At 68.9% G+C, this 86,378-nt stretch carries 78 protein-coding genes and 1 riboswitch; of the genes, 29 read left to right on the top strand and 49 right to left on the bottom strand.

Going from position 1 to position 86,378, the window contains the following annotated elements; translation table 11 throughout:
• Positions 1–112: 112 nt before the first annotated feature.
• The 8 genes from ACFWV8_RS24330 to ACFWV8_RS24295 form a co-directional block, all read right to left on the bottom strand.
• Positions 113–322, bottom strand: coding sequence for a ferredoxin (locus tag ACFWV8_RS24330; RefSeq protein ID WP_384206734.1), 210 nt, complete (start codon positions 320–322; stop codon positions 113–115).
• The gene (gene fdxA, locus ACFWV8_RS24325; protein ID WP_329378773.1) at positions 322–672 is read right to left on the bottom strand and encodes a ferredoxin; all 351 of its coding nucleotides are present in this window, start codon (positions 670–672) and stop codon (positions 322–324) included. The genes ACFWV8_RS24330 and fdxA overlap by 1 nt, the downstream gene beginning before the upstream one ends.
• Before the next feature lie 90 nt (positions 673–762).
• The gene (locus tag ACFWV8_RS24320) at positions 763–2,118 is read right to left on the bottom strand and encodes an FAD-dependent oxidoreductase (protein ID WP_384206722.1); all 1,356 of its coding nucleotides are present in this window, start codon (positions 2,116–2,118) and stop codon (positions 763–765) included.
• A 78-nt stretch (positions 2,119–2,196) separates the two neighbouring features.
• A complete protein-coding gene (locus tag ACFWV8_RS24315) occupies positions 2,197–3,078 on the bottom strand; it encodes a sugar phosphate isomerase/epimerase family protein (RefSeq protein ID WP_384206718.1) in 882 nt (293 codons plus the stop codon).
• A 105-nt stretch (positions 3,079–3,183) separates the two neighbouring features.
• Entirely contained in the window at positions 3,184–4,308 is a 1,125-nt protein-coding gene (locus tag ACFWV8_RS24310) for an NAD-dependent epimerase/dehydratase family protein (RefSeq protein WP_384206715.1), read from the bottom strand.
• Positions 4,309–4,318: 10 nt separating this feature from the next.
• Positions 4,319–5,149, bottom strand: a complete 831-nt coding sequence (locus ACFWV8_RS24305; RefSeq protein WP_384206709.1) for a MaoC family dehydratase N-terminal domain-containing protein — start codon at positions 5,147–5,149, stop codon at positions 4,319–4,321.
• A gap of 52 nt (positions 5,150–5,201) precedes the next feature.
• Positions 5,202–5,675 (bottom strand): nuclear transport factor 2 family protein, encoded by a 474-nt coding sequence (locus ACFWV8_RS24300; protein ID WP_384206702.1) that lies wholly within the window; start codon positions 5,673–5,675, stop codon positions 5,202–5,204.
• A 4-nt stretch (positions 5,676–5,679) separates the two neighbouring features.
• The gene (locus ACFWV8_RS24295) at positions 5,680–6,258 is read right to left on the bottom strand and encodes a hypothetical protein (protein WP_384206697.1); all 579 of its coding nucleotides are present in this window, start codon (positions 6,256–6,258) and stop codon (positions 5,680–5,682) included.
• 259 nt (positions 6,259–6,517) lie between these two features.
• Here ACFWV8_RS24295 and ACFWV8_RS24290 point away from each other — a divergent pair, with 259 nt between their 5' ends.
• Positions 6,518–7,000, top strand: coding sequence for a MarR family transcriptional regulator (locus ACFWV8_RS24290; protein WP_329378787.1), 483 nt, complete (start codon positions 6,518–6,520; stop codon positions 6,998–7,000).
• Between the two features lie 40 nt (positions 7,001–7,040).
• Here ACFWV8_RS24290 and ACFWV8_RS24285 read toward each other — a convergent pair whose 3' ends face one another.
• The 8 genes from ACFWV8_RS24285 to ACFWV8_RS24250 form a co-directional block, all read right to left on the bottom strand.
• On the bottom strand, positions 7,041–7,901 hold the full coding sequence (locus tag ACFWV8_RS24285) for an enoyl-CoA hydratase/isomerase family protein (protein WP_384206688.1): 861 nt from the start codon (positions 7,899–7,901) through the stop codon (positions 7,041–7,043).
• 17 nt (positions 7,902–7,918) lie between these two features.
• Positions 7,919–8,650 carry an enoyl-CoA hydratase/isomerase family protein gene (locus ACFWV8_RS24280; protein ID WP_384206681.1) on the bottom strand — a complete coding sequence of 244 codons (732 nt, stop codon included), beginning with the start codon at positions 8,648–8,650 and terminating at the stop codon, positions 7,919–7,921.
• A complete protein-coding gene (locus ACFWV8_RS24275; RefSeq protein WP_384206676.1) occupies positions 8,647–9,552 on the bottom strand; it encodes an enoyl-CoA hydratase/isomerase family protein in 906 nt (301 codons plus the stop codon). The genes ACFWV8_RS24280 and ACFWV8_RS24275 overlap by 4 nt, the downstream gene beginning before the upstream one ends.
• A complete protein-coding gene (locus ACFWV8_RS24270; protein ID WP_384206671.1) occupies positions 9,549–10,808 on the bottom strand; it encodes a CaiB/BaiF CoA transferase family protein in 1,260 nt (419 codons plus the stop codon). Before ACFWV8_RS24270 ends, ACFWV8_RS24275 begins: the two co-directional genes overlap by 4 nt.
• The gene (locus ACFWV8_RS24265; protein ID WP_384206666.1) at positions 10,805–12,985 is read right to left on the bottom strand and encodes an acetate--CoA ligase family protein; all 2,181 of its coding nucleotides are present in this window, start codon (positions 12,983–12,985) and stop codon (positions 10,805–10,807) included. The genes ACFWV8_RS24270 and ACFWV8_RS24265 overlap by 4 nt, the downstream gene beginning before the upstream one ends.
• Before the next feature lie 174 nt (positions 12,986–13,159).
• Positions 13,160–13,882 carry an ABC transporter ATP-binding protein gene (locus ACFWV8_RS24260; protein ID WP_384206661.1) on the bottom strand — a complete coding sequence of 241 codons (723 nt, stop codon included), beginning with the start codon at positions 13,880–13,882 and terminating at the stop codon, positions 13,160–13,162.
• The gene (locus ACFWV8_RS24255) at positions 13,879–15,804 is read right to left on the bottom strand and encodes an ATP-binding cassette domain-containing protein (protein ID WP_384206657.1); all 1,926 of its coding nucleotides are present in this window, start codon (positions 15,802–15,804) and stop codon (positions 13,879–13,881) included. The genes ACFWV8_RS24260 and ACFWV8_RS24255 overlap by 4 nt, the downstream gene beginning before the upstream one ends.
• Positions 15,801–16,664 (bottom strand): branched-chain amino acid ABC transporter permease, encoded by an 864-nt coding sequence (locus ACFWV8_RS24250; RefSeq protein WP_384206650.1) that lies wholly within the window; start codon positions 16,662–16,664, stop codon positions 15,801–15,803. Before ACFWV8_RS24250 ends, ACFWV8_RS24255 begins: the two co-directional genes overlap by 4 nt.
• Before the next feature lie 191 nt (positions 16,665–16,855).
• Between ACFWV8_RS24250 and ACFWV8_RS24245 the strand changes: the two genes are divergently transcribed.
• The 3 genes from ACFWV8_RS24245 to ACFWV8_RS24235 are packed head-to-tail and all read left to right on the top strand — an operon-like array spanning position 16,856 to position 19,313.
• Positions 16,856–17,365, top strand: coding sequence for a VOC family protein (locus ACFWV8_RS24245; protein WP_384206646.1), 510 nt, complete (start codon positions 16,856–16,858; stop codon positions 17,363–17,365).
• Positions 17,362–18,534 (top strand): CoA transferase, encoded by a 1,173-nt coding sequence (locus ACFWV8_RS24240; RefSeq protein WP_384206641.1) that lies wholly within the window; start codon positions 17,362–17,364, stop codon positions 18,532–18,534. The genes ACFWV8_RS24245 and ACFWV8_RS24240 overlap by 4 nt, the downstream gene beginning before the upstream one ends.
• Positions 18,531–19,313, top strand: a complete 783-nt coding sequence (locus tag ACFWV8_RS24235) for a hypothetical protein (protein WP_384206636.1) — start codon at positions 18,531–18,533, stop codon at positions 19,311–19,313. Before ACFWV8_RS24240 ends, ACFWV8_RS24235 begins: the two co-directional genes overlap by 4 nt.
• Positions 19,314–19,358: 45 nt before the next feature.
• Here ACFWV8_RS24235 and ACFWV8_RS24230 read toward each other — a convergent pair whose 3' ends face one another.
• The 7 genes from ACFWV8_RS24230 to ACFWV8_RS24200 all read right to left on the bottom strand — a co-directional run bounded on the left by ACFWV8_RS24230 (position 19,359) and on the right by ACFWV8_RS24200 (position 27,483).
• Complete coding sequence (locus tag ACFWV8_RS24230; RefSeq protein WP_384206633.1) at positions 19,359–20,723, bottom strand: MFS transporter; 1,365 nt, start codon at positions 20,721–20,723, stop codon at positions 19,359–19,361.
• A 23-nt stretch (positions 20,724–20,746) separates the two neighbouring features.
• Positions 20,747–21,991, bottom strand: a complete 1,245-nt coding sequence (locus tag ACFWV8_RS24225) for a cytochrome P450 (protein ID WP_384206631.1) — start codon at positions 21,989–21,991, stop codon at positions 20,747–20,749.
• Positions 21,988–22,848 carry an SDR family NAD(P)-dependent oxidoreductase gene (locus tag ACFWV8_RS24220; RefSeq protein WP_384206627.1) on the bottom strand — a complete coding sequence of 287 codons (861 nt, stop codon included), beginning with the start codon at positions 22,846–22,848 and terminating at the stop codon, positions 21,988–21,990. The genes ACFWV8_RS24225 and ACFWV8_RS24220 overlap by 4 nt, the downstream gene beginning before the upstream one ends.
• A gap of 56 nt (positions 22,849–22,904) precedes the next feature.
• A complete protein-coding gene (locus ACFWV8_RS24215) occupies positions 22,905–24,152 on the bottom strand; it encodes a cytochrome P450 (protein ID WP_384206623.1) in 1,248 nt (415 codons plus the stop codon).
• A complete protein-coding gene (locus tag ACFWV8_RS24210; RefSeq protein WP_384206620.1) occupies positions 24,149–25,141 on the bottom strand; it encodes a zinc-binding dehydrogenase in 993 nt (330 codons plus the stop codon). The genes ACFWV8_RS24215 and ACFWV8_RS24210 overlap by 4 nt, the downstream gene beginning before the upstream one ends.
• Before the next feature lie 104 nt (positions 25,142–25,245).
• The gene (locus ACFWV8_RS24205) at positions 25,246–26,328 is read right to left on the bottom strand and encodes an acyl-CoA dehydrogenase family protein (RefSeq protein WP_384206616.1); all 1,083 of its coding nucleotides are present in this window, start codon (positions 26,326–26,328) and stop codon (positions 25,246–25,248) included.
• A 3-nt stretch (positions 26,329–26,331) separates the two neighbouring features.
• Entirely contained in the window at positions 26,332–27,483 is a 1,152-nt protein-coding gene (locus tag ACFWV8_RS24200) for an acyl-CoA dehydrogenase family protein (RefSeq protein WP_384206613.1), read from the bottom strand.
• Between the two features lie 421 nt (positions 27,484–27,904).
• Between ACFWV8_RS24200 and ACFWV8_RS24195 the strand changes: the two genes are divergently transcribed.
• Positions 27,905–30,274: a glycoside hydrolase N-terminal domain-containing protein gene (locus ACFWV8_RS24195; protein WP_384206609.1), complete on the top strand. Its 2,370-nt coding sequence runs from the start codon at positions 27,905–27,907 to the stop codon at positions 30,272–30,274.
• A gap of 163 nt (positions 30,275–30,437) precedes the next feature.
• Here ACFWV8_RS24195 and ACFWV8_RS24190 read toward each other — a convergent pair whose 3' ends face one another.
• Positions 30,438–30,842 (bottom strand): MarR family winged helix-turn-helix transcriptional regulator, encoded by a 405-nt coding sequence (locus ACFWV8_RS24190; RefSeq protein ID WP_384206604.1) that lies wholly within the window; start codon positions 30,840–30,842, stop codon positions 30,438–30,440.
• 113 nt (positions 30,843–30,955) lie between these two features.
• Here ACFWV8_RS24190 and ACFWV8_RS24185 point away from each other — a divergent pair, with 113 nt between their 5' ends.
• Positions 30,956–31,870 (top strand): alpha/beta hydrolase, encoded by a 915-nt coding sequence (locus ACFWV8_RS24185; RefSeq protein WP_384206599.1) that lies wholly within the window; start codon positions 30,956–30,958, stop codon positions 31,868–31,870.
• A gap of 9 nt (positions 31,871–31,879) precedes the next feature.
• On the opposite strand, the gene ACFWV8_RS24180 is transcribed toward ACFWV8_RS24185, so the two are convergent.
• The 9 genes from ACFWV8_RS24180 to ACFWV8_RS24140 form a co-directional block, all read right to left on the bottom strand.
• Positions 31,880–33,028: an LLM class flavin-dependent oxidoreductase gene (locus ACFWV8_RS24180; RefSeq protein WP_384206596.1), complete on the bottom strand. Its 1,149-nt coding sequence runs from the start codon at positions 33,026–33,028 to the stop codon at positions 31,880–31,882.
• 81 nt (positions 33,029–33,109) lie between these two features.
• Positions 33,110–34,486, bottom strand: coding sequence for an NtaA/DmoA family FMN-dependent monooxygenase (locus ACFWV8_RS24175; RefSeq protein ID WP_384206591.1), 1,377 nt, complete (start codon positions 34,484–34,486; stop codon positions 33,110–33,112).
• A gap of 20 nt (positions 34,487–34,506) precedes the next feature.
• Positions 34,507–35,712, bottom strand: coding sequence for an LLM class flavin-dependent oxidoreductase (locus tag ACFWV8_RS24170; protein WP_384206588.1), 1,206 nt, complete (start codon positions 35,710–35,712; stop codon positions 34,507–34,509).
• Positions 35,713–35,856: 144 nt separating this feature from the next.
• Positions 35,857–36,591, bottom strand: coding sequence for a GNAT family N-acetyltransferase (locus ACFWV8_RS24165; RefSeq protein WP_384206586.1), 735 nt, complete (start codon positions 36,589–36,591; stop codon positions 35,857–35,859).
• An 80-nt stretch (positions 36,592–36,671) separates the two neighbouring features.
• A complete protein-coding gene (locus tag ACFWV8_RS24160; protein WP_384206583.1) occupies positions 36,672–37,700 on the bottom strand; it encodes a transporter substrate-binding domain-containing protein in 1,029 nt (342 codons plus the stop codon).
• 61 nt (positions 37,701–37,761) lie between these two features.
• Positions 37,762–38,559 carry an amino acid ABC transporter ATP-binding protein gene (locus tag ACFWV8_RS24155; RefSeq protein ID WP_384206578.1) on the bottom strand — a complete coding sequence of 266 codons (798 nt, stop codon included), beginning with the start codon at positions 38,557–38,559 and terminating at the stop codon, positions 37,762–37,764.
• Entirely contained in the window at positions 38,556–39,536 is a 981-nt protein-coding gene (locus ACFWV8_RS24150; protein WP_384206575.1) for an amino acid ABC transporter permease, read from the bottom strand. The genes ACFWV8_RS24155 and ACFWV8_RS24150 overlap by 4 nt, the downstream gene beginning before the upstream one ends.
• Before the next feature lie 324 nt (positions 39,537–39,860).
• Positions 39,861–39,968: riboswitch (SAM riboswitch) on the bottom strand.
• 65 nt (positions 39,969–40,033) lie between these two features.
• Positions 40,034–40,897 (bottom strand): glutathione S-transferase C-terminal domain-containing protein, encoded by an 864-nt coding sequence (locus ACFWV8_RS24145; protein WP_384206572.1) that lies wholly within the window; start codon positions 40,895–40,897, stop codon positions 40,034–40,036.
• A 139-nt stretch (positions 40,898–41,036) separates the two neighbouring features.
• Entirely contained in the window at positions 41,037–41,147 is a 111-nt protein-coding gene (locus tag ACFWV8_RS24140; protein ID WP_384206570.1) for a putative leader peptide, read from the bottom strand.
• A 443-nt stretch (positions 41,148–41,590) separates the two neighbouring features.
• On the opposite strand from ACFWV8_RS24140, the gene ACFWV8_RS24135 reads away from it, so the two are divergent.
• From ACFWV8_RS24135 to ACFWV8_RS24100, 8 genes are all read left to right on the top strand, one after another.
• Entirely contained in the window at positions 41,591–42,697 is a 1,107-nt protein-coding gene (locus ACFWV8_RS24135) for an LLM class flavin-dependent oxidoreductase (RefSeq protein WP_384206567.1), read from the top strand.
• Positions 42,694–44,094, top strand: a complete 1,401-nt coding sequence (locus ACFWV8_RS24130; protein WP_384206561.1) for an NtaA/DmoA family FMN-dependent monooxygenase — start codon at positions 42,694–42,696, stop codon at positions 44,092–44,094. The genes ACFWV8_RS24135 and ACFWV8_RS24130 overlap by 4 nt, the downstream gene beginning before the upstream one ends.
• Positions 44,095–44,167: 73 nt before the next feature.
• On the top strand, positions 44,168–44,992 hold the full coding sequence (locus ACFWV8_RS24125; protein WP_384206553.1) for a DUF1684 domain-containing protein: 825 nt from the start codon (positions 44,168–44,170) through the stop codon (positions 44,990–44,992).
• A 156-nt stretch (positions 44,993–45,148) separates the two neighbouring features.
• On the top strand, positions 45,149–46,768 hold the full coding sequence (locus tag ACFWV8_RS24120; protein ID WP_384206550.1) for an ABC transporter substrate-binding protein: 1,620 nt from the start codon (positions 45,149–45,151) through the stop codon (positions 46,766–46,768).
• Between the two features lie 3 nt (positions 46,769–46,771).
• Entirely contained in the window at positions 46,772–47,731 is a 960-nt protein-coding gene (locus ACFWV8_RS24115; protein ID WP_384206545.1) for an ABC transporter permease, read from the top strand.
• Entirely contained in the window at positions 47,728–48,651 is a 924-nt protein-coding gene (locus ACFWV8_RS24110; protein WP_384206542.1) for an ABC transporter permease, read from the top strand. Before ACFWV8_RS24115 ends, ACFWV8_RS24110 begins: the two co-directional genes overlap by 4 nt.
• The gene (locus ACFWV8_RS24105) at positions 48,633–50,324 is read left to right on the top strand and encodes a dipeptide ABC transporter ATP-binding protein (RefSeq protein WP_384206539.1); all 1,692 of its coding nucleotides are present in this window, start codon (positions 48,633–48,635) and stop codon (positions 50,322–50,324) included. The genes ACFWV8_RS24110 and ACFWV8_RS24105 overlap by 19 nt, the downstream gene beginning before the upstream one ends.
• A 13-nt stretch (positions 50,325–50,337) precedes the next feature.
• Complete coding sequence (locus tag ACFWV8_RS24100; protein ID WP_384206534.1) at positions 50,338–51,396, top strand: LLM class flavin-dependent oxidoreductase; 1,059 nt, start codon at positions 50,338–50,340, stop codon at positions 51,394–51,396.
• Positions 51,397–51,411: 15 nt separating this feature from the next.
• On the opposite strand, the gene ACFWV8_RS24095 is transcribed toward ACFWV8_RS24100, so the two are convergent.
• From ACFWV8_RS24095 to ACFWV8_RS24040, 12 genes are all read right to left on the bottom strand, one after another.
• Positions 51,412–51,675, bottom strand: a complete 264-nt coding sequence (locus ACFWV8_RS24095) for a hypothetical protein (protein ID WP_384206531.1) — start codon at positions 51,673–51,675, stop codon at positions 51,412–51,414.
• 404 nt (positions 51,676–52,079) lie between these two features.
• On the bottom strand, positions 52,080–52,811 hold the full coding sequence (locus tag ACFWV8_RS24090; RefSeq protein ID WP_006376607.1) for a hypothetical protein: 732 nt from the start codon (positions 52,809–52,811) through the stop codon (positions 52,080–52,082).
• A 112-nt stretch (positions 52,812–52,923) separates the two neighbouring features.
• Entirely contained in the window at positions 52,924–53,640 is a 717-nt protein-coding gene (locus ACFWV8_RS24085; protein WP_384206528.1) for an alpha/beta fold hydrolase, read from the bottom strand.
• Between the two features lie 237 nt (positions 53,641–53,877).
• Positions 53,878–54,567 carry a PP2C family protein-serine/threonine phosphatase gene (locus tag ACFWV8_RS24080; protein WP_384206526.1) on the bottom strand — a complete coding sequence of 230 codons (690 nt, stop codon included), beginning with the start codon at positions 54,565–54,567 and terminating at the stop codon, positions 53,878–53,880.
• A 40-nt stretch (positions 54,568–54,607) separates the two neighbouring features.
• Positions 54,608–55,597: a GAF domain-containing protein gene (locus ACFWV8_RS24075; protein ID WP_384206522.1), complete on the bottom strand. Its 990-nt coding sequence runs from the start codon at positions 55,595–55,597 to the stop codon at positions 54,608–54,610.
• Positions 55,598–55,780: 183 nt separating this feature from the next.
• On the bottom strand, positions 55,781–56,347 hold the full coding sequence (locus ACFWV8_RS24070; RefSeq protein WP_384206518.1) for a DUF302 domain-containing protein: 567 nt from the start codon (positions 56,345–56,347) through the stop codon (positions 55,781–55,783).
• 170 nt (positions 56,348–56,517) lie between these two features.
• Positions 56,518–60,258: a protein kinase gene (locus tag ACFWV8_RS24065; protein WP_384206513.1), complete on the bottom strand. Its 3,741-nt coding sequence runs from the start codon at positions 60,256–60,258 to the stop codon at positions 56,518–56,520.
• Positions 60,259–60,621: 363 nt separating this feature from the next.
• Positions 60,622–60,894, bottom strand: coding sequence for a hypothetical protein (locus ACFWV8_RS24060; protein WP_384206508.1), 273 nt, complete (start codon positions 60,892–60,894; stop codon positions 60,622–60,624).
• Positions 60,895–61,320: 426 nt separating this feature from the next.
• Positions 61,321–62,445, bottom strand: a complete 1,125-nt coding sequence (locus ACFWV8_RS24055; RefSeq protein WP_384206501.1) for an ABC transporter ATP-binding protein — start codon at positions 62,443–62,445, stop codon at positions 61,321–61,323.
• Positions 62,442–63,248, bottom strand: a complete 807-nt coding sequence (locus ACFWV8_RS24050) for an ABC transporter permease (protein ID WP_384206495.1) — start codon at positions 63,246–63,248, stop codon at positions 62,442–62,444. Before ACFWV8_RS24050 ends, ACFWV8_RS24055 begins: the two co-directional genes overlap by 4 nt.
• A gap of 2 nt (positions 63,249–63,250) precedes the next feature.
• Positions 63,251–64,147: an ABC transporter permease gene (locus ACFWV8_RS24045; protein WP_384206489.1), complete on the bottom strand. Its 897-nt coding sequence runs from the start codon at positions 64,145–64,147 to the stop codon at positions 63,251–63,253.
• Complete coding sequence (locus tag ACFWV8_RS24040; protein ID WP_384206484.1) at positions 64,144–65,196, bottom strand: extracellular solute-binding protein; 1,053 nt, start codon at positions 65,194–65,196, stop codon at positions 64,144–64,146. The genes ACFWV8_RS24045 and ACFWV8_RS24040 overlap by 4 nt, the downstream gene beginning before the upstream one ends.
• A gap of 2,046 nt (positions 65,197–67,242) precedes the next feature.
• On the opposite strand from ACFWV8_RS24040, the gene ACFWV8_RS24035 reads away from it, so the two are divergent.
• Entirely contained in the window at positions 67,243–68,409 is a 1,167-nt protein-coding gene (locus ACFWV8_RS24035; RefSeq protein ID WP_384206477.1) for an NAD(P)/FAD-dependent oxidoreductase, read from the top strand.
• Between the two features lie 806 nt (positions 68,410–69,215).
• Positions 69,216–70,202: a LacI family DNA-binding transcriptional regulator gene (locus tag ACFWV8_RS24030; RefSeq protein WP_384206472.1), complete on the top strand. Its 987-nt coding sequence runs from the start codon at positions 69,216–69,218 to the stop codon at positions 70,200–70,202.
• 595 nt (positions 70,203–70,797) lie between these two features.
• Here the strand turns inward: ACFWV8_RS24030 and ACFWV8_RS24025 are convergent.
• The 4 genes from ACFWV8_RS24025 to ACFWV8_RS24010 all read right to left on the bottom strand — a co-directional run bounded on the left by ACFWV8_RS24025 (position 70,798) and on the right by ACFWV8_RS24010 (position 74,003).
• Positions 70,798–72,123 carry an MmgE/PrpD family protein gene (locus ACFWV8_RS24025; RefSeq protein ID WP_384206466.1) on the bottom strand — a complete coding sequence of 442 codons (1,326 nt, stop codon included), beginning with the start codon at positions 72,121–72,123 and terminating at the stop codon, positions 70,798–70,800.
• Positions 72,120–73,475, bottom strand: a complete 1,356-nt coding sequence (locus tag ACFWV8_RS24020) for an amidohydrolase family protein (RefSeq protein ID WP_384206460.1) — start codon at positions 73,473–73,475, stop codon at positions 72,120–72,122. The genes ACFWV8_RS24025 and ACFWV8_RS24020 overlap by 4 nt, the downstream gene beginning before the upstream one ends.
• A gap of 22 nt (positions 73,476–73,497) precedes the next feature.
• Positions 73,498–73,644 carry a hypothetical protein gene (locus ACFWV8_RS24015; protein WP_384206455.1) on the bottom strand — a complete coding sequence of 49 codons (147 nt, stop codon included), beginning with the start codon at positions 73,642–73,644 and terminating at the stop codon, positions 73,498–73,500.
• A gap of 77 nt (positions 73,645–73,721) precedes the next feature.
• On the bottom strand, positions 73,722–74,003 hold the full coding sequence (locus ACFWV8_RS24010) for a hypothetical protein (RefSeq protein ID WP_384206450.1): 282 nt from the start codon (positions 74,001–74,003) through the stop codon (positions 73,722–73,724).
• Between the two features lie 1,065 nt (positions 74,004–75,068).
• Here ACFWV8_RS24010 and ACFWV8_RS24005 point away from each other — a divergent pair.
• The 13 genes from ACFWV8_RS24005 to ACFWV8_RS23945 all read left to right on the top strand — a co-directional run bounded on the left by ACFWV8_RS24005 (position 75,069) and on the right by ACFWV8_RS23945 (position 86,275).
• The gene (locus ACFWV8_RS24005) at positions 75,069–75,731 is read left to right on the top strand and encodes a GntR family transcriptional regulator (protein ID WP_384206444.1); all 663 of its coding nucleotides are present in this window, start codon (positions 75,069–75,071) and stop codon (positions 75,729–75,731) included.
• A 146-nt stretch (positions 75,732–75,877) separates the two neighbouring features.
• Positions 75,878–76,315 (top strand): VOC family protein, encoded by a 438-nt coding sequence (locus tag ACFWV8_RS24000; RefSeq protein ID WP_384206439.1) that lies wholly within the window; start codon positions 75,878–75,880, stop codon positions 76,313–76,315.
• A gap of 11 nt (positions 76,316–76,326) precedes the next feature.
• Positions 76,327–77,724 carry a gamma-glutamyltransferase gene (locus ACFWV8_RS23995; protein WP_384206433.1) on the top strand — a complete coding sequence of 466 codons (1,398 nt, stop codon included), beginning with the start codon at positions 76,327–76,329 and terminating at the stop codon, positions 77,722–77,724.
• Positions 77,721–78,551 (top strand): aspartate dehydrogenase domain-containing protein, encoded by an 831-nt coding sequence (locus ACFWV8_RS23990; RefSeq protein WP_384206429.1) that lies wholly within the window; start codon positions 77,721–77,723, stop codon positions 78,549–78,551. Before ACFWV8_RS23995 ends, ACFWV8_RS23990 begins: the two co-directional genes overlap by 4 nt.
• An 84-nt stretch (positions 78,552–78,635) precedes the next feature.
• Complete coding sequence (locus ACFWV8_RS23985) at positions 78,636–79,871, top strand: aromatic ring-hydroxylating dioxygenase subunit alpha (protein ID WP_384206422.1); 1,236 nt, start codon at positions 78,636–78,638, stop codon at positions 79,869–79,871.
• Positions 79,868–80,377 (top strand): nuclear transport factor 2 family protein, encoded by a 510-nt coding sequence (locus tag ACFWV8_RS23980; protein ID WP_384206416.1) that lies wholly within the window; start codon positions 79,868–79,870, stop codon positions 80,375–80,377. The genes ACFWV8_RS23985 and ACFWV8_RS23980 overlap by 4 nt, the downstream gene beginning before the upstream one ends.
• A gap of 34 nt (positions 80,378–80,411) precedes the next feature.
• Positions 80,412–80,741 (top strand): hypothetical protein, encoded by a 330-nt coding sequence (locus ACFWV8_RS23975; RefSeq protein WP_384206411.1) that lies wholly within the window; start codon positions 80,412–80,414, stop codon positions 80,739–80,741.
• 5 nt (positions 80,742–80,746) lie between these two features.
• Positions 80,747–81,400, top strand: coding sequence for an SAM-dependent methyltransferase (locus ACFWV8_RS23970; protein WP_384206404.1), 654 nt, complete (start codon positions 80,747–80,749; stop codon positions 81,398–81,400).
• Positions 81,401–81,583: 183 nt separating this feature from the next.
• On the top strand, positions 81,584–82,396 hold the full coding sequence (locus tag ACFWV8_RS23965; RefSeq protein ID WP_384206398.1) for an ABC transporter ATP-binding protein: 813 nt from the start codon (positions 81,584–81,586) through the stop codon (positions 82,394–82,396).
• Positions 82,393–83,298, top strand: coding sequence for an ABC transporter permease (locus ACFWV8_RS23960; protein ID WP_384206395.1), 906 nt, complete (start codon positions 82,393–82,395; stop codon positions 83,296–83,298). Before ACFWV8_RS23965 ends, ACFWV8_RS23960 begins: the two co-directional genes overlap by 4 nt.
• A 38-nt stretch (positions 83,299–83,336) precedes the next feature.
• The gene (locus tag ACFWV8_RS23955; protein ID WP_384206389.1) at positions 83,337–84,491 is read left to right on the top strand and encodes a hypothetical protein; all 1,155 of its coding nucleotides are present in this window, start codon (positions 83,337–83,339) and stop codon (positions 84,489–84,491) included.
• Between the two features lie 165 nt (positions 84,492–84,656).
• Positions 84,657–84,962, top strand: coding sequence for an MSMEG_0570 family nitrogen starvation response protein (locus ACFWV8_RS23950; protein ID WP_384206385.1), 306 nt, complete (start codon positions 84,657–84,659; stop codon positions 84,960–84,962).
• Positions 84,959–86,275 (top strand): MSMEG_0569 family flavin-dependent oxidoreductase, encoded by a 1,317-nt coding sequence (locus ACFWV8_RS23945; protein ID WP_384206379.1) that lies wholly within the window; start codon positions 84,959–84,961, stop codon positions 86,273–86,275. The genes ACFWV8_RS23950 and ACFWV8_RS23945 overlap by 4 nt, the downstream gene beginning before the upstream one ends.
• Positions 86,276–86,378: the final 103 nt, after the last annotated feature.

Raw genomic sequence — 86,378 nt, 5'->3', positions numbered from 1 at the left:
GGGGGGTGTGGCCCGCACGTGTGGGGGCTTCTGGTGTTGGTGTGGCGGGGGGCCGCCCCCCCCGGGGGGCCGGCCACCGTCTCGTTCCCGCTCGTCAGCTCGTTCCCGCTCGTCAGCCCGCCACGATGATCGCCGCGGCCGGGCAACCGGCGGCGGCTGCCACGGCGGCGTCGCGTTCGGTGCCGCCCACCCGCTCCCGCAGAACGGTCACCGTGCCCTCGTCGTCCAGGCCGAAGACCGAGGGCGCCACGAAGGTGCAGTTCCCGGACCCCACGCAGACGTCGGGGTCCGCGGTGACGGCGGCCTGTTCGTTCCCGGACATCAGGCACCGCCCGACGACGCCGGGCGGCTCGACACCAGAGCGGTGTCGATACGGGTGGGCCCGAGGTCGCTCGATCCGCCGGGGTGGCCCAGCGCCTCGTCGCGTCCCGGGAGGGGCTCAAGGAAGAAGCGGGCGTTGTCGTCGACGAACTCGGCCTGGTTCTCGGGGACTTCGTCGTGGTACGTGATCGCCGTGGCCGGACAGACCGGCTCGCAGGCACCGCAGTCCACACATTCGTCAGGGTGGATGTACGCCTTGCGCGAGCCCTCGTAGATGCAGTCGACCGGACAGACCTCGACACAGCTGCGGTCGAGGACGTCGATGCAGTCGCCGTGGATGACGTAGGCCATGAGGATGCCGACTTCCTGGTTGAAGGAACGAAGCGGTGAGCGCCCGCGGTTCGGACGGTGCGCCGGGGGTTCACACGGTGCGCCCGCGGTTCAGACGGTGCTCCGGCCCGGCCGCCCGGCACCCGTCGCTCCGAGGTGACGCAGGGTTTCCCAGTCGGGAATCTTGGTGCGTACGCGGCCGAGTGCCCGGCCTCGGTTCAACTCCGCCGAGTCGATCGACAGCCAGCCGTCGTAGGTGACGGGCCTGATGCCGCGCGCGGCGAGCACCCGGTCGACCTCCTCGGGCCCGGCGCCACGGGGCGAGCGGCTCGCCAGGTCCGCGAGGACTCCGACCACCGTTTCGGCGGCGCAGGCCCGGTTCGTCCCGACGACCCCGGACGGTCCACGCTTGGCCCATCCGGCGACGTAGTGACCGTCGACGGCCCGGCCGTCCGGACCGAGCACCCGGCCCGCTTCGTGCGGGACGCGGCCCAGGTCTTCGTCGAACGGCAATGTGCCGACGCGCGTGCTGTGGTGGCCGACCGAGGTGACGACCATGCCCGCCTTGAGCTCGGTGACCTCGCCGGTGGGCACGACCGCACCGCCGGCCTCCCGCGTCTTCTCCAGGCGCACGGCCGCGAGGGCGCCGCCCGCGCCGAGAAGCTCCACCGGACGGGACCAGAAGTGGAAATGCAGGGTCCGGCGAGCGGGAACCACCTCGCGCGCGGCGAGGTCGGCGAAGGCTCTGAGGTTCGCCGCCGTCTGGGGGTCCAGTGATCCGGCAGGCAGTGGGTCCACGCCGATCTCGGTGGCGACGCCGTCGAGTTCGAGCAGTTCACGCAGTTCCTTCGCGGTGAACTTCGCGTGCTCGGGTCCGCGCCGGCAGACGAGATGGACGTCGCGGACACCGCTGCGTGCGAGCCGTTCCAGGACGTGCGGCGGCATGTCGGTCCCCGTCAGGTCCCGGGCCGGCTTCACCAGCAGACGGGCCACGTCCAGGGCCACGTTGCCGGCCCCGACGACGACCACCGCTTCCGCCGTCAACGGGAAGTCCTCCCCCGCTTGGGCACGGTCGGGATGGCCGCTGTACCAGGCGACGACGTCCGTGGCCGAGCAGACCCCGGCGAGATCCTCCCCCGGTATGGAGAGCCGGCGACCGGCGGAGGCGCCGGTGGCGAACACCACCGCGTCGTAGAGCTCCCGGAGTTCGGCGGTCGTCAAGTCGATACCGACGTCGACGTCCCCGAGAAAGCGGACCCGCTCACGCTCAAGGACCTTCTGAAGCGCGACGACGATCGACTTGATCCTCGGGTGGTCGGGTGCCACGCCGTAACGGACGAGTCCGTACGGGGTGGGCAGCCGGTCGTAGATGTCGACCGACACGTCGGCGCCGCCGCGCACGAGCGCCTCGGTCGCATAGACGCCCGCCGGTCCCGAACCGACCACGGCGACACGGTAAGGGCTCATCCGCTTCTCACTCCTCACCATTGCTTAGCCATGTAAACTTAACCATGTGTAGCAATATGTGTCAACGGTCGCTCCCGCTCAGTACGTTCGCGTCGCGGACGCGACGACCGCGCGTGTGGACTCCGCCGCGAGTCGCGCCGTATCGGCCGCCGGCCGCCGCCGGAGCTCGTCGGAGTAGATCTCGATCGAGAACGGCGCCTCAACTCCGGGCCTGTCGAGGGCCCTGACGAACGAACGCAGATCCAGGTCGCCCTCGCCGGGCAGCACGCGGTGGTGAACGGCGTCGGTCATCCGGTCGGGGTCGACCGGCGGGATCGGCCCGTCGTTGAACTGGACCATGAAGACGCGCTCCGCCGGCACCGTCCGCAGCGACTCCAGATCCGGCCGGCCGCGAAAGAAGTGCCAACTGTCGACGCAGAGCCCGCCGTTGTCACGGTTCGCCTCGGTGACGACCGCGAGCCCGGCCGCCAGATCCGGGACGCTGCTGTAGGGAACGAACTCCAGCGCCACCCTCAGCCCGTGGGCGGCGGCCCGGTCGCAGAGGCGCCCGAAGGCGTCGGCCACCTCCGGTCCCGCAGGCCGGGCGTCGAAGGTGCCGACGGTCTGCGCGAACGGCACCCCGAACGTGTCGGCCAGGTGGAACGCGATCCTCTCCGCCGCCGGGTCGGCGTAGACCAGACCCGGACGGCCGGGGATGCCCGCGGGTCCCGGCGTGCCGTGGAAGCCGAAGAGCACCTCGACCTCGTTGATCCGCACATCCCACTCGGCGAGTACCGCGGCGAGGTCACGGTCCGTCCAGCCGTCCGCGAGCAGGGCCTGGTAGTACGGGATGGCGAGGCCGATCCCGTCGTACCCGCACTGCCGGGCAGCCGCCACCCGGTCGGGGAACGAGGCATCGCGCACGGTGCCCCAGGCCAGGACCAACCGCGGCTCGCGGGCGAAGACCTGCGACGCTGTCATCCGTCTACTCCTCACCGAGGCAGGGCCGCGCGGGCGCCTGTGCGTGTGCGTACACGTGCGTCGGCCAACTGGCCGTCGAGGCGCACGATCCGGCCTTCGCCGGCGTCACCGCGACCCCATCATTCGCCCGGCCCCCGTCGGACCGGGCAGCACCCGGCGCTCGGCCAAGGTCCTCAGCGCGTCACGGAAGGTCACCTCGGTGTCGTAGACCTGGGTGAAGCCCGCCTGCTTGACCTTGACCGTACTCACCAGCGCCGGCGGGGGCATGGTCGTCAGGCCGTGACCGAAGGTGTAGTCGGCGTACTGGTGCGACCGGCCGAGGACGTCGAGCAGCGAGAGCGGGCGGAGCCGGTGTTTCGCGACGATGTCCTCCCACACGCCGGCCAGTCGGGGAAGCTCGTCGGCCAGGCTCATCGGGCGGGGTTCGGCGCACGGCACCCCCGTCGCTTCGGCCAGGGCCGGCCAGAGCTCGTGCCAGGAGAACACCTCCCCGTTCGTGAGGTTGAAGTGCTCACCCCGGGCCGCTGGCGAGGTCGCCGCCCACACCAGCGCGTCCGCCACCAACCGCGCGTCCACGACCTGGCGGACCGGATGGATCGTGCCGCCGGGGAAGCCGAACGGCATTCCTGTCGCGGCACTGAGCGCGGCGAACACACCGATCACCGGCGGCATGCAGTAGGAAACGCCGTACGCCGGTCCCACCACCTGGACCGGCCGGAAGATGGTCCAGTCGAACGCGTGGCGGTCGGCCAGCTCCCGGAGCAGATCCTCCTGGTGCCAGTAGAAGTTCTCGTGGTCGTCACGCGGAGCCCGCTCGCGTGCCGGGATCGGGATCGGATGCAGATGGGCGCCGTACGCCTTCGTTCCTTGCAGCACGGTGGCGTGCCGCAGTCCGCCCGCGGCGGCCAGCGGCACGAGGACGTTGCCGAGCATCGCCCGGTTGGTCGCCATCTGCGCCGGGTCGGACCAGCCGGCGACCAGGTCCGGCCTCTCGTACGCCGCCGCGTAGACGAGGTGGGTCGGCCGTGGCGACAGCGCGGCAACGGCGTCACGGGTCGCGACCGCATCCGTCAAGTCCACGGACACATGGTCGAATCGCGCGGACCCGTCCACCTCGGGAGGGCGTCGCGAGAAGGCGACCACGTCCCACCCTTCGGCGGTGAAGGCGGCGATCGCCGCCGTCCCTATGAGCCCGCTGGCTCCCGCCACCAGCACTCGTGCCGCACTCATCCTGTCTCCTTCACGCCGGCTGGAGTCCCGCCGGATCCGACCGGTCGGGTTCTGAAAGCGATCCGGAGGCCGACACACCGCCCGCACCGGTGGTGACCTCGACCTCCTCCCGCGTCCCGTCGCCGGGACGGCGGGCCCGTATCGTCTGCGGCCCGACCGCCGGCGCGAGCAGCCGGTAGGAGAAGACCCGACCCAGCAGGGCGCAGCCGCGCCTCCGGAGGTCCTCGGCCATCAGGACCGCCTGCAAGGGGCCGTGGACCACAAGGTGGTCGAAGCCCTCGCCGCGCGCGTGGTCGCGGTCGTAGTGGATCCGGTGGGCGTTGCAGGTGAGTGCCGAGAACCGGAACAGCACGACCGGATCGACCCTGAGCACGGTCCCCGGGCCGGGGGCGCCGGGCTCTTCCGGCCCACCCGTGCAGGCGATCAGCGGAGTCCCGGCCGGCCGCTCGGGCCGATAGACGATCTCGTGGTCGTCCCGCACGGCCAGCTCGCCGTCCTGAACGTACTCGTGGCGCACCGTGACGAAGCGGAGATGCCCGCTTCGCCCCTCCACCTCCCGCGAGGCGAGGATCCGGGAGGTCCGGGTGGCCTCCCGGCCGACGAGGAGCGGTCTGCGGTGCCACACCCGGCCGCCGGCGAACATGCGGCGCGCGCCGGCGGCGGGCGGGGTCGGCAGCCCGACCAGTGGGTGGCCGTCCGGCCCGATCAGGGCCTGCGGGACCACTTCGAGAAGCTGGGTGAGGTGCCACATGGGCGGGAGCAGGTCCGGCGACGCCGGCGGGACACCCAGGAGTGCGGCCAGCCCGTCGACGGCGTCGCGGCCGATGACATCTGTCCGCACCTGGCTCTCCCCACGACCCTCGGAGTACGACGATGCCATCGGGCCGCCTGTCTCAGAAGGGAGGAAGCAGTTCGACACCCTGCGGAGCGCTCACGAAGTAGCGCTCGACCAGGCGTCGGGAGAGCTTCCAGACGCCCGAGCGGCGCTCGTAGACGTCGTGGTAGGTGCAGCCCACCCAGCTGATCCTGCCGTCCGGGTGCACGCACAGGGCGAAGGCGTCGCTGCGGCCGGCCGCGCGATCGGGGTGCTCGAAGCGGGCGGTGTGGTTGGTGGTCCAGTGGTAGGTCTCCTTCCACACCTTCCCGATGACCTCCTGCGAGCGGCGGATCTCCTCGGTGCCGTGGAAGTCGCCGCGCCCGCCCGGGATGAGGTACTCGGCGTCGTCGTGCCAGATGCCCATGAACCGATCGAGGTCGCGGCGGTCGGTGCCCTCGCAGTAGCCGGCGATGATGTCCGCGAACGCGGCCCGGCTCTCCAGTTCGTCGATCCGCTGCTCGACGGAGCGGCTCTCGCTGCTGGTTGTCATGGGCTCAGACCCCGGCCCGTGGCTCGGTCCGGAACTTGTCGGGATAGTTGTCCGGCAGGTCCTCCTCGGCCAGCGGGACGATGTGGTGGTCGAGGACATAGCGATCCTCGCCGGTGGCCTTGTCGTCCTGGTCGAACTCCCAGAAGACGACGGTCCGGGCCGACAGCACGTAGAAGGGGCTCGCGGGCGAGGTGTCGTCGACGAAGCCCATCTTCCGGGCGACCTCGGCGGTCAGGATCTGCCGGAAGGTCCCCTCGGTGACGATGTCGTAGTCGCCGACCACCACGCGGGTCTTCTTCGACTCGATGACGTACGAGCCGTTGTTCACCATCTCGGTGTAGTTGGCGCGGACCTCGTCGATGCCCTTCGGCCCGGTGTCTCCTTTGACGTTTCCGAGGACGCCGTACTCGTGGTAGTTCGGGTCGTCCGACAGCGTCGGCAGGACCATGTCCAGATCCGCGAGCACCTCGCCCTTGGAGTGGTGGACGACCGTCTGGAGATGCTTGAGCTGCAGGGGCGTCCTGGCCTTGTGCATGTGCTCCTGGAAGCTGGTGTAAGTCAGCTCCGGCCTGAAGTCCTTCACTTTCCCTCCTCGGAAACACGGGACCGTCGTGTGACGGTCACGACAAAATTACCTAACCATGTAAACTAATCGCTGGATAGGGAGCCTGCAAGAGCGTTCGGCGAATCAGTGCCGATGCACACAAACCCCCGGCGAAGCGACGAATCTCGGCATGGCCCTGACAGATCGACCGGCGTGGGCACGTGGCGTCCGGAAGCTCGGCAGGCGCATACTTAACAGGGCGAACTTCATACGGCGAAGGCCCAGATTCGGGGTAGGAATGACCACGACCACCAGCGGCTCCATCGACGGCGTCAAGCACGAGCACGCCATCCGGCGCGAGGATCTGACGCGCCTGCGGATGACGCTCGGTCGCCTCGGACGCGTCCTGCGGCAGCAGAACGACGAAGGTCTGAGCTACGCCCTCATCTCGTTGCTGTTCAACATCGGCCGCAACCAGCCCGTGTCCGCCGGCGAGCTCGCGGCATCGGAGGGGGTCTCCCCGCCGTCCGTGACCCGCTCGCTCAACCGTCTCATCGAACTCGGTTACGTCTCACGCAGCCCGGACCCCGCCGACCGCCGGGCCGCTCTGATCGAACTGACCCCCAGCGGTGCCCGCGAGCGTGAGCAGGTGCTGAAGAGCCGCGAGGTCTGGCTCGAAGAGCATCTCGGACGGCTCGACGACACGGAGCTGGAGAGCCTGCTCACCGCGCTGCCGGCCCTTGAGCGGCTCTGTGACCCGGAGCTTCCGCGACTGCCCTGACGGCCCCGGATCGCGGGGCCGTTGGGCCGTGGGGCGCCGGTCAGCGGATCTCGACATCCTGGCGTGAGCGGGCCAGGGCCTCCTCGGCGCCCGTACGACGCACCTCCCGAAGGAAGTTGAACTCGCCGGGCTGGAAGTGGATGTTGCTCAGCGAGGCGCCGACGACGGTGGTCGCCGCGAACGACAGCCCGACACCGAGCTTCTCCAACGAGGCGAAGACCGCGTACTTCTCGGTGACGATGCCGTCCCGCATGATCGACGCGCACATCGCGGCGAGTTCCGACGCCCCGTGCGGGGCGTCCTCGGTGACGCGGTCGACCAGGCCGTAGTCGAGCGCGGTCGGCGCCGACCAGGCGACGTTGCAGTACATGAGTTCCTTGGCGCGCTTGAGCCCGACCGTGGCGAACAGCAGCGACATGTCGCCGTCCACCCCGATGTTGTGCCACCGGGGGGAGCCGAAGGTCGCGTCCTCGCCGGCGACCACCAGGTCCGCGCAGAGCACCAGATAGAGGCCGGTGTCCCAGCAACGGCCACGGGCCTCGACAACGGTCACCTTCCGGCAGTGCAGCAGGCGCTGGTAGAGACCCGTGCGTCCCCACCACGCGTCGTCCAGTGCGATCAGCCGCGCCCGTTGGCTCGGGTGCTTGCGGACGGATCCGCCGGGCGCGTCGACGTACTGGTCCCAGGCGTCGGCGGGATCCCAGCCGGCACACAGGTCGTCGCCCTCGCCTCGGATCAGGACGACCTTCACCTCGTCGTCCCCGTCGACGTCCGCGAGATGGGCCGCGAACGCCGAGGCCATCGCTCGGGTCATGAGGTTTCCCGTCGCGGGCCGCCGGACGGTGATGGTCGCGATGTGGTTCTCGTGGTCCTTGCTGAGCTCGACTCTTCCCTCGTTCACGCGCTCTCCTTCCTGGCTCACGCGCCCTCCTCGGTGAGACCGGACCCGACCGCCGCGCGGTGGATCGTGTAGTGGTCGGCCAGGTCGAACTCCCGGCCCACGCCGTGGGCGTCGTAGACGGCCTGCTGGAGCATCTTCGACATCGTCAGGCCGTCCAGCGGCATGCCGAGGACCGCGGCGGTCATCCGCTCGACCTCCGACTGGAGCCGCGCGGCCGGGACGACCCTGTTGACCAGCCCGATCCGCCCGGCGGTGGGGGCGTCGTGGACGGTTCCCCGAAGCAACCACGACTTGGCCCGGTTGAGCCGGACCGTGAGCGCGGCGAGTACGAAGTTCGACTCGGGCACGTCGAGGAAGGGCGAGCCGAACACGGCGTCCTCACTCGCCACGGCCAGATCGGTGCACAACAGGAGTGCGCTGCCCGCCCCGTGGCATTCCCCGCGGACTTCGGCGACCACGACCTTCTTCGCGAAGCAGGTCGCCTGGTACACGGCTGTCGACGCGACGAAGGCGCGGTGCCAGGTGGTCGGTGCATCGGCCACGGACGGGAAGCCGGTCGGCACCGCCGGCGCGAAATCGGGTCCGGTGGCACGCAGCACGATCGCCTTGACGTGATCGTGGTCCGAAGCCTCGACGACGGCTCCGGCGAGTTCGTCCGCGAAGGCGGGGTCGTGCGACGTCAGCGGGGCGAAGCTCACCGCCTCGATGTACGCCCGGCCGTCGGCCACCCGCAGGTCGACCGCACTCATGAGGTCACCCCCGCGCGGGGATCCGCCGCGCCCTTGCGCTTCTTGTCGGCGTCGAGAGCGCCACCGACGCCGACCTCCTTGGCGGTCTTCCAGAAATCCATCTCGTCCGGCCCCGATTGCAGGAAGTGCGACACCAACAGCCCCGTGATCGAGGGGACGCTGGTGTCCATCACGCCCTCCGCGGCCCGCAGTCGAGACTTCAGATACAGCAGATGGCCGGGCGGACGGGCAGCCATGCCGGCCGCGATCGCGTGGGTGGTCCCGGCGAGCTCGGAGGCCGGCACGACGGTGTCGACAAGGCCGAGATGCTGCGCCTCGGTCCCGCTCATCGGCATCGCGGTGAACCCGGTGCGCCGGGCGGCCTTCATGCCCAGGATCCGGTTGATGTGCACGCTGGCGACGGCGCCGGCCGGGCCCAGGAACCGGGCCTCCAGGGCGCCGATCCGCGTGTCCTCGGCCGCCGTCACCACATCGGCCTTGCACGCGATCATGAAGTAGGCCGCCGCCGCGCAGTAGCCGTGCAGCTGTGCGACCGTGATCTTCGGCGAGCGGGAGATCGCCTGGCTGAACCCCAGCCGGCCCCAGGCCATGTCGGCGCCGTACCGGTATCCGACGGTGAGTGTGCGGCGTCGCTCGTGCGGTCGTTTCTGGCCCCACCGCTCATTGATCTCGTTGCCGCTGCAGAACGACTTTCCGTTGCCGCGTATCACGATGACCCGGACCCGCGGGTCGTCTCCGGCCCGTGCCATCAGCTCGATGATGCGATCACGCATCGGGACGCTCATGGCATTGTGCTTCTCGGGGCGATTCAGCGTCAGATACGCGACGCCCGACGCCCTGTCCACCTCGTACAGCACCTGTTCGGCCGCGGCGGCGATGCTCTCCGGAGTTCCGTACTTCACGCCTTGCCCACCTCCTCCGCTTCTCGCGGTGAGTCCGGCGGTTCGGGCGCGGGCTGCGCCTGTTCGACCACACCGTCGGCCGCGAGTTCATCGATCCGGTCCTGGGGGACGCCGAGGTGCGTGAGCAACTCGCGGGTGTCGGCGCCGAGTTCGGGGGTCCAGTCGCCGACCCGTGCGGGGGTGGCGCTGAGCAGGAACGGGTTGCCGACGGTGCGGACGGTCCCCCATGTCGCGTCCGGCTGCTCGACGACGAAGCCGTTCGCCAGGACGTCGGGGTCCCGTGCCGCCTCGACGAAAGTGTTGACGGGAGCCACCGGTACGCCGTTGTCCCGCATCCGCTGGACCCAGGTGTCCCGGTCGGCGGTCAGGAACGTCTCTTCGAGGATCGGCTCCAGGGCGTCGCGGTGCCGCTCACGGAGCCTGCTCTTCGCGAACCGCGGATCATCGCGCAGGTCGAGCCTGTCGAGGGCCGTGGTCAGCCCGTTCCACACCTTGGTGTCCGTGGCGCCGATGACGATCCAGCGGTCGTCCTCGCAGCGGAACGCGCCCGAGGTCGACGTCACGCGGCCCTGTGTCCGCTTCACTTCGTCGCCGTGGAGGGCGATGGTGACCTCGGCGGTGTGCATGGCCAGACAGGAGCCGACGAGCGAGCCGTCCACCCGCTGGCCGCGTCCGGTCCTCTCCTTGACCAGAAGCGCGGTCAGGATGCCCGTGGCGAGAAAGACGGCGCCCGCCGAGTCCGCCATTCCGCGACTGGCCAGCCGGGGTGTCCCGTCCGGGGTGCGTACGAAGTCCGAGAGGCCCGAGACGGCCTGCGCGACCATGTCGAACATCGGCTCATCGGCGCGTGGACCCAGTGGACCGTAGCCCGCCGCCGCGGCATAGATGAGCTGGGGGTTCTCCTCGCGCAGGGTGTCGTAGCCAAGGCCCAGTCTCTCCATCACGCCGAGCCTGAAGTTCTCTACGACGACATCGCATTCGCGCGCGAGGGCTTTCACGATGTCCCTGCCCGCCGGGGTCGTGATGTCGACGGCGATGGACCTCTTGCCACGGTTGAGGCCCGTGAAGAAGCCGGCGTACCCGTCCGGCGCCTGGCGCAGTCGCCGGTCCCACTCGCCGCCGGGCCGCTCCACTTTGACGACCTCCGCGCCGAGGTCGGCGAGGATACGAGTCGCGTAGGGGCCCTGGAGGAAGCGGGTCAGATCGAGGACCTTGATTCCGTCGAGTGCGCCTGCCGCGGCTCCGGGGGCGCTCATGCGTCCTCCTCCAGGGTGGTCGTGACGAGCACGTCGAGCGCCTCGACGCGACTGCCGTTGATACGGAGGGGGTTGACCTCCAGGGTGTCCAGTCGTGGTCCGACGGAGAGGGCGGCCCGGCTGATCGCCACGATGGCCTCGCTCAGCGCGTCGATGTCGGCGGCCCGGCTTCCGCGCGCGCCGCGCAGCAGGGCGGCGCCCTTGAGCTCGTCGAGCATCCGGCGCACCTCGCGGGCGTCGACCGGCAGCACGCGCAGGCTGGTGTCCTTCAGAACCTCCACCCAGATGCCCCCGAGGCCCACGGCCAGCACCGGCCCGAAGGTCGGGTCGACCGTGACGCCGACCAGGAGTTCCTGGCCGGGCTCCCGCATCGGCGAGACGAGCACGCCGCGCAGATCGGCGTCTGGGACATGACGGGTCACCGTCGCCACGATCGAGTCGTACGCCGCCGCCGCGTCCTCGGCGCCTTCGACGCCGAGCACGACTCCGCCGACGTCGGACTTGTGCGCGACCGCCCGCGAACAGATCTTCATCGCCACCGGTCCGCCGAGCCGCACCGCCTCGGCCGCGGCCTCGGCCGGGGAGTTGACGAGGCCGGCCGGGACGACGGGTACACCGGCTGCCGCGAGCAGGGCCCGGCCCTCGTCCTCGGCCCAGGTCCGGGCACTCGGGCCCGCGGCGACCGCGACGGCCGGCGCCTCCCGATCGGTGTGCGCCAGGAGTGAGTTCCGCTGCTCGACCCATCGGACGACATGACCGAGGGACGTGACCGCGAGGTCGACGCCGGGGAGCAGGAACAGCTTGTTCTCGGAGAGCAGTGACACGGCGTACGGCGAGACGTCCAGGCAGGTGTTGGACGAGAGGAAGACCGGCACCGGTGCCGCGGCCACGATCTCGCCGACGATCTTCATCCGGCTTTCGATGAACGTCGGGTCCGCCGGGCGCTCGTCCGGCAGCGGCGTCATCATCGAGAACATGAAGTCGATCCCGTCGTCACCGACGGCGATCTCCATCAGGTCGTCCTCGGCCTTCGTCGGACGCGGTCTCGCTCGCGCGTGGCCGAAGCCGGTGGTGTCGAGAGGGTTGAGGATCGAGGCGAACTCGGGGAGGTGCGCGGCCAGTTCGGCGCTGGTGTCGTCCTGCCAGGCGGGCAGGGCAAGGCTGTTGACCGAGGCGAGGTCGGCGATGATGTTGCAGCCGCCGCCCGACGAGGTCACTACGCCCATGCGCCGGCCCTCCGGGAGGCGCGGGCTGTAGCCGAACACCCCGGCGGTCGCGACCAGTTCCTCGACGCTTTCGACGCGGACCATGCCCGCCTGCCGGAACACCGCGTCGACCACGGCGTCGTCGGTGGCCATCGCGCCCGTGTGCGCCATGGCCGAGCGCATGCCTTCCTCGCTTCGCCCGGCCTTGTAGACCACGATCGGCTTGCCGGCCCGCAGAGCCTTCGCGCCGAGCTCGAAGAGACGGTCCGGCTCGCGCACGGTCTCCAGGAACAGGGCGACACTGCGGGTGTTCTCGTCCTCGATCAGATAATCCAGGACGTCGAGGCTGGTCAGCACGGCCGAGTTGCCCACCGACGCCCACAACGTCGAGCCCACGCCGTGCGCCTGGGCGAACTGGTAGGTCGCCCGCGCCATCGAGCCACTCTCGAACACGGCGCCGACGGGACCCGCCACGGGCGCGGACTCGGTGGCCACCGCCCAAGGAGCCACCCCGTCCACCGCGTTGATGAATCCGATGGTGTTCGGCCCCATGATCGTCAGATCGAGCTCGACCGCGCTCTCCGCCAGCCGGCGCTGCCGATCACGTCCGTCGGCTCCGGTCTCCCCGTATCCGGAGGCGAGGACGACGGCGTTCTTGATGCCGGCGGCGGCGGCGTCCCGGAGTATGGAGTCGACGCGGTTCGGGCCCACCATGATGTAGGCCAGGTCGACGCGCTCGCCGAGGTCGCGCAGGGTCGGGACGGTCGGCTTCCCGAAGATCTCGTCGTACTTGGGGTGGACGAAGCGCACGTCCTTCACCCCGCCGCCGAGCGCCAGGGCGTTGAGGAGATTCCGCGCCCAGCTGGAGCTTGGGGATGCCCCCACGACCGCGATGCTGCGGGCGCCGAAGAAGCGGCGCAGCCGGACCGGCTCGACGATCGAGCGTCGTGCCGCGTAGTCAACGGTGAGCATGGAGCGTGACTCCTCGAACCTCGGGCGATTTATTTAGCTACGCAAAGTATTCTACATGTCTGACCGCCGGGCAAGTACCGGACCGGTTCTCGATGCCCTCGGCCGCGGTCACCTCCGCGGGTGACCAGGGACTTCCGGGCGGACCGAACCAGGGCCTGTCGTTCGGATCAGGCGCTAGCCGAAGTAGGCGGTGTTGAGCTCGGCCCCCTGGAGCGTGGCCGGTGTCCCGGTGGCGGCGATCCGTCCGTCGCGGAGCACGATCATCCGCTCGGCGGCTCTCGCCAGGCGATCGCTGTTCTGCTCGACGACCAGCATCGAGATGCCCTCGGCCTGGAGCGACCGCAGGGACGAGTAGATCTTCTCGACCACCACGGGTGCGAGACCCAGTGACGGCTCGTCAAGGAGCAGGAGTTTCGGCCGCTGAATGATCGCGCGGGCCAGTGAGAGCATCTGCTGCTCTCCGCCGGACAGCAGGCCGGCGAGCTGTGTGCGCCGTTCGGCCAGAATCGGGAACAGTTCGTACACCAGGTCCCGCACTTCCGCGAGCCGGCGTCGCACGGCACGCCGGCTCAGCCGCATCGCGGAGATCTGGAGGTTCTCCTCGACCGTGAGCGGGCGCAGTACGCGATGCCCTTCGGGCAGGATCACGATCCCCTTGCGGACGGCGGCGGCGGTCGACAACCCGTTCACGCGCTCGCCCCGGAACAGGACCTCCCCCGACCTCGGCCTGAGTCCTCCGCTGAGGGCCCGCATCAGGGTCGTCTTCCCCGCGCCGTTCATCCCGACCAGGCCGAGCAGTTCGCCCTCGTCGAGAGTGAAGGACACATCGTGAAGGACGGTCCGGTGGTCGCCGTAACCGACCCTCAGATCGCGTACGTCGAGAAGCGGCGCGTTCATCCGGGAACCCCCAAGTAGGCTGAGATGACCTCTTGTTGCGCGAAGACCTCTTTGGGCGGGCCTTCGGCGATGACCTGGCCGTGGTCCAGGACGTAGACGCGGTCGCACGCGCTGGTGATGAGAGGCAGGTTGTGGTCGACCAGGACCACACCGAGGTCGCGGGCACCGAGCGCGCGGACGGTCGCGGCGATTTCCGCGCGTTCGAACTCGGTCAGCCCGGCACCCGGCTCGTCGAGCAGCAGGAACGCCGGGTCGAGCATCAGGTTCCGGGCGATCTCGACCAGCCGGAGCACACCGTACGGCTGGTCTCCCGCCAGGCTCTGCGCGCGGTCGGCCAGGGCGAGGCCGGTGAGCAGCGTCATCGCCCGTTCGCGGCCGGCCAGCGCTTGCCTGCGGGCGGCCGGGCTCAGCAACGACTGGCGGAACCACCCGACCTTTCCGATGCCGTCTCCGGCGAGCATGACGTTCTCCAGCAGGGTCAGTTCGGGGATCACCTTCGGGCTCTGGAACGTCCTGCCGATCCCGGACCGCACGAGATTCTGCGGAGGTACGCCGAGGATCTCGTCGTCGCCGAGGCGGACGGAGCCCGTCGCCCGGACGTCCCCGGTGATCGCGTTGAGGAGCGTGGTCTTGCCGGCACCGTTGGGGCCGATGAGCCCGATGACCTCACCGGTGGCGAAGGTGATCGAGACGTCGTCGACCGCCGTGTTGCCGCCGAAGGCGACCGACACACCGCGCACCTCGACCCGCAGGTCCCGGTGTACGGCCTTGACGGAGTCCGCGAGGTAGCGCGTCACGGTCCCGGTCGCGTCACCACCGCCGTCACCGGTACCGCCACCGCCGCCGCCCGGATCCGCCGGCTCCAGGGCATCGGCGGTCCCCGCCGGGTCCGGTCCCCGTCGCGGGACGATCCACTTCATGAGGCTGTCCAGCCAGCCGGCGATACCTCCGCTGGCGATGACGACGAGCACCAGAATGCCCACGCCGTAGACCAGGTCCTGCGCCTGGCTGGTGGCCAGCGAGAGCTCGTCCATCACCAGGATGGCGACGACACCGAAGACGGGACCGAGGAAGTAGCCGCCGCCACCGAGGATCGCGGCGAGCAGCAGCGCGACCAAGCGCGTGAAGCTGAAGGTGTCGAGGTCGATCACCAGCTGGAAGTGGGCGAAGAGGACGCCGGCCAGCCCGGCGAGCGCACCTGAGAGCGCGAAGGCGACGAGCCGGGTCGAGTCGGGCGAGACGCCCACCGCGGCGAGGACTCGGGGTCCCTCGCGCAGCGCGGTCAGCTTGCGCCGCATCGCCGAGCGGTGGATGCGCAGGACCAACTCGTAGGTGAGCCAGGCGAAGAAGGCGGCGAGCCAGTAATACGGCAGGAGGCCGCCGGTGAACTCGTAACCGAAGAGCGTGGGCATCGGAACGGCGTAGATGCCGATCGTGCCGCCGCTGAACTTCTCCCAGTTCACCATGATCTCGGCGAGCGCGAGCGCGAACGCGAGTGTCTGGATGGCGAGGAACAGTTCGTTGAGGCCCCTCGTCGGTACGGCCACCAGAACGGACAACGCGGTGGTGACCGCGACAGAGATCAACAGGGCAGGCCAGAAGGGCAGTCCGAACTGGACCTCAAGGTAGACGCTGGTGAACGCGCCGGCGCCGTAGGTGATGACGATCGAGAGGTTGAAGATGCCCGCGTAGCCGTAGACGATGTTGAACGCCGCCGTGAGGATGTAGGCGATGACCCCGGCGGACGCCAGATGGACGTAGTAGTCGTTGCCGCCGGCGACCAGCCCGATGATCACCAGTACCAGTGGCCCCGCCACGTGTTTGGCCCAGGCCGAGGTCAGTGCGCGCCGGGGTCCGCCGGCCTTCCGCGGGGCGCCGGTCACCTCGGGGCGAGCGGCCTTGTCCAATCCGATGATGCTCATACGCGCTCAGCCGTTCCGCGGAAGGTGAACAGCCCTGTCGGCCGCACGAGCAGCACCAGGGACAGGATCACGAAGAGTGAGGTCAAGTGGTAACTGGCGGCGATGTGCTGGTCGGTGAACGTCATCACGAAGCCCGCCACGACGGCACCGCCCACCGCGCCGAAGAGACTTCCGAGGCCGCCGATGACGGCGCCGACGAGGGTCAGGACGAGAAGGGTCGGCGCCACGTCGACCGAGACGCTGCCGAGGGAGGCCTGGAACATGCCCCCGATGACCAGGCAGACGCCCGAGACGACCCAGGCGAGCAGTTCGAACCGCACCGTGCGGACGCCGTAGACCTGCGCCAGCTCATGGTCGAAGGAGACGGCGGAGAGGTGGTGCCCGATGAGCGTTCTGTCGAACAGGAACCACATCACAAGCAGGAGCAGGAGCGACAGGCCGATGACCAACAGCCGCTGCCTGGACGTCTCGTAGCCGCCGATCGAGACCGATCCATGGATCCAGGGCTGCACGATCGAGGGCTCCCCTCCGAACCATGTCCGGGTCAGGAAGCTGAGGAGCAGGCCGAAGCCGAGCGTGGCGAGGGTGAGGCCGATGACCGGCGCCCCTTTTCGCTGCGCGGGAACGATCGCGATGGCGTAGCAGAGAGCGCCCAGAACGCCGCCGGCCATGATCGTGAGAAGGACGCCGACCGCGCCGCTGCCCGCTCCCCACGAGGCGCACGCCGCGCCGGCGAAGACACAGAAGTTCCCCGCCCCGAAGTTGACGACTCCGCTCACGCGGAAGACCAGACTGACCGCCAGGACCAGCGGAATCAGCACCGCCGCCTGGGACAGGCCGGTCACGACCAGCGAGATCATTACGCACTCCCTTGTGCTTCGGGATCGGCCGGAACCAGAATCTTTCACGTGGCTAACTGATGTGAGACTGAGGTCGCGCGCCATCCGTGTCAAGGGTTTGGGGGAACCTTCCGCATCGGCCGACACGGACACTGCCAGATTTACTTAGCGTGGTGTAGCGTTCATCACCCGATCACAGAGAGGGCCCTCGTATGACCACCGAGCCGCTGCTTCGCCTCTACCACACCGGCATCATCGCGGACAGCCTCGACAACGCGATGGCGGCCATGGGCGATGCCCTGCGCCTCGACTGGGCGCCGCCGTTGACCTCCACGGTGCCGCTGGAGTGCCCGGACGGCATCGTCGGGCGTGAGGTCCGGTTCACCTACTCGCTCCAGGGCCCGCACTTCATCGAACTGCTGGAGCAGATCGACCCGGCTCCCTATCTCAATGTGACGGGCGGACGGCGGGTCCACCATCTCGGTTACTACACCGACGACCTGCGCGCCGCGGCGGCGATGCTCGAAGCCAAGGGATACCGGCGCGAGTTGAACGGCGTCGACGAGGACGGCGGTATCGGCCGCGCCACCTTCCACTACAACCCCGAGTCGCCCGGCATGTGGATCGAGCTCGTCTCGCACGAGGTGGCCGAACAGATCGACGGCTGGATCGCCGACGCGGCGGCGGCCAAGAACATCCCGTACGTCTCCCCGTTCGCATGAGCGGGCCGCTGGCCGGCCTGCACGTCCTCGACCTGTCGACGTACGTCGCCGGCCCGTCGGCGACGATGACGCTCGCCCAACTCGGCGCGGACGTCGTACGGGTGGACCCCTCCGGAGGAGCGACGGACACCCGGCGGCTCCCGCGCGCCGCTGACGGCACCAGCCTGTACTGGGCCGGCCTGAACAAGGGCAAGCGCTCGGTCGAGGTGGATCTGAGGTCGGAGTCGGGGCGCGATGTGGTCCGCTCGCTCCTGGCCGCACCCGGGAGCGGCCACGGTCTGCTGGTCACCAACGCGGTCGGCCAGTCGTGGCTCGACTACGAGGAACTCAGGCGGGTCAGGCCCGACGTCATCGTCGCCCACGTCAGGGGCCGCCGCGACGGGCGTCCGGCCGTCGACTACACGATCAACTCGGAGGTGGGCCTGCCGTGGCTGACCGGACCCACGGACAGCTCGCTCCCGGTCAACCATGTCCTGCCGGCCTGGGACCTGCTCGCCGGCCTGCACGTCGCCCTGGCCCTGGTGGCGGCTCACTCCGAGCGCGTCGCCACAGGCCGAGGCCGGCTCGTCGAGGTCAACCTCGCGGACGTCGCCGCCGCGACCATGGCGCACCTGGGCTTCGTCGCCGACGCGGTGGTGAACGGGGCAGGACGGCTCCGGGACGGCAACTACCTCTACGGCAGCTACGGTTGCGACTTCGCGACCGGTGACGGCCGGAGGGTCATGGTGGTCGCCCTGACGGCTCGTCACTGGAACAAGCTCGTCGGGCTGACGGGGACACGTACCGTTCTGGAGAGCCTTCAGCGGACGCTCGGCGTGGACTTCGGCGAGGAAGCGGCGCGATACGAGCACCGGGACCTGATCTCGGCGATCCTCGCCCCCTGGTTCTCCGCGCACACCCACGCCGAAGCCGTCGCGGCGCTCGACGCCGGCCATGTCCTGTGGGGCGACTACCGGACGGTCGGCGAGTTCGTGGGTGATCCGCTCGTGACCGCCAACGACCTCTTCCAGCAGGTGGATCAGCCAGGTGTGGGGTCCTTTCCGGTTCCGGGTCCGGTCGCTCGATCAGCCGGCTGGGGGCCGGACAAGCCCGGCCCAGCGCCTCGACTCGGCGCCGACAACGACACAGTCGTCAATGAGTGGTTGCGGACGGAGGGCCGGCAGGCATGAGCGGCACAGAGCGGCTTTTCCTCACCTTCACGCACCTCGGTGACGCCACCCGGCACGCCGAGTACAACGCATGGCACCAGCTCGACCATCTGCCGGAGAACAAGCTGCTTCCCGGCGTCGCCTGGGGGGACCGCTGGGTCCGCACCCCTCGGTGCGCGGCGGCCGGTCATGTGGGTGACATCGCGTACGAGCCGGTCCAGTACGCCGTCGCCTACGGCTTCCGTTCCCCGCTGGAGCCGGCGCTGCGGGACTGGACCGAGCTCAATCAGAGAGCTCTCTGGTGGGGGCGGCGTCCCGAACTGGCCTGGACCGAGCGGCGACCGGCCGGCTTCTTCCACCCGGTCAAGGAGTACGCGGCTGCCCGCGTTCTCGTCGCGGCGCCGGCACTGCCGCACAGACCGCATCGCGGCATCCACCTCACGCTGTCCAGGACGGCATCCCCCTCCGTACCCGCCGGTGCCTCCCACTTCGAGGCGCTCGACCGGGAGTTGATCCCGGCGGTACTGACGCTTCCGGGGGTCGCGGGTGCGGCGACGTACCGGTTCGCCGAGGGGGCCGGTGGACTCGGGTCGCCGGCCCCGGGCGCCGACAGCGACCTGACGGTTCGGATCCTGTATCTCGACGGCGACGTCCTGGAGACGAGCTCTCTCATCGAGAACGAGCGGCCGGAGTGGATCGGGCGCTCCAGCGCGCCCGGCGACGCCGAGCACGTTCTGCTCAGCACTCCGCTGCTGTCGATCCGGCCCTGGGAGTGGGACTGGTTCGACCGCGGGGCCTGATCCGGGAGAAGGGCCCTGGGCGGTGTCGTCAACGTCCCGGCCGGCTCACGACGCCCGGCTCGGTACACAGCAGCTCACCACGACCGAGGCCGCGCACGTGGCGGAACAGGCGAGCGCGGCCCAGGTCAGCCCGGTCGCCGTCGCCTCCCCCGCCGGACCGGCGGTCGCACCGACCAGGGCCGCGGTGACCGCGCTGCCCACCGCCCCGCCGACGGCCCGCAGGAGGATGTTGACGCTCGTGGCACTGCCCGTCTCCCCCGGCTCGACCGAGTCGACGATGAGTCCGGGCAGCGTGCCGAACGTCGCCCCCGCGCCGCAGGACGTCAGCACGACCGATGCCAGCAGCAGCGACAGGCGCCCGTCGACCCCGATCAGCATCAGCGGCCCGAGCGCGCCCGCGACACCCCCGGCCGCCAGCGCGATCCGCCGGCCCCACATTCTCGCCACCGCCGTCGCGGTCCTGCTGCTCAGGTAGTTGCAGATCGCGATCGGGACCATCACCACACCGATCGCGCTGAGGCTGAGTCCCACGCCGTACTGACTGCTGCGGGGGGCGAGACCGACGCGGGTGATGAGGACCGGGGTGCTGTAGAGGCTCACTCCCATGAGCAGGCCGGTGAGGTGTGCCGCGAGCACATCGCGGCGGGCGAACAGCCTCAGCTCCACCAACGGGTGTGCCGCGCGGAGTTCGAGCCGGATCCACAGGAGCAGGAGGACGAGGGCGACTCCCCCGAGAACCAGCACTCCGGCGCTCGACCAGCCCCACGAGTTGCCTTGGCTGATGGCCAGCAGCGCGCACACCGTGGCGGCGATCAGAACGATCGCGCCGGGCACGTCCAGTCGCGGCTTGCCGTCCACCGGCACCACCGCCGGCAGGCCGCCGGCCACCGCGAGGGTGACGAGCAGCGCGAGCGAGGTGGCACCGCCGTACGCCGCCCGCGGACCGAAATGCTCCGCCACGTACGTCGTGAGCGGGTACGCCGCCCCGGCGCCGAGCGCCGTCGTGATCGACAGGAGCGCGACCAGTCGCGTCATCGCCGGACCGGTGAACAGATCTCGGGCACAGGCGATGGTCATCGCCACCAGGGCCACCGCGACGCCCTGGAGCGCACGTCCGGTCAGAAAGACCCCGAACTCTGTCCCGACGGCGGAGATCGCGCAGCCAAGGGTGACGAAGGCGCAGACAACGATCATCGCGGGCCTGCGCCGGCGCCCGTCCGCGAGCCGGCCGAGCAGCGGCGTCAGTGTGGCGCCGACGAGCAGGGTGATGGTGTACGACCACTGGGATGCCTCGGTGCCGACACCGAAGGTCTGCTGGACCTGCGGTACCAGCGGCGCGCCGAGGGTGACGACCGCCGCCGAGACCAGGGCAGTGCAGACCAGGAGTGCCGACAGGGCCCGGCCGCGCATCCCGGGCGCCGGTGCCCGATCGCTCAGAGGGTCACCGTCAGCCTGTCCACCGACCGCATCTTCAAGCCTGCCCACTCGGGCTCGAACCCGTCGGCCAGACGCATGTCGGGGAAGCGGTCGAGCAGCACGTTCGAGGCCATCTCCAGCTCCGATTTCGCCAGCATCGCGCCCAGGCAGAAGTGCCGTCCGGAACCGAAGGCGAACGTGTCACCGGCCGCCGTGAAGGTCTTCGCGTGGTCGAGGTCACCGCGGTGGAAGTCGAAGGTGTCCGGGTCGGCGAACCGCTCCTCGTCGCGGTTCGCCGATGCCATGAGCAGCATCACCAGGGAGCCGGCGGGCAGCCGCCTGCCCTGGACTTCGACATCCTGGGTGATCTTGCGGCCGTTCATCTGGGAGGGCGGGCTGATCCGGAGGGTCTCACTGATCGCGGGAATGAGCTGGGAGCGATCGTCCCGCACCTCCTCGAACAGCTCGCGCTCCCGCAGGAGATACGCCAGCATGCTGGCCAGAGCCTTGCCCGTGGTCTCCGAACCGGCGTTGAGCAACTGCGTGACATGGGTGAGGATCTCCAGGTCCGCCAGTCGCTCGCCGTCGATCTCGGCGGTGATCAGCCCGGAGATGAGGTCGTCACCGAGGTTCGAACGACGGTCTTCGACCACGGGGGCGAGGTACTCCCACAGTTCCTTCGTCGCCCGGCGACCGCGTTCGTCGATCTCCGGGTCGCGGGCGAGATTGCCGAGGAAGGCGACGTGACGGCTGTACCAGTCGAAGAACCGGTCGTAGTCGCTGTGCGGCAGCCCGAGCATGTCGGTGATCACATAGACCGGGAGGTAGTAGCCGAAGTCGGCCAGGAGGTCGACGGTGTCGCCCGGCCGGAAGCCGCGCGTGATGTGCTCGGACGCCGAAGCGACGGAGCGGTCCAGGATCGTCGCGACATTGCGCGCGATGACCGGCGCCCACTTCTGGAGGCCCTTGCCACGGAAGTACGGGGTGACCAGAGCCTTCTTGCGGCTGTGTTCCGCGCCGTCCATCTGAAGCATCGAGCGGCCGAACACGGGCTGCAGGCTGACCTCGTAGTTCTGGGTGGAGAACAGCGGGTTGCGGTAGGCGGATCCGACGTCGGCGTGCTTGCTGATCAGATAGCCCTGGTAGCCGTCGTCCCAGTGCACCGGGTCCTCGGCCCGCAGCCGACGGTAGAAGGCGTCGGGATCGGCCGCGACCTCGGGCGAGAGGAATCCGGGTAGCGTCTGAGCTGCGGTGTTGGTCATCGCGACGTCGCCTCCTGCGCGATCTCGTCCAGTCGGTATCCAGGGGTGCCCCCGGTGAGGGGCATGACGGTCAGCGAGAGGCCGCCGTCGACGGGCAGATCTACGCCGGTGATGTGCCCGGCGCGCGGACCGGCGAGGAAGAGCACCGCCTGGGCGATGTCCTCGGCGCGTCCGATCTTCCGCATGGGCGAGACCGCTTCGCGGTAGCGTCGGTTCGCCTTCGCGGCGGCGTCCTCCCGGTCGCCGAAGGACCCGCGGGTGAGGCCGGTGTCCGTCGGGCCGGGCGAGACGCAGTTGGCACGGATCCCGTAACGGCCCCATTCGACCGCCATCTGCTGGACCATCACCCGGAGAGCCGCCTTGCTGGCGCTGTACATCCCCAGTGGTGGGGTCGGATGGGTGGCGGAGATCGAGGCCGTGGCGACGATGGAACCGCGCGAGTCACGCAGCGCCGGGAAGGCCGCCCGCGCCAGCAGGAAGGTCGCCCGGGTGTTGACGTCGAACGTCCGCTGATAGGCGTCGAGGCTGAGATCCTCGATCGCGCCGACGGAGCTGATCCCGGCGTTGCTCACGAGAGCGTCGAGACCGCCGAAGACCGAGACGGCTTCTTCCACCGCCTCGCCTACCGCCGACGGATCGCTCAGGTCGACGGCCACTGGCAGGCAGTCGGCCCCTGTCCCCCGGAGCTCCGAGGCGAGCGACCGGATGGAATCGGCGTCACGGTCCAGCAGTGCCAGCCGCACCTGCCCGGCTCCGTCGCTCCCGGCCGCCCGCGCGGCCAGCGTCGCCACCGCGTGCCCGATCCCACTGCCCGCACCCGTGATGACGTATCGCACCGGAACCTCCAGATCATTCATTTAGCTATGTGAAATAACACGATAGAAGTGAGGCCCACCACCGTCAAGGGACGTGCTCAGCCCATGAGCCGGATCGGCATGGCGAGGGGAGTCCGCAGCGAACGGCCGCCCCAGCGGAGGTCGGCCTCGACCAGTCTCGCGCCGGGAAACCCGCGTACGACGGCGCCGAACAGCGCCGTCGCCTCCATCCGCGCCAGACCGGCCCCCAGACAGAAGTGCGGCCCGAGGCCGAGCGAGACATGCGCGCGACTGTCCGGACGCTCGATGTCCAGCTCGTCCGCGTGCGCGAAGACGGCGGGGTCCCGGTTGGCCGCGGCGAGAACACCGATGACCGTGTCGCCGGCCTCGACCGGCACGCCGTCGATCTCCCGGCTCTCCTTCGCGACGTACGGAAGGAAGTGCGCCGGCGTGACGAATCGGAGCAACTCCTCGACCGCCGCCGGGACCCGCTCCGGTTCCGCGACGAGCCGGTCCCACTGATCCGGGTGGCGCAGCAGCTCAAGAAGGCCGATGGCCAGCAGATTGCTGGTCGTCTCATGACCGGCGAAGATCATCAGTGCCACCATGGCCATCGCCTCCTCGTGGGAGACCACGCCGCTCTTCTCCGAATCCAGGAGCGCGGCCACGAGGCCGGTCTCGGAGCCGCTCGCCCGCTGGCGCGCGACGAGCACGTCGATATAGGCCATCAGCCGCCGATAGGCCTCATCGGCCTCGATCGCCGCGCTTTCGGAGTCGGCGTTGAACTTGTTCTCAGCGATCTTCTGGGCCCAGGAGTGGACCATGTCGAGGTCGTCGATCGGGATGCCCAGGAGATCACCGAGAACCTGGAGAGGCAGTGAGTAGGCGAACTTCTTGAAGTCGGCCTCACCGCCGCCCGCCGCGAGTGAGGCCAGATTGCGGTCGACCCGTTCGGTCACCTTACTCTGCATCTCGCGAGCCAGGCTGCGCGCCGAGAACGGCGGCTGGACGGCCTTGCGCACGCGTGGGTGGTCCGGCGGATCCATCCGTACCAGCTGATGGAACTCCTGGTCGAGAACACGGCCGAAGGCGGCACCCCCATGAGGGCTGAACTCCCGCTTCGCACGCTCGTAGCGGGCGGAGGTCTTCGTCCCCTGGCGGCTGTAGAGAATGTTGTTGTCCCCCAGCAGCTCCCGCACCTGCTCGTGCCGGCTCAGAATCACCACATCCCCCTGTTTCCACACGGGGATCTCGTCGCGGAGCCGGTTCCAGATGGGATAGGGATCCGCGAGCCTCTCGCCGTCTCCGGCCAGCAACGCGGTCACATCGTCCCGCAGAGCGTTCATGCCTGCGCCTCCACTACGAGCTTGCCGACGACGCGACCGGTGAGCAGATCGGCGAATGCCGAACCCGCGGCGGCCCAGCCGGATGCCAGGTGAATCTCCTGGTCGAGCGCTCCCGACGCGATCATGTCCGCGAGCGCACGGCGCGCGGCGGCGTTCTCCGCGGCGAAGTCGGCGGCCCGGAAACCCTGGATGGTCAGGGAACGGGTCACCAGCCGGAACCAGTTGTCCAGGGGCAGCGGCGGGATCACCGCCGCGCCGATGCCGGACATCTGCCCGCACAGGGCGACGCGGCCGAGCGGTCGAAGCCGCTCGACAAGCCGTGCGGAAGCCTCGCCCCACACATTGTCGAAGACCGCGTGCAGACCGTCGGGCGCCAGGCGGTCGATCTCGGCCTGCCAGTCCGCGCGACGGTGGTCGACAGCGGGGATGCCGAGTCGGTCGAGGCCGTCCACCTTCTCCAGGCCACCCACAAGGCCGATGACATCGGCGCCGCTCGCCGCGATGAGCTGTGCGGCGACCTGGCCGACCCCGCCGAAGGCGCCCGTGACGACGATCTTCTCGCCCGTACGCGGGCGGAGCACCCGCGTCACGCCGAAGTAGGCCGTCAGGCCGGTCAGTCCGAGCAAGCCGACGGCGTGATGAAGGGCCACGCCGTCCGGAGCGTCGTACCGCTCGGCAGCGGCGGCCGGAACGCACACCTTCGTGGCCCAGGCACCCGGCGCGATCACGGTGTCGCCCACGGCGAATTCGTCGGCGCGGGACTCCACCACGGTGCCGACGACACCGGCGGGCGGGACGAAGCCGGCGCCCTCCGACCGGAGACGGATCCGCTGCGAGGGATCCAGGGAGGCGTACCGAACGTCGACGACGATCTCGCCGTCCGCCGCGCCCGGCAACCGCCGCTCGACCACCTCGAACGAAGCGGCGGTGATCGGATCCGCGCCGTCATGGGTGAGCCGGGCTTCGTATGTCGTGGCCGACGCCGCCATGGAGTCCCCTTCACATCCAACGATAAATTAGCATGGTTAATCGAATCTGCCGCCGTCCCTCCCGGAACAGCTCACGAGAGCCGGCCGCCGAGGGCGGAGGCGCCCTACCGAAGAGGGTCCACGGTGCGGTGGCCGCCGACGGCCGCCGCCAGACGTGCGAGGTGGTGGCGCCGATCGCCCAGAAGGTGCTCGATGGTGGTGAGCCGCATCGCGTAATGGCCGACCTGGTACTCCATCGTCAGGCCGATCCCACCGTGCAACTGGATCACCTCCTGGCCGATATGACGGCCGGACTCCGCCGCCCGGAGCTTGGCCCGCGACGCGGCCTCGATGCCTTCGGCCTCGTCGCCGTCAGCGAGCACCATCGACGCCCAGAGCACGGTGCTGCGCGCGAGTTCGAGGGAGACATACATGTCCGAGGCGCGGAACGCGAGGTTCTGGAACGCGCTCAACGGCTTCCCGAACTGGTGGCGGTCGCGCAGATGGTCGCGTGTCATCTCCAGCGCGCGCTCCATGGCGCCGAGCGCCTCATGCGCGTACGCCACCCGCGCACGCGCTCGCGCGTACTCGATCGTGCCGCTCGCGTCGGCCGCCGGGTCGCCGAGGGGCTCCGCGGCGGTTCCGTCGAAGGTCACCCGGGCCGCGCGGCCCCCGTCGTAAGTGCTGAACGAGGTCCGCTCGCCCTGGGTCGTCGTGAAAAGCGCCGGCGTTCCGCCGGCCTCGGCGACCACCACGAGCAGGTCCGCACGCGCTCCGTTGAGCACGGGCGAGACGCTGCCGTCCAGCACCCAGCGGTCACCGTCGCACCGGGCGATGACCCCCGGACCACCTACGTACGCGGGCAGGACAACGCCCTCCGCGATCCCGGAGACATTGGCGCCGGCCCGCGCGAGGAGTCCGCCGCAGAGCACGACGGCCTCGACGAAGGGCTCGGGGGCCAGCACGCGCCCCATCTCCTCGGCCACCAGCCCGACCTCGACGGGTCCGGCGCCCATACCGCCGGCCTCCTCCGCGAACGGCAGACCGAGAACTCCCATCTCGGCGAGCCGGGACCACATGCCCTCGTCGAAGCCCGGTTCCCCGGCCGTGGCCTCGCGGCGGCCGTCGATCGTGGCGTAGGTCTTGCTCAACAGACCACGTACGGCGTCCCGGAGGGCGCGCTGCTCGTCGGTGTGGTCGAAGTCCATGTCTCAGAGCCCCAGGATCGTGCCGGCGATGATCTGTCGTTGCACCTCGTTGGAGCCGCCGTAGATGCTGGCGGCCCGCAGATGGAGGTACGAGGGTGCCGCCGGGCGCGTCCACGCCGGCGCCCCCGCGGCCGGATCACTGGAAAGTCCCTGCTCGCCCGCGAGGTTGAGCACGAGCTCGGTGACCGCCTGTTGCAACTCGGATCCCGCGAGCTTGAGGACGGAGGAGGCGGGCTGGGCCTTGCCGTCCGACGACTCGGCGGCGACCCGGATCGAGGTGAGCTCGATCGCCAGCAGGTCGTTCTCCAGCCGCGCGAAGTCCGCCGCCAGAAGCGGATCCTCGCGCAGCCGGTCCCCGGCCCACGTCTTGGCCTCCGCCAGCAGCCACTTGGTTCCGCCCACACCCGCGATCCCCGCGCGCTCGTTGCCGAGGAGGAACTTGGCGTAGTGCCATCCGTGGTTCTCCTGACCGACGAGGTTGTCGACAGGCACCCGGACGTCCTGGAAGAAGACCTCGTTGACAAGGCTCCCGCCGTCGATGAGCCGGATCGGCCGGACGGTGACACCCGGCGTCGTCATGTCGATGAGGAGGAAGGAGATACCGGCCTGCTTGCGGGGAGCGTCCGGATCGGTGCGTACCAGGGTGAAGATCCAGTCGCCGTACTGGGCGTAGGAGGTCCAGGTCTTCTGGCCGTTGACGACGTAGTGGTCGCCGTCGCGCACGGCCGAGGTGCGCAGAGCGGCCAGATCCGATCCGGCGTCGGGCTCGGAGAATCCCTGCGACCACCAGATGCCGGCGTTCCGCGTGGCGGGCAGAAAGCGCTCCTTGAGCTGCTGGGAGCCGAACGCGGCGATGACGGGACCGACCATGGAGGCGTTGAACGTGATCGGCGGCGGGACGCAGGCCGCCTGCATCTCCTCGTGCCAGATGTGCCGCCGGAGCGGAGTCCAGTCCCTGCCGCCCCATTCGACCGGCCAGTTGGGCACGGCGATCCCGGCGGCGTCGAGCGTTCGCATGGACTCGACCATCTGTTCCTTGGTGAGGTCCTCGCGGGCCGCCACCGTGTCCCGGATGTGCTGGGGCACCTGGGTGGTGAAGAACTCCCGCAGTTCGGCGCGGAAGGCCGCGTCCTCAGGTGACAACCTCAGTTTCATGCCGCTCCTTCGAGGCGTTCGCCGAGGACGGGGGCAGCGCCCCCGGAGATTCACTTAACATCGCTAAATAACATCCTCACCGTCGCATGGCTCACAAGCCGTGTCAAGAACATCCCCGGGCCCGCCCACACCACCGCTCCATGGGCGACGGCCACTGACCCTCCACCCACCACCACGAACCACCCCCAGGGCGAGGTCTTCCCCACCCGTCCCCGACGAGAGGAATCATCCGATCTCACGAGGTGGAGCGAGATCATTTCGAGCGATCAGACGCCATGGATGCGAGCAAATAGGACTCACGGGAATCGAGCGGACCGCAGAGATCGGATGCTTGGACGTCCTAAGCCTTGACGCGTTCCTCTTATTTTATGAATAGTTGCCGACGACACTCTGCGTGAAGCCCGTTGGAAGGGACCCAACTGTGCCCGCTTCGTCTCGTCGCGATTTTCTCCGCATCACCGGAACAGCCGCGGGCGGCGGTCTCGCCCTCGCCGGTGGCCTCCGCCCGTTCGCGGCCCATGCCGCCCCCGTTCGCCCCTCCGGCGTGGATCTCGTACCGGAGAGCAAGGCCACGGCAATCTGGTACACCACGCCCGCAGTTGAGGCGAGCATCATGCAAGAGGCCCTGCCTGTCGGCAATGGCCGGCTCGGCGCGCTGGCCGGGTGCGATCCTGTGGACGACTACCTCTATCTCACCGACGGCGCCTTCTGGACCGGCGGCCGTAACGACAGGCTGACCGACGACGGCCAACTCCCCTACGGCGCCGATGACTTCGGAAGCTTCGGGCTGCTGGCCAAGCTCCGTGTCGCGCTGCCCGGCCACTCGGGTGAGGCGGTGAGCGACTACCGCCGCCAACTCGACCTGAGCAACGGCGTGGTGTCTGCGCGCTATCGACACCGCGGCGTCCGGTATCGCCGCGAGATCTACGCCAGCCACCCGGACGATGTGATCGTCGTCCGGCTCACCGGTGACGGCCCGCACACCGGCACGATCTCCCTGTCCGGCACGCACGAGGAGACCACATCCCGGGACAAGGGCGGATTGTCGTTCAGCGGGACGCTGGGCAACGACCTTCGCTACGCCGCGGCCGTGACCGCCGTCAGTGCCACCGGCCAGGTCCGCGTGGAGAACGACAGAATCACCTTCGCCGGCTGCCGCGAACTGCTGATCGTGGTCTGCGGAGGCACCGACTACTCCCCCGACGCCGCGAAGAACTTCCGCGATACGGCCACCGCTCCCCTCACCGTTGCCCGCGCCAAGGTGGCCGCCGCGGCGAAGGTCTCCGGTGACACGTTGCTGGACACCCATGTGGCCGACTACCAGCGCCTGTACAACCGGTTCAGCATCGACCTCGGCGAATCGTCGCCGGTCCAGCGCTCGCTGGACTCGTGGTCGCGCGTCGCGGTGCGGCACACCGACCGGTCGACGCCGGACCCCGAGCTTGAGGCCGCGTACGTCCAGTACGGCCGCTACCTCACGATCACCGGATCCCGCGACTGGCTCCCGATGAACCTCCAGGGCATCTGGGTGCACAACAACAAGCCGGACTGGTACGCCGATTACCACACCGACATCAACGTCCAGATGAACTACTGGCTGGCCGACCCCGCCGGACTGGGCGAGAACTCCGTGGCCTTCGCCGAGTACTGCGTGTCCCAACTGCCCGTGTGGACCGATGTCACCAAGCGGCTTTACAACAACGAGAAGAACAGATTCCGTAACAGCACCGGGGACATCGCCGGTTGGGCGGTGGCGTTCTCCACCAACATTCACGGGGGCAGCGGCTGGGTCTGGCACCCGTCCGGCAACGCCTGGCTCTGCAATTCGCTCTGGCGCCACTACGAGTACAGCCAGGACCTGGACTACCTCAAGCTGATCTACCCCGTCCTCAAGGGCGCGGCGGAGTTCTGGCGGGCGCGGCTGATCACCGAGACGGTCACCGATCCGGACGGGACCAGGCGTGAGGTGCTGATCGACGACACCGCGTGGTCACCGGAGCACGGCCCGGACGGCAAGGGCAACACGTACGGGCAGGAGCTGGTGTGGGAGCTCTTCGAAGAGTTCGGCACGGCAGCGGCGGTGCTGGACCGGGACGAGGAACTGGCGGCCGAACTCGCCGAGATGCAGACCAGGCTCTATCTGCCCCGGGTCAGCCCGAAGACCGGCTGGCTGGAGGAGTGGATGAGCCCGGAGAACCTCGGTGAGACCACGCACCGTCATCTCTCCCCGCTGATCGGTTTCTACCCAGGCGACAGGATCGCCGCCGACACCAGCCCCGCGAAACTCCTCGACGGTGTCCGCGAACTGCTCACCGCACGCGGCATGGACAGCTACGGCTGGGCGTGCGCGTGGCGGTCGTTGTGCTGGTCACGCCTGAAGGAGGCGGAGAAGGCGTACCAGCTCTACCTGACGATTCTGCGACCGTCGATGAACAACGGGAACGGCACGTCGGCCAACTGGTTCGACATGTACAGCCAGGGCAGTTACACGATCTTCCAGATCGACGCGAACCTGGGCGGCGCCGCCGCCGCTCTGGAGATGATCCTCTACTCCCGGCCGGGCGTGATCGAGTTGCTGCCGGCTCTCCCCCGTGCGTGGGCCGCCAAGGGCTCGGTGAGCGGCGTCGGGGCTCGCGGCGGCTTCGAGGTGGACCTTTCCTGGCGCGACGGCAGGGCGACCACGGCGACCATCCGCAGCGTCGGCGGCCGAATGACCGAGCTGCGGGCCGGCGCCTTCCGCAAGCGGATCACCCTGAAGCCGGGCGAATCCATCAAGGTACGCATCTCCTGAGCCGACAGGGACCGGTCGGGCCAGGGGTCCGTCCGCCACTCGTCGCCCCATATGACACGGACCGTCCGCTCCATCTGCACTGGGTGGAGCGGACGGTCCGTGCCATATGGGGCGCCCCCACGCGTGGGGGCGCCGGATGGTGAGCGCCTGCGCGGGACAGCCCTTAGAGCATCTCCAGAAGGATGCGCCGCAGATCCGTGCGGTCCTGCGGGGTGATCCGCGCCAGCCTGCGGTCGAACTCCGCCGCGAGCGCCGAGAGCGCTCGGTCCCGCGCCGCCCTGCCCTCGGCGGTCAGAAAGAGCCGATGCCGCCGCAGGTCCTCGTCGTCGATCTCACGCCGCATGAACCCCTTCGCGACGAGGTTGCGGACATAGACCGTCACGCTCGCCTTGGGGATCATCAGCGCCGCCGCGAGTTCGGCAGGATACGGCGACGCGGCCACCTCGGCCAGCACGAAGAACTCCTTCGTCTCCAGCCCGAGCTCGGCCAGTTCACCGCTGCAGGCATCCATCACGACGCTCAGCAGACGCTGGTTCAGCGTCCACAACTGCGCCCCGTCAACCGCCACGCAAGCCCCTCCATCCGTCCAGGTGGTACAGTTCTGAATTAGTTCCAAACTGTATCAGCGGCGTTTCGTACTGGACAGTCATGGAACAAAACATTCGCGAAAGGTGCCATCAGATGCTTCAGCACATCACGATCCCGCGCGGACCCATCAATCTCTCGGCCGACCTCTACCTGCCCGACAGCACCGACGACGCGACGCCACCGCCCGCCGTGGTGCTCTCCACGCCCGGCAGCAGCGTGAAGGAGCAGATCGGTGCGAACTACGCGTCCCGTCTCGCCGCGCGCGGCGTCGCGGCGCTCGTGTTCGACCCCGCCCATCAAGGTCAGAGCGGCGGAGAGCCCCGCGACCTCGAAGACCCCTACCGGCGCGGCGAGGACATCTCGTACGCGATCGACGCGCTCAGTACGATCCCCGGCATCGCCCCGGAACGTATCGGCGTCCTCGGCATCTGCGCCGGCGGAGGCTACGCGGTGCACACCGCCCGCACGGACCATCGCATCAAGGCGGTCGGCACGGTCGTCCCAGGCAACATGGGCACGTCGTTCCGCGGCTTTCAGCCCGACGGCGCGGCGGCGGCACTCGACACCATGGCCGCCGCGCGCACCGAAGAGAACCGCTCCGGCGAGCTGACCCGCGCGAAGTGGCTGCCCGACACCCTGGAAGAAGCCACGGCGGCCGGACTGACCGATATCGACACGACCCAGGCACTCACCTACTACCGCACCGAACGGGGCAGGAACGAACACTCCACGAACCGCCGCCTCTCACGCGGCGATTCGCTGCTGCTGGGCTACGACGCGTATCACCTGGTCGACCAGCTCATGACCCAGCCCCTCCAGGTCATCCTCGCCGGACGCATCGGCAACACCGGCTCCTACGAGTCCGGCATGGAGTTGTGGAAGCTGGCCCCCAACCCGGTCGACCTCATGGTGATCGACGGCGCCGGCCACTACGAGATGTACGACGAGCCCGAGTACGTCGACGCCGCCGTAGACCGGCTCGCCGGCTTCTACCTGAACAACCTCTGAATCCGAGCATCAGCTCGAATGGAAGGAGTGACCCCGTCGGCGCCATTCCTCCGCGAGCAGTTCGTACGAGCGGACCCGGTCGGTGTGGTCGTGAGTGATCGTCGTGATGAGCAACTCGTCCGCGCCCGTGGCCTCCTGCAATTGTTCCAGGTGGTCGGCCACCCGCCCTGGTGAGCCGACGAACTGTGTGTCGATGCGGTCCTGGACGAGGGCCCGGTCCTCATCGGTCCATGTGTGGGTACGCGCTTCCTCCGGCGTGGGGAACTGTATGGCGCCCTCGGCGGTACGGATGCTGCGCACCCACAGGCCGTAGCCGGTGGCGAGTTCGCGGGCGGTGGCGTCGTCCTCGGCGACGACGACGTCCGCCGAGACGCTGATGTACGGCTCGTCGAGGAACTCGGATGGCTGGAAGAAGGACCGGTAGCCGTCCACGGCCTCCAGGACCGTGGCCGGGCCGACGTGGTAGTTCGCCGCGAACCGCAGGCCCCTGGCGCCCGCCACCTCGGCGCTCTGACCACCGCTGCTGCCCAGGATCCACACCTCCACGTCGGCGCCCTCCCCCGGCACGACATGTGCCTCGACGCCCTCCGGGGAGCGGTAGGTGCCGGCCAGCAGCGCGAGGATGTCGCCGATCTGCTCGGCGTAGTCCTGTGACTCGGCGCCCGGCAGCAGGAGCAGCCTGCGCTGCAGCGCGATGCGGGGTGAGCCGAGCAGATGCTCGAAGGAGAAGCGGGGCGGGATCAACAGGCCGTTCGGGGTGCGGCCGTCGACGACCGGGGTCGCCGTCGGCAACGGTGCGGCCGGCTGTCCCGGCGGGCGGCCGCCCGAGCGGCCCAGGCCCAGATCGAATCGGCCCGGGTGCAGCGCGTCGAGCAGGCCGAACTCCTCCACGGTGGACAGCGCCGTACGGTGCCCGAGCTGTACGGCTCCGGAGCCGAGCCGGATGGTGGAGGTGGCGGACGCGGTCAGAGCCAGGACGACGGCGGGCGACGTGCCGGCCACGCCGGGGTTGAGATGGTGCTCGGCGAACCAGTAGCGGGCATATCCGAAGCGCTCGGCCCGCTGTGCGAGGTCGATGGAGTTGCGCAGGGCATCGGCTGCCGTCGAGCCGGACGGAATCGGGACCAGGTCGAGGACGCCGAGGGAGATGTCAGACACGGGTGGACTCCTGGGAGGTTGGGGCGACGTGGATGCCGGCCGTGCCCGCGCCGACCGCGATCAGGGTGATGGCGATGAGCTTCACGACGCCGCCCGCTCGCCCCGGACATCGTCCGGGTGCGCGAGGCCGAGGTGGTCGCGCAGGGTCGTGCCCTCGTACTCGGTACGGAAGACGCCCTGCTCCTGCAGCAGCGGCACGACCTTGTCGGCGAAGGGGTCGAGTCCACCGGGGGTGATGTGCGGGACGAGGATGAAGCCGTCGGACACATCCGCCTGGACGGAGTCGTTGATGGTCCTGGCGACGGTCTCCGGGGAGCCGACGAAGGTCTGCTTGTTGCCGGTGTTGATGACCAGGTCGCGGATGGACCAGTTGTTGGCTGCCGCCAACTCGCGCCATTCGCGTGCGGTGGCCAGCGGGTCGCGGTACCTGCGCACCTGGGCTCGGCCCTTGGAGATGTGGTCGTCGCTGACATCCGGGTCGATGCCGGGCAGCGGTCCTTCCGGGTCGTACGCCGACAGGTCCCGGTTCCAGACGAATTCCAGGTGCTTGATGGCGGTAGCACCGCTGACCTGCTGCCGGCGCACCTCCCTGGCCAGTTCCTCCGCCTCGGCATCGGTGTCGCCGAGCACGAAGGTGGCGGCGGGCAGGATCAGCAGATCGCGGTGGGAACGGCCGTATCTGGCAAGGCGGTTCTTGACGTCCGTGTAGAACGCCTGGCCCTCCTTGAGCGAGGCGTACTGGCTGAAGACAGCGTCGGCGCCCGAAGCGGCGAACTCGCGACCGTCCTCGGAGTCGCCGGCCTGGAAGATGACAGGGCGTCCCTGCGGTGAGCGGGGCACGTTGAACTGGCCCTGGATGTCGAAGTGTTGACCCGAGTGGACGAAGGAGCCGGCTTTCGTGTCCCGCAGGAAGACACCTGTCGTCCGGTCGGCGACGATCTCGTCGCCGTGCCAGGAGTCGAAGAGCTCGTTCGCCGTGGCCAGGAACTCCTTGGCGCGGGAGTAGCGCTCCTCCTGCGGCAGGAACCCGCCGCGCCGGAAGTTCTCGCCGGTGAAGGCGTCCCAGGAGGTGACGACGTTCCAGGCGGAACGGCCGCCGGAGAGGTGGTCGAGGCTGGCGAACTGGCGGGCCACCTCGTAGGGCTCGTTGAAGGTGGAGTTGATGGTGCCGGTCAGGCCCAGACGCTCGGTGACGGCGGCCAGGGCGGCGAGGACCGTGAAGGTGTCGGGGCGGCCGACAACGTCCAAGTCGTAGATGTGCCCGCCCTGTTCGCGCAGCCTGAGGCCCTCGGCGAGGAACAGGAAGTCGAACTTGGCGCGTTCGGCGGTCTGTGCGAAGTGGACGAAGGAGCTGAACTCGATATGGCTGCCGGCCTTCGGGTCGCTCCACACGGTGGTGTTGTTGACACCGGGGAAGTGCGCGGCCAGATGGATTTGCTTCAGCGGCTCGCTGGTCATGTCGGTAGGGTCCTTCCGGCTCAGGCGGTGACAGCGGCGTAGCGGTTGGCGGGGCGGGGCAGACCCAGCAGGCCGCGGAGGGTGTCGGCCTCGTAGGCGGTACGGAAGGCGCCCCGGCGCTGGAGTTCGGGGACCAGGTCGCGGGTGATGGCCGACAGGTCGTGCCCGGCGACGGCGGGCCGCAGCCGGAAGCCGCTCAGCCCCGCCTCGCCGAACTCCTGGAGCAGATCGGCAAGTTGGGCGGACGTACCGGCGAAGATCCGGGCGTCGCTGGTGTACGGCTCCCCCGCGAGCGCGTCGAGCCGTGCGCGCCGGTCCTCCGCCGCGGCCTGGTCGTCGTCCAGGAGGACAACCAAGTCCCCGAAGACGTGCAGGAGTTCGTCCGCCCGCCCGGCAGCCTCCTGTTCGGCGCGGATCTCGGCGACGATCGCCCGGACCTGGTCCGCGTCGTGCGGGGTGACGTAGCCGATGTCGCCCTGGCGGGCCACCAGCCGGTACGGGACGGTCTGGTGGGCGAGGGCCGTGACCAACGGCTGGCCCTGCGGCGGGCGCGGTGTGATGGACGGGCCGCGGACGCTGAAGTGCCTGCTCTCGAAGTCGATGTGGTGCAGCTTGTCCCGGTCGATGAAACGCCCGGTGGCGGCGGACCGGATCTCCGCGTCGTCCTCCCAGCTGTCCCAGAGCCGGCGCACCACCTCGACGTAGTCGGCGGCCTCGTCGAACAGGTCGGTCAACCGCTCCTGGCCGGAAGGGGTCCGCAGCTCCTCCAGGTTCAGCGGCGGGAAGGTGCGTCGGCCGAAGTGGTCGGCCTCGTGCGGACGGGCGGAGATCTGCACCCGCAGACCGGCCCGGCCGGCGCTGACGTAGTCGAGGGTGGCGATCGCCTTGGAGATGTGGAACGGCTCCGTGTGGGTGGCGATGACGGTCGGCACCAGACCGATGTGCCGGGTGAGGGGTGCGATGCGGGATGCGGTGAGTACGGCGTCGAGGCGTCCGCGTATCTGGTCGGTGCGGCCGTCGAGCTCGCCGTAGTGCGAGGACTGCGGGCCGAGCCCGTCCTCGAAGGTGACGAAGTCGAGCAGCCCGCGCTCGGCCTCGGTGACCAGGTCGGCCCAGTACCCGGCGGTGAACAGGTCCCGGGGGCGGGCGACTTGCTCGCGCCAGGAGGCGGGATGCCAGCCGGTGCCTTCGAGGGCGACGGCGAGGTGCAGCGGAGAAGGGGACACGGCTGAATGCCTTCCAGGAGATCCGACGAGAACGGCGACCCGCTTGAACGGGGCGAACGGCGGCCGACGCGGTCCTGTCCGGTGGATCTTCGCGGACAGGACCTGGCGGCGAGATGGGGTCCGCCGGCCGAAGACCGGGGAGGGTCAGGAGCGGCATGCCGCTTCTTCCGCGGCGACGGCTCCGGTGTTCCGCACGAGCCAGAAGACCGTGTGGCAGCGCAGGGTGAAACCGAGCGACTCGTACAGCCGGATGGCGTCGGTGTTGGTCGCGGCAGCGTGCAGGAAGGGTTGCTCGCCGCGTTCCCTGATGCCGGCCGCGACGGCACGGACCAGGCGCGTGGCCAGGCCCCGGCCGCGGTGGTCCGGGTCGGTGCACACGGCGCTGATCTCGGTCCAGCCGGGCGGGTGCAGCCGTTCACCGGCCATCGCGATCAGTCGGCCGCGGTGGCGGATGCCCAGGTAGGTGCCCAGCTCGACGGTGCGCGGCAGGTAGGGGCCCGGTTGGGTGCGGGCGACCAGATCGAGGATCTCGGGTACGTCGGCGGGGCCGAGCCGTACGGCTTCGGGGTCGGGCTCAGCCCGCAGCCCGGCGTCCACGAGCTGGACACCCTGGCCTGTCTGGACGCGCTCCCAGCCGTTCGGCGGTCCGCTCGCGCCGCTCACCGCGGCGCTGCCGCCGGGCCCGACGAGCGTGGCCAGGTCGGCCCAGGCGCGCGGGTCGTCCTCGTCGGTGACGGCGTGGAAGGGGGCCACGTCGCCCGGATAGCGGGCCGCACGCCCGACGCGTTCGGCGAAGTGGGCGTGCGGGCCGGTGAGCGCGGCCCAGGCGGGATTGTCGAGGACGTGGGAAGAGGTGGCTTCGAGGCTGGCGACGGACATCGCGTGACGGCTCCGGTGCTGGGGACATGGGGTGGGGATCCCGCCGCGGGGCGACGACGGGATCCCCGGCCGATGGCGGGTCAGGAGTTGTCCAGCGGCAGTCCGGGCGGGTTGACCTCGGACGTGGCGACGGCCTCGTTGGAGAGGTTGTAGGCCTTGAGCCACTCGGCGTACTGACCGTTCTTGATCAGGTGGTTGATGGCGTCGGCGACCGGCTCGGCGAGGCCGCTGCCCTTCTTCGCCGTGGCCGCGATCAGGCCCTGGAGGCTCGCACCGGCGCCTGAGTAAGTCCCCGCGGTACGCGTGGCGTTGGGCGTATCGGCAACCTGGCGGTTGTGATACGCGATGCCGGGGTTGGGGCCGAAGTAGGCGTCGATCTTGCCGCTGGACAGGGCGAGATAGACGCTGTTGCTGTCCTGGAAGTACTTGACGGTGAGCTTCTTGCCCTCTTTGGCCAGCTTCGCCTTCCACTCCAGGAGGATCTTCTCCTGATTCGTGCCGGAGCCCACGGAGACCGTCTTGCCGGCGAGGTTCCCGTAGTCGCCGTCGAAGTTCCAGGTGCTCTTCTTCGGTACGGTGAAGGCGAGGTTGTCCTGCCGGTAGGACGCGAACTCGTACTTCGTTTTCCGCTCCTCGGTGTCCGTGACGTTGGTGAACGCCACGTCGACCTTGCCGCTGTCGATGCCGACGAAGAGGTTCTCCCACGTGGAGTTCTTCACCTCGGGCGTGAGACCGAGGACCGCGGCGACCAGTCGGCCCAGGTCGGGTTCCGCACCGGTGAGGGTCTTCTGGTCGCTGCCCACGTAAGCCAGGGGCGGGAAGCCGGCCGGCAGGGCGCCGACGCCGATCGCCAGCTTGCCGCTCTTCCTGACAGCGGCGGGCAGTTCGGCGCTGATGGACGTGACCTCGGAGACCTTGATGGTGGTCTGCCGGGCGGCGCCGTTGGAGACCTGGCCGATGACGACCTCGCCGGTCCTGGCGGCGGTGTCGGTGGAGGTGGCCGCGTCGCTGTCGCCCCCGCAGGCGGCGAGCCCGGTGGCCAGGGAGGCGACGGCGGTCGCCGCGGTGATGCCGCGTATCAGGCCGCGTCGGGTGAAGTGGGTAGGCATGGCCATTCCTTGTCGCTGGAGGTGATGAGGGTGGCGTGGGGGAGGTCGGGGGCGCGGCGGGTCAGAGGACCTTGCTGAGGAAGTCCCTGGTCCGCTCGTGCCGGGGCTTGTCGAGGACCTCGGAGGGCGGACCCTGCTCGATGATCTTGCCGCCGTCGATGAAGACGACCCGGTCGGCGATCTCGCGGGCGAAGCCGATCTCGTGGGTGACGATGACGAGAGTGGTGCCACCGGTCGCCAAATCCCTGATGACGGCGAGGACTTCGCCGACCAGTTCGGGGTCGAGGGCGGATGTGGGCTCGTCGAACAGGATGACGCCGGGGCGCAGGGCGAGGGCTCGGGCGATGGCGACGCGCTGCTGCTGACCGCCGGAGAGCTGGCGCGGGTAGGCGCCGGTCCTGTCGGCGAGGCCGACCCGGCCGAGGAGTTGGCGGGCGAGTTGCCGCGCCTCGGGCTTGCCCAGCCGGCCGGTGGCGACGGGGGCCGCGGCCACATTGTCGAGGACGGTCAGGTGCGGGAACAGGTTGAAGTTCTGGAAGACGAAGCCGATCCGCCCGCGCTGGGTGAGGATGGCCCGCTCGCTCAGTTCCTTCAGCCACTTGCCCTGCCGCTTCACGCCGATCGGCTCGCCGTTGACGCTGACGTAGCCGATCTCGGGCTTCTCCAGGTGGTTGATGACCCGCAGCAGGGTGGACTTGCCGGATCCGGAGGGGCCGAGGATGACGGTGACCTCGCCGGGACGGACGGTCAGGTCGATGCCGTCCAGCACCCGGTGGGTGCCGTACCACTTGTGCACACCGTGCACCTCGACGGCGGCGGCGTCGGCATCCGCCAGGGCGTCGAGCGTCTTGGCGGTCATACGGCGGCCTCCCGGCGGATGCGGACGCGCAGGTCGGTGAGACCGGTGCGGAGCTTCCGCAGCGGCGTAGGCGGCAGGCCGCGGGTGGCACCTCGGGCGTAGTGCCGCTCGACGTAGAACTGGATGACGGAGACGACGCTGGTCAGGATCAGGTACCAGACGGTGACGACCAGCAGCAGCGGCACGATGTCGCCGGGGTAGGTGGAGCCCATGGTCTGCGCGGAACCGAACAGGTCCAGCAGGGAGACGTAGAAGACCAGCGAGGTGGCCTTGATCAGGCCGATGAGCTGGTTGACGTAGTTCGGGACGATCGAGCGCAGCGCCTGCGGAAAGACGATCTTCCGGAACTGGTAGGACTTCGGCAGGCCGAGCGCCGCGGACGCCTCGTGCTGGCCCTGGTCGACGGAGAGGATGCCGCCGCGGACGACCTCGGCCGCGTAGGCGGCCTCGTTGAGGCTGAGGCCGATGACGGCGACGACCATGTCGGTGGCGAGTCTCGACTCGTCGAAGGAGAAGAAGGCCGGGCCGAAGGGAATGCCGACGCTCAACGTCTCGTACAGGGCACTGAAGTTGTAGAGGAGGATCAGCACAACGATGAGCGGGATGGAGCGCAGGGCCCAGACATAGGTCCAGCTGACCGCGCGCAGCACCGGGCTCTTCGAGAGCCGGGCCAGGGCGAGCACGATGCCGCCGAGCAGGCCCAGCACCGCGCTGTAGGCGGTGACTTCGAGGGTGATCAGCAGGCCGTCGAGGATGGTGGGGCGCAAGAACCAGTAGCTCCAGCGGTCCCACTGGTAGAAGGGGTTGGAGACCAGCCCGTGCACGAACTGGGCGACCAGGACCAGCACGACCGCGGTGCCGATCCAGCGTCCCGGCCGCCGCAACGGCAGAACTCGCTGGGCGGTGAAGGCTTTCGACGGTTCGTCGTCGGTCGGCGCCTCGGGGAGGGTGACGGTGGCGCCAGGGGGTTCACTCATGGTGGGCTCCGGCTGGTTCGGACATCACGGACAGCGCGCCGGCGTGCGGCGGCGGATGCCACGGCGAGGTACCAGGGGCAGGGAGGACGACGGCACACCGCGAGCGCGGTGTTCGTCAGGGGATCGAGGCTGCGGGGAGAGGTCAGCCCCGACAGCGGGCACGGCCCGGTGCGGTACACAGCGCGCTGTTCACGCGAAGCAGATCGACGGCGCGATCGGCGACGAGGATGTTCGGGTACGGCTGTACGCAGCCCTGCGGGCGGCGTGTCGCCGTCCTGGGAGCTGCGTACATGGCGTCACCGTCACTGTCTCGGCCCTGTGTGGGCCTGGCGCTTACCGAAGTGTCATCCGGTCCGGTCGTCACCTGGGGCACCCCCTGCGGTGCGGGGTTGCCGGTCAGCAAGCCAGGGCTTGTCGCTGACGCTCATGACCATTCTGGGCCGTAGTTAAGACATCCGCCCGAACGAATGTCAACGCCGGTCCACCAGGTGGAACGGCTAAGGGGACGAGTGCGCGGCCCAGTCGAGGATCTGGACCGCCGCTCCGGCGGCCTCCAGGCCCTGGCAGCGCGCGTGGTGACGGCGTTCGATGCCGTCGAGGTCGAGGTGGCCGCCGAAGGCCGGGTGGGCGGCGAGCCGGCGGGCGTAGGCCCACAGGGTCTGATGGCCGGCGATGCGCCGGACGGCGGAGGCGTCCAGGTGGTCGCGGTGCACGGTGTCGAGTTGGACCAGCGCGACCCACAACTCGACATCGGCTGCGGTGATTTCGTCGCGGATCAGGTAGGTGCGCCCGACGAGCCGGTGCTCCAGCGCGTCCAGGGTCTCCAGCAGCGTCCCGAGTGCTGTGTCGCGCTCCGCCTGCTCCCCACCGGCCGAACCGGCGTGCTGGGCGGCCTCCTCGATGCCCCGCGCGCACATCCGCTCCACGGCCTCGATCTCCGGCTCCGCGCCGCAAGGGTAGAGCGAGGGACCGCCGCCGCCGAAGCGGCGGGCGAGGTCGCGCATGATGTCCGGGGCGTGGGTGCTGACGATCCGTCCGGACCAGTCGTCGCTGAGCACCGGAGCGACGGCGGGGCCGGGGTACCTGTGGGCGCTGGCCTCGTAGAGCGGGCGCAGGGCCGAGTGGCCGCCATCGGGACAGTCGGGCACGGCGGGCAGTCCGGTCATCGGACAGACGGTGTCCAGGCCGAGCAGGCCGTGGGTGACGGCGATGCGCAGGCCGTCGGGACAGGTGGTCGACAGATGCAGGCGGTAGCGGCCGGGAACGGCGTAGTGGCCGCTGCGCGCGTCCGGGCCGATCCGGCCCCGGAAGGCGGGCTCGGGCCGGAGGGACGGGCGGGCAGCCAGCGGTGTGACGGTCATGACTCTCCCCGGGAGCGGGCGCAGACGTACGCGCGGCGGAAGCGATGTCGGGCTGGGGTGTGTTGCCGGATTCCCGTCGTCCGTGCGGAGGGCGGGCGCGGCGTTCCAGGGGACGCCGTGGACGCGGGGCAGGCGGAGTTCAGCCCTTGGGGCTGACCGCGCTGCAGACACGAAGCAGATCGATATGACGCCGGGAGGTCAGAAGAGGCGAACGGCTCACTCGGACGGTGACCGGATCAAAGCGCCTCATATTTCCCTACCTATTTACTAGGATTCTCCAGTGAGTGTCGGCCCCACCGACACCGGCGTCAAGAGGGCCGTCCCGCACCGCCGAACGCCCCGGCGGACGGCGGCCGGACAGCCGGCCGACCGCGCCCCTCCGCCGGGGTGGACCTTGACACTCACGGGGGCGGGCGACGTACGTTGAAAGGGAAAGTTCCTTCACGGGTGGAGGCTTTGATGCACGTTCCGGACGCGGCATCGCGTGGTACGTGCACCAGGCCGTGCCTTCGAAGTCCCGCCTGGCCTGCGGCGTCTGGCGCGCGGCTCATCACCCGGCGGCATGTCGACTACTGCCGTACCTCCTCCGCCGTCTGTCCTTCCGTACACGTCTGATCACCGCCGGCCGTCGGGCCGGCTGTCTCGTCGTGGCCCTGTGGCCGCGAGTCATCGTGTTTCCCGGAAGGAACCCCCTTGTCCGGTCCCGCCCTGCACCTCGCCGTCGAGATCGACGGCGACGGCGCCCATCCCGCGGCCTGGCGCCGCGCCGCCCACTCCCCCGGTCAGCTGCTCACACCTCGCCGCGTGGCCCGTGTCGCCGCCATCGCCGAGAACGCCGGGTTCACCCTGCTCACCCTGGACGACGGCGTGCTGCCTCCCGGCGCCGCACCGGATCCGGTGGGCCGTATCGGCGCGGTGGAGCGGGCGGCTTTCGTCGCGGCGTCCACGAGCACCATCGGAATCGCGCCCGTCGTCCCGGTGACGTACGCCGAACCCTTCCATGTCTCCAGCCAGTTGGCGGCCCTGGACCATATCTCCGCCGGTCGCGCCGGGTGGGTGGTGACGGAGGAGGAACGTCCCGAGGCGGCCCGTGCCTGGGGGCGCCCACTGGTCGCCGACACCGGCGCGCGGGCCCGGGAGTCCCGTGACGGGGTCGAGGTGGCCCGCGCCCTGTGGGACTCGTGGGAGGACGACGCGGTCATCCGTTCCGTGGCCACCGGCCGCTACCTCGACCGCGAACGGCTCCACTACATCGACTTCACCGGTGAGACCTATGCCGTCAAGGGTCCGGCGATCGTGCCGCGCCCGCCCCAGGGCCAACTCGTCGTCCTGGGACGGCCCGACCGGATTCCCGCCGCACAACTCGACGTCGCTCTCGTCGAGGGGCGCGACCTGGCGTCGGTCGCCACGGCCGCTGCCGCCGCCGGTACGCCCCGCGTCCTCGCCGAGGTCGAGGTGGCGCTGGACACCCCGGGGGCCACGGCCGCCGAGCGTGTCGCCGACCTGGAACGGCACACGGCCTGGAGCGACCGGGGAAGGCTGCGGCACATCGGCACCGCTGACCAACTCGTATCTGTGCTGGTCGAGTTGAGCCGTCACGTCGACGGCGTACGACTGCATCCGCTGGTACTGGACGAGGACCTGGCCGTCCTCTCCCGCCTCGTCCTGCCCGCCCTGTCCGGGCGACGCCTCGTCGCCCGTCCGCTGCCCGGCACGTCTCTGCGCTCGGCCCTGGGTCTGGAGCGCCCCGCCAATCGCTTCACGGCCGCGGCCGTGGCCACCCAGGAGGACGCCCGATGACCCTCAGCGATCCCCTCGACGTCCCCAGACCGCACGCCCAGCTCCACTTCGGAGTGTTCTTCCAGGGCGTCAACCACTGGACCATCTGGTCCGCCCCCGACAGCGGCTCCCAGATCGACCCCGCCTCCTTCCGACGGGTCGCCCGGACCGCCGAACGCGGCCTGTTCGACGCGTTCTTCCTCGGCGAGGGCCTCCGGCTGCGCGAGGTCGACGGCAAGATCCACGATCTGGACGTGGCCGGACGACCGGACGCCATCACCCAGCTCGCGGCGCTGGCCGCGGTCACCCGCAGCATCGGTCTGGTCTCCACCTCCAACACCACCTTCAACGAACCCGCCGATCTGGCCCGCCGCCTGTCCGGCCTCGACCTCCTCTCCGAGGGCCGCGCCGGCTGGAACGTGGTGACCACGGACAACGCCTGGACCGGCGCCAACTTCCGGCGCGGCGGCTACCTCGACCACGCCGACCGCTACCGGCGCGCCGAGGAGTTCCTCTCCGTGGCCCGCGCGCTCTGGAACGGCTGGGAGGACGGAACCCTCGCGCCGGAAGCCGGCGCGCCCGCCTGGTCGGCGCCCGGCGGCGCACACCAAGTGCGCCACAGGGGACCGCAGTTCGACGTCGACCTCGCCCCGACCCTGCCGCGCAGCGCCCAGGGTCACCCCGTCATCTTCCAGGCCGGGGACTCCGGCGAGGGACGCGACTTCGCCGCTCGCAACGCCGACGTCATCTTCTCCGCGCACGGCAGCGACTTCGACGACGCGCTGGCCTTCGCCGACGACATCCGGCGCCGGCTGCGGGCGGTCGGACGGCCCGACGACGATCTGCGGATCCTGCCCGGCACCGAGATCATCCTCGGCGCCACGGAGGAGGAGGCCCAGGAGAAGAAGCGCTGGATCCGTCTCCAACAGGTCACCCCGGCCACGGCGTTGGGGATCGCCGGGCCGCTTTGGGGCATCGATCTCTCCGACCGCGACGCCGACGGGCCGCTGCCGAAGGAAGATCCGGTCGTCAGTGAGAACGACGGCTCCTTCGGTGCCCGGCGCATCGCCGACCCGCGTGCGGTCGTGGCCGAGTGGCGGGCGAAGGCGGAGGCGAACGGCTGGTCGCTGCGCGAGACCGTCATCGCGCTCGGCCCACAGCGCGGGCATGTCGGCACCCCGTCCGGCCTGGCCGACAAGTTCGCCTACTTCGTGCGGCACGGCGCGACCGACGGCTTCAACGTCACGCCCCACCTCATCCCCGACGGCCTCGACGACATCGTCGACCTGCTCGTCCCTGAACTGCAGGAACGCGGGATCTACCGCACCGAGTACACCGGCACCACCCTGCGCGAGAACCTCGGTCTGCGCGAACCCCTCACCCACCGGTCCGCGCCGGACCGGCGGCGGGTGGGCTGAGCGCCGGACCGGCCGTTCCGCTCATGACCGAGTACACACGACTGACAAGAAGCCGTCACGAAGGAGATTCCCCATGCCCACCGAGGCCACCACGACGGACCTCCAGGCCTTCACCGAGACCTGGCAGGAGTGGTACCGCGCCCAGGAGGCCCGGCTCGCCGCCCCGCACGGATTCCTCGCGATCACCGGACTGCACTGGCTCGACGACCGGCCCCAGCGGTTCCCGGACGCGCCCGGGGCGTGGCGCACCGGCCCGGAGGGGGTCGTCGTCGACCTCGACTACGGCGAGGAACTGATCGTCGGCGGAACGCCGGTGCGCGGTGAACACCGCTTCGGCGTGCTTCCGGAGCGCGGCGGCGTCGACGCCGTCTGGGGCGACGCCGTCATCGAGGTCGCCCGGCGCGGCGGGCACGACATCGTACGACCCCGGCACCCGGACGCACCGCTGCGCACGGCCTTCACCGGAACGCCCGCCTACGACCCCCACCCGCGCTGGGCCGTGAGGGGCCGCTACATTCCCTTCGACACGCCACGGCCGACCACCGTGGGCGCCGCGGTCGAGGGCCTTGAGCATGTGTACGACGCTCCGGGCAGGGTCGAGTTCGAGCTGGACGGGCGTCCGCTGTCGCTGACCGCGTTCCCCGGCCATGGCGCGGGCCGGCTGATGGTGCTGTTCACCGACGCGACCTCCGGCGTCACCACCTACGCCGCCAACCGGGCCCTGGCCCTGGAGGCACCCGCCGCCGACGGCACGGTCGTTCTGGACTTCAACCGCGCCGCCAACCTGCCCTGCGCCTACACGGACCTGGCCACCTGCCCGCTGCCCCCGGCCGAGAACCGGCTGTCGGTGGCCATCGAGGCCGGCCAGAAGATCCCGCGCGAGCGCGGCGGTTCCTGAACCGGACCCGGTCCGGTCCGACTGCCCCGCAGAGCGTCCCCTGGCTCAACAGCACTCCCCCGGCACCGGCACCGCTCCGGCCGGGGCCATACGCCCACGCACGGCCATGCCTCGCACGGCGTCCGTGCCTGGTGACACGAGTAGGAGAAGCCCTCCGTGACGACGCTTCCCGATGTCAGATCCACCCGGTGGGCGGCACTGACCGCCCTGGTGACCACCAGTGTTCTGCTGACCGCCTGCGGCTCCGGCGGAGGCGATTCCGGCAGCGGCACCGGGCGGCCCGAGTCCGGCGGCACCCTGACCTTCGCGGTGGGCTCGGACGCCGGCTGCCTGGATCCACAGCAGGTCGCCAGCAACGAGACCATCTATTCGGTGCGCCAGATCGTGGACTCCCTGACGGACCAGGACCCCAGGACCGGCAAGATCGTGCCGTGGCTGGCGGAGAGCTGGGACGTCAGCCCCGACGCCACGGCGTTCACCTTCCGGCTGCGCCCGGACGTCAGCTTCAGCGACGGTTCGAAGCTGACCGCTCAGGTGGTCAAGGACAACTTCGACGCGGTGCCCCGGCTCGGTGCGCTCGGCACCCTCGCGCAGGGCTATCTGAGCGGCGTCAAGAGCACCGCGGTGACCGGCCCGCTCACCGTGAAGGTGACCTTCGGGCAGCCCAACGCCCAGTTCCTGCAGGCCACTTCGACGCACTCGCTCGGCATCGAGTCCTCGGCGAGCGTGCGGAGGACCCCGCAGCAGAAGTGCGGAGACGGGGTGATCGGATCCGGGCCGTTCGTGCTGAAGCGATATGTGCAGAACCAGTCGCTCACCCTCGCCAAGCGCACCGGATACGCCTGGGGCTCCTCGCGGTGGAGCAAGAAGGGCGAGGCGTACCTGGACAAGCTGGTGTTCAAGGTCGTACCGGAGGCGGGGGTACGGGCGGGCAGTCTCCAGTCCGGTCAGGTGGACGCGATCAGCAGCGTCGGCAAGGCCAACGAAGCGGCACTCAAGGGCGGCCAGGTCTCCCTCCAGCGACGGGCCAACCCGGGCGTCGTGTTCGGTCTCGGCCTCAACAACTCACGGCCGATCCTGAAGGACGCGAGGGTGCGCCGGGCGATCCTGTACGCCATCGACCGGCAGCAGATCGCGGACACCGTGTTCCCGACCGGCACCCGGCCGGCGACCAGCATCCTCGCGCACACCACACCCGACTACACCAGCCTCGCCCCGGACCTGACGTCCGACGCGGCCAAGGCCAAGCCCCTGCTGGACGCGGCCGGTTGGCAAGCCGACAGTGACGGCATCCGCACCAAGGACGGCAAGAAGCTCGGTCTGACCATCAACTGGATCCCCAACGCCGACACCAACCAGCCCGCGCTGGAGCTGATCCAGCAGCAACTCAAGGCCGTCGGCGTCCAGGTGACCCTCAACCAGCTCCAGCTCACCCAGCTCACGCCGACACTGCAGTCGGGCGACTACGACGCGGCCTGGGGCAACGTCACCCGTGCCGACCCGGACATCCTGCGCAGCTCCTTCTCCACCGGGCTGGCCAACTTCTACCGCGTACCGACGAGCGGACTGGACACGGCCCTGACCGCGCAGGCCGCGACCACGGACACCGCGAAGCGAAAGCAACTGATCGGCCAGGCACAGCGGTTGATTGTGAGTAACGCCTATTACGTGCCGGTCGTCGAGCTCCAGACCCAGTTGGGTGTGTCGAAGCGGGTGCACGACCTGAACTTCGACGCCTCCAGCCGGCTCCAGCTGCACGACACCTGGATCGGCTAGGGCATGCGCCGCTATGTGATCAAACGGCTCGCCCAGGCGGTCGGTGTGCTGTGGGCGGCGTACACGGTCTCGTTCCTGGTGCTGGACTATCTGCCGGGCGACCCGGTCACGGCGATGGCCGGTGCCGGGATGGACTCGGGACAGGTCGACCCGGAGCAGATCGCCGCCCTGCGGCACGAGTACGGCTTCGACAAGCCGGTGCTGGTGCAGTACGCCGACCATCTCGGCCGGGCGGTGCGCGGGGACTTCGGTGACTCGGTGTCCACCGGCCGCCCGGTCACCTCGACGCTGGCCGACGCCCTGCCGCAGACACTTCAGTTGACCGGCGCGGCCCTGCTGCTCGCGGTGGTACTCGGCGGCGGTCTGGCGGTGCTGGCGACCTGCACCACCCGGCGCTGGCTGCGGCAGTTCCTGCTGTCTCTGCCGCCGCTGGGGGTGTCCGTCCCGACGTTCTGGGTGGGGCTGCTGCTGGTCGAGACGTTCTCCTTCCGGCTGCGCTGGTTCCCCGCGTTCGGCAACGACGGACTCAAGGGGCTGGTGCTGCCGGCCTTGACGCTGGCGGTGCCGACCGGCGCGCAGATAGCCCAGGTGCTCGCCAAGAGCCTGCTCACCGCACTGGACCAGGCGTATGTGGAGACCGCGCGGGCCAAGGGCGCCGGCCGGTGGCGAATCCATCTGCGGCATGCCCTGCGCAACGCGTCCCTGCCTGCGCTGACGGTCGTGGGCCTGCTGGTGGGGCAGCTGATCGCCGGTTCCGTGGTCGTCGAGACGGTGTTCTCCCGCGACGGCCTGGGCCGCGTCACCGCGGCGGCGGTCACGGCTCAGGACATCCCGCTGGTCCAAGGAGTGGTCATGTTCGGGGCGCTGATCTTTGTGACGACGAACCTGGTCATCGACCTCGTCTATCCACTCCTGGACCCGCGGATCGTGGTGGCCTCGCGCGGAAGGGCGGCACTCGCATGAGCCAGAGCCTTGTCGACGACCCGGCCGAAGCGGCGCCGGGACCGGCCCGCCCGGTCGAGGCCGGTTCGGGGCCGGAGCCGGGACGCCGCGTGGACGCGGGGCGGCTGCTGCGCTTCCTGGTGCGCCGCCCGGGTCTGCTGCTGTCGGTGGTCGTCCTCGTGCTGGTGGTGCTGGCCTCGTTCCGGCCCGGCCTGTTCACCTCACAGGACCCGCTGAAGGGCGTGCCGTCGGCGAACTTCCGCGGTCCGAGCGGCAGTCACTGGTTCGGTACCGACGAATTGGGCCGCGATGTGTTCTCGCGAGTCGTCCACGGCGCCCAACTGTCCCTGAAGGCAACGCTGATCGCGGTACTGGTCGCGTTCGTGATCGGCGGGCTGCTCGGGGTGGTCGCCGGGTTCGTGGGCCGCTGGGTGGACGACGTGTTCATGCGCTTCGTCGACGTACTCCTGTCCATACCCGCCCTGTTCATGTCCCTGGCACTGGTCACGGCGCTGGGCTACGGCACGGTGAAGGTGGCGGTCGCCGTCGGCATCGCCAGCGTCGCCGCGTTCGCGCGGGTGGCGCGCGCGGAGGTGCTGCGGGTGCGGCAGGCGGTGTTCGTGGAGGCGTCGCGCGCGAGCGGGGCCCGCTGGTACTCGGTGCTGGGCCGGCACGTGCTGCCCAACGCGGCGGGCCCGGTGATCGTCCTGGCCACCCTCGACTTCGGCGCCTCCATCCTGGCCGTGTCGGCCCTGAGCTTCCTCGGCTACGGCGCTCCCCCGCCGGCCCCGGAATGGGGCACGTTGATCTCGGACGGCCGCAACTACCTCGCCAACGCCTGGTGGCTGACCGCGCTCCCCGGGCTGGCGATCGCCGCGACCGTGCTGGCCACCAACCGCATCGCCCGAGCGCTGGACGGCGAATGGTCCCGACAGCGATGACAGACGAACGTGAGAACGGTGACGACGTGACCGCACCACTGCTGGAGATACGTGGCCTCTCGGTGTCGTACCGCACCCGGGGCGGCACGGTCGAGGCTGTGCGCGGCGTGGACCTCGACGTATGGCCGGGACAGGTGACGGCGGTGGTCGGCGAGTCCGGCTCCGGCAAGAGCACGACCGCGCACGCCGTCACCCGGCTCCTGGCCGCGAACGGCCGTATCGACGCGGGCACGGTCCGCTTCGGCCGGCACGACCTCGCCACGCTGTCGGAGGCGGAACTGCGCACCGTACGCGGAGCACGGATCGGACTGGTCCCGCAGGATCCGGCCGTCTCCCTCAACCCGGTCAAGCGGATCGGCGACCAGGTCGCCGAGGTGCTGCGCATCCATGGTCTGGCGACCCGCCGATCGGCTCCCGCCGAGGCGGTCGCCGTGCTGAACCGGGCCGGGCTGCCCGACGCGGCCGTCCGGGCCCTGCAGTACCCGCACGAACTGTCCGGCGGAATGCGGCAACGCGCCCTGATCGCCATCGCCATCGCCGCCCGGCCCGAACTGATCATCGCCGACGAGCCCACCAGCGCGCTCGACGTCACCGTGCAGCGGGTCATCCTCGACCACCTTCAGCGCCTCACCGAGGAGTCGGGCACCGCGGTCCTGCTCGTCACCCACGACCTCGGGGTCGCCGCCGACCGGGCCCAGCGGCTGGTGGTGATGGCCCAGGGCAAGGTCGTCGAGGCGGGCCCCACCCGTGACATCCTGGCCGGCCCACAGGACGACTACACCCGGCACCTGCTGTCCAGCGCCCCGAGCCTGACCACAGCCCGGCCCCGCACCCCGGCCTCCATCACCGAGGCGGAGAGCGCGCCCCTGGTCGAAGTCCGCAACCTGGTCAAGGAGTTCAGGCTGCCCCGCACCGGGGACGGACCCCGCACCCTGCGCGCCGTCGACGACGTCAGCCTCACCCTCCAACGGGGCCGGACCCTCGCCCTGGTCGGCGAGTCGGGCTCGGGCAAGTCCACCACCGCCCGCCTGGTCCTCCGCCTCGCCGACGCGACCGCCGGACGGATCCTCTTCGACGGCACCGATGTCACCACCGCCAAGGGCACCCGGGCCAGGCAGTTGCGCCGCCGCGCCCAGCTCGTCTACCAGAACCCCTACGCCTCGCTCGACCCCCGCTTCTCCATCGCCGAGGTGATCACCGAACCGCTGCGCGCCTTCCGGGTCGGCGACCGCGCCTCCCGGCTCGTCCGGGCCCGCGAACTCCTCGACCGGGTGGCCCTGCCCGCCGCGACCCTGGAGCGCCGCCCGGCTGAACTGTCCGGCGGTCAGCGACAGCGCGTGGCCATCGCCCGCGCCCTCGCCCTCTCCCCCGACCTGGTGGTCTGCGACGAGCCAGTCTCCGCGCTCGACGTGTCCGTGCAGGCCCAAGTCCTGGACCTGCTGGCCGAGTTGCAGGCCGACACGGGGGTGGCGTACCTCTTCATCTCGCACGACCTGGCCGTCGTACGGCAGATCGCCCACCAGGTCGCCGTCATGCGGACCGGCCGCGTCGTCGAGACAGGCCCGCCGGATGAACTGTTCACCCGCCCTCGCCACGAGTACACCCGCGAACTGCTCGCGGCGATCCCCGGCGGCCGGTTCCCCGCCCCCGCCGCCCAAACCACCACGAGCTGAGGACCACGGTCGCATGAGCACACCCACCATCACCTCACTGGCCTTTCTTGCCCCGGGCAACTTCGCCGACGACGACCCGTACACCGGCCTGGAGGAGACACTCCAACTCTTCGAGTACGGCGAGCGGTTGGGCTTCGACGGCGCCTGGATCCGCCAGCGCCACCTCGAACACGGCGTCGGCTCGGCCGCCGTGTTCCTCGCCGCGGCCGGCCAGCGCACCGAGCGGATCGAGCTCGGTACGGCGGTCATCCCGATCGGTTACGAAAGCCCCTTCCGCCTCGCCGAGGACCTGGCCCTGGCCGATGTGCTGTCCCGGGGCCGCCTCCAGATCGGCTTCAGCACCGGCATGCCACACGCCGACCTGCTCGGCGACCTGGTGTACGACGGCGACTGGCGCGGCTTCGACCTGTCGTACGGCAGGATCGCCCGCCTCGTCGACAACCTGCGCGGCGACTACCTCGGCGGCCCTGACACCGTGATCCACTCGCCCGGCAACGTCCAGCGACCGCGGCTGCAGCCGCACAACCCCGGTCTGGTGGAGCGGATCTGGTACGGCGGAGGCAGCCCCCGGTCGGTCCGCTGGGCCGCCGAGCAGGGTCTCAGCCTCCTGTCCGGCAACATCGTCTCCGGCGAGGACACCGACGACTTCACCACCGCCCAGCTGAACCTGCTCTCGGAGTACCGGCGCTGCCTGGGCGACGGCCGGCCGGCGGCGCGAGTGGCACTCGGGCGGGTGATCGTGCCGCTCGACAGCGCCGACACGCTCACCCGGGCCCGCTACCGGGACTACGCGGCCAGTCGGCGCGAACGCACCCTGAAGCCGCAGACGTTGGCAGCGCTGGGCGGGAAACGGTTCCTGTTCGCGCCGGACGTCGTGGGTACCGCGGAGCAGATCCTGGAGCAACTGACCGCGGACCCCGTGCTCGCGCAGGTGTCGGAGCTGCGTCTGGAGCTGCCGTACGAGTTCCATCGCGAGGAGTACGAACAGATCCTGCACGACGTACGGCACCTGATCGCCCCCGACCTGGGCTGGCGCCCTACTTCCCCGGCGGCTCAGGAGACGGGCCGGTGAGCCCGCTTCCGTGGTTCACGAGGCGAAGGGCCGCACCTCCTGGATCGCCTCGGCGAAAGTCCGTGGTGCGCGGCCGAGTGCGCGCCGCACCCCGTCGGACACGTACGCGTCCTTACCCAGGCTGGGCGACTCGGCCACGTTGGCGAGCGCTTCGGCGTCGGTGGCCGGCACTCCCTGTTCCACGAGTTCGGTGATGTAATCGCGCCTCGACAGCGGTACGTAACGTACGGTGCGGCCGATTGTCTCGGACAAGGTGGTGGCCACTTCGGTGAGCGTCACCGCGCCGGAACGTGACGGAGCCCGGGAGCATGTCCAGCTCCCGGGCTCCAGCTTGCCACCCATTTGCGCACACCGGCGGCGTTTAAGAACCGCGGGTCATGTTGAGATCGACGTGTTCTGCCTTTGAACTACAGCGCCACGAGAGAGGCGCCGGAGGGACTTGAACCCCCATCCGTCGATGTTCGCCCGCGCTCGGTCGATCCGGTGATCGGCGGCGAATACTGAGACTGGAGCGAGAATCTGAGTTTCACGAGGCCGCCTCTGCCAGGCTTGGGCCACCCCCGCACGTGGTGCGGGGAGAGGGATTCGAACCCCCAACTGACACCCCTTCATCAGCTTCAACATCAGTTTCAGCTTGCGCTCATCGCGCACCCTCCGCTCGCGACGGAGGGCGTATGTGGGGGCTACCGGAAGAGGTAGCCGAATACCGCGTCGCCGACCCGCTGGTCGGTGACCTCGGTGTTGTTCGCCTCCTCGCGGGCGAACTTGACGGACTGCTGGAGCTTCTCGACGCGGTCGAGGAGCTCGTTGACCCGCCGGGCGGGCAGCGCGCCGGAGAACTTCACCGTGGTCCAGTAACCGACCGGGACGTCCTCGTAGTACACCTCGACCTGCGCCGGGTGCTTCTCCGTGGCCTCGGCCTTCACGTGGTTGCGCGGAACCTTCTTCGTGCGGATGGTCCGCACCGGGTCCGTCTTCCACGAGTCCGTCGAGGGGTCCAGATTCCACGACTCGGAGGCATCGAGCACCGGCAGCTTGCGCACGAAGGTGTGCAGGTCGGTGAGCTGCTTCTCCAGGAACAACAGGTACGGGACGGGCACCTGGGGCAACAGCACCGTACCGTCGACCACCACGTCCGCGACCGCGGACCGGTTCGCCCAGTCCTTCGTCGCGGTCACGTCGAAGAGCCGCGTCAGCGTCCCGGCGGTCGCCCGCAGAGCGTCCTCGGCCTTGATCTGCACCCGCGTGGACTCGGGCGGCAACTGCTCGCCCTCCTCGTCCTTGGGCTGGTAGGTCCGGGAGATGCCGGCCAGCAGGGCGGGCTTCTGCACGTCCTGGTGAGCCTGGGTGAGCTCCTGGAGGGCCTTGGACTTGACGCCCTTTTCGACTGCGATGATCTGATTCAACTTCGGCACACGGTGAACCTAACAACCTTGCGCCGCACGCACATCCGATTAAACACCGGCCCCGTCCCTTCCGGCCGAGAGGGCTGTCGGACGCGCGAGGCCGCGCTGGGCATCGAGATCGTCACACGGATGCGTGGCCTTCGTTCCACCAGTCGGTGACGAGCGCGGCGTACTCGTCAGGTTTCTCTTCCCAGCAGAAGTGACCAGCACCGTCGATGAAGTCCACGCGGCTGCGGGGCAGTCGGTCATGCAGGAACTCGGCGTTGACCGGCGGCACGACCTGGTCCTGGCTGCCCGCGACAATACGCACCGGTGTATGGATGTCCGGAAGCAGGTCGCCCAGAACGGGAAGCAGTTCGGGATAGCTGCGGGCATAGCTCATCGTCCTGAAGAAGCGGTCGTCCGCGTAGGAGGAGAGATAGTCATCCCGGATTTCGGGGGACGGCGTGTACCCCTCGATGGTCGCGAGTGTGGCCGTGACGACCTGGCGTCCGTCCATCTGTCGGTACGGTTCCAGATCGGAGGCCTCAACCCACTCCTTGAGTGGGCCCGCGAGTTGCAGAGGAACGGCTGCGCCTCCGCTGCCGACGACCACGGTACGAAACCGACCAGGCTGAGAGGCCGCCGCGAACAGTGCCGACGACGTGCCGATGTCGGGGCCGACGAGATGCGGATTCCCCAGCTCGAAGGCATCGGCGACGCGGACGACGAACTCGCCCATCGCCTTTGGGTTCATCAGTGCCTCGCGGCGTTCCGACTGACCGAATCCGGGCGGGTCGACAGCCACCAGATGTGTGTTCTCGGCCAGTTGGGCCCAGGACTGCGCGAACGCGAACACGCTCTCCGGCCAGGGGCTCAGCAAGATGGCGTCCTGGGACCCATCCCCGCTCTCCGCGAAGCGTACCGACAGTCCGTCGATCGTCCTGAACTGCGGACGGACATCAGAATTCGACCACGATGTACTCATAGACAAGTCCCATCCTGTTCGCACCGCCAAGAATATGTTGAGCAGCAGTGCCCCCGTACGTCCCCGGCGTGGAAGCCGCCGGCGTTCTGGACGAGATCGGCGACCTCGTCATGGCGATGGTGATGCCGAACCGCCCTGAACACGAGCCAGAAGAAGAGCGATGTCGTCTTCCGAAGGCGAAGCGGCCACCACGTTGTCGACGACCGCCTCGCAGAGGTCGTCCAGTGCTTCGACCGGCGAGGCAAGGGCTCGACCCAGCCGGTCCAATCCATCGTCGATGTCCCCTCCCCGGGTCTCGATCAAGCCGTCGGTGTACAGGGCGATCACGCTGCCTTCGGACAACTCCACCTCCACCGACTCGAATTCCATCAGTCCAACTCCGATCGGCGGCCCAACCGGTAGATCGGCGAAGGCGACGGTGCCGTCGGGGGAAAGGATCGCAGGGGGAGGATGCCCGGCGCTCGCCATGGTGCAGCGCAGAGTGCTGGGGTCGTAGACCACGTAGAGACAAGTCGCTCCCACAGTTGTCGATGTGAGACCGATGTCGTCGGGGCTTTCCCGGGCCATCTCAAGGACGAGCTCATCCAATCGCGAGAGCAGTTCGGCGGAGGGAACTCCCAGGTTCGTGAGCGTATGGACAACCGTACGAAGCCGTCCCATGGCCGCTGCCGCGTTGATGCCGTGGCCGACAACGTCTCCGACCACCAGGGCAACTCTGTCATCGGACAAGGGGATGACATCGAACCAGTCGCCACCCACACCGCCGTGGGTGTCTGATGGCAGATAGCGGGACGCCACCTCGACGGCTCCTTTGCTCCACAGGCGATGCGGCAGCAGATCACTGCAGTGCCAGGGCGACCTCCCGCTCGCGCGTGTACCGAATAGCGTTGTCGAGACTCAACGCGGCCCGGTCCGACAGCCCTTCGACAAGGGCAAGATCGGCCATGGTAAATGGGGCTTGGTTCTCCGTACGTACGAAGACGGCCACCCCCAGTACCGCCCCACGCGCCTGAAGCGGGACAATCATCAGGCTATGCATTCCGGTCGCACGAATGACACGGGCCCTGTCCGGATCGTTGTCGAGCCAGGTGCCCGGCGTGGTGTCGAGCAAGGGCTCGAAATGAGATCTCCGCGACTCCAGAACAGCGGTGAACGGAGATGCAGGCGGAACGAATACCGGTTCTCCGCGGTGCCAGAGGGACTCACACATATCTGAATGGATGGATTCCGCGCCGGCGCGGTAGAAGACCGGAATGCTGATGTCGGTGGAATTCAGGTGGTTCAGAGGCTCCTGTCCGAGCGCGACAACCTCCGCCAGATCCACCGTGGCGTAGTCCGCCAGCGCCGGAACCGCTGTGCTCGCCAATTCCTGAGCGGTGTTGAGGGGATCGAGCGTGGTGCCGATACGCGTGCCTGCCTCGCTGAGCATGTTCAGCCGCTGTCGTGCCCGGCTGTCTTTGATGTTCACAGCCATCGAGCACACACCCACCGCTCGGCCTTCCGCGTCATCAAGGCGGAAGAAGGAGACCGAGAAGCGAGGAGGCTGAGCGTCGGGCGAAGGAATTGTGCTCGGATCCAGTTCGTGATCGAGGAGAGGCAGGCCCCGTTCCAGGACATGCCGCAGAGCAGTCTCCAGGAACACGGGATGGTTGGTCGCGACCACATCTGTGATGTGGCGTCCCAGCTCCATTTTCGACTTGTAGACTCCCTCGTTGGTGTCGCTGCTGTTGAACCAGACACAGCGCAGATCGCGGTCCCAGACCGCGATACCAATGGGTGAGCTGTTGAAGATCGCGTTCAGTACCGAAGGACTCATATCCGTCGACACCGTTCACCACCTCTGCAACCGAGTATCCCCAAGTTCGCTCCGCGGCCGGGGTCCACCTGACCACGGTCAGAGCAGCGTTGGTCAGAGCCAGCACCTCGATCACCTCGCGGTCGGATTCCATTCCAGCGGAAGCCGCAGATCGACAAGTTGAGGCGCAACCATGTGAGCGCGATGGGACAGCCCTTATGCCGAACTCCCGACGCCCCGCTCCTCGCCGGTCATAGTAAGAGCGGCAGGAACGGGAACCTCAAGACTCTTGAGCAGTCGCGCAAGCTCTCCGTCCAACTCCACCCCCACACGTGCGATCCGCGAGTCCCCGAAACTGGCGAACTGGGTACTCGGCTGGTCGATACAGAATCGAACGGCCCCGTCCGGATCTTCAATAATGGTAGTCCGCAGAGGCGCGTAGAGCATTACCGCCGCATCGTGACGGAACATACGTTCGGCCATGCCATGATTTCCCATAAGATACTGCGTGCACCGGGCCTCGTCACCTGCGAGACTCATCATCGCAGTCACATCACTACGCCAATAGATGATGAAATCATGCGGAGCGTTCTCCGCCGTTGCCGTAAGCACGGCGTCCCAGTCGGCATCGTTTTCCTTGAGTGCATCAAAGCGTGGCACGTCCAGCATCGGCACCGCAGCTTCGTAGCGCTCTCGAAAATCTTCATAAGACACATCGACATCAACCTGCAGCCGCCGCACCTCGTGTACGACCGCTGGAGCGCTTTCGGACTCTGGCGTCACCGCGCCCCCTCGCAAGTAGCCCTGGGCAGTCGGGTCGGGGTATAAAACGTTCCGCACCCCGAGACAATTCACCTCACCCTCTACCACTCTAGCCTGCTTATCACCATCGCGCCTGGCGACTGTTCAGCGGTACCGGAAAAAAGGACCGCCGGACCACATGGGGCACATCGTCAGCACAGGCCGTGGTAGGGCAGGTCCGGGATATACGTGCGCCACTCCTCACGGGTGATGTCACGGCCGGCCTTCTTGCAGACGGTGACCGCCAGTGCGTCGGGCGCCAGGTCGACGGACTGGGCGCGGCTGCCGCTGAGGGCGCGCAGCACGCTGCCGTCGAAGGCCATGGCGTCGATCTCCCGGCCGCCCATGTCGAGGGGTTGGCCCAGGGAGAGGCGGGCGTCGACATCCCACAGCTGCACGGTGTCCGTCTCGACGGTGGCGGCCAGCAGAGTGCCGTCAGGGGAGAAGACGGTGTCCGAGAGGTAGGCGCCGGAGCGTGTGCCGCCGCGCACGGTGCTGCTGGGCATCCGGGCCAGGCGGTGGCGGACCTCGCTGTCCCACAGCTCGACCCAGCCGGTGGCGCGCACCACGGCAAGGACCTTGCCGTCGGGCGAGTGGGCGAGGTCCACGGTGTCCTCGTTGCCGAAGGCCGCGCGGCGGTTGGTCCGTGTCGCCAGGTCGAGGACGTCGCCCTCGGTGGTGACCAGTCGGCGGCTGTCCCGGCTGAACTGGCCGAAGCCGTGCTGTCCTTGAGCGTAGCGGTGCACCCGCCTGCGATCTCGGATGTCCCAGACGTCGATGGCACCGCCCTCGCCGGAGGGAACTCCCGCGTAGTCGTTGCTGAAGGCGATATGGCGGTTGTCGCGGGAGATCGTGATCTCGAAGACGTCGCGTTGTTCGGGGACTGGCGCGCGCAGCAGTTCCTTGCGGGCGCGCCGGTCCCACACGCTCACGGACAGACGGAGGCCGCCCCCGGAGGGCCGGAAGTCGGTGAAGGCGACGAGGCTGCCGTCCGGGGACAGGGCGCTGACCCGGGTCTGCGCGGCCTCGCCGAGCCCCGGACTCTGCGGCAGCGGCGTACCGCTCTCCTTGCCCGTGCGCGCGTCGAAGACATGCTGGACGGGAGCGTCGACACCCTGGCGGTAGAGACCGGTCCGGCCGTCCGCGGAGATCGCCGCGCCCTCGACGGCCGGCCCCTGCCCTCCACCGGACAGGGCCGCTGTCAGGTCGAGCCGGTGGACCTGTTGGGAGCCGCTGTCCAGGTAGGTGAGCGTGCCGGACTTCTCGTCCAGGCCCATCCGGAAGCCGCCGCTGTTGCTGCCGTCCTTGTTGCCGGAGCGGTCGGCGAGCCGGAAGAGCGGGACGGAGGAGCCGTCGAGCGCCCAGACGGCGATGGGGTGTTCCTGGGAGGAGGCGAGAGCGTAGTGGCCCCCGGCACTCAGATATACGCTCGCGTTCGTCTCGTCGAGCGTCTCGATCGGGGTACCGGCTCGCGGGAGGCCGTCCGCGGTGGACCAGACGAAGAGGCTCCCGCCGTCCCGCAGACCCAACAGGCTGCCGTCCGCGCTGAAGTCCAGCTCTTCGCCACAGGTGACCCGTACGTCGTCGAAACGGCTCGCGGGGCTGGTGCTGGAGAACACGAACCGGGGCTCGGAGTCCCCCGGGCGGATCGCCCACACGGTCAGAGGCTCACCGCTGCCGCCCGCGGCGCTCTGTGGGCAGGACGCGAAGTGCGTGCCGTCCGGCGAGAGATACATCCCGCTCGACTTCTCCGTCGTCCAGGAGACGAGCCCGGTGGCGGGCGAGAAGAACCGATGGGTGACCGGTGCGTCGGTCGGCGGGCTCTCCTGGGCGAACAGGACATGTCCCTGGTTCGACAACTGGTCGGGGCGGAAGCCGGGCTGACGGGGTACTGGCTTGCCGGACGGTTTGCCGTCACGGGTGGACACGAGCTGGTAAGTGCCGGACGTGCCCTTCTTCAGCAGAAGTTGGCCGTCCCTGCTGACCAGGGGCGGAGTGGGTGGATTCACCATTGCGCCGGCCACCGTGAGCCGGGGCTTCGTGACACCCTCCTGCCCCTTGGTCAGATCCCAGAACCTGGTCTCGTCCTCGGTGTAGGTCATGAAACTGAGGCCGCGCTCCAGGAGCGCCTCACCGTTGTCCGGGGACGAACTGGGCGAGGGCGCATCGATCACGCCGGTCTCCTGCTGCGTCGCCGCCGCGCTCAGCGACGACCGCGCCTCCGGTGTCCGCGCGATGCGCCACGCGGCGAGGCTCAGCAGCAGTGCGGTGTCCGGACTGCTGCCACGCAGGTTGTCCGCGGCCTGTGCCACGGAGCGGGACGTGGCCTGGTCGCGGCGGAGTTCCGCCTCGGCGCCACGCCGGGCACTCTCCCGGCTCTGGAACCACGCGACGGTTCCGGCGAGCAGCGCCAGGACCGTCAACGCGGCCGTCACTGCGAGCAGTTGACGTCGACGGCGCGCGGCACGGGCGGACCCTTCCCGGGCCGCGTACAGAAAGCGGAGCTCCAGGGGATTTGGCCGCAGATGGAAGGGCGCCACGGCCAGCCAGTCCAGGAAGGTGCGCAGGGCGGTGCCGTGCGGCAGGTCGTCGGGCCGCTCACCGTGTGCCAGCCACTGGCGGGCGGCGCGCCCCAGAGAACGGTGGACAACGAGGCTCTGGCGGTCGGCGTCGACGGCGTCACGCAGCCTGCTCCAGGCGGGAACGAGCGCGGCGCTGACGGGGCGTACGGAACCGTCCTCTCCGTCGGCCTCCAGGACACCGGCGTCGGCAAGTGCGGTGACGGCCGCCTGGATCGCCCCCCGCTCGCTGTCGGGGCGCCCGGCGTACAACTCGTCCTGGCTCGCGGTACGTACGGAATCCTGGGAGCCGTCCACCGCGTCACCGGGGACGACCAGACGTAACAGAAGTTCGTGGGCCGCGAGTTGGGACGCGGGAGGCAGCGAGCCGAAGGCCGCTTCGGCGCGCTCGCCCAGCGGGGGAACGGTCTCGGCGGAGGGCGGCACGTCCTCACGCGAGGTGGCGCGGCGCGCGCCCGCTTCGAGCAGCGCCCGGCGCGGATCGACGGCCTTGCTCGGCCCTCCGATCAGTTCGCTGAGCAACTCCTGTGCGGAGGGCCGCAGTTCGGGATCCTTGGCGAGAGCCGCGGCAACCAGTGGGCGGAACCGGGCGGGCACCGCGCCGAGATCCGGGTGGACGGACGCGGTGCGGTGAGCCACCTCACCGAGATGGGCGCCGCGGAACGGTTCGTCACCGCTCGCCGCGAACAACACCACAGCCCCCCACGCGAAGACGTCGGACGCGGTGGTCGCCCGCTTGCCGGACAGGACCTCCGGCGCCATGTAGCCGAGGGTGCCCATGAGCGCGCCGGTGGCCGTGAGGGACATGTCGGCGGCGCGGGCGATACCGAAGTCGATGATGCGGGGCCCGTCCGGACCCAGAAGAATGTTGCCGGGCTTCAGGTCGCGGTGAATCACACCGGCGCTGTGGATCGCGGCGAGCGCCGTCGCCGCGCCGATCGCCAGACGCAGTACGGCATCGGGGTCGAGCGGCCCATGCCGCTGGACATGGGCGGTGAGGGTGGGCCCCGGTATGTACTCGCTGACGATGTAGGGCACGGCGCCCTCGTGCCCCGCGCCGTTGGCCGGTGGCAGGGCCACGTCCAGGATCCGGGCCGTACAGAAGGGGGCGACCTTCCGTGCCGCCTCGGCCTCCTTGCCGAACCGGTCCCACACGAACGGCGTGGCGTCCCGGCGCAGCGCCTTGACGGCGACCCGCGCGCCGCCCCGGTCGTACGCCTCGTACACCACACCCTGCGCGCCGGACCCCAGCCGCGACGCGATCCAGTAGTCGCCGAGCCGCTCGGGGTCCTCCGGCGTGAGTGGAGTCGTCAACTCGACTTGCCTCCTTGACTGTTGGTGGTGCCGATGGGGCGAGCCCGCTGAGACCGGCCTGACGCTCTTTTCGAGACGCCCAAGGGTGGGAATTCGGTTGCCGGGGCAGGGACGGAATCGCCTGACGTCGCCCCGCTCGTCGCCCAGCGCATCCTGCCGGCCGACCCCGAACCCGACGCCCACCTGTTCACGGGACCGCGCGCCGGTCCCCACCTGGTCCCCAGCAACGATCAAGGGCCGGTCTCGGAATTCTCCGAGACCGGCCCTGACCTGCGACTCTCGCGAGTCGGGACGACAGGATTCGAACCTGCGACCCTTGACCCCCAGGAGTGAGGGTCGGAAATTTATTCGGACATAGCATGCTTAAGCTGGGCTCACACGCACCGCCAGCCCGCCGGCCTGGGCGTAGTTGTCAGCGGCGATGTGACAGAACATGGCCGCCGCGAGCTTGGAGTCGGCCGCTCCCCGGCCCAGCAGCCAGCCGTCCTTGACATCGCCGGACGTAGGCGGGAACGTCCAGGAGCTCTCGTCGCCGAAGGGCGCGGTATCCACGCAGGCATCCAGCGCCCACCACACGCCGGGCGCGGGGCCGGCGATCTCCACGACGAGGCCCACCAGTTCGCCTCCCGGGCTCATCAGGCGCCGTGCGGCAGGCCGTGGCCGGACAGCCACTCCTCCAGGACATCCAGGACCGGACCGTAGAAGTCCGGGCCCCCGCGGGAAGGCACCCGCACCAGCCGCTCTTCTGGCCAAAGCTGTCGGCGTGCTCAAGGCGGTCACCAGATCGCCGACCGTCTGGTGACCGCCGGCCCCGCATCCCCCCGGCATGCATCTGCTGCGGTCCTTGATCACCCCCGGGTACCTGAAGATCAATCGATCTCAGGCCGGTGTCGAAGTGTGACTATCGCTCCGAGACGCAGGACAGCGCCCCCGGCCAACCCCCTGGGGCGGCCGGGGGCTCTTCCGCTCGGGCAACGGCGCGATAGAACCGAGCGGAGCCAGCGGCTTTGCCTATCTTGGTCGTACCGGCTCCATCCCTATGTAGGAGGGAAGGTGAGGGTTTCAGCCGCCGATGGGCAGAGCTCGGGCGGCTCCGGGGGGAATGGAGACGGGGATCACGTCGCCGAGGGTAGGCAGCCTGAGTGCGCCCGGGTCGGTGACCGCGACGCGAAGCCGGACATCCGTGCTGACCTGAACGACTACGGTGGCGATGTTGCCCTCGTTGATGATCTCGATCACCGCGCCCGTGAGGGTTGAGGTGGCGCCGTCGCTGCCCAAGCGGAGAGCTTCAGGCCTGAGCAGGACGCGGACGGAGTCGCCCGCAGTGACCGTGCCTGGGTGCCGTGCGTGCACGGTGTTCGATATGGACAGCTCGATCGTGCATCGGTCGGAGCCGGCCTCGGTACAGACGCCGGAGATGAGGTTGGACTGGCCGATAAACCCCGCTACGAACGCGTTTGCGGGTTCGCGGTAGATCGTCTCTGGTGTGTCGAGCTGGTCGATCCGGCCACCGCGCATCACTGCGATGCGGTCGCTCATCACCAGGGCCTCGGTCTGATCGTGTGTCACGAAGATGGAAGTGATGCCGAGTTCGCGCTGCAGGTGCTTGATCTCCAGGCGGAGCTGTTCGCGCAGCTTGAGGTCCAGGTTGGACAGGGGCTCGTCGAACAGCAGCACTTTCGGCTGCACCACGATGGCCCGGGCGAGCGCGACGCGCTGCTGCTGCCCGCCGGAGAGCTGACCGGGTAGACGGTCTTCCTTGCCGGCCAGGCCAACGCGTTCGAGGGCCTCGGCGACGCGCTTGCGGATCTCCGGTTTCGGGCGCTTGCGCATCTGCAGTCCGTAGCCGACGTTGCGGCCGACGGTCAGGTGAGGGAAGAGGGCGTACTGCTGGAAGACCATCGCGGTGTCGCGCCGGTCAGGGGGCAAATGGTGGACGTCCTGTCCGTCGAGCATGATCTGCCCGGCATCGGGCGTGAGGAAGCCCGCGATCATGTTCAGGGTGGTTGTCTTGCCGCATCCGGACGGCCCGAGCAAGGTAAGGAACTCGCCGGGGCGAACGTCGAGGTCGAGGTCTTCGACGGCGACTGCGGAGCCGAACTCCTTGCGGATGCCGCGCAGTGTGACCGCGTATCCACCGGCTGCTTCCTGGGTGGCGGGCCGCTTGGCGGCGCTCAGTGCGGTCACTTGGTACCTCCGTGGATGAACTCGGTCAGGTGGGTGAACCTGGATGCGATACCCGCGACGGCGCAGATGCCGAGGACGCTGGTGACCGCGACGCAGGCCAGGGTGGGCGAGTACTCGTACTCCATGTACTGCAGGAGCTGGATGGGCAAGGTGTTCGCGTCGCGGGTGGTCAGGAACAGGGACAACTCGACGTTGTTGAACGACATGATGAAGGCGAAGAGTGCGCCGGCGAACATGCCTGACCGCATGAGCGGCAGAGTGACCGACGTGAAAGCGCGCAGCGGGGTGGCTCCGAGATCGCGAGCTGCACGCTCCCACAAGGTGTTGACGCCGAGCAGGCTGACGCCGACGGTCCGCAGTACGAACGGAATACCGATCACCGTGTGGGTCACCACGAGCAGGGGCGAGCCGATGAGCCCGCGTGCGCTCATCATGGAGATCAGCTGCACGACGGCGAGGCTGATGACGATCTCGGGCAAGAGCAGCGGGGTGGCGAGAAAGCCCTCCAGGGCAGCCCGGCCGCGCCCCTGGCCGCGCGAGAGTGCATAGGCGGCGGCGGTACCGGTGATCAGGGCGCACAGGGCAGAGGCCAGTGCGATCTGTGCGGACAGAGCCATAGGCAGCAGCCACTCGCGGGTGAGCGCGGAGTCCCACCATTTCAGGGAGAGGCCGCTTGGGGGGAAGGCCGGGTAGGTGTCGGGCTGGACAGAGGTCCACACCACGACGGCCATTGGCACGGCGATGAACAGCATCACGAGCGTTAGCAGTGTGGAGCGCAGCAGGATCCAGAGTCGAGGGCGCATGGTCAGATCCCCTTTCGTGACCGGTTGCCGGCCCACAGAAGTGCGCCGACCGTGATCGCGCTGACCACGAGGATGACCACGGCGATGGCTGCGGCTTCCCCCCACTCAAGGCTGACCACCATGCGCTCGCGAACCAGGGTCGCGAGGGTTTGGACCCGTCCGCCGCCGAGGATCGCAGCCGCAGCGAATGAGCCCAGGCTGATGGCAAAGGTGAGCATGAAACCGGAGATCAGACCGGGCCTGATCAGCGGCAGCGTGATCCGGAAGAAGGTACGCACCGGTCCGGCACCCAGGTCGCGTGAGGCGCGTTCCAAGGCTGGGTCGACGCTTTGCACGCTGGACATCGCGGTAAATACCGCGAACGGCAGCAGCACGTGCACGAGCCCAACGATGACCGCGAACCAGGTGCCGATGAACGCGACCGGTTTGTCGGTCACGCCCGACCACTGGAGGATCGTGTTGAGCAGGCCGTCGTTCTGGAGCACCACCAACCAGCCATAGGTGCGCACGACAACGCTGGAGACGAGAGGCGAAACCACGATGAGCAGTACAAGTGTGCGCAGACGAGAGCGGGAGCGGACGAGGAAGTGCGCCACCAGAAGCCCCATGGCCGTACAAGTCAGGCCCACCACGATGGACGTCCAGATGGTGTCCCACAACACGGAACGGAAATAGCTGTCGCCGAACAGGCCTGTGTAGTGCTCAGTGGTGAGATCGGTGGTGACTTGGGCGCCGTCGTAAGTCACCACACTGCTGGCGAGGAGGATCATGGTCGGGACCGCGAAGACCGCCAGGACCCAGACCGTCGCCGGCAATGACAGCAGCGGCAGCTTGGAACGCTTCCGCGTCAGCGTGTGCCCGGGCACGCGCGGGGGCGAGCCTGTCAGCGAGGTGGTCATCGCACGGCCTCCTGCCACTGCTGCTGCCACTCGTTGCGGTTGTCGTTGACCGTTGACGCGTCGGCGATCTTGATCTTGTCGAGCTGTTCCGGCGTCGTGACGTGCTTGGCCGCGAAGGCCGCGGGGAAAGTCAAACTGGTGACGGCGGGCCCGACGTTGTAGGCAAGCGCCCAGCGCTCCTGGACCTCCTTGGAGAGCCAGTAGTCGATGAGCTTGAAGGCGTTGCCCTTGTGGTCCGCGCCGTCCGGGACGCCCAAGGCGCCCAGGTTCGCGTATGTACCCTCCTTGGGAACGGTGAAGTCGTAGTTGTTGGTCTTGGCGTAGATCGCGGCGCGGCCGTCGAAGTAGGGGAAGGTCGTGGCGGTCTCTTTCGCCATGAAGGGCACGGCTTCCGAGGAACTCGTCGGAGTGGCCAAGGCGTACTTGGCCATCTCCTCGGTCCGCTTGAACGCGGGCCCCATGTTGTTGCTACTTCCGCCGCCCATGTCGGCGAGGGTGAGCAGGGAATAGACCCCGAGCGCGTTGCTCGGGCTGAAGATCAACGTTCCCTGACGGTACTTCGGATTCCACATCACGTCCCAACTGGTGGGCGGCTTGGGGAAGGCGTCGCGGTTGTACATCAGGCAGACCTGCTGGACTTCCTGAATCGCGCCGACGCCGTTGGTGTGTTCCTTCAGCTTCTGGGGCACGTTGGCCAGGTTGGGCACCTGCTTCTCGGTCACCCGGGCCAGCAGATTGTCCTGATGGCCCTGCTCGAGCTCGAGGTGGGTCATTATCCCGAGGTCAAAACCAGGGTCACCGTTGGCGGCACGGACGGCGGCGTAGGTCTCCGCCCCGGAGCCGCCCCCTCTGTACTCGACCTTGATGCCGGTTTCCTTCGTGAACGGCTTCGCGATGTTCTCCCTGAAGAGGGTTTCGTACTCAGCGCCATAGCCTTCAACGACGACTACGTCCCCTCCCCCGGAGCCGGCATCCGCGCCGGTGGACGTGCAGGCGGCCAGTGACGTTGAGAGCCCGAGCACGAGCGCAACGCTGATGATCTTCTTCATGTCGGCCGCACCTCCATTTTTTAGACTAGTTCGGATACATCAATGCCGTATGCGCCAGACAGGACGGCACCCTCACTGACGAAGGGACAGGGCCGCCAGAATTACCGGAAGGCTCATCCGCCTGACGGAAAGGCGTGAGCCGGGGAGCCAGTTGAGAGCTGTGCACCGACAGACGCGGTGGAAGTCTCACTAAGCACTCAGAGGCTCAGCGCGGTGATCGGCGGAGCAGTGGCAGATTAGCTTGCCCCTAAAGCAGGTTCTTTGAAAGCCTCACGCGGGCTACGTTCACACAATCCCCGAGTGGCTGACGGGTGGATTATTTCCGCCCCGCTCGAAGCAAGTCGGTGACCTTGTGACGATCGACCACGACCACCCTGTGATCGGGCCGATCGACGGTAATGTCCGCCAGCTCCACCATCAACTGCGTACGGGCAGGAACCAAGCATCGCGCGCCGGTCATCCCTTTGCTTGCCGCATCCCACCGAGGGCCGCAGACACACAGGGCCCAGCCCCCGCGTCGCCTTGCTCGCACGAACCACTACGGAGCCGAGCGCCTGGTCCGTTCTCCCAAGTTGGCCGAGTGCCTGCTGAGACTTGTTCGCCCTCGACACTTTGCCACCTGCGCCGGCCGCGTCCAAAGGAGCCTCACGTACCTGACTCTGAAAGGGACCAGTTTCCCAGATCGTCACATCGCACCTGCCGCACTTCAGCCCATTGATCGTCGAGTAGCGCTCCACGCAGCCCAGTTTCCTTGGTGGACCCAGCCCGGTACTGGGCGATGCGCTTAGCGCTGTCAATTCCGCGAGGACCGAGGGACAACTTCGGGCGCCCTTGGAGTCCCCATTTCGAATCGCTGCGGGGCTAAATTTTCTACCCCGACTCGGCCCTCAGGAAGGTTTTGTGCGACGTAAGGAGGCATGATGCACGCTCCTCCTTCAATTCTGGGAGGGGGCCCTGGTGTTGGGCCCGATCTGGTACTGAGGTTCGCCTGGAGAGCCGAACTCCGCCCAACCAGGCGACAGATGCCTACAGTTCGTCCTGCGCCGAAGGTCCTGACGCATATGGATGGCGCGGCTCGACCGGACAGATCAACGACAGAATGAGGTGGTTCTGCCGCCTATTACCCTATCGGTGAAGGCATCCCGCCGGCGACGGTCGAAGGGGTGGACCCGACCTCAAGGCGCAGCGTTCCGTGTAGGGAACGTATTGATGTAACTAGTTACTGTTACTAGTTACAACTAGAGCACACACCCGCACCGCAGTCAATGCTTGGGGCACTCAATGCTCACGCATCGAAGGAAGGGCTCTCCCGACCTGGGTGCGACCAACCGCAAACCGTCACCCCGGGATCAGAGGCACCGGGTCCGCCACAGTCCGAGCACGCGGTTGCCGCGATCCGCAGTACCCGGTCCGGGCTTCTACGGGCCCGCTGGACCAGCACCCCGACTGCGGCGGTTACGAGCCCTGTCGATCACGTCCCCGCAGTAGGACACCAGCGAGAGCGTGGACCCGGCCAGTGCGCCGAAGCGCCTGATCATGACGGCGGCCCGACTGAAGTCATCCTCCTCTACAGCGACCCACGGGGCCATGACCGGTCTCAGCGGAGCAGCCAGAAGCACCTCATGGTATCCTGTAACTAGTTACATCCGAGATGGGCAGGCTCGCGGGACAGCTCCGCATGCAATCCGCCGAGCCCACCTGCTGCCGTCGGCCGCGAGTTCTGAGCTGTGGGGGCGGACCGCGGGCCGCAACGGCCACACCAGCTCAGGGACATCAAGCTCATCCCTGGCGAAGCGGCTGCCAACTCGCCACATCGACCCGCAGGCAGGACAAGACCCACGGCCGCAGATGTAACTAGTTGCACTATGTGAGAGGAGGGTCATGCCGGCCCCGGACGCTCTGCCCATGAACAGTCAGCCGCGCTGGCGCCTGGCGACCCCGAACGCTTCCCGGACATCCAACTCGACCTCGTCGACGAGGGCAGGGCGCACTCACCAGCCGAGGGCCTTTCTCGCGTCGGCACCACCTGACAAGGGAGAAACTGTAATGAAAGCAGTCGTGATAGGCGCGGGCGTGCTCGGTGCCTCAACGGCCTACCAGCTCGCTCGGCGCGGCGTCGATGTCACCGTCGTCGACAAGGGCGTCCCGGGCGACGCCGCCAGCGCAGCGAGCTTCGCCTGGCTGAACTCCCACAGCAAGGAACCGAGGAACTACCACGACCTCAACGTCATCTCGATGACGGAATGGGATGCGGTCGCACGGGACCTCGGCAAGTCTGACTGGCTGCACAAGCAGGGCAACGTCGATGTCGTCGACAACGCCGCCGACGCCCAGAAGCTCATGAACCGGATTGAGCGGCTCAACTTCTACGGGTACGCCGCAATCCCGGTGACCCCTCGCGAGCTCGGCCGGATTGACCCACTCATCCGGAGGAAGGATGCGTACGAGCTGGCCGCGTTCTACCCGGGCGAAGGCCACATCACAGTGCCGCTGCTCATTCACGACCTTCTACGCGCCGCAAGGGATCTCGGTGCGAGCGTCCGTGATGGATCGAACGTGGTTGGCCTCATCGACCACGGCGATCGAGTCTGCGGCGTGGTCCTCGAAAACGGGGATCGGCTCGACGCCGACGTTGTCGTGCTGGCGGCCGGTGCCGGCATCGGCGATGTGATGAAGACGCAGGGCATCGACGTGGCGACCGCGGGCACTCCTGGCCTCACAGTGACGACCTCGCCCGGGACGTCCAACCTGACGACGATGCTTCACCTCCCCGGCCTCAGTGTCCGTCCCGACACCAGCGGCCGTCTCGTCATACGGTCGAGCAAGAGCGACACGCAGATCGATCATTCGACCTGGACCCTCCCTGACGAGGCGATCCAGGAGCTGATCGCACAGACTGCGGACGGAGTCGCCGACGTTGACGCCGCCGTGCGCGGTGAGCGGGTTCAGATCGCGACCCGCCCGTACCCCCTTGATGGCCTGCCCGTCGCCGGATTCTGGGACGGTGTGCCGGGCCTGTACGTCATGACCATGCACAGCGGCGTAACGATGGGCGCCCTCATGGGTCGTCTCGCGGCTCACGAGGTTACGACAGGCCAGAAGTCCTCGCTGCTCGACGATTTCCGTCCAGCGCGGGTGATCGCCAAGGCCGCTGACGGCGTAACTCGCTTCGACCCCTACGCCATCGAGGGCGAGAAGGCTTCCCAGAGGTAGAGGAAGGGTCGGTCATGAGCAACGTGATCTCGAAAAGCTCCAGGCCGCTCCCCCACCACTGGACCCGCATCGCAGCCGCCGACAGCCGCCGCGACTCGCGCCGGCAGCCTCCACAGACTGCCTTCTGAGTCCTCTCCACGACCGCAGTCCCAGCAACTGTCCGGTTTCTCGGATCCGCAGCCGTAGCCGCGGGCGCTCACCGTCAGCGCCCGCGGCAGCTTGCGTCCTGCCCCATGAAGGAGTCAAAAGTATCTGTCTACGGTGTTGGGCACGCCCTGGCGGAGGCCTCTTGCCCAGCGGTGGTCAAGTGCGGCCAGGCCGTGGCCTCCGTATTCACGTCGCGGCCAGGCGTTGACTTTCCACGTGCTCTCGTGTTCCATCTGAAACTAATTACATGACGAGTTGGCCTGCCGTACCTTCAGAAGCTGATCGCAGATCGAAGCGGGCGACAGGTGTTCACGCTCAGAAATCCTCCCTCACATAAGCGAGTAAAATATCCACGTATGTCCAGGCAGGTCGATGTTATGGGCTCCCGGGTCTGCGGCGCGCCGTTGCGGTTGGCGGTCGGCCCCTCGGGAACGGCACCGCCGAGGCAAGAGTGGTGTGCTTGCCAGTGATTGGCGTGGCACCGCCCATGTCGCCGATGCCATTCTGGTGCTGCCGTTGCGGTGCGCGTCGCACCGGACGTGATCGCCAATCCGAGTTGACCGATCCGAAGTAGTGGTGGCGTGTGCGCACCGTCATCATGGGCGGTGTTCGCGATGGCATGTGGCCGCCGCCTGATTGATGCAGTGAGAGGGTGCGGGATGGGAAAGCGAACGACCATTGGCGATGTCGCGGCGGCCGCCGGGGTGTCAGTGGCGACGGTTTCGCGGGTGCTCAACGGCGGCGCCGTCAAAGGGGCCACCGCAACCAGGGTGTGGGACGCGGCCAACCGACTGGATTACACGCCGAACGCCCTGACCAAGAGCATTTTCGCCGGGAAGTCCAGCACGATCGGGGTGCTGATCGACGATCTCAGCAGTCCGTTCTACCTGGACTTGATGCGTGGGATCGACGAGGTCGCTGACGCCAACGGCAGCCTTGTGATGTTCTCCAACACTTTCCGCCATGTCGACCGCGAGGTCGCCCAGGTCCAGACGATGGATGAGCAGCGAGTGCGGGGGCTGATCGTCACCACCAGTGAGTCCACTGATGACCGAACACGCAGGATGGCCGCACGGGGGACTCCCTGTGTAGTCGTCGCACGATCGGTACAGAGTCCGCCGGCCAATCTGCACTCGGTTGCCTTGGACAATCGTGCGGCCGGTCGGCTCGTCGCGGAGCATCTGGTCTCCTGCGGGCGGCGAACCGTGGGTGTGATCACCTCCGGGAAACGGCCCTCGCAAAGCGGGCGCACCGAAGGGCTGCAGCGGGGGCTCGCCGAGGCAGGTCTTCCGCTGCCTGACGAGGCTGTGGTGGCTGTGGCCGGCAATGAGGATGTTGACGCGGCGATCGGGGTGTTGCTGGAACGCTGCGCTCCCGACGCGATCGTGTGCTTCGCAGGTCGGCGCACCGTAGCTGTCCACTCCGCACTGATGGCCCGGGGACTGATGATCCCGGATGACATCGGATTCCTCACGATGGACGATTTCTCCTGGGCGCCAGCACTCGGCATCACTGTCATCGCGCAACCGTCGTACCAGATGGGGCTGAAGGCGGCCGGACTCATCGTTGAAAGCCCTGCGGAGTCTGCACAGTTGACGTTCCAGCCGGAGCTCATTGCCCGCACATCCTGTGGCGAGCGCGGATGACCCAGACCGAGATCCGCACGCCCGAACAGCGGAGGGTGTATCGGCCTGGACCTGGGATCAGTGTGTGGTAGCCGTGTGCGTGGGTCATGCCCGAACAGGAAACTGACTTCCTGTGGCAAGTTGCCCCTACTCCCCCTGGGCGCGGGTGCGTCACGTCCAGGAACCCGCACAACGCCTGCCAGCCCGGCCCGTGGCCGGCTCTCTACCGACTTCGGTCCCTGCTCGGCCGGCAACGGCTCGTTCAGGGACCGTAGTTCGTCTGACACGGCCCGCTGCCGCGACTGCCTTGTGGGCCAGACGGGACTTCGCGGACACGCCCTGGAGCCATCTGGTCGGGGGCCCGGGGCCAACGCCCAAGTGTTTTGGGGGCGGCGGGCGCCCCCCCCCCGCCCAAGAAAGTGTGGTGGGGGGCGCGGATGGGTGGGGGTGGGGCGGGCGGCCCCCCGGGCCAGCCGCCCCCCCCCCCCGCGCCCCTGGGGGGGGGGCCCCCCCCCAACCCCCCGGGCCCCCCCCCCCGGGGCTCCCTCCCCAACGGCACGCATATCTGTCGTTCCGGGACCGGCTTGGATGGCAGTGAGCCGTCCGGACGTGCTGTTCATCGACGCATGGCTGCGGTTATCTCCGAAAGCTTCTGCGAACCGTCGGCGTCGATCACCGATTCCCGCAGTGCCCATGCAGGGTCTGCACCGAGCAACGGTGAGACGAGCCGGTCGAACTTGTCCCGTACCTCACGTTCGGTGAGGCCGAACGGGTGGGGGTAAGCAAAGTCCGCCTCGGGCACATTGGCTCGCAGTGACTGCTCGTCATCGAGGGTTATGGTGACAGACCTTTGCTGGGTGTGGGACACCATCACGCGCTGTGTCAGCGACGTGGTGGATGCGAGAGTGTCTGGGTGCACCCATGCCGGACCGGGCTCGACGCCGCTGGCGAGCAGGGCGCTCAGCGTGGGGATGCTGAACGCGACGTCGGCGGGCCCGGTGATCCGTTTCTCGGCGAACTTCTGCAGGTCTTGTGGGCCAGCTACCTGTATGTGCCTGATGGCGCGGCCCTCGGGGATGTGTCGCAGTAGGGATGCGAGCACGGCCAGATATTGCTGGGTGTGCCAGCATGCCGGGAATCGCTTGAAGCCGGTCCGCAGGATCGCGGGTTCCACGGTTTCCGCCAGCGTGTCGTCCCAGCGCCAACGGTCGCTGCCTGCCATCAGCCAGAACCCGGCCGGCCCGTCGAGGACGTCGGGCAGGCCCACTGCGCCGGAGTCGGCCAGGTCGACCGCGAGGACGGCTGCGGCTGCGTTCCATCCCGCGTTGTTCTTCACGCTGGGCACCGGCCTCTCGTACCACTTGGCGACGTACGGGACGCAGGACTGTGCTCCGGCAACTCCCATGACGCGGCCGAGCCGTTGGGCTGATGCGTCGGTGACTGCGGCCGCCGCGAACGAGGCGGCGATGGCGTCAAATACCCCGTCCCCGCGCACCTTTCCTGCTCGGGCCCGCGACGGCGATGCCGCGCGGGCGAGCAGCCAGTGCGTCTCGTAGCCGACGACGATGGCCGTGATGAGGTCGTCGAGTGTGGCACCCGCCCGCTCACCGACCGCGAGGGCCGCGGCGATGATGGGGGCGCCGGGGTGGCCCAACAGGGTGTCGTCGTAGTCGAGTGCGTTGGCGGACTCGCCGTTGAGATAGGCCGTGGTAAACGCGGAGCGCCGGCGGCCGTCTGCGGTAGTCGTCTCGGGTTGTCCACTGAGCGGTGCTGTGGCGGTGAAGCTGGGCTGCACGTAGTCCAGTTGGGCGCCGACGAGGCTGCAGGTGAGGTGGTCGAGCAGGCAGTGGCGTGCGCGTCGTCGCACCTCCTCGGGCAGCGCTGCGCCCGCAATCGCCTGGCACCGCTCCAGCAGTTGGTGTGTTGCCCCGTCGGTGATCACGCCGATACCGTCGGCACCGCGAAGTCGACACGGGTGAGCGCGACTTCTCCGTCGATGACGACGAGCTGCACGTCGGCCGGACTGGCGGCCGCCGATACGACGACGTCGGCGAGCTGGCCGGCCTTCAGCTGACCGCGGTCGGCGCCCACCCGGGGCAACGCCTTGCCGACGTTGCCCGTGGCCATGGCTACGGCTTGCTCCAGCGGCACGAGGCCCACGCGGGCGACCGCGTCGACCATCTCGAACATGCCGTCCCAGTGTCCGGCGGCGTAGTCCGTCGCCATGATGTCGACCAGGCCCTCCTGCATCAGTGCGATCAGGTGCTCGGGGGTAGCGTGCAGTTCCTTTCGTCCCCACGCGTCAAAGGTGTCGATCTCGACGAAGCCGCCTTGTTCCCTGATCCAGCGCGCGTTCTCAACCGCTTCTTCGGCGCTGAACGTTCCGTGGTTCGTGTGGCCGCCGATGAAGAGTTCCTTGGCGATGCTCGCGGCCTCTCGGGCCGCCTCGTCCGACGGGGCCGAGTTGTGCACCAGCGTCGGGACGCCGAGTTCGACCGCGAGGTTGGCCGATGCCACCAGCCCGTCGAGCGCGACCTGGAAGCTCGGAAGCACCGACTCCTCGATCAGTTTGATCAGCTTGTCGACGGTGATCAGACCGGTCAGGCCTTGCTGCTGGAGGAGCTCGGCGATCTTCTCCCGGTCGGGATTGCCCAGGCGGATGTGCCGGCCCAGCACGGCGTACTTGAGGGCCTTTGCCTGTGCCGGCAGGATCTTCACGCCCGTGGTCTGTTCGACTGCGGCAGGAATGTACATGTAGTCCTGGCCGCCGCCACCGAGTGTCATGCCGGCCCCGACCTCACCGATGACGACCGCGCCCGCATCGACCATCTCTCGTGCAGTCATGGAGCGGTGCACGTCGTTCAGTCCGGCGCCGTCCGCGGCGTCGGCGGCGGCGAACATCGGGGCGAAGTGCACTGTGCCGGCCTCGATGCGTACGGGCTGGCGTCCCTGTGCCAGTGCCGTCTCCTCGGGCACCTTGAAGCCGTCGAGGTCGACGACCGTTGTGTGGCCCTGGCTGAGGTGCCGCCGCAGGTTACCCAGGACCTCTTCCAGCGAGACGCCGGGCGTGCCGCTGGCAAATCGGGGGCCCGGGGCAACGGCATGGGTGTGCGGGTCGATGGCTCCTGGCATGACAAGGCGACCTTCGAGGTCGATGACCGTGTCGTCGATGCCGCCGGTGTAGTTGCCCGGACCGACGGCGGCGATGCGGCTGCCTTCGATGACGACCGAACCGGTGAAGGGAGCCGTTCGTCCGTCCCCGTTGACGATGAGGCCATGGTTGAGGATGAGCATGGAATTCCTTTCGCGAGGTGGGTCAGAAGCGCTTGAGGCGCGGATCAAGCCGGTCGTGGATCTGCTCACCCACGAGATCGACGAGGACGAGGATGAGCAGCAGCGCGGCGCCGGGGAAGGTAGAGATCCAACATTGAGTTGCCACCAGGGGCTGCTGGCGCTTGGTCATGCTGCCCAGCCTCAACGGCGGGGGTTGCGCAGCCGATTCGTCCCACCGAGCCGAATCTCACGCTGAGGTCCTGCACATCAAGGAGGATTTCGGTGACGTGCCTGTCCGTGTCTGGCGTGGACGCGGGCCGCGGCAAGCTTCTCCAGGTCGCCTGCTCCCCCGGGAGCTCCGAAGACCTCCGCGCGCGTTGCGTCAGCGGTGCCCTCGTCGACGCCGGCGAACCGTGCGACGCGCGGGCTCAACAGTTCTGGCGTCGACGCCAGCAGGCCCTTTTCGATAACACGACCACCTCCGTGCATGACAGGGATGCGGTCGGCCAGGCTGCCCACCAGATTGCGGTCGCGGCTGATGGAGATCATGGCTCCGCCGCTGTCGCAGAGCCGTGCTGTGTCGAGATCTCGACGGTCAGGTCAGGTACTGCCAGCAGGAGCTCGGCACGCATGGTCGAATTTTGGTCACCCGTGGGCTCAGCCGCGGGCGTCGGCTGTCGTCGCATGCTGTTCATCATGTCGACGCTGGGACCCACGGCGTCAAGACTTGACTGTAACTAGTTTCATCGAGCTTCGAAACGTTATCCGGGCGTTACCTTCGTAAGCTTGCGCCGAGACCTCGAAATGAGGCCCGAACGCCGAGGTTCGGAAGTTCGGACCCCATGGCCTGCCGCGTTGGCGCGACCACGCTCCACGGTGAGCCCCAGAGCAGCATCGAAGACTCCCGAATTGGCACGACCTTGCTGAACCGCTGACGATATGGTGAAACTAGTTACACGCTGGTGGTCGGTCCGATCGCAACCGGAGACAGGCGGAATCCTGCTGCGCGGCAAGTTGGTCGTCGGGCGCACACCCGGCCCGGCCCCGGCGGACCGCTCCGGGAACACCCGATAACTCGTTTCCCCTCTCCAGCGGGAAGGGCATAACCACCGCCATCAGCCATGTCCGTGGGACGTCAGGCTTCGCCGCGGGAGGCCCCAGCCTTCTTCACGGATGCCTCCGGCGCGGGCATCAGATCAACGACCTGCCCCGAGGGTGTTTCCGGCTCCGGGGCCTCGGGAAGTGCGTGCCCGTCCCGTTTGGCCTTGATGGCTTCCGCGAGGGCGTCCGTGCAGTGGTCCTCGGATCTGCACGTGCGCATTGACGCGCAGGGCGGCGGGTTCGGCGCGTTCATCGGTGGCGGGGCGGTCGTCGCGCTCGCCGGCGTCCGCCTCGGCCGGCCTGCCGGATCCAGCCGCGCAGGCCTCCGGAGGCGCGGTACATCCGCACCGCACGCTCGCGCAACTCCAACGGGTACTTCCTGGGGGCGGCCATGGTCGATGTTCCTCTCATGATTCCCATCTGACTCCCCGTCAGCTCACCCCGTCGGCGGCCCGGACACGGTAACCTCGCTTGTATCTTGTATTCAAAGCCCCGTGTGCCGAGGAGTCAGCTATGTCATCCGTGGGATCTCGTCATCGTTCCCTCCGTGACGAGACGACCGATGAGATGCGCCGGCTCATCCTCGACGGCCACCTGCGCCCTGGCGAGCGTCTGAGCGAGGCCACGATCTCCGAGCGCCTCGGGGTCTCTCGGCACCCCGTGCGCGAGGCGTTCCGCCGGCTGGAGACAGAGGGCCTGCTCGAAGCGCTTCCGCGCCGTGGAGTACGTGTCGTCCAACTCGACAGGGACGAGTTGCGCATCGTCCGGGAGATCCGTCTGGCGCTTGAGTTGATCGCGGTCCAGCACACGGTGGAACGTGCCGACGAGGCGACGCTGGCCGCCCTGCGCGCGGCGCTCGAGGAGGGGCACTCCGCGGCGGCAGCCGCCGATCACGACAAACTCAACGCGCTGAACGACCAGTTCCACGAGCTGCTCGCGTCCGGTGGCGGCTCACGATTCCTGGCCGACACGCTGCGCTCGGTGCGCAACCAGGCGCATCACCTGGTGGGAGGCAAGAGTGCGGCGGTCAACCAGTCATGGGACGAGCATGCGGCGATCATCCAAGCGGCACTCGCCCGGGACGCCGAACTCGCGGTGCTGTTGATGCGTCGCCACCTCCAGCAGCGCCACACGAACCAGGGCGGACCCCAGCCCGTCGAAGCGGTTCAAGGCTGACCGACGCCAGGTCGCCCGCGGATGCCCGGAGGAAGATTTCTCCGGGCATCCGTGCGTTGCGAGCCCGAGGCCGACGCAGCCGCCTGGACACACGGGTTTTACACAAGCCGCCACCATTCGTGATGGCTTTTGGATACAAAATATCCATGGCGATTGCTTATTCCTCCATCCCCGCCCGCGAGGGCGCCGCCGTGTCCGCGAAACGGCTGGACCACATCGTGCTGCGCGTGAAAGATCCCGAAGCCTCCGTGGCCTGGTACGTCGAGAAGTTCGGCTTCCTGGTGCACCGGCTTGACGAGTTCCGCGCCGGAACGGTGCCTTTCCCCTCGGTCGAGGTGTGTCCGGGCACGATCATCGACCTCGACGCGCGCGCCGAGGCCACCGGCACGAACGTCTCCCACTTCGCCATCGAGGTGGAGGCGACCGATTTCGTCGCTCTGCGGGACTCCGGTGTCTTCGAGACCATCGAGGGCCCGTTCCGCCGCTGGGGAGCGCGCGGACCCGGCGATCTCGTGTACGTCGACGATCCCGACGGCAACACGATCGAACTGCGCCATTACGCTCCCAGCCGGCTGGACACATGAGCCTGCGGACGATGGCGCGACGCGCGGTGGCTTCCGGGACGCTCGGCGCGGTGGCCGCGGGCTCACCGATGGCCGGCGGCATCGGGCTCGCTGCCCTGCTGGACGGCGGCAACGCCTTTGACGCCGCCCTCGCGGCCGCCCTCGCCGAGACCGTCGTGATGCCGTCCAAGTGCGGCCTCGCCGGCGACCTCGTGGCGTTGTACGTAACCGCGGACCGTGAGGAGCCGGTCTCCGTCATCGCGCTGGGCGGCGCGCCGGCCGGCCTGTACGCCGCCGCGGCGGCCCGCGGCTGGCAGGTCCCCGTGACCGGCCCGCTGTCGGTCGGTGTTCCCGGCGCGCCGGCGGGATACGCCCACCTGGGGGCGCTCGGCAGGATGACTCGGGAGCGCCTCGCCTCGCCCGCGATCGCGCTGGCGCGCCGGGGCGTCCCCTGGTCGCGGCTGAACGTGCTGCTGACCCGGGAGTCGCTCCCGACGCTGACGCGCTACCAGCCCGGCGGCGGCCGGTACTTCCCGGCCGCGGGACCCCTCGCCGAGGGCGAGGCCGTACGGATGCCCGGTCTCGCGGGGGTGCTGGATCGGTTCGTCCGCGACGGGCCGGACCTCTTCGCCGGCGGGCTCGGCCGACGCCTGGTCGACTACGTACAGGAGCACGGGGGCGTCCTGGACCTCGACGACCTCGGCGCCGCCGAGGTGATCGAGGAGCGCGCGCACAGCGTGGAGTCGGAGCGTGGCCGCATCTGGGCGACCAACGGCCCGAGCTACGGGATCGCCCTCACCCGGACGTTCGACCGCGAGCACCGCATCGATCGCGGTGCTCCCACCTCGCCGGACGCGGTGACGCAGGCTCTCGCCGTCCTGGCCCGGGGCCGGCTCCACCCAGCGCTGGTGGCCGAGGGGACCTCGACCGTGTCGGCCGCCGACGCGGACGGCAACGCCGTGGTGATCGTCCACTCCAACTCGTTCCCGCGGTACGGCAGCGGTTTGGTCCTTCCTGGCGACGACCTCGTCCTGGCCAATCGCGCTGGACGGGGTTTCACCTTCGAGCCGGGCCATCCCAACGCACCCCGCCCGGGGCGGCGGCCCCTCACGACGCTCCACGCCTGGGCCTTGAAGGACGCGGCGCGGTCGTGGGTCCTCGGGGCCACGCCCGGTGGCGCTCAGCAGGTCCCCTGGAATGTCCAGGTCATCGATCGGCTGACCCACCCCGACCTGCTCGACGGCCCGGCGCGGCTGGGCGACGCCGTGACGGCGCCGAAGTGGGAGATCTCCGAGCGCGGTGTCCTGCGCGAAGGAGCCGGGCTCCCGCCGCTCGGCGCCCGGTCGGCCCACACCCTGGTCCGGCTCGGTGCGGACCTCGTTTCGGCAGCCGCCGATCCACGGTGGGACGCGACGGCGGTCGCGTCATGACGTGGCGGATCGCCGTCGCCGGCAAGGGCACGATCGGCGCACGTGTCGCAGCCGAGCTCAGCGCCGGCCGGGTCGCGGGCTGCGAACTCGTGGCTGTGCTCGACTCGTCGAGCGGCGCCACCGTGATCGGCCGGGCTCTGCGGGCGGCCGACCTCCTGGTCGAGGCCAGCACCGCCGAGGCGGCACGCGCGCTGCTCCCCCGCGCGCTCGACGCCGGACGGCGGGTCGTGCTCTGCTCCTGCGGTGTCCTCGCCGATCGTCGCGTCGAGTTCGATCTGCGGCGGCGCGGCACTGTGCTCGGCTCAGGTGTCATGGTGCCGGCCGGGGCGATCGGCGGTCTCGACATCCTCGGTGCGGCGTACCGCGCGGCGGGCCGTGCGGTGGACAGGGTTTTCGTGCGTCACACCACCACCAAGGGTCCGGCGGCACTCGGCATGAACGTCACCCCGACCCGGCCCGATGTGATCTTCCGTGGCTCCGCGCGCGAGGCGGCCCTCGCCCATCCCCGTACCTCCAACTCCTCCGTCGCCCTGGCGCTCGCGACGGCCGGCCTCGACGCGGTGGAAGTCGTTGTCGTCGCCGATCCGGACGCGACCCGCACCCGGCACCGGATCGAGCTGTCCTCACCCGTCGGCCGCTACGACTTCGCCATCGAGAACGCGGTGTCCCCCGGCTCGGGCGGACGGACATCGGAGATCACCGCATGGTCGGTCATCGACGCCCTGGAGAAGCTTGCCAGCTGCCAGACCCCGGCAGGCTCACGGGATCTCCCACCGGCGGGGCCCGGGAAGCGGTCACCGGGCCGCGAATTGGCTCCGCCCTCGTGACGCGGGTTCGCAGCGAGGAAATCCCTGCCCACTATTTTGGATACAAGATACGTCGGCCCCAGTTCGGCAGCGACGAGGAGACATATGAGCACGACACCTCCGATCAGTGAACGCGCCCTGGCTGCGGCCCGGGCTGTGCTGGCCGACGTCGGCGGCACCACCGATCCGGTCGCCACCGCACGGCTCCTGCCCCCTGCCGTCTACACGAGCTGGGACTTCTGGGAGTTCGAGAAGGAAGCCATCTTCCACCGGGAGTGGCTGTGTGCCGGTCACGTCAACGAGGTTCCCGAGCCCGGCGACCAACTGCCGCTGACGATTCTCGACGAGCCGATCGTCATGCTGCGCGACCTCGGCGGCCACATCCGGGTGATGTCGGCGGTGTGCCGGCACCGCGGCCAGCCACTGTTCGGCGGACTCGCCGGCGAAGGCCGCAGCGCCGCGGACCCTTGCGTTTCCGGCCGGGTCATCAAGTGCCCGTACCACAACTGGGCCTTCGACCTCGACGGCCGGCTGGCGGCGGCTCCGTCCATGACCGAGACGGTGCCCGTCAAGCGCCTGCGCGAGACGATCCGCCTCCCCCAGATCCGCCACGAGATCTTCCACGGCCTGGTGTTCATCAACTTCGACGACGACGCCGCCCCCCTGGCCCCGGCCGTCGCACGGATGGACGAGGAGCTGTCGACGTTCGGTCTTGAAGAGCTGGTCCCGATGCCGGCCTCCGTCTTCGAGGACCAGAAATGGAACTGGAAGATCCACCACGACAACGCTCTGGAGCCGTACCACACGAGCTATGTGCACCGCGGCGTGCACGAGGCCGCTCCCGCCAAGAACGCGCGCTTCTACGACTTCGAGCGCGGCGACGGACAGGTCATGCACCCCACGTATCTGCTCGACGAGAACGCCGGCCTCGCCAGCACCGACGGCAGGCGGACCACATCCATCATCCCCGGCCTGACCGATGAACAGCGCAAGCGGGTCATGTTCGCCTCGATCCCGCCCATGCTCTTCTCGATCCTCCAGCCGACCTTCGTGCAACTGGCGATGATCCGTCCGAACGGGCCGGGCTCGATGGACCTGCGCCGGGTCAATCTCTATCCCAAGCAGGCCGTCGAGGAGCCGGGCTTCGCCGAGGCCTACGAGAAGTTCCTGGACCGCAAGTCGCTCGCGATCCATCAGGACGCCGTGACGACCGCGGCCCTCCAGCAGGGACTCCGCTCAAGGTATGCCCCACGCGGCCCCCTGTCCTGGATGGAATCCAACATCCCCCAGCTCAACGCCTGGCTCGTCGAGCGTTATCAGAAGGCACTGGACACGCTGTGACCGACATCGCCACCCCGCCCGATCTGTCCGCCGTCCTCGCCCGGCTCGACCTGCTCGAATCCCGCGCCGAGATCAACGCCCTCATGGTCGGTTACATGGCGGCCACCGACGCCGACCAGGACAAAGGAGCCAAGGTCGCCGCGCTGTTCACCGAGGACGGGCGCTGGCAGAGCGTCGGACCGCACGGGAACCCGGGATGGGCCGCCGCCGGGCGGCCGGCGCTCGTCACCAAGTTCGACCGCAATGCCGAACGCATGCCGTTCTCGGCACACTTCGTCACCAACCCCGCGGTGGAGGTGTCCGGCGACACGGCCCGCGGACGGTTCATGTACTTCCAGGCCTGCACCTACCGCGGGAACCAGCCGCTCTGGATCGCCGGTTCCTACGACAACGACTTCGCCCGGGTGGACGGACGATGGCTCATCGCCCACATGCGCGTCCGCAACTTCTTCACCACGCCGTTCGACCAGGGCTGGGTCGCCGTGCCCCACCTGGAGACGCCTTGACCCTTCTCCCGAACTCCCTGAAAGGGACCGGACCATGACGACGATGACCTACCGCCACCAGATCCTGCGCAACCTCGCGTTCGGCACCCTGCCCGCCTTCACCCGGCTGCAGGAGGAGAAGAACACGCTGCTGGTCGCGGCCGGGCTGACGCCGTACGCGATCTGGGCACCGGCCTTCGGCGGACTGCACCACCTGGTCCTGGAGGCCTCATTCGCCTCGATGGCCGACTTCGAGAAGGAACACGCCGCGACAAAGCAGATCGCCGCGATGGCCTCGCTCAACACGCGGCAGCTCGCGTTCGTGATCCCCGGGACGGCCCACGACGGGCTGCAGCGCCTCGGGCTCGGCACAGAACGGACCTGAACCCCATGCCGCCCACCAACTACGACTGGTACGCGTGGCACGCACCGTACGATCAGCTCCGCACGCCCGAAACCGACCGTCTCGAACAGGTGCAGGAAGCGATCTCCGCCGCTCTGGACACCGCGCCACCGGGGCGTCTCACGGCGGTGAGCGCCTGCGCCGGGCAGGCGCGGGACCTCCTGCCCGTCCTCATCAGCCATCCCCGCGGTCCCGACATCGATGCGCTGTTGATCGAACTCGAGCCGCTGAACGCCTCGTTCCTGCACGGAGCGCTCGGCAGCACCGCTCTCACCTCGGTCGACGTCGTCGTGGCGGACGCCGGCGCGGCGGCGTCGTACGCCGGTCACGTCCCGGCCGAACTGCTCCTGATGTGCGGGGTCTTCGCGAACATCGACCGCAACGCCGCCCGGCACACGATCAGCCGCCTCAACGAACTCGTCGCGCCCGCCGGGTCGGTGATCTGGACGACGTACGGCGGCTCCCTCGGCGACGCCGACGATGTCCTGACCGCCTTCGCCGCCGCCGAATTCACCCTCGTGTCGCTGGTCCGGGCGGCCGACCGCTCTTGGCTGGTGGCCGTGCACCGCTTCGACGGCGCCGGCCGACCGTGGTCCGACGACGGCGTCCTGTTCGCGTTCCGACCGCCGACGGAATCCTGAAACCCCGCCGGACCGGGCGCCGCGCGCCGCTCCTACAGCAGTTACCGAAGATTCAGCAGTTACCGCAGATTTACGCCGCAGAAACCCTCCCCCGGGGTTGGGATACAAAATTCATCAGACAAAGCGGGGACCTAGGTTGCGTACCAGCAGAGGCGGAGACGACATATGACGAACATCCTGCCGATGGACACGACAGAAGACGGGCGGGGACCGGTGGGACAGCACCGGGCCGGCGGGACTCCGGCCTCGCCCGACAAGTCCCCCGGGCCGATCGTGAAGTTCTCAGGACTCACGAAGCGGTTCGCCGACGGCACCGTGGCCCTGAGCGACCTCGACCTCTCCATCAGACCCGGAGAGTTCGTCTCGCTCGTCGGACCGTCAGGCTGCGGCAAGTCGACCCTCCTGCGGATCGCCGCCGGCCTCAGCCCGATCAGCGAGGGCCGCGTCGAGACCCGGTTCGACTCGCTCGGCTACATCTTCCAGGACGCCACGCTCATGCCATGGCGGACGGTCGCCCGCAACGTCGAGCTGCTCGCCCAGTTGGAGGGTCTGCCAAAGGCCCGTCGGCGCCTTCTCGCGCAGGAGGCCATCGACCTGGTCGGCCTCGGCGGGTTCGAGGGCAACTTCCCCAAGACGCTGTCCGGTGGCATGAGGATGCGCGTCTCGCTGGCCCGCTCGCTCACGCTGAACCCCAACCCGTTCCTGTTCGACGAGCCGTTCGGCGCGCTCGACGCGATCACCCGCGAGCGGCTCAACGACGAGGTGCTGAAGCTGTACACGCAACGGCGGTTCACGGCCGTCTTCGTGACCCACTCCATCGCCGAGGCCGTATACCTCTCGTCGCGGGTCGTCGTGATGGCGCCCCGCCCCGGACGCGTGATCGGCGAGTTCGACGTCCCTTTCGACTATCCCAGGTCTCCACACCTGCGCTACAGCGAGGAGTTCGGCGCCATCGCCCACGAGGTCTCCGAGTGCCTGCGAGGAGCGAGCGCATGACCGCCACCTCCCGAGTCCCGGCGACACCCCCCGCCGAGTCCGCCGCCGGCATCCTGAAGAAACCCCAGGTCATTCTTCCCTCCACCAAGCGACGCCGGACCCGCGCCGGCAACGTCCTCGTCGTCACCGGGCCACCCGCCCTGGTGGGCGCGGCCGCCATCGGAATCTGGTACCTGCTGGCGTACTTCGGCCTCAGCCGGTCACAGCGCTTCATCCTTCCCCCACCGCACGAGGTCGTGAAGGTCGGCTTCCTCGACTGGATCAACCTCAGGGAAATCCTCCAGGGGCTCCTGTCGAGCGGCACCGTCGCGCTCGTCGCCTTCGCGCTCTCCACCGTCATCGGCCTGGTCTTCGCCATCGCGATGAGCGAGGCCCGCTGGATCGAGCGGTCGTTCTACCCGTTCGCCGTCGCGCTCCAGACCATCCCGTTCCTGGCGCTCGTGCCGCTGATCGGCTTCTGGTTCGGATTCAACGAGCAGAGCCGGATCATCGTGGCGACGCTGGTCTCGCTCTTCCCCATCACCACCAACGCGCTGTTCGGACTGCAGTCCGGTGACGCCGCCCTGCACGACCTGGTGCGACTGCACAACCGGTCGCGTCTGGTCCGGCTCGTCCGCCTGCGGCTCCCCGCCGCCCGGCCGGCGATCTTCACCGGGCTGCGGATCTCGGCGGGACTGTCGGTGATCGCCTCCATCGTCACCGACTTCTTCATCCGGCAGGGGCAGCCCGGTATCGGCGGCCTCCTGCAGAACTATTCGGCCAACCTGCAGTCCGAACGGCTTTACGCGGCGCTGATCGTCACCTGCACCTTCGGTCTCGCGGTGTTCTGGGCGGTCGGACTCGTCCGCAGGCTCACCATCGGCCGGTGGGAGACGTCGACCGCGACCCGCTCGGACGACTGACCAACCACACCGCTCCCCCTCGCCACACTGGAGAGAACATGCACACCACTGCCCGCACCGCCCACAGACTCCGGCGATCCACGCCTCTCGCGGTCGCCTCGGCGGGAATCATGCTGCTCGCCGCCTGCGAAAGCGACACGAGCGCTCCCGCGAGCACCGCGGCCACCGGCAGCGGACCGCTGACCGGCATCTGCCCGAGCACCGTGAAGATCCAGTCGAGCTGGTACCCGCAGCCGTCCAAGGGCCCGCTCTATCAGCTCGTCGGACCGAACGGGACGGTCGACACCAGTCAGGGCACCTACAGCGGCGAGGTCGGCGGCGTGACCGTCTCGGTACTGGCCGGCGGCCCCTTCCTCGGCAACCAGTCCGTCATGGCGCGTATGTACCAGGACTCCTCGATCCTGCTCGGCGAGGTCAGTACGGACGATGCCATCGAGGTCTCGGCCGAACAGCCCGTGATCGCGGTCGTCGCCACCCTGCAGAAGAGCCCCAAGGCAATCATCTACGACCCCGCGACGTACCCCGACGTGAAGTCCATCGCGGACGTGGCCAAAACCGGCGCCACCGTGCTCAAGGCCGGCGAGGACGCCTCCAGCAACCTCCTGGTCGCGAACGGCAGCCTCAAGTCCGGCCAGCTCGACTACAGCTACGACGGCTCGCCGGGACGCTTCATCACCGCGGGCGGCAAGGACATGCTCATCGACTACGCCGATGCCACGACGTACCGGTTCGAGCACCTCAAGCAGTGGGGCAAGACACTCAGCAGTCTCCCGCTCGCCGACGGCGGTTACACGACCTACGAGAACTCCCTGTCCGTCACACCGGCGAACAGGACGAAGTACGGCTCCTGTCTGAAGGCGCTCGTACCCATGATCCAGAAGGCCGTTGTCAGCTACACGACGAATCCGGATCCGATGAACGCGACCATGGAGAAGTACGCGACCGACGCCAAGAGCCCGACGACACTGACACCCGCTCAGAACGCCTACTCGGTCACCTTCATGAAGGACAACGGCATCCTGGCCGCCGGCACCGACGGTGTGGTGGGCAGCTTCGACGCCGACCGCGTCACCCAACTCATCAGCGACATGGCACCGGTTGCCAAGAAGCAGAACATCACGGTCCAGAGTGGTCTCACCGCCGATGCCCTCGTCACCAACGAATACCAGGACACCTCGATCTCGATGAAGTGATCCACCGGTTCCGCGGCAGACCTCCAGGCCGGGCACCACTCCCGTGAGGACTCCGTAACTCCGCTTTATTCCGGATGACCTCGTTCGGTAATTCCCGCTGGCTGAAATGGTCTTCACAAGCAGCGGCGAGGTGTCAAGACCTCGGCGCCCCGCATGGAGGACTTCATGCCTGAGCTGTATTTCCATGTGCGCTGGCCCGGCGGAGAGACCCAGCGCTGCTACTCACCTTCCACAGTAATCGAGGACTACCTTGCCATTGGCGGCGTGTACGAACTCGACGACTTCGTGGAGCGGAGCCGTACGGCGCTGCGTATCGCAAGCGACCGGGTGCGCGAGCAGTACGGGTTCGCGTGCACGAGGGCGTCCGGACAACTGGCGCTCATCGAGGAGACCGCGGGCGCGTACGCCTCCGTCGGCGGAGCCAAGGTGACGGTCGAAGCCCTGTACAACGCCGACGGGAGCACACGGTGAGTGCCCCGCGGCCGGTCGCCGGGGCCCACTACCCGGTGGCGGTCGTCGGCGGCGGTCAGGCCGGCCTCTCGGTCAGCTACTGCCTGCGCGAGCGCGGCATCGAGCACATCGTCGTCGAGCGCGACAGGGCAGGCCACGAGTGGCGCGAGCGCCGCTGGGACTCGTTCTCCCTGGTGACCCCCAACTGGCAGTGCAGACTGCCCGGTTACCCCTACCAGGGGGACGACCCCGACGGCTTCATGGTCCGCGACGAGATCATCCGGTACCTGGAGGAGTACGTCTCCTTCTCCCGGCCCCCGCTGGTGGAAGGCCTCGCCGTCACCGGACTGCGCCGGGGCGCCGATGGTGTCTTCGAACTCGCCACCAGCGAAGGGGAGTTCACAGCCGACCAGGTGGTCGTGGCCACCGGGCCGTACCACACCCCGTCCGTCCCCCGGATGGCCGAGCGGCTGCCCGCCGGTGCCGAGCAGATCCACTCCTCCCGGTACCGGAACCCGGAACAGCTCCCCGACGGGGCGGTCCTGGTGGTCGGCACGGGACAGTCCGGCTGTCAGATCGCCGAGGACCTGCATCTGGCCGGCCGGCAGGTCCATCTGGCCGTCGGCAGCGCGCCCCGGGTGGCCCGCTTCTACCGTGGCCGGGACTGCGTCGCCTGGCTGGACGACATGGGCTACTACGCCCGTGGCATCGACGAGTTCGACGACGCCGGCGCCGTCCGGATGAGGGTCAACCACTACGTGACCGGGCGGGACGGAGGCCGTGACATCGACCTGCGTGCCTTCGCCCGCGACGGGATGCGTCTGTACGGGCGGCTGACCGGCATCGACGGTGCACGGCTGGACTTCGCCGACGACCTGAAGGTCAACCTGGACCGGGCGGACGCGGTGGCCGAGGGCATCAAGGACAGCATCGACGCCCACATCACCGCGCGGAGGGTCAACGCCCCCGCCGAGCCCCGGTACATACCGGTGTGGGAGCCCTCCGAGCAGCCGGCCACACTCGACCTCAAGGCCTCCGGCATCACCTCCGTCATCTGGTCGACCGGCTTCACCCGCGACCACCGGTGGGTCGAGATACCCGTCTTCGACGGCCGCGGCTACCCCATGCACTGGCGCGGCGTCACCAGCACGCCCGGCCTGTACTTCCTGGGCCTGCCCTGGCAGTACTCGTGGGGCTCCGGTCGCTTCGAGGCGGTGGGCAGGGACGCCGAGTTCCTCGCGAACCACATCGACGCCTCACGCCGAACGGCCGACGTCTGCGGCACCCTCACGGGCGCCCCCGGCGAACTCGCCTCCGCGCTCCCGATCGGCTGAGCAGGCTTTAGGGCGTGTCCGGCGGATCTTCGCGGGCCCGGAACGCCTGGCACGGCACCTCGCCGCGTTGTCGGAGTAGTCCACGTACGCCCAGTACGAGGAC

This window comes from Streptomyces sp. NPDC058665 (genome assembly GCF_042714995.1).
Lineage (GTDB): Bacteria > Actinomycetota > Actinomycetes > Streptomycetales > Streptomycetaceae > Streptomyces.
Note: the sequence above shows the minus strand (reverse complement) of the source record. Positions and strands in the feature narration are given on the sequence as shown.

Coding starts and splice junctions, on each gene's coding strand:
- ACFWV8_RS24330 (WP_384206734.1), bottom strand. CDS start 322: ATGTCCGGGAACGAACAGGCCGCCGTCACCGCGGACCCCGACGTCTGC.
- fdxA (WP_329378773.1), bottom strand. CDS start 672: ATGGCCTACGTCATCCACGGCGACTGCATCGACGTCCTCGACCGCAGC.
- ACFWV8_RS24320 (WP_384206722.1), bottom strand. CDS start 2,118: ATGAGCCCTTACCGTGTCGCCGTGGTCGGTTCGGGACCGGCGGGCGTC.
- ACFWV8_RS24315 (WP_384206718.1), bottom strand. CDS start 3,078: ATGACAGCGTCGCAGGTCTTCGCCCGCGAGCCGCGGTTGGTCCTGGCC.
- ACFWV8_RS24310 (WP_384206715.1), bottom strand. CDS start 4,308: ATGAGTGCGGCACGAGTGCTGGTGGCGGGAGCCAGCGGGCTCATAGGG.
- ACFWV8_RS24300 (WP_384206702.1), bottom strand. CDS start 5,675: ATGACAACCAGCAGCGAGAGCCGCTCCGTCGAGCAGCGGATCGACGAA.
- ACFWV8_RS24290 (WP_329378787.1), top strand. CDS start 6,518: ATGACCACGACCACCAGCGGCTCCATCGACGGCGTCAAGCACGAGCAC.
- ACFWV8_RS24280 (WP_384206681.1), bottom strand. CDS start 8,650: ATGAGTGCGGTCGACCTGCGGGTGGCCGACGGCCGGGCGTACATCGAG.
- ACFWV8_RS24270 (WP_384206671.1), bottom strand. CDS start 10,808: ATGAGCGCCCCCGGAGCCGCGGCAGGCGCACTCGACGGAATCAAGGTC.
- ACFWV8_RS24265 (WP_384206666.1), bottom strand. CDS start 12,985: ATGCTCACCGTTGACTACGCGGCACGACGCTCGATCGTCGAGCCGGTC.
- ACFWV8_RS24260 (WP_384206661.1), bottom strand. CDS start 13,882: ATGAACGCGCCGCTTCTCGACGTACGCGATCTGAGGGTCGGTTACGGC.
- ACFWV8_RS24255 (WP_384206657.1), bottom strand. CDS start 15,804: ATGAGCATCATCGGATTGGACAAGGCCGCTCGCCCCGAGGTGACCGGC.
- ACFWV8_RS24250 (WP_384206650.1), bottom strand. CDS start 16,664: ATGATCTCGCTGGTCGTGACCGGCCTGTCCCAGGCGGCGGTGCTGATT.
- ACFWV8_RS24245 (WP_384206646.1), top strand. CDS start 16,856: ATGACCACCGAGCCGCTGCTTCGCCTCTACCACACCGGCATCATCGCG.
- ACFWV8_RS24240 (WP_384206641.1), top strand. CDS start 17,362: ATGAGCGGGCCGCTGGCCGGCCTGCACGTCCTCGACCTGTCGACGTAC.
- ACFWV8_RS24235 (WP_384206636.1), top strand. CDS start 18,531: ATGAGCGGCACAGAGCGGCTTTTCCTCACCTTCACGCACCTCGGTGAC.
- ACFWV8_RS24230 (WP_384206633.1), bottom strand. CDS start 20,723: ATGCGCGGCCGGGCCCTGTCGGCACTCCTGGTCTGCACTGCCCTGGTC.
- ACFWV8_RS24225 (WP_384206631.1), bottom strand. CDS start 21,991: ATGACCAACACCGCAGCTCAGACGCTACCCGGATTCCTCTCGCCCGAG.
- ACFWV8_RS24220 (WP_384206627.1), bottom strand. CDS start 22,848: ATGAATGATCTGGAGGTTCCGGTGCGATACGTCATCACGGGTGCGGGC.
- ACFWV8_RS24215 (WP_384206623.1), bottom strand. CDS start 24,152: ATGAACGCTCTGCGGGACGATGTGACCGCGTTGCTGGCCGGAGACGGC.
- ACFWV8_RS24210 (WP_384206620.1), bottom strand. CDS start 25,141: ATGGCGGCGTCGGCCACGACATACGAAGCCCGGCTCACCCATGACGGC.
- ACFWV8_RS24205 (WP_384206616.1), bottom strand. CDS start 26,328: ATGGACTTCGACCACACCGACGAGCAGCGCGCCCTCCGGGACGCCGTA.
- ACFWV8_RS24200 (WP_384206613.1), bottom strand. CDS start 27,483: ATGAAACTGAGGTTGTCACCTGAGGACGCGGCCTTCCGCGCCGAACTG.
- ACFWV8_RS24185 (WP_384206599.1), top strand. CDS start 30,956: ATGCTTCAGCACATCACGATCCCGCGCGGACCCATCAATCTCTCGGCC.
- ACFWV8_RS24175 (WP_384206591.1), bottom strand. CDS start 34,486: ATGACCAGCGAGCCGCTGAAGCAAATCCATCTGGCCGCGCACTTCCCC.
- ACFWV8_RS24165 (WP_384206586.1), bottom strand. CDS start 36,591: ATGTCCGTCGCCAGCCTCGAAGCCACCTCTTCCCACGTCCTCGACAAT.
- ACFWV8_RS24160 (WP_384206583.1), bottom strand. CDS start 37,700: ATGCCTACCCACTTCACCCGACGCGGCCTGATACGCGGCATCACCGCG.
- ACFWV8_RS24155 (WP_384206578.1), bottom strand. CDS start 38,559: ATGACCGCCAAGACGCTCGACGCCCTGGCGGATGCCGACGCCGCCGCC.
- ACFWV8_RS24150 (WP_384206575.1), bottom strand. CDS start 39,536: ATGAGTGAACCCCCTGGCGCCACCGTCACCCTCCCCGAGGCGCCGACC.
- ACFWV8_RS24145 (WP_384206572.1), bottom strand. CDS start 40,897: ATGACCGTCACACCGCTGGCTGCCCGCCCGTCCCTCCGGCCCGAGCCC.
- ACFWV8_RS24140 (WP_384206570.1), bottom strand. CDS start 41,147: ATGAGGCGCTTTGATCCGGTCACCGTCCGAGTGAGCCGTTCGCCTCTT.
- ACFWV8_RS24130 (WP_384206561.1), top strand. CDS start 42,694: ATGACCCTCAGCGATCCCCTCGACGTCCCCAGACCGCACGCCCAGCTC.
- ACFWV8_RS24125 (WP_384206553.1), top strand. CDS start 44,168: ATGCCCACCGAGGCCACCACGACGGACCTCCAGGCCTTCACCGAGACC.
- ACFWV8_RS24115 (WP_384206545.1), top strand. CDS start 46,772: ATGCGCCGCTATGTGATCAAACGGCTCGCCCAGGCGGTCGGTGTGCTG.
- ACFWV8_RS24110 (WP_384206542.1), top strand. CDS start 47,728: ATGAGCCAGAGCCTTGTCGACGACCCGGCCGAAGCGGCGCCGGGACCG.
- ACFWV8_RS24105 (WP_384206539.1), top strand. CDS start 48,633: ATGGTCCCGACAGCGATGACAGACGAACGTGAGAACGGTGACGACGTG.
- ACFWV8_RS24100 (WP_384206534.1), top strand. CDS start 50,338: ATGAGCACACCCACCATCACCTCACTGGCCTTTCTTGCCCCGGGCAAC.
- ACFWV8_RS24060 (WP_384206508.1), bottom strand. CDS start 60,894: ATGAGCCCGGGAGGCGAACTGGTGGGCCTCGTCGTGGAGATCGCCGGC.
- ACFWV8_RS24050 (WP_384206495.1), bottom strand. CDS start 63,248: ATGCGCCCTCGACTCTGGATCCTGCTGCGCTCCACACTGCTAACGCTC.
- ACFWV8_RS24045 (WP_384206489.1), bottom strand. CDS start 64,147: ATGACCACCTCGCTGACAGGCTCGCCCCCGCGCGTGCCCGGGCACACG.
- ACFWV8_RS24040 (WP_384206484.1), bottom strand. CDS start 65,196: ATGAAGAAGATCATCAGCGTTGCGCTCGTGCTCGGGCTCTCAACGTCA.
- ACFWV8_RS24035 (WP_384206477.1), top strand. CDS start 67,243: ATGAAAGCAGTCGTGATAGGCGCGGGCGTGCTCGGTGCCTCAACGGCC.
- ACFWV8_RS24030 (WP_384206472.1), top strand. CDS start 69,216: ATGGGAAAGCGAACGACCATTGGCGATGTCGCGGCGGCCGCCGGGGTG.
- ACFWV8_RS24020 (WP_384206460.1), bottom strand. CDS start 73,475: ATGCTCATCCTCAACCATGGCCTCATCGTCAACGGGGACGGACGAACG.
- ACFWV8_RS24015 (WP_384206455.1), bottom strand. CDS start 73,644: ATGACCAAGCGCCAGCAGCCCCTGGTGGCAACTCAATGTTGGATCTCT.
- ACFWV8_RS24010 (WP_384206450.1), bottom strand. CDS start 74,003: ATGATCTCCATCAGCCGCGACCGCAATCTGGTGGGCAGCCTGGCCGAC.
- ACFWV8_RS24005 (WP_384206444.1), top strand. CDS start 75,069: ATGTCATCCGTGGGATCTCGTCATCGTTCCCTCCGTGACGAGACGACC.
- ACFWV8_RS24000 (WP_384206439.1), top strand. CDS start 75,878: ATGGCGATTGCTTATTCCTCCATCCCCGCCCGCGAGGGCGCCGCCGTG.
- ACFWV8_RS23995 (WP_384206433.1), top strand. CDS start 76,327: ATGGCGCGACGCGCGGTGGCTTCCGGGACGCTCGGCGCGGTGGCCGCG.
- ACFWV8_RS23990 (WP_384206429.1), top strand. CDS start 77,721: ATGACGTGGCGGATCGCCGTCGCCGGCAAGGGCACGATCGGCGCACGT.
- ACFWV8_RS23985 (WP_384206422.1), top strand. CDS start 78,636: ATGAGCACGACACCTCCGATCAGTGAACGCGCCCTGGCTGCGGCCCGG.
- ACFWV8_RS23975 (WP_384206411.1), top strand. CDS start 80,412: ATGACGACGATGACCTACCGCCACCAGATCCTGCGCAACCTCGCGTTC.
- ACFWV8_RS23970 (WP_384206404.1), top strand. CDS start 80,747: ATGCCGCCCACCAACTACGACTGGTACGCGTGGCACGCACCGTACGAT.
- ACFWV8_RS23965 (WP_384206398.1), top strand. CDS start 81,584: ATGGACACGACAGAAGACGGGCGGGGACCGGTGGGACAGCACCGGGCC.
- ACFWV8_RS23960 (WP_384206395.1), top strand. CDS start 82,393: ATGACCGCCACCTCCCGAGTCCCGGCGACACCCCCCGCCGAGTCCGCC.
- ACFWV8_RS23955 (WP_384206389.1), top strand. CDS start 83,337: ATGCACACCACTGCCCGCACCGCCCACAGACTCCGGCGATCCACGCCT.
- ACFWV8_RS23950 (WP_384206385.1), top strand. CDS start 84,657: ATGCCTGAGCTGTATTTCCATGTGCGCTGGCCCGGCGGAGAGACCCAG.